The organism is Romboutsia sedimentorum (assembly GCF_030131845.1).
Classification (GTDB): Bacteria; Bacillota; Clostridia; order Peptostreptococcales; family Peptostreptococcaceae; genus Romboutsia_D; species Romboutsia_D sedimentorum.
Map to the genome: position 1 here is coordinate 115344 of NZ_JASKYM010000001.1, position 115343 is coordinate 230686.

Annotated in this window: 118 protein-coding genes and 1 pseudogene (1 of these 119 only partly in view); 19 read left to right on the plus strand and 100 right to left on the minus strand. The window is 27.2% G+C overall.

What is annotated here, in order from left to right; genetic code table 11:
• Window positions 1-178: 178 nt before the first annotated feature.
• From QOZ84_RS00595 to QOZ84_RS00630, 8 genes are all read right to left on the minus strand, one after another.
• The gene (locus QOZ84_RS00595; RefSeq protein WP_284131017.1) at window positions 179-1522 is read right to left on the minus strand and encodes a M20 family metallopeptidase; all 1344 of its coding nucleotides are present in this window, start codon (window positions 1520-1522) and stop codon (window positions 179-181) included.
• A gap of 272 nt (window positions 1523-1794) precedes the next feature.
• Window positions 1795-2622, minus strand: coding sequence for a DUF3298 and DUF4163 domain-containing protein (locus tag QOZ84_RS00600; RefSeq protein WP_284131018.1), 828 nt, complete (start codon window positions 2620-2622; stop codon window positions 1795-1797).
• Between the two features lie 227 nt (window positions 2623-2849).
• Complete coding sequence (locus tag QOZ84_RS16650; RefSeq protein ID WP_416390341.1) at window positions 2850-2981, minus strand: IS3 family transposase; 132 nt, start codon at window positions 2979-2981, stop codon at window positions 2850-2852.
• Window positions 2982-3266: 285 nt separating this feature from the next.
• Window positions 3267-3938: a GntR family transcriptional regulator gene (locus QOZ84_RS00610; RefSeq protein ID WP_284131019.1), complete on the minus strand. Its 672-nt coding sequence runs from the start codon at window positions 3936-3938 to the stop codon at window positions 3267-3269.
• 167 nt (window positions 3939-4105) lie between these two features.
• On the minus strand, window positions 4106-5236 hold the full coding sequence (locus QOZ84_RS00615) for a sodium ion-translocating decarboxylase subunit beta (RefSeq protein WP_284131020.1): 1131 nt from the start codon (window positions 5234-5236) through the stop codon (window positions 4106-4108).
• 27 nt (window positions 5237-5263) lie between these two features.
• Window positions 5264-5608: a biotin/lipoyl-containing protein gene (locus tag QOZ84_RS00620; protein ID WP_284131021.1), complete on the minus strand. Its 345-nt coding sequence runs from the start codon at window positions 5606-5608 to the stop codon at window positions 5264-5266.
• A gap of 55 nt (window positions 5609-5663) precedes the next feature.
• The gene (locus QOZ84_RS00625) at window positions 5664-5948 is read right to left on the minus strand and encodes an OadG family protein (protein ID WP_284131022.1); all 285 of its coding nucleotides are present in this window, start codon (window positions 5946-5948) and stop codon (window positions 5664-5666) included.
• Window positions 5949-5966: 18 nt separating this feature from the next.
• Entirely contained in the window at window positions 5967-7364 is a 1398-nt protein-coding gene (locus QOZ84_RS00630; protein WP_284131023.1) for an oxaloacetate decarboxylase subunit alpha, read from the minus strand.
• A 346-nt stretch (window positions 7365-7710) separates the two neighbouring features.
• Between QOZ84_RS00630 and QOZ84_RS00635 the strand changes: the two genes are divergently transcribed.
• Window positions 7711-8391, plus strand: a complete 681-nt coding sequence (locus tag QOZ84_RS00635) for a GntR family transcriptional regulator (protein WP_284131024.1) — start codon at window positions 7711-7713, stop codon at window positions 8389-8391.
• Window positions 8392-8435: 44 nt separating this feature from the next.
• On the opposite strand, the gene citX is transcribed toward QOZ84_RS00635, so the two are convergent.
• The 10 genes from citX to QOZ84_RS00685 form a co-directional block, all read right to left on the minus strand.
• Window positions 8436-9803, minus strand: a complete 1368-nt coding sequence (gene citX / locus QOZ84_RS00640) for a citrate lyase holo-[acyl-carrier protein] synthase (RefSeq protein ID WP_284131025.1) — start codon at window positions 9801-9803, stop codon at window positions 8436-8438.
• A 39-nt stretch (window positions 9804-9842) separates the two neighbouring features.
• The gene (gene citC / locus QOZ84_RS00645) at window positions 9843-10859 is read right to left on the minus strand and encodes a [citrate (pro-3S)-lyase] ligase (protein ID WP_284131026.1); all 1017 of its coding nucleotides are present in this window, start codon (window positions 10857-10859) and stop codon (window positions 9843-9845) included.
• Between the two features lie 14 nt (window positions 10860-10873).
• The gene (locus QOZ84_RS00650) at window positions 10874-11008 is read right to left on the minus strand and encodes a hypothetical protein (RefSeq protein WP_284131027.1); all 135 of its coding nucleotides are present in this window, start codon (window positions 11006-11008) and stop codon (window positions 10874-10876) included.
• A gap of 586 nt (window positions 11009-11594) precedes the next feature.
• Window positions 11595-13148 carry a citrate lyase subunit alpha gene (gene citF, locus QOZ84_RS00655; protein ID WP_284131028.1) on the minus strand — a complete coding sequence of 518 codons (1554 nt, stop codon included), beginning with the start codon at window positions 13146-13148 and terminating at the stop codon, window positions 11595-11597.
• A gap of 2 nt (window positions 13149-13150) precedes the next feature.
• Window positions 13151-14053: an aldolase/citrate lyase family protein gene (locus QOZ84_RS00660; protein WP_284131029.1), complete on the minus strand. Its 903-nt coding sequence runs from the start codon at window positions 14051-14053 to the stop codon at window positions 13151-13153.
• A 14-nt stretch (window positions 14054-14067) separates the two neighbouring features.
• Window positions 14068-14352 carry a citrate lyase acyl carrier protein gene (gene citD / locus QOZ84_RS00665; RefSeq protein ID WP_284131030.1) on the minus strand — a complete coding sequence of 95 codons (285 nt, stop codon included), beginning with the start codon at window positions 14350-14352 and terminating at the stop codon, window positions 14068-14070.
• A 417-nt stretch (window positions 14353-14769) separates the two neighbouring features.
• A complete protein-coding gene (locus tag QOZ84_RS00670; RefSeq protein ID WP_284131031.1) occupies window positions 14770-16080 on the minus strand; it encodes a CitMHS family transporter in 1311 nt (436 codons plus the stop codon).
• A gap of 337 nt (window positions 16081-16417) precedes the next feature.
• A complete protein-coding gene (locus QOZ84_RS00675) occupies window positions 16418-17761 on the minus strand; it encodes a TldD/PmbA family protein (protein WP_284131032.1) in 1344 nt (447 codons plus the stop codon).
• Between the two features lie 3 nt (window positions 17762-17764).
• Complete coding sequence (locus QOZ84_RS00680; RefSeq protein ID WP_284131033.1) at window positions 17765-19156, minus strand: TldD/PmbA family protein; 1392 nt, start codon at window positions 19154-19156, stop codon at window positions 17765-17767.
• Window positions 19157-19565: 409 nt separating this feature from the next.
• A complete protein-coding gene (locus QOZ84_RS00685; protein ID WP_284131034.1) occupies window positions 19566-20372 on the minus strand; it encodes a MerR family transcriptional regulator in 807 nt (268 codons plus the stop codon).
• 129 nt (window positions 20373-20501) lie between these two features.
• On the opposite strand from QOZ84_RS00685, the gene QOZ84_RS00690 reads away from it, so the two are divergent.
• A complete protein-coding gene (locus tag QOZ84_RS00690; protein WP_284131035.1) occupies window positions 20502-21134 on the plus strand; it encodes a GNAT family N-acetyltransferase in 633 nt (210 codons plus the stop codon).
• 67 nt (window positions 21135-21201) lie between these two features.
• On the opposite strand, the gene QOZ84_RS00695 is transcribed toward QOZ84_RS00690, so the two are convergent.
• Entirely contained in the window at window positions 21202-23976 is a 2775-nt protein-coding gene (locus tag QOZ84_RS00695; protein WP_284131036.1) for a DEAD/DEAH box helicase, read from the minus strand.
• Window positions 23977-24053: 77 nt separating this feature from the next.
• Window positions 24054-24767 (minus strand): cyclic nucleotide-binding domain-containing protein, encoded by a 714-nt coding sequence (locus tag QOZ84_RS00700; protein WP_284131037.1) that lies wholly within the window; start codon window positions 24765-24767, stop codon window positions 24054-24056.
• A gap of 144 nt (window positions 24768-24911) precedes the next feature.
• On the opposite strand from QOZ84_RS00700, the gene QOZ84_RS00705 reads away from it, so the two are divergent.
• From QOZ84_RS00705 to QOZ84_RS00715, 3 genes are all read left to right on the plus strand, one after another.
• A complete protein-coding gene (locus QOZ84_RS00705) occupies window positions 24912-25334 on the plus strand; it encodes a DMT family transporter (protein ID WP_284131038.1) in 423 nt (140 codons plus the stop codon).
• A gap of 10 nt (window positions 25335-25344) precedes the next feature.
• Entirely contained in the window at window positions 25345-25782 is a 438-nt protein-coding gene (locus tag QOZ84_RS00710) for a DMT family transporter (RefSeq protein ID WP_284131039.1), read from the plus strand.
• Between the two features lie 104 nt (window positions 25783-25886).
• Window positions 25887-26114, plus strand: coding sequence for a hypothetical protein (locus QOZ84_RS00715; RefSeq protein ID WP_284131040.1), 228 nt, complete (start codon window positions 25887-25889; stop codon window positions 26112-26114).
• 140 nt (window positions 26115-26254) lie between these two features.
• On the opposite strand, the gene QOZ84_RS00720 is transcribed toward QOZ84_RS00715, so the two are convergent.
• The 18 genes from QOZ84_RS00720 to QOZ84_RS00805 form a co-directional block, all read right to left on the minus strand.
• Window positions 26255-27640 (minus strand): MATE family efflux transporter, encoded by a 1386-nt coding sequence (locus QOZ84_RS00720; RefSeq protein WP_284131041.1) that lies wholly within the window; start codon window positions 27638-27640, stop codon window positions 26255-26257.
• An 81-nt stretch (window positions 27641-27721) separates the two neighbouring features.
• On the minus strand, window positions 27722-28603 hold the full coding sequence (locus QOZ84_RS00725; RefSeq protein WP_284131042.1) for a DMT family transporter: 882 nt from the start codon (window positions 28601-28603) through the stop codon (window positions 27722-27724).
• Between the two features lie 140 nt (window positions 28604-28743).
• A complete protein-coding gene (locus QOZ84_RS00730; RefSeq protein ID WP_284131043.1) occupies window positions 28744-30021 on the minus strand; it encodes a methionine gamma-lyase family protein in 1278 nt (425 codons plus the stop codon).
• An 88-nt stretch (window positions 30022-30109) separates the two neighbouring features.
• Entirely contained in the window at window positions 30110-32071 is a 1962-nt protein-coding gene (locus QOZ84_RS00735; RefSeq protein WP_284131044.1) for a sensor histidine kinase, read from the minus strand.
• Between the two features lie 164 nt (window positions 32072-32235).
• A complete protein-coding gene (locus QOZ84_RS00740; protein WP_284131045.1) occupies window positions 32236-32802 on the minus strand; it encodes a hypothetical protein in 567 nt (188 codons plus the stop codon).
• A 132-nt stretch (window positions 32803-32934) separates the two neighbouring features.
• The gene (locus QOZ84_RS00745) at window positions 32935-33450 is read right to left on the minus strand and encodes a transcription repressor NadR (RefSeq protein WP_284131046.1); all 516 of its coding nucleotides are present in this window, start codon (window positions 33448-33450) and stop codon (window positions 32935-32937) included.
• Between the two features lie 103 nt (window positions 33451-33553).
• A complete protein-coding gene (gene hfq, locus QOZ84_RS00750) occupies window positions 33554-33868 on the minus strand; it encodes an RNA chaperone Hfq (RefSeq protein WP_284131047.1) in 315 nt (104 codons plus the stop codon).
• Window positions 33869-33961: 93 nt separating this feature from the next.
• Window positions 33962-34894, minus strand: a complete 933-nt coding sequence (miaA, locus tag QOZ84_RS00755) for a tRNA (adenosine(37)-N6)-dimethylallyltransferase MiaA (protein WP_284131048.1) — start codon at window positions 34892-34894, stop codon at window positions 33962-33964.
• A gap of 15 nt (window positions 34895-34909) precedes the next feature.
• The gene (gene mutL, locus QOZ84_RS00760; protein ID WP_284131049.1) at window positions 34910-36922 is read right to left on the minus strand and encodes a DNA mismatch repair endonuclease MutL; all 2013 of its coding nucleotides are present in this window, start codon (window positions 36920-36922) and stop codon (window positions 34910-34912) included.
• A 54-nt stretch (window positions 36923-36976) separates the two neighbouring features.
• Entirely contained in the window at window positions 36977-39748 is a 2772-nt protein-coding gene (mutS, locus tag QOZ84_RS00765) for a DNA mismatch repair protein MutS (RefSeq protein ID WP_284131050.1), read from the minus strand.
• 339 nt (window positions 39749-40087) lie between these two features.
• Window positions 40088-41794 carry an ABC transporter ATP-binding protein gene (locus QOZ84_RS00770; RefSeq protein ID WP_284131051.1) on the minus strand — a complete coding sequence of 569 codons (1707 nt, stop codon included), beginning with the start codon at window positions 41792-41794 and terminating at the stop codon, window positions 40088-40090.
• Between the two features lie 141 nt (window positions 41795-41935).
• Window positions 41936-42622 carry a YczE/YyaS/YitT family protein gene (locus QOZ84_RS00775; protein ID WP_284131052.1) on the minus strand — a complete coding sequence of 229 codons (687 nt, stop codon included), beginning with the start codon at window positions 42620-42622 and terminating at the stop codon, window positions 41936-41938.
• Window positions 42623-42855: 233 nt separating this feature from the next.
• A complete protein-coding gene (locus QOZ84_RS00780; protein WP_284131053.1) occupies window positions 42856-43671 on the minus strand; it encodes an ABC transporter permease subunit in 816 nt (271 codons plus the stop codon).
• Entirely contained in the window at window positions 43671-44561 is an 891-nt protein-coding gene (locus tag QOZ84_RS00785) for an ABC transporter ATP-binding protein (protein WP_284131054.1), read from the minus strand. Before QOZ84_RS00785 ends, QOZ84_RS00780 begins: the two co-directional genes overlap by 1 nt.
• Before the next feature lie 144 nt (window positions 44562-44705).
• Window positions 44706-45530 (minus strand): transporter associated domain-containing protein, encoded by an 825-nt coding sequence (locus tag QOZ84_RS00790; RefSeq protein ID WP_284131055.1) that lies wholly within the window; start codon window positions 45528-45530, stop codon window positions 44706-44708.
• Window positions 45531-45646: 116 nt separating this feature from the next.
• A complete protein-coding gene (locus tag QOZ84_RS00795; RefSeq protein WP_284131056.1) occupies window positions 45647-46726 on the minus strand; it encodes a polymer-forming cytoskeletal protein in 1080 nt (359 codons plus the stop codon).
• Between the two features lie 111 nt (window positions 46727-46837).
• Complete coding sequence (locus QOZ84_RS00800; protein WP_284131057.1) at window positions 46838-47626, minus strand: GNAT family N-acetyltransferase; 789 nt, start codon at window positions 47624-47626, stop codon at window positions 46838-46840.
• Window positions 47627-47751: 125 nt separating this feature from the next.
• Window positions 47752-48933 carry a S41 family peptidase gene (locus QOZ84_RS00805; protein ID WP_284131058.1) on the minus strand — a complete coding sequence of 394 codons (1182 nt, stop codon included), beginning with the start codon at window positions 48931-48933 and terminating at the stop codon, window positions 47752-47754.
• 335 nt (window positions 48934-49268) lie between these two features.
• On the opposite strand from QOZ84_RS00805, the gene QOZ84_RS00810 reads away from it, so the two are divergent.
• A complete protein-coding gene (locus QOZ84_RS00810; protein ID WP_284131059.1) occupies window positions 49269-49541 on the plus strand; it encodes an ArsR/SmtB family transcription factor in 273 nt (90 codons plus the stop codon).
• 115 nt (window positions 49542-49656) lie between these two features.
• Complete coding sequence (locus QOZ84_RS00815) at window positions 49657-50349, plus strand: hypothetical protein (protein WP_284131060.1); 693 nt, start codon at window positions 49657-49659, stop codon at window positions 50347-50349.
• A 120-nt stretch (window positions 50350-50469) separates the two neighbouring features.
• Here QOZ84_RS00815 and QOZ84_RS00820 read toward each other — a convergent pair whose 3' ends face one another.
• The 15 genes from QOZ84_RS00820 to QOZ84_RS00890 all read right to left on the minus strand — a co-directional run bounded on the left by QOZ84_RS00820 (window position 50470) and on the right by QOZ84_RS00890 (window position 61071).
• A complete protein-coding gene (locus tag QOZ84_RS00820; RefSeq protein WP_284131061.1) occupies window positions 50470-50688 on the minus strand; it encodes a hypothetical protein in 219 nt (72 codons plus the stop codon).
• Window positions 50689-50707: 19 nt separating this feature from the next.
• Window positions 50708-51241, minus strand: coding sequence for a (Fe-S)-binding protein (locus QOZ84_RS00825; RefSeq protein ID WP_284131062.1), 534 nt, complete (start codon window positions 51239-51241; stop codon window positions 50708-50710).
• An 11-nt stretch (window positions 51242-51252) separates the two neighbouring features.
• A complete protein-coding gene (locus QOZ84_RS00830; RefSeq protein ID WP_284131063.1) occupies window positions 51253-52407 on the minus strand; it encodes an aminotransferase class V-fold PLP-dependent enzyme in 1155 nt (384 codons plus the stop codon).
• A 22-nt stretch (window positions 52408-52429) separates the two neighbouring features.
• The gene (locus tag QOZ84_RS00835) at window positions 52430-53116 is read right to left on the minus strand and encodes a cytochrome c biogenesis CcdA family protein (protein WP_284131064.1); all 687 of its coding nucleotides are present in this window, start codon (window positions 53114-53116) and stop codon (window positions 52430-52432) included.
• A complete protein-coding gene (locus QOZ84_RS00840; RefSeq protein ID WP_284131065.1) occupies window positions 53116-53616 on the minus strand; it encodes a thioredoxin family protein in 501 nt (166 codons plus the stop codon). Before QOZ84_RS00840 ends, QOZ84_RS00835 begins: the two co-directional genes overlap by 1 nt.
• 98 nt (window positions 53617-53714) lie before the next feature.
• On the minus strand, window positions 53715-53972 hold the full coding sequence (locus QOZ84_RS00845) for a 4Fe-4S binding protein (RefSeq protein WP_284131066.1): 258 nt from the start codon (window positions 53970-53972) through the stop codon (window positions 53715-53717).
• 24 nt (window positions 53973-53996) lie between these two features.
• Window positions 53997-54311 (minus strand): thioredoxin, encoded by a 315-nt coding sequence (gene trxA / locus QOZ84_RS00850; protein WP_284131067.1) that lies wholly within the window; start codon window positions 54309-54311, stop codon window positions 53997-53999.
• Between the two features lie 149 nt (window positions 54312-54460).
• Entirely contained in the window at window positions 54461-56281 is a 1821-nt protein-coding gene (locus tag QOZ84_RS00855; protein ID WP_284131068.1) for a TRC40/GET3/ArsA family transport-energizing ATPase, read from the minus strand.
• 1 nt (window position 56282) lies between these two features.
• The gene (gene arsD / locus QOZ84_RS00860) at window positions 56283-56591 is read right to left on the minus strand and encodes an arsenite efflux transporter metallochaperone ArsD (protein WP_284131069.1); all 309 of its coding nucleotides are present in this window, start codon (window positions 56589-56591) and stop codon (window positions 56283-56285) included.
• A gap of 149 nt (window positions 56592-56740) precedes the next feature.
• Window positions 56741-57835, minus strand: coding sequence for an ACR3 family arsenite efflux transporter (arsB, locus tag QOZ84_RS00865; protein ID WP_284131070.1), 1095 nt, complete (start codon window positions 57833-57835; stop codon window positions 56741-56743).
• Window positions 57836-57980: 145 nt separating this feature from the next.
• Window positions 57981-58724, minus strand: a complete 744-nt coding sequence (locus QOZ84_RS00870) for a metallophosphoesterase family protein (protein WP_284131071.1) — start codon at window positions 58722-58724, stop codon at window positions 57981-57983.
• Window positions 58725-58735: 11 nt separating this feature from the next.
• Window positions 58736-59131: an ArsR/SmtB family transcription factor gene (locus tag QOZ84_RS00875; protein WP_284131072.1), complete on the minus strand. Its 396-nt coding sequence runs from the start codon at window positions 59129-59131 to the stop codon at window positions 58736-58738.
• Between the two features lie 245 nt (window positions 59132-59376).
• The gene (locus QOZ84_RS00880; protein ID WP_284131073.1) at window positions 59377-59607 is read right to left on the minus strand and encodes a thioredoxin family protein; all 231 of its coding nucleotides are present in this window, start codon (window positions 59605-59607) and stop codon (window positions 59377-59379) included.
• Between the two features lie 23 nt (window positions 59608-59630).
• Window positions 59631-60629 carry a permease gene (locus QOZ84_RS00885; protein ID WP_331496495.1) on the minus strand — a complete coding sequence of 333 codons (999 nt, stop codon included), beginning with the start codon at window positions 60627-60629 and terminating at the stop codon, window positions 59631-59633.
• Between the two features lie 154 nt (window positions 60630-60783).
• A complete protein-coding gene (locus tag QOZ84_RS00890; RefSeq protein ID WP_284131074.1) occupies window positions 60784-61071 on the minus strand; it encodes an ArsR/SmtB family transcription factor in 288 nt (95 codons plus the stop codon).
• A 237-nt stretch (window positions 61072-61308) separates the two neighbouring features.
• On the opposite strand from QOZ84_RS00890, the gene QOZ84_RS00895 reads away from it, so the two are divergent.
• The 3 genes from QOZ84_RS00895 to QOZ84_RS00905 all read left to right on the plus strand — a co-directional run bounded on the left by QOZ84_RS00895 (window position 61309) and on the right by QOZ84_RS00905 (window position 62875).
• Window positions 61309-61782, plus strand: coding sequence for a putative zinc-binding protein (locus QOZ84_RS00895; protein ID WP_284131075.1), 474 nt, complete (start codon window positions 61309-61311; stop codon window positions 61780-61782).
• Window positions 61783-61868: 86 nt separating this feature from the next.
• Window positions 61869-62345, plus strand: coding sequence for a permease (locus tag QOZ84_RS00900; protein WP_284131076.1), 477 nt, complete (start codon window positions 61869-61871; stop codon window positions 62343-62345).
• Entirely contained in the window at window positions 62345-62875 is a 531-nt protein-coding gene (locus QOZ84_RS00905; protein ID WP_284131077.1) for a permease, read from the plus strand. Before QOZ84_RS00900 ends, QOZ84_RS00905 begins: the two co-directional genes overlap by 1 nt.
• A 92-nt stretch (window positions 62876-62967) precedes the next feature.
• Here QOZ84_RS00905 and QOZ84_RS00910 read toward each other — a convergent pair whose 3' ends face one another.
• From QOZ84_RS00910 to QOZ84_RS00920, 3 genes are all read right to left on the minus strand, one after another.
• Window positions 62968-63534, minus strand: coding sequence for a hypothetical protein (locus QOZ84_RS00910; RefSeq protein ID WP_284131078.1), 567 nt, complete (start codon window positions 63532-63534; stop codon window positions 62968-62970).
• Between the two features lie 66 nt (window positions 63535-63600).
• Window positions 63601-64323: a protein kinase domain-containing protein gene (locus tag QOZ84_RS00915; RefSeq protein WP_284131079.1), complete on the minus strand. Its 723-nt coding sequence runs from the start codon at window positions 64321-64323 to the stop codon at window positions 63601-63603.
• Between the two features lie 26 nt (window positions 64324-64349).
• Window positions 64350-64586 (minus strand): hypothetical protein, encoded by a 237-nt coding sequence (locus QOZ84_RS00920; protein WP_284131080.1) that lies wholly within the window; start codon window positions 64584-64586, stop codon window positions 64350-64352.
• A gap of 215 nt (window positions 64587-64801) precedes the next feature.
• On the opposite strand from QOZ84_RS00920, the gene QOZ84_RS00925 reads away from it, so the two are divergent.
• On the plus strand, window positions 64802-65257 hold the full coding sequence (locus tag QOZ84_RS00925; RefSeq protein WP_284131081.1) for a Dps family protein: 456 nt from the start codon (window positions 64802-64804) through the stop codon (window positions 65255-65257).
• Between the two features lie 141 nt (window positions 65258-65398).
• Here the strand turns inward: QOZ84_RS00925 and QOZ84_RS00930 are convergent, their stop codons facing one another.
• The 3 genes from QOZ84_RS00930 to QOZ84_RS00940 all read right to left on the minus strand — a co-directional run bounded on the left by QOZ84_RS00930 (window position 65399) and on the right by QOZ84_RS00940 (window position 69273).
• Window positions 65399-66856: a SulP family inorganic anion transporter gene (locus QOZ84_RS00930; RefSeq protein WP_284131082.1), complete on the minus strand. Its 1458-nt coding sequence runs from the start codon at window positions 66854-66856 to the stop codon at window positions 65399-65401.
• A gap of 208 nt (window positions 66857-67064) precedes the next feature.
• The gene (locus QOZ84_RS00935; RefSeq protein ID WP_284131083.1) at window positions 67065-68963 is read right to left on the minus strand and encodes an endonuclease MutS2; all 1899 of its coding nucleotides are present in this window, start codon (window positions 68961-68963) and stop codon (window positions 67065-67067) included.
• On the minus strand, window positions 68956-69273 hold the full coding sequence (locus QOZ84_RS00940) for a CD3324 family protein (RefSeq protein ID WP_284131084.1): 318 nt from the start codon (window positions 69271-69273) through the stop codon (window positions 68956-68958). The genes QOZ84_RS00935 and QOZ84_RS00940 overlap by 8 nt, the downstream gene beginning before the upstream one ends.
• A 337-nt stretch (window positions 69274-69610) precedes the next feature.
• Between QOZ84_RS00940 and QOZ84_RS00945 the strand changes: the two genes are divergently transcribed.
• Window positions 69611-70006, plus strand: a complete 396-nt coding sequence (locus QOZ84_RS00945; protein ID WP_284131085.1) for a hypothetical protein — start codon at window positions 69611-69613, stop codon at window positions 70004-70006.
• A 50-nt stretch (window positions 70007-70056) separates the two neighbouring features.
• Here the strand turns inward: QOZ84_RS00945 and QOZ84_RS00950 are convergent, their stop codons facing one another.
• Entirely contained in the window at window positions 70057-71310 is a 1254-nt protein-coding gene (locus QOZ84_RS00950) for a cation:proton antiporter (protein WP_284131086.1), read from the minus strand.
• A gap of 296 nt (window positions 71311-71606) precedes the next feature.
• On the opposite strand from QOZ84_RS00950, the gene QOZ84_RS00955 reads away from it, so the two are divergent.
• The gene (locus tag QOZ84_RS00955; protein ID WP_284131876.1) at window positions 71607-72212 is read left to right on the plus strand and encodes a Crp/Fnr family transcriptional regulator; all 606 of its coding nucleotides are present in this window, start codon (window positions 71607-71609) and stop codon (window positions 72210-72212) included.
• Window positions 72213-72238: 26 nt separating this feature from the next.
• On the opposite strand, the gene QOZ84_RS00960 is transcribed toward QOZ84_RS00955, so the two are convergent.
• Window positions 72239-73165, minus strand: a complete 927-nt coding sequence (locus tag QOZ84_RS00960; protein ID WP_284131087.1) for a DUF2156 domain-containing protein — start codon at window positions 73163-73165, stop codon at window positions 72239-72241.
• Window positions 73166-73418: 253 nt separating this feature from the next.
• Between QOZ84_RS00960 and QOZ84_RS00965 the strand changes: the two genes are divergently transcribed.
• Complete coding sequence (locus tag QOZ84_RS00965) at window positions 73419-73628, plus strand: hypothetical protein (protein ID WP_284131088.1); 210 nt, start codon at window positions 73419-73421, stop codon at window positions 73626-73628.
• A gap of 63 nt (window positions 73629-73691) precedes the next feature.
• Here QOZ84_RS00965 and fsa read toward each other — a convergent pair whose 3' ends face one another.
• The 15 genes from fsa to QOZ84_RS01040 all read right to left on the minus strand — a co-directional run bounded on the left by fsa (window position 73692) and on the right by QOZ84_RS01040 (window position 89191).
• Complete coding sequence (fsa, locus tag QOZ84_RS00970) at window positions 73692-74333, minus strand: fructose-6-phosphate aldolase (protein WP_284131089.1); 642 nt, start codon at window positions 74331-74333, stop codon at window positions 73692-73694.
• 29 nt (window positions 74334-74362) lie between these two features.
• Window positions 74363-75295: a transketolase family protein gene (locus QOZ84_RS00975; RefSeq protein WP_334305572.1), complete on the minus strand. Its 933-nt coding sequence runs from the start codon at window positions 75293-75295 to the stop codon at window positions 74363-74365.
• Complete coding sequence (locus QOZ84_RS00980) at window positions 75292-76119, minus strand: transketolase (RefSeq protein WP_284131091.1); 828 nt, start codon at window positions 76117-76119, stop codon at window positions 75292-75294. Before QOZ84_RS00980 ends, QOZ84_RS00975 begins: the two co-directional genes overlap by 4 nt.
• A gap of 89 nt (window positions 76120-76208) precedes the next feature.
• On the minus strand, window positions 76209-77501 hold the full coding sequence (locus QOZ84_RS00985; protein ID WP_284131092.1) for a NupC/NupG family nucleoside CNT transporter: 1293 nt from the start codon (window positions 77499-77501) through the stop codon (window positions 76209-76211).
• A 90-nt stretch (window positions 77502-77591) separates the two neighbouring features.
• The gene (locus tag QOZ84_RS00990) at window positions 77592-78413 is read right to left on the minus strand and encodes a purine-nucleoside phosphorylase (RefSeq protein WP_284131093.1); all 822 of its coding nucleotides are present in this window, start codon (window positions 78411-78413) and stop codon (window positions 77592-77594) included.
• Between the two features lie 19 nt (window positions 78414-78432).
• Window positions 78433-79632, minus strand: a complete 1200-nt coding sequence (locus QOZ84_RS00995; RefSeq protein WP_284131094.1) for a phosphopentomutase — start codon at window positions 79630-79632, stop codon at window positions 78433-78435.
• A 2-nt stretch (window positions 79633-79634) separates the two neighbouring features.
• A complete protein-coding gene (gene deoC / locus QOZ84_RS01000; RefSeq protein ID WP_284131095.1) occupies window positions 79635-80300 on the minus strand; it encodes a deoxyribose-phosphate aldolase in 666 nt (221 codons plus the stop codon).
• A gap of 28 nt (window positions 80301-80328) precedes the next feature.
• On the minus strand, window positions 80329-81630 hold the full coding sequence (locus QOZ84_RS01005) for a pyrimidine-nucleoside phosphorylase (RefSeq protein WP_284131096.1): 1302 nt from the start codon (window positions 81628-81630) through the stop codon (window positions 80329-80331).
• Window positions 81631-81650: 20 nt separating this feature from the next.
• Window positions 81651-82724 (minus strand): BMP family ABC transporter substrate-binding protein, encoded by a 1074-nt coding sequence (locus QOZ84_RS01010; RefSeq protein ID WP_284131097.1) that lies wholly within the window; start codon window positions 82722-82724, stop codon window positions 81651-81653.
• A 215-nt stretch (window positions 82725-82939) separates the two neighbouring features.
• Window positions 82940-83710, minus strand: coding sequence for a response regulator transcription factor (locus QOZ84_RS01015; RefSeq protein WP_284131098.1), 771 nt, complete (start codon window positions 83708-83710; stop codon window positions 82940-82942).
• Between the two features lie 11 nt (window positions 83711-83721).
• Window positions 83722-85452 (minus strand): sensor histidine kinase, encoded by a 1731-nt coding sequence (locus QOZ84_RS01020; protein WP_284131099.1) that lies wholly within the window; start codon window positions 85450-85452, stop codon window positions 83722-83724.
• Between the two features lie 148 nt (window positions 85453-85600).
• Window positions 85601-86065: a dUTP diphosphatase gene (gene dut / locus QOZ84_RS01025; protein ID WP_284131100.1), complete on the minus strand. Its 465-nt coding sequence runs from the start codon at window positions 86063-86065 to the stop codon at window positions 85601-85603.
• A gap of 15 nt (window positions 86066-86080) precedes the next feature.
• Window positions 86081-86584, minus strand: a complete 504-nt coding sequence (gene nrdG, locus QOZ84_RS01030) for an anaerobic ribonucleoside-triphosphate reductase activating protein (RefSeq protein ID WP_284131101.1) — start codon at window positions 86582-86584, stop codon at window positions 86081-86083.
• An 18-nt stretch (window positions 86585-86602) separates the two neighbouring features.
• Window positions 86603-88732, minus strand: coding sequence for an anaerobic ribonucleoside-triphosphate reductase (nrdD, locus tag QOZ84_RS01035; RefSeq protein WP_284131102.1), 2130 nt, complete (start codon window positions 88730-88732; stop codon window positions 86603-86605).
• A 321-nt stretch (window positions 88733-89053) separates the two neighbouring features.
• Window positions 89054-89191, minus strand: a complete 138-nt coding sequence (locus QOZ84_RS01040) for a DUF4177 domain-containing protein (protein ID WP_284131103.1) — start codon at window positions 89189-89191, stop codon at window positions 89054-89056.
• A gap of 220 nt (window positions 89192-89411) precedes the next feature.
• On the opposite strand from QOZ84_RS01040, the gene QOZ84_RS01045 reads away from it, so the two are divergent.
• The gene (locus QOZ84_RS01045) at window positions 89412-90176 is read left to right on the plus strand and encodes a hypothetical protein (protein WP_284131104.1); all 765 of its coding nucleotides are present in this window, start codon (window positions 89412-89414) and stop codon (window positions 90174-90176) included.
• Between the two features lie 49 nt (window positions 90177-90225).
• Here the strand turns inward: QOZ84_RS01045 and QOZ84_RS01050 are convergent, their stop codons facing one another.
• The 5 genes from QOZ84_RS01050 to QOZ84_RS01070 all read right to left on the minus strand — a co-directional run bounded on the left by QOZ84_RS01050 (window position 90226) and on the right by QOZ84_RS01070 (window position 94519).
• Window positions 90226-90432, minus strand: coding sequence for a helix-turn-helix domain-containing protein (locus tag QOZ84_RS01050; RefSeq protein WP_284131105.1), 207 nt, complete (start codon window positions 90430-90432; stop codon window positions 90226-90228).
• A 14-nt stretch (window positions 90433-90446) separates the two neighbouring features.
• Window positions 90447-90956 (minus strand): DUF2975 domain-containing protein, encoded by a 510-nt coding sequence (locus tag QOZ84_RS01055; protein WP_284131106.1) that lies wholly within the window; start codon window positions 90954-90956, stop codon window positions 90447-90449.
• A 232-nt stretch (window positions 90957-91188) separates the two neighbouring features.
• Window positions 91189-93234, minus strand: a complete 2046-nt coding sequence (locus tag QOZ84_RS01060) for an ABC transporter permease subunit/CPBP intramembrane protease (RefSeq protein WP_284131107.1) — start codon at window positions 93232-93234, stop codon at window positions 91189-91191.
• Window positions 93224-94018, minus strand: coding sequence for an ABC transporter ATP-binding protein (locus tag QOZ84_RS01065; RefSeq protein WP_284131108.1), 795 nt, complete (start codon window positions 94016-94018; stop codon window positions 93224-93226). Before QOZ84_RS01065 ends, QOZ84_RS01060 begins: the two co-directional genes overlap by 11 nt.
• Window positions 94019-94231: 213 nt before the next feature.
• Window positions 94232-94519: a GNAT family N-acetyltransferase gene (locus tag QOZ84_RS01070; protein WP_331496496.1), complete on the minus strand. Its 288-nt coding sequence runs from the start codon at window positions 94517-94519 to the stop codon at window positions 94232-94234.
• 376 nt (window positions 94520-94895) lie between these two features.
• On the opposite strand from QOZ84_RS01070, the gene QOZ84_RS01075 reads away from it, so the two are divergent.
• From QOZ84_RS01075 to brnQ, 4 genes are all read left to right on the plus strand, one after another.
• Window positions 94896-95216, plus strand: coding sequence for a PadR family transcriptional regulator (locus QOZ84_RS01075; RefSeq protein WP_284131109.1), 321 nt, complete (start codon window positions 94896-94898; stop codon window positions 95214-95216).
• Window positions 95209-95799, plus strand: a complete 591-nt coding sequence (locus QOZ84_RS01080; protein WP_284131110.1) for a DUF1700 domain-containing protein — start codon at window positions 95209-95211, stop codon at window positions 95797-95799. The genes QOZ84_RS01075 and QOZ84_RS01080 overlap by 8 nt, the downstream gene beginning before the upstream one ends.
• Before the next feature lie 13 nt (window positions 95800-95812).
• Window positions 95813-96841, plus strand: coding sequence for a DUF4097 family beta strand repeat-containing protein (locus QOZ84_RS01085; RefSeq protein ID WP_284131111.1), 1029 nt, complete (start codon window positions 95813-95815; stop codon window positions 96839-96841).
• A 363-nt stretch (window positions 96842-97204) separates the two neighbouring features.
• Complete coding sequence (brnQ, locus tag QOZ84_RS01090; RefSeq protein ID WP_284131112.1) at window positions 97205-98458, plus strand: branched-chain amino acid transport system II carrier protein; 1254 nt, start codon at window positions 97205-97207, stop codon at window positions 98456-98458.
• 101 nt (window positions 98459-98559) lie between these two features.
• On the opposite strand, the gene QOZ84_RS01095 is transcribed toward brnQ, so the two are convergent.
• The 19 genes and pseudogenes from QOZ84_RS01095 to QOZ84_RS01185 all read right to left on the minus strand — a co-directional run.
• Window positions 98560-99204, minus strand: coding sequence for a TetR/AcrR family transcriptional regulator (locus tag QOZ84_RS01095; protein WP_284131113.1), 645 nt, complete (start codon window positions 99202-99204; stop codon window positions 98560-98562).
• Between the two features lie 14 nt (window positions 99205-99218).
• Complete coding sequence (locus tag QOZ84_RS01100) at window positions 99219-100247, minus strand: ABC transporter permease (protein ID WP_284131114.1); 1029 nt, start codon at window positions 100245-100247, stop codon at window positions 99219-99221.
• Window positions 100237-100971, minus strand: a complete 735-nt coding sequence (locus QOZ84_RS01105; protein WP_284131115.1) for an ABC transporter ATP-binding protein — start codon at window positions 100969-100971, stop codon at window positions 100237-100239. Before QOZ84_RS01105 ends, QOZ84_RS01100 begins: the two co-directional genes overlap by 11 nt.
• 244 nt (window positions 100972-101215) lie before the next feature.
• Complete coding sequence (locus QOZ84_RS01110) at window positions 101216-102448, minus strand: hypothetical protein (RefSeq protein ID WP_284131116.1); 1233 nt, start codon at window positions 102446-102448, stop codon at window positions 101216-101218.
• Window positions 102449-102463: 15 nt separating this feature from the next.
• Complete coding sequence (locus tag QOZ84_RS01115) at window positions 102464-103273, minus strand: hypothetical protein (RefSeq protein ID WP_284131117.1); 810 nt, start codon at window positions 103271-103273, stop codon at window positions 102464-102466.
• A complete protein-coding gene (locus QOZ84_RS01120) occupies window positions 103266-103958 on the minus strand; it encodes an ABC transporter ATP-binding protein (protein ID WP_284131118.1) in 693 nt (230 codons plus the stop codon). The genes QOZ84_RS01115 and QOZ84_RS01120 overlap by 8 nt, the downstream gene beginning before the upstream one ends.
• A 12-nt stretch (window positions 103959-103970) precedes the next feature.
• Window positions 103971-104327 (minus strand): GntR family transcriptional regulator, encoded by a 357-nt coding sequence (locus QOZ84_RS01125; protein ID WP_284131119.1) that lies wholly within the window; start codon window positions 104325-104327, stop codon window positions 103971-103973.
• A gap of 166 nt (window positions 104328-104493) precedes the next feature.
• The gene (locus QOZ84_RS01130; protein WP_284131120.1) at window positions 104494-105720 is read right to left on the minus strand and encodes an MDR family MFS transporter; all 1227 of its coding nucleotides are present in this window, start codon (window positions 105718-105720) and stop codon (window positions 104494-104496) included.
• A gap of 154 nt (window positions 105721-105874) precedes the next feature.
• Window positions 105875-106375, minus strand: a complete 501-nt coding sequence (locus tag QOZ84_RS01135) for a hypothetical protein (RefSeq protein WP_284131121.1) — start codon at window positions 106373-106375, stop codon at window positions 105875-105877.
• A gap of 48 nt (window positions 106376-106423) precedes the next feature.
• Window positions 106424-107461 (minus strand): glycoside hydrolase family 113, encoded by a 1038-nt coding sequence (locus QOZ84_RS01140; protein WP_284131122.1) that lies wholly within the window; start codon window positions 107459-107461, stop codon window positions 106424-106426.
• A gap of 13 nt (window positions 107462-107474) precedes the next feature.
• Complete coding sequence (locus QOZ84_RS01145) at window positions 107475-109541, minus strand: cellulose biosynthesis cyclic di-GMP-binding regulatory protein BcsB (RefSeq protein ID WP_284131123.1); 2067 nt, start codon at window positions 109539-109541, stop codon at window positions 107475-107477.
• 12 nt (window positions 109542-109553) lie between these two features.
• Window positions 109554-110810, minus strand: coding sequence for a glycosyltransferase family 2 protein (locus tag QOZ84_RS01150; RefSeq protein WP_284131124.1), 1257 nt, complete (start codon window positions 110808-110810; stop codon window positions 109554-109556).
• 2 nt (window positions 110811-110812) lie between these two features.
• Complete coding sequence (locus QOZ84_RS01155) at window positions 110813-112435, minus strand: polysaccharide deacetylase family protein (RefSeq protein ID WP_284131125.1); 1623 nt, start codon at window positions 112433-112435, stop codon at window positions 110813-110815.
• Window positions 112425-113273 (minus strand): GGDEF domain-containing protein, encoded by an 849-nt coding sequence (locus QOZ84_RS01160; protein ID WP_284131126.1) that lies wholly within the window; start codon window positions 113271-113273, stop codon window positions 112425-112427. Before QOZ84_RS01160 ends, QOZ84_RS01155 begins: the two co-directional genes overlap by 11 nt.
• A gap of 121 nt (window positions 113274-113394) precedes the next feature.
• Window positions 113395-113625 (minus strand): annotated as a pseudogene (locus QOZ84_RS16615) (UDP-N-acetylglucosamine 2-epimerase); the annotation flags it as partial.
• A 170-nt stretch (window positions 113626-113795) separates the two neighbouring features.
• Window positions 113796-113966: a hypothetical protein gene (locus tag QOZ84_RS01170; RefSeq protein ID WP_284131127.1), complete on the minus strand. Its 171-nt coding sequence runs from the start codon at window positions 113964-113966 to the stop codon at window positions 113796-113798.
• Between the two features lie 31 nt (window positions 113967-113997).
• A complete protein-coding gene (locus QOZ84_RS01175) occupies window positions 113998-114162 on the minus strand; it encodes a hypothetical protein (RefSeq protein ID WP_284131128.1) in 165 nt (54 codons plus the stop codon).
• A gap of 129 nt (window positions 114163-114291) precedes the next feature.
• Complete coding sequence (locus tag QOZ84_RS01180) at window positions 114292-114660, minus strand: hypothetical protein (protein ID WP_284131129.1); 369 nt, start codon at window positions 114658-114660, stop codon at window positions 114292-114294.
• A 140-nt stretch (window positions 114661-114800) separates the two neighbouring features.
• Window positions 114801-115343: the 3' portion of a sulfite exporter TauE/SafE family protein gene (locus QOZ84_RS01185; protein WP_284131130.1), read on the minus strand. The gene runs 351 nt beyond the window's last position; only the last 543 of its 894 coding nucleotides appear in the window; its start codon lies beyond the right edge, outside the window; the stop codon is at window positions 114801-114803.

The following is a 115343-nucleotide window of genomic DNA, read 5'->3' on the forward strand; positions in this document are numbered from 1 at the left end:
TGAATTTGATTTTTTTCATAGGTTTATATGTATTTTTTTGAAACATTTAAGTTTATTTTGTATTCATTTGCTTTATTTATTGTATAGCACTTTACTATAATATTTTGAATTTCTATTTTTTTAATAAAATAAGTATAGGCATTTTCAAAATACCTATACTCATTCTTTAAGTTATGTTTTATTTTAATAATTCATATACAGCTAGTGCATAAATTTCAGTAGCTTTCATAAGATCTTCTATAATTATATATTCATTAGCTTGATGCTCTGTTTTTGGTTTCCCAGGAAATACTGATCCAAATGCAACACAGTTGTCTAGTGCTCTTGCATATGTAGCTCCTCCTGAAGAATGTGGTGTTCCATCAAGACCAGTTTCATCCTCAAATACTTTTTTTAAAGTCTTCACTAAAAAATTATCTTCTGATACATATATAGAATCTAAGTAATCAAATTCTTCATACTCTAATTTATACTCACAAGCCTTAGCTTTAAGTTTTTCAACAAAATCTTCCTTTTTATATGTAACAGGTATTCTAACATCAATACCTATACTTTCTTTTTCTTCATTTATATTTAACTTTCCTATATTAAATGTAAGCTTTCCAGAAACTTCATCCATACAATTTTCTATTATGTTATTTGCATTTGCATCTTGACCTATAACATTTGCTATAAATTTAATAGCATTAGATTCTACACCTATATTATTAAGTGCTATAGCTAATCTTGCTATTGCATTTATACCAGTATCACTGACAGCAGAATGTACACCTCTACCTAGTACATATATTTTTTCTCCATCTTGAGTATATTCAAATTTTAATTTATCTAATTCTTCCACTAATTTATCTGCATATTTACCAGTATAAACTGCTTTATCTGGTACTGAGTTAAATGCTTGTCCAAGTTGTAATTCTATATCATTGTTCCCTAATCCATTTAAAAACACTTGTAATAGTCCTTTTTCAGCATTTATCATAGGGAATTTTGAATCCGGCGTAAACCCGTAATTCGGTATTTCTTCTTTATTTTCAGAGTATTTATTTATACATCTCCAAAGATTTTCTTCATCAGTTCCGAATATAAATCTAACTCTCTTATTAAAATCTATTCCTAAATCCATTAAGGCCTTAACAGCATATATAGCACCTATAGTTGGTCCTTTATCATCTTGTGTTCCTCTACCATATAATTTATCCCCAGATATTACACCTTCATAAGGAGGAAATTCCCAGCTTTCCAACTCTCCTTCAGGTACTACATCTAAGTGACCAAGTATTCCTATTATTTCTTCTCCTTGGCCAATTTCTGCATATCCGTAATATCCGTCTTTATATACTGTTTTAAATCCAAGAGACTCACAAAGCGCTAAAGTATGTCTTAATGCCTTGTCTATATTTTCCCCAAAAGGACAACTATCTGTAGCATTATCTATTACACTAGGTATTTTTACACAATCTACGATAGATGAAATTATCTGTGGTTGTAGAGAGTTTACTTTATCTTTTATTTTATTTTTCATATCCAACACCCCTTTAGAATTACCATTTTTTCTTTATTCACTTATAATATACTATATTCCTCTATATTAAGTCTACTTCTATTATATTATTAACGCTATAAAAGGACCAATTCTATACTTTAGAATTAGTCTTTTTATAAAATATTATATATTTTTAAATAACCCTTTTCTACTTGATTTATATAATATAAAGGTACATACTAAAAATGCTAAACCTAAAATAAAAAAATGGCATCAAAGATGCCACCTTTTTGCTAGAGTTTTTATTTTTCTCACCTATTATAGTTTAAATATTCACCAAATTCATCCCATGTTAGTTTAAATTTAGGAATACCTACATAATACGGAGCTATTTCATAAAGTCCAAAATAAACTACAATGCCATCTTCTTCTATATAAAAGCTTTGGTTATCACTTATTCCTTTAAAACCTTGTTCTTCGCTAAAATATATATCTTTATTTTCTTGTATTTGTTGCTTTATATATTTATCAATTATAGCCTTATAATTAATATCATTCTTAAACATATCTCTTAATTTTATTTCTTTACCACTTATTAAATCATAATTAAATGCTTTTAAATAACTCATTCCATGCGCACCACCTGTAAATTCATATAACTTCATAGGTATGCTTATTAAATTATTTTTATTATAAGTAATCTTATAATCTGAATAAGCTTCGTATTGATATTTCATATATTTTTCTTTAGATTTTGAAAATATGTCTTCATATTGTTTTTTATAATCTTTTGAATCTTCTTTTATCTTTTCTTTAAAGTTAACGCTATAATTACGCATTATTTTATTAATATTTTCAATTACTTTAATGTTAAAATCTTCATTTTCTAAATATTTATTTTTAATTTTCAAGTAAGGATAGCGAATATCAGACTTGAAAAATTCCGTATTTTCATTTATATTTTTCAGTTCTACATTAAAAATATCATTAACATTCATTTTTTTATATTTAAGTGAAAATATTTCTACATTTTGTATTTTTTCCATATTTGTGTTTTTATCAAAATTAGCATATGAAAAAGATGTACTTAAAAGCACACTCATCAAACTTACACATGTCATTTGTTTTAATTTTTTCATCATAAGTACTCCTTAATATTTTTAGTTTATATTAAATATAGTTTCTTCTATACTTATATATCTATACTAAAAATATCATTTAATATTTATATTAATTAAAATAAAAGCATATGTAAATTTAAAATAGTTAAATATATTGCTAATTATTCTCTCATCTTTTTATCCATAGATCAACCTACAATTTTACGGCTATACACATCCATATAGGCCATTAAATATAAAAAGTCTTATTTAACTTTCTTATAGTTTCTGTGTGTGTTTCTAGGATATTTTCCGAAGATATTGCATTCCTTAATTAATCTATAAACGCTCTTATGATTAACGATTATTCCTCTCGCATCTAGTTCACATTTTATTATACGATATCCATAACATTGCTTGAATTGACTATGCTAATCCATTCATTATAGTATCACTAATCCTTATTGATACCTTTCCTTTAACTATTAGTCCTATCAAACATCCTACAACGATTGTTCCTAACATATTACTCCTCCTCCCTATATTTTGTCTGAAATTTTTTTCTACTCTTTTATCTTATTTTTAGTTTAAAATGTGTCTTTTAATAATTAGAACTTCATATAAAAAAGAGTATCTTTTAATGATTAAATTCATTTTAAGATACCCTTTGTAATAATATAAACTTATAAATTATAACTTTCTAAAAAGCTCTTCTTTGCATTAACAATATGAGCTCTAGCTTCTTTTTCTGCTAAAACTTCATCACCTTCTGATATAGCATCTGCAATCTTTATATGTTCTGCTAATGCTAATTCTCTTCTTTCAATATTATTTAAGCTTATTTTTCTCAAACTCTTTAAATACTCATATATATGCTCTAACTGTTCAATTAATCTTTTATTTTTACTTGCATGAAGAACTATTGAGTTAAATTCTGAATGTGCTTTTGCATATTCAATATACTCCATATCACTTGTATTCCCCTCCATGATGCTTAGTATTTCCTTTAACTTTCTTATTTCTATTCTAGATATATTTAAACATGCAAGTCTTACAGCTAACCCTTCTAAAACTTCTCTTAAATCATATATTTCAATAGCATCTTCTATTGAAATTCCTTTTACCAATGTTCCTTTTCTTGGCATATTAATAGCTAGTCCTTCTATTTCTAACTGTCTTAATGCCTCTCTAACAGGAGTTCTACTAACTCCCATACTTGATGCAATTATATTCTCTACTAGTCTATCCCCTGGATTTAATTTATTTTCAAAAATAGCACTTCTAAGTTCATATAATACTATTTCTCTCATTGGTCTTAAATCTGAGCTTTCTACTTTATTAAATATCGTTTCCACTTTAATTACTCCTTATTTACAGTCATTATTAAATTATACCCTAAGTTTTTTGTATTTTTCAACAATAAAAATTTATTTCTAATATATTTTTTCTATACATATAAAAATATGCACCTGATAGCTTATACCATCAAAGTGCATATTTTTATCTATTAAATAATAATTAATTAAGCAAAGAACTTAAGTAATACACCTGCAACTACTGCAGAGCCTATAACTCCTGCTATATTTGGTCCCATTGAATGCATAAGTAAGAAGTTTGAAGGATTTTCTTCTTGTCCAATTTTTTGTACAACTCTTGCTGCCATTGGTACTGCAGAAACCCCTGCTGCACCTATCATTGGATTTATCTTCCCTTTAGTTAACTTGCACATTAACTTACCAAATAATACTCCTGATGCTGTCCCTACAGAGAATGCCGCAAGTCCCATTGCTATTATTCCTAAAGTTTGTACTGATAGTAATGTTTCAGCATTAGTAGTTGCTCCAACTGTTAATCCTAAGAATATAGTAATTATATACATTAATGAATTTTGAGCAGTTTCTACTAATTTAGGAACTATACCTGATTCTTTTAACAAGTTACCAAACATAAGCATACCTACAAGTGGTGCTGCAGTTGGTAATAATCCTATAACTATTATCATTGCAACTATTGGGAATACTAATTTTTCTGTTCTTGATACTGGTCTTAACTGTTCCATTTTTATCATACGCTCTTCTTTAGTTGTTAACGCTCTAATGATTGGCGGTTGTATAACTGGAACTAATGCCATGTATGAATAAGCCGCTAGTGCTATTGTTCCTAATAAATGTGGTGCTAACTGCCCTGTTAATTGTATTGCTGTTGGTCCATCTGCTCCACCTATTATACCTATAGATGCTGCTTCTGTTCCTGTGAATCCTAAAACTATTGCTCCTAAGAAAGCAAAGAATATACCAAATTGAGCGGCTGCTCCAAGTAACATTGTCTTAGGGTTTGCTATCATTGGTCCAAAGTCTGTACCTGCACCTATACATAAGAATATTAACGGTGGGTAGATTCCAAGTTTAACCCCTTGATATAGGTAGTAGAATAGTCCACCATTTTGACCATCAGTGGCTGGATTCATTAAATCTACTCCTGGCATATTAGCAAGTAACATACCTGTTGCTATTGGTATTAATAGATACGGCTCGTATCCTTTTGCTATGGCTAGGTATAAAAATACACATGCCAATACTATTACTATTAAACTCTTTATCGACATCATTGCAAACCCTGATTCCGCAAAGAATTGAATTATCATTTCTCCCATGTTGCTTTTCCTCCTTCAGATAGCCTATTAAGCTATTTCTAATATGCTGTCACCAAGGTTTACATTTTGACCTTTGTTAACACTTATTGATGCAACTTGCCCATCAGCTGGGGCAACTATTTCATTTTCCATTTTCATAGCTTCAAGTATAGCTAATACCTGGCCTTTTTTAACTGCTTGTCCTTGCTTTACTAATACATTTAATATTGTTCCTGGCATTGGAGCAGTTATACTTTCTCCACTTGTATTTGCAACTGGCTTAACATCAGCTGGTGCTGTAGTTTTCTTTGGAGTAGTTCCTGCAGCTACTTCTTCTATTTCAACTTCGTATACTTTTCCGTTTAATGTTATATGATATGTTTTAGCGCTCATTTTTTATTACCTTCCTTTAAACCGTAAATTATTTAAGTTTTATTTTTATTAAATACTATTTTACTCTTTTTATGCTTGTTACGTGAAGATTTGGATTTACTTTTCCTTCTCCAGCCATTATAGAAGCTGCTATTGCAACTACTACCTTTTCTTCTTCATTATCATCATCTTCTACTACTGTTTGTGCGACTTCTTTCTTGACATCAGCTTTAGGCTTTTCTTTGAATATGTGCTTAAAAGAATCTAATATAAGTGAAATCACTAATAATGTTAAGAATACTATTGTCATACTTGATAGTGTTACTGATAATGCTTGTATTAATGTTAGTTTTTCTCCCATAATATTATCACCCGTTCTCTACATAGTTACTGTTATATATTTTATTGCATTTTCGTCTTCTTCTACTTCAACTTTTGGGTTGTACTTACTTTCTAAGAATTTAGGAGCTACTTGTGGGAATAATGCATATGCTAATACATCTTCATCATTTTTCGCTAACTCTCCTGCTTCTTTTTTCATAGCTTCAAATTCTGGAGCTATTAAATCTGCAGGCCTCACAGTTATAGTTTCTTCATCTCCTATTATCTTTATCTTTATTGCTTCATCTATAGGAGCTGGAGCTTGTCCATATAATCCTTTTACATAATCTTTTATTTCTTTTGGTATTAATTTGTATCTTTCACCAGTTAATACATTGAATAATGCTTGTGTTCCAACCATTTGACTCAGCGGAGTAACAAGTGGTGGATATCCTAAGTCTTTTCTTACTCTAGGTACTTCATTTAATACTTCTTCGTATTTATCTGATGCACCTTGTTGTTCTAGTTGAGATAATAAGTTTGATAACATTCCTCCTGGTACTTGGTACTTTAATGTTTGAGGATCTGTTAATAATACTTTAGGATTTAATATTCCCTCACTCATATACTTATCTCTTATTGGTTTGAAGTAATCTGCAACCTCTAAAAGTTTCTCAGTATCAAGTCCTGGATTTCTGTTCATTTCAGCAAATGTAATTGCTAATGATTCTGTTGGTGGTTGAGAAGTTCCTCCACTAAATGGCGATATAGCAGTATCTATTATATCTACTCCTGCTTCAACAGCTTTCATATATATCATATCAGCTATTCCACTTGTACAGTGTGTATGTAACTGTATTGGAAGATTAGTTACTTCCTTTACACGCTTAACTAAATCATATGCATTATATGGAGTTAAAACACCTGCCATATCTTTTATACAGATTGAATCTGCACCCATATTTTCTAAAATCTTTATCAATTCTAAATAATATTCAGTCGTGTGTATCGGACTTGTTGTATATGATATTGCACATTGACAATGTCCATTGTATTTCTTTATAGCTTTCATTGATGCTTCTACGTTCTTAACATCATTTAATGCATCAAATACTCTTATTATATCAATCCCATTTTTTATAGATAGCTCTATAAACTTTTCAACTGTATCATCTGCATAATGTCTGTATCCTAAAAGATTTTGACCTCTTAAAAGCATTTGTAACTTAGTATTTTTTACATGCTTTCTTATAAGTCTTAGCCTTTCCCATGGATCTTCATGTAAAAAACGTATACATGCATCAAATGTAGCTCCACCCCATACCTCCATTGAATGGTATCCTACTTGGTCCATTGTCTCTAAGATAGGGATGATTTCGTCTGTTGTTAACCTTGTTGCTATTAAAGATTGATGCCCATCTCTTAAAGCAGTTTCAGTTATTTTTAACTTACTCATCTAAATATCACTCTCCTGTAAAACTTATTTAAACAAAAATTTAATTTTTTTATAGATTTTTAATACATTAGATATACTATCTTTACTACTTCATCAAAATGTTTTCACAGTCTATAAAAATCAGTATTTTTGTTATTTATGTTTGATTTTCTTTACTAATTTATTATATAATTTAATGCTTTGTATACCAAGTTCTTTTTGTGTTTTTTTAGTATTATTCCATGCTTTTTGTAACAAATTGTATACTTTATTGGTTTTTTGTATACTATATCGTCAAATTTCGTTGGCATTTTCACACTTTTGAGTTAAAATATAAGTAGAATAATTTATGGAAGGAATGTAAAATATGTACAATTGGATGGATGAATTTGTAAATGATACAGATCTATCTCAAAATAGACCTATTAGAGAAGTCGTATATGAGAGCTTAAGAAGCACATTAATTAGTGGAAAAGTTCCTGTAGGGGAAAGAATAATAGAGAAAGAATACGCTCAAAGATTGAATATAAGTAGAACACCTGTTAGAGAGGCCCTAAAACAGTTAGAAACTGAGGACCTAATTGAATATATACCTAGATTAGGCGTTGTAGCTAAAAAAGTTACTAAAGAAGATGTTATTGAAATATATAGAATTAGAGAATCACTTGAATTTTTAGTTATATGTCAAGCTATGGAAAACATTACCCCAGATGAAATAAATAAAATCTCAGAACTTTTAGATTTAACTGAAAATTTTAATATGCAAGGAAATATAAATGAAGTTAATAAATTGTTCACAGAATTTAATTTCTTAATTAGTGATGCTTCTAGAATGAGAAGATTGCCTATGATGATTTCTAATTTAAGTAATTATTTACAAAGATTTAGAAATATTTCTATATTAGATAATGAAAGAAGAGAAAGAGCTTTAGTTGAGCATAGACAAATATTAAATGCTATCGTGTCTAAAGATAAAGATTTAGTTGAAGAAACTATAAAATCACATCTAGAAGTTTCTTTAAATGTGGTTTTAAATGAAATAAGCTAATAAAAAATGAGAGTATAAAAATATTTTTATACTCTCATTTTTTATTATACATTTATATATTTATTTTTTATTTCTAGTAATAATATACTTATAGCTAGTAAATCTGCACACCCACCTGGACTTATGTTTTTTTGTATATATTCTATCTCTAATTTTTTAATTCTATCTCTTCCTTCAATAGTATTAACGCCTCCTATTTTTAATAAATCTTTTGCATCAGATTGTACTTTTCGTAAGGTTTGTATATCTTGTCTATAAACTACCGTACTATCTTCAACTACAGACATAAGATGAATTAATATTTGAGTATACAAATTATTTCCATATAAAGTTGTATATTCATATTCCTTGATTATATTATCAAAAACTACAGATAGTCCATCTTTTACTTGTCCTCTTATTCCCGTAAAGCCATACTCTAAGTACAATTTTTCTCCATGAGTTAATTTTTCTTTAACTTCAAGATTTTTAAAATCATCTAATATATCTTCTGCCATAACTTTAATTATCTCTTTAATGTCATGAAAGCTTTTATTTTCATAAGTTGCTTTCATAGTAGCACTTATGCAAATTCCCATTAAAAATATCATACCTTTATGAGTATTTACATTATTCGTAGATTCTAACATTTTTTCTTCACATTCTAATCCTATATTCCTAATTGCATCAAATATATATTGTGGACTTTTATATGTATAAGAGATCTTAGCCATTTCCTTTAAATACGGTGTTATTGTCATTGAGCTAGTTAAAAATGTATAATAGTTCATGTCTTTATGAGATCCACTACTTACTGGTGATACTAATCCAAAAGATGGAAATGTAGATACCTCGCTTATCATAGCCTTAAGAGCTAGTTGAGAAATATTATAGGATGTATCTTCTATTAATCCTTGTTTTTTTTTATATTGGTTATATAATTCATCAAAATAGTTTTTTATTTCATCTATACTATGACTTTGCGCTCTTGAACATATTTTAGCATCTAAATTACATATAAAGCATTTTCTAGGTTTTTTATATAAATCTGATCGTGATATACCTATCATTTTGTCATTTTTATATGTGTATACATCTATATCAACACAACGCCCAAGAATATGTTTTTCTTCTATGTCTATCATAAGCTTTTTGATGCTTACAAAGTCTGCTCTAAATAAAAGATGGCATACTAAACCTTCTCTATTTTTATATTTATCATTATAAACTATGTATTTTTTATGATAAGTCATTATCTCACTATATATTATATTAACTATATCATCTGTAATATAATTTGATTTTTCAAGTCCAGGATAATTAATTCTTATTGTAACTAAGGTTTTATCTTTATTTTTTCCCATTAACGTTTCTTGATTATATACTCTTTTTTCTCTATCTATTAAAAATGCTTGTATTAAATCTGTATTCATAATTGGTCTAGTAAAAAATCCACTTAGTTTAATTCAAAACTAGAGCTTATTGATTACCATTTCACCTTCCTCGCTAATTAAAAAATCTAATGTGGTTTTAGGTACTAACTTTTCTACTTCTTTTATATTATTCTCTTTTAGTAATTTTCTTACTCTTGATGCACTTACTGCATCATCTAATATTTCTTTTCTATCAATAATATCTACTTCTACATTATATTTAGGAAGTACTTCTTTTATAGTTTCATTATATATATTAGTTACCTCGCAATGTAGTTCACTACCTATGTATCTTTTAATTATATTAAATTTAGGAACAAAATATTTTCCAAATATATTACAGTCTAACTTTGTATATTCCTTAAGTGTATTATCTTTTTTCTTTAAGAAATAATTTGGAAATGTTGCAGACGATATTACATATTCTCCTGCTGGTATTACTACTATATTACTTAAATCTTGAGTCCCCACCTTAATAAGTTCATATCTTACTTTAAATGGAAATACTGATTTATCCTCTTCTACAACAAAAATTATTACATTTTCATTTTCACTACTTGCCTTTTCTATTAAATATCTATGGCCTAGTGTAAATGGGTTACAATTCATTACTATAACTGCATATTCTTTATCTTCATCTATTTCATAATCGCTTTTTAATTTATCTAAACTTATATTTATATTTTTGTTTCCAGTTTCTAGTAAACTTACTTTATCTGTTGTAAATATAGTTTTATATGCTAATGCTTCAAATATATGTTGATTTTCTGGTTTAGTAAATATAAAACTATGATATTTATTTTCTAAAAATAGTTTTTCTGTAACCTTTGATATTAAATTATTAGAAAGTCCAAGCCCTTGATAATTTTCATCAATAGCAAAGCACTTAATTATATTTTCTTTTTTTGAACAAGTAGCTATAATATTCTCTACATCTTTTATTAATACACTATAATCTACCTCTTCATATTTCAAGTCAAATCGGCTTAAAAATTCTTCAACCTTACTAACTTCGTATTTTGATTTTAAATTCACATTTTCTACATTATAATACATCTTCAATCACCTTCTTAAACCCCAAAAAATTTATTAGCAAGTGAGAATACTATTATACCTAAAAAAATTATTATCAGCATTAATATTTTATCACTTAAACTCGATACTATATATTGTTTATTTTTATTATTATTATTTTTTTCATTCATTGTTACACCTCTATTTTAAAAATTAGTCAACTAATTATAAAATACTTATTATTATAAAAAGGTATTGTAATTTACAATACCTTTTTTAATATATCATTTCAAGATTATAATATATGTGTATTTTACTAATATATCTATATTATATTATATAAACATAAGCTAAGTACACTAACCTAATTATTAAATTTGAAATGAATATGTATTAATTTAAACTATACTAGTTGTATTGAACTATAAAATAAATCATCAATTAAAATATTTGGTAAGTTAAATTACTAGCCATCTACTTCTTGTAACTAAACTTCATTCTCCAAATCATTCATTAAAAATCATAAAATTATACCATCTACTTTATAACTTTATGTATTAAAACTTTCTTAGCTGTGCAAATATAAAATAAATCATCAATTAAAATATTTTGGTAAGTTAAATTACTAGCCATCTACTTCTTGTAACTAAACTTAATCATCCAAATCATTACTAATTTTTTATAAAATTATGCCATCTACTTTATAACTTTATAAATCTACGCATATATACAAAATTGCAAATATCTAATTTTACAATTTATATATTCAACTTAAAATTATTTCTTTATTTTTCTTATCGTATCTATTATGCTACCATCTCTGTATTCAACTACAGCAACTACTTCATCAGTAAACTCTATTTCTTTAGGAGTTCCAACTAATCTTGTAGCTAGTTCTCTTGCTTCTTTCATAGTTATCATCTTGATACCGTCGTCTTTGAACTTAGCCATTAAGTCTTGTCTTCTTGGGTTAACTATTACACCGTAATCTGTAACAACAACGTCAACAGTACTTCCTGGAGTAACAATAGTAGTTACTTTATCTATTATTGTGGATAATCTACCTCTTGTAAGTGGTGCTACAAGTATTGACATTTTAGCCATTGCAGATGTATCACTGTGTCCACCAGATGCAGCTCTTATAACTCCATCAGAGCCAGATATAACGTTAACGTTAAATTCTGTATCTATTTCAAGTGCACTTAATATAACAAAGTCTAATTTGTTAACTGCTGCAGATTTATTTCCTATAGAAGCATAGAAGTCTGCACTTACTTCAACGTGCTTTTCGTTTCTTCCTACAGACTCAGCTGCAGTTAAATCGAAACATTGAGTATCAAATAATGTATCAACTAATCCTTCTTCTAATAAGCTAACCATAGGTCCTGTTGTTCCGCCTAAAGCATAGCTTATTTTTATATCTCTTTTTATAAGTTCTTCTTTAATAAATCTAGTAACAGCAAGTGACGCTCCACCAGTACCTGTTTGCATTGAGAACCCGTCAACGAATAATCCAGAAGCCTTCATTACTTCTAAAACTCTTTTTGCCATTAATAATTCTTTAGGGTTATTTGTAAATCTAGTAGCACCAGACATTATCCCTTTAGAATCTCCAACTTCATCAACTACTGCAACGTAATCAACTTGTGTTTGAGGTATACTTTGTGGGAAGTTTGGATAAGGTACTATAGTATCAGTTACAACAACAACTTTCTCAGCATGTTCTGCATCAACTTTAGCATATCCCATAGATCCACATATAGATTTTCCTACAACACCGTTTGCATTACCCATACAGTCAGCTGAAGATGCTGCTAAGAATGCTACATCTATCTTAACATCTCCTGAAGATATAGCTCTTGCTCTACCACCATGAGAACGTATAACTGCTGGATTATCTCCTAATAAACCTTCAGAAACTGATTTAGCTAATTTCCCTCTAAGTCCACTAGTTTCTATTCTATCTACAACACCGTTTTCAATATGATCGACAAGACCATCATGAGCACTAGTTAATGAACTAGCTGCTATTCTTAAATTCTTAATTCCCATTTCTGCTAATATATCAACAACCATCATTAAAAGCTTATCTCCATCTCTAAAATGGTGGTGGAAAGATATTGTCATTCCATCTTGTATATTACATTTTTCTATAGCTTCTCTTAAAGAGCCAATTATTTTATCTCTTCTTACGTGTTCTTTTAAGTTTTCACTATCAGATTCAACCATTCTATCAGATGGTTGATTATCAAAAGGAGCAACGTAAGCTAATCTATTTTCATAACCTTTGATATTCTTTAATAACTCTTGGCTAACTCTTTTAGTTTCCATTACTACTTGTCACCTCCAACTAAAACACCTGCAGCTTCTGCAAGTTGTAAAACTCTTTGAGCTCTTTCTATTATTGGCTTATCTACCATTTTACCGTCTACAGTGAATACTCCTAAGTTTTGCTTTAAAGCTTCTTCAGTAGCATCTACTATTTTTCTAGCTTTTGATATTTCTACTTCAGTTGGAGTATAAACGTCATGTATAAGCTCAACTTGTCTTGGATGGATTAATGATTTACCACCGAATCCCATTCTCTTTATAAGATTAGCTTCTTTTAAGAATCCTTCATCATTGTTTACATCAGCATAAACTGTGTCTAATACTTCTAGTCCACAAGCACGACCTGCCATAGCTATCATACCTCTAGCAACGTATAACTCGTCTCCTTCAGGAGTTCTTGTAGTTTTCATACTTGTTACGAAATCTTCTCCACTTAAAGCCATACCTATTAATCTTTTAGTAGGAGATTTTGCTATAGCAAATGAATTCATAACTCCTAATGCAGTTTCTACTGCTACCATTATCTTAGTAGAACCAACTTCCATGTTGGCTTCTCTTTCTACTTTTTCAATTTCAGCATCAACAGCCATAACATCTTCTACCGATTCAGTCATTGGTATTCTTACAACTTCAACTCCACCAGTTACTACAGCTTTTATATCATCTTTCCAGAATTCTGTAGCGAGTCCATTTATACGAACTACAGTTTCTATTCCTAATTCTTTATAGTAATCGCCTAGGTTCTTTAACATGTTATGTACTAAGAATCTAGCAGAATCTTTTTCTGTTATTGCAATAGCATCTTCTAAGTCAAACATTACTGAATCTGGCTTATATATATGAACATCTCTTATTATTCCAGGATTATTTCCAGGAACGAATAACATCGAACGTCTTAGTTTCATTTGTTTCTTCCTCCCTACATCCACTTATAATCGTTACATTGAGCTGAACGATATATAGCAGTTTCTACTCTACTTTTTATTACAGGATCTATAGCACCTTTATCATTTGCAAATACTTTTGCATTTTCTACGTTAAGTGCTTTTAGCGTTTCTCTAATAACGTTTTCAATTTGTTCTCCAAATTGAGCTTTTACTGTACTTTCAAGTTCTACTGATACTCCATTATCACATGGTTCTATAATAACTTGTATATCACTTGACTCTAATGTTCCAGCACTAGCTACCACTTTTAATTTCATAGCTAATGTTCCTCCAATCAGTTTTATATAGTATTCTAGTATACAATTTGTTTATTTTGTATACCAAATTATATTTTTATTATATAAGTATTCTTTTCTTTATTCAATATCATTTGTTTATTTTTTTAACAAGTGAGCTATTATTTCTTATTAAATCTCCATTTTTCAACATTTGTTCAAATGTTTTTTAAGTGTTCTTTTCATTATTAAATATTTAAAAATGTTTTTTTAATACTTTAGCATATATGAAATTATTAAAAATTAAATATCAATACAATTATATTTTCACACCATTGCAGTTAAAATACATAAAATATTGTATTACATAATAAAAAAAGAGTTACCTCATTAAAATGATTATAAGCATTTTAATGAGGTAACTCTATATTTATTGATTTTACTTTTTTATTATATTAACTATATAGCTATTATTCCGAATATAACACCACAAACTAACATTATTAAGCTTATTGCGTATAACCATCCAAAACAGAACTTTATATGTTCTTTTATGTCTATATCAGCAAGGCCTAAAGCTAAGAATGTTGGTGGTACTAATGGACTTATTAATAAAGCAACGTTTTTCCCTATTATCATAGTTAAAGCAACGTTTATAGCTGTTATTCCGTAAGTTTCAGCAACTTTTATAACTAATGGAAGTAATCCATAGAAGTAAGCATCTGTACCAAGTATCATACCTAAAGGTAATGCAAATACACCCATTATTAAATGTATTAATGGTCCTGCAGAAGCTGGTATTAATCCTAATACTGCTTCAGACATAGCTGTTAACATTCCACTGTCATTTAATACTCCAACAAAAACTCCTGAAGCTAACATTGTAGCAGAAACTAATAATGCAGATGCAGCATGAGCTTTTATACGTCCTTCTTGTTCTTTTACTGTCTTAAAATTAACCACAAGAGCTGCACAAAGGGCAAGCATGAATACTAATGTAGCTGGTATAGCATCCACTACAAGTATACCTATAACTATTGTAGTTAATAATATGTTGAACCAAGCAAGGTTTGGTCTCTTAAGAGCTGCAACTTTTTCATCTACTGTAGCAGCAACTTGACTCATAGCTACATCTTTAGAGTCGCTAGATATCCCAGCTCCGCGCTTAGATTCTCTTAAACCTAATATTATAGCAAGACCTATTGTAGTTATAACACCTATTATTTGTATTGGTATTAACGTTTTCCACAGTATATTCGCGTCCATTCCTAAAACTACTGCGGTTCTTACTGTTGGCCCACCCCATGGTAATAAGTTCATTACACCCATAGCTGAAGCAACTATTAATAATAATACATTTGGTCTTATGTTAAGTTTTTTATAGATTGGTAACATTGCTGGTACAGTTATTAAAACTGTTGAAGCCGCACTACCATCTAAATGTCCTAATATGCCTATTATTGCAGTAACTACTGTTATTGCAACAACACTGTTCCCAGCTTTTTTAACTAACTTGTCAATTAAAACATCAAACATTCCAACATCATTCATTACTCCAAAGTATGTAATTGAGAATATGAATAATACTGCATTTCCAGAAGTCTTCTCTATTCCTGCCATTGCAAATTCACCTATTTGAGATGGTGAAAATCCTGCAAGTAGACCTCCTATTGCTGGTAACCCTATAAATAAAATTAATGGACTTGCTTTACCTTTAAGTAAAACATACATCATTATTGCTATCATAGCAAAACCTATTAAAGATAACATTTAAAATTCCTCCGTTGTGATAAAATAATTTATTTTTTTGAAAACTTATCTTTGATTGCAGATGTGTGATAAGGTTTTCATAACTAATTCTACATAATTTATTTTTAGATAATAATAAATTATGTAGATATTTTCACCCCCTATGTTTAGATGGAACATAAGGATTGATGATGATTTATTTTATATTACACAAACTAGAGTTACTCATTATTTTATTTACTTGAGTTATTTTATAATAACATCTCTATATTCATTTTTCAACAATTTATGCGCTATTTTTTATATATACCATGTTCTTTTAGTGGTTTTTATTGGTCTTTTGCTGTTTTTTTATACTTTATTTACCTGCTACCGAAATTTCCTTAACTATAAGTGAAGGAGATCCTACATTACTCATAGGGAACTTCAAATCATCTCCTACTACTTCAATCTCTTTTAATAAATCAAAATAGTTTCCAGCTACAGTTATCTGTTCTATCGGGAAGGTTTTAACTCCATCTTTAATATAAAAACCTTTAGCAGCTAATGAGAAGTCTCCACTTATAGGATTAGCTCCTGAGTGTAGGCCTGCAAGGTCAGTTATTATTATTCCTTCCCCTACAGTTTTTAACAACTCATCAAATGAACTTTCACCTTTTTGGATATATAAATTACTTGGACTTACTCCTACTTGTGATGCATATGATGCTTTAAATCCGTTACCTGTTGTTTTGGTATTTGCTTTATTAGCTGTTTTTAGGTTGTGAAGTAAAGTAGTTAATTTTCCATTTGATACTATCTCTTTTTTTAAAGTTGCTACTCCTTCATCATCAAAAGGAGTAGATGCTAAACCATCATCTAATAATGGATTATCAATTATTGTAACTATTGGTGAAGCTATTAGTTCTCCCTCTTTATCTTTTAACAATGATAGCCCCTTTTGAGCCGAATCTGCACTAAATATATCAGAGAATGTATCAAGTAGTGATACCATAGCTTCATTGTATATTATAGTCTTGTATTTACCTGATGGTATACTTTTTCCGTTTAGTTTAGATAGCGATTCTTCAACACCTTGTTTTGCAATAGCTTTTGGGTTTACCTCATCTAAGCTCTTTGCAATAACATATCCAACTCCATCTTGTTTTTGGCCTTCATCTTCTACTACAGGTACTACATATGACATTAATAGATTATTTCTATTAGTAAGCTCTAATCCTTTAGTATTGTAAATCCCATAACTAGAATAGCTATACGATATTTTACAACCACTAATATTTACTACTTTTTTACAATATGCTTTTGTCTCTTTTTCTAAATCTAGTACAAGATTTATCATTTTACTTGTATCTAGGTTTTCAAGTTCCTTATAGTATGAACTTACTTTATCATAGTGCTTATCACCTTCGTATATAAATTGAATATCATTATTTTCAATATTTAATGCACTTTCTTTAGCATTTTTAATTAACATATTCAAGGCTTCAAAATCCATAATTTCTGTGTATGAATATCCCATTTTACCATTTATTTTTCCCCTAAATGATAATCCAAAAGATTTTTCAAGGTTATATTTTTCAACTTCACCTTCATAAACACCAATACTTAAACTTTCACCTTGGCTATAATATATTTCACATTCTTCAAATCCACACTCTAGACCTTTTTTTAGTAACATTTTTTTAAAAGAATTAAATTCCATATTCTACTCCTCCGATCTTCCACCAACAGTGATTTCTTTTACTCTAATCATAGGCTGACCTACATTCGTTGCTATACTACCTGATGATGATCCGCACATTCCTTGAGCTTGCTTTAAGTTGTCTCCAACCATATCTATGTTCATAAGTATATCGCTACCTTTACCAATCAAACTAGCTCCTCTTACAGGTTCAACTATCTCGCCATTTTTCACTAAATATCCTTCAGATACTGCAAAATTAAACTCTCCAGTCACAGGGTTTACAGACCCTCCTCCCATTTTTTTTGCATATAATCCATTATCTATTGATTTTATAATGTCTTCTGGCTTATCATCTCCTGCCGCAATGTATGTATTTGTCATTCTTGAAGTCGGAGCAAATTTATAACTTTGTCTACGAGAACTTCCTGTAGCTTTCATACCCATTCTTCTTCCATTTAATTTATCTATCATATATGATTTTAAAATTCCATCTTTTATTAAAATATTTTTTTGAGTAGGATTTCCTTCATCATCAATATTTGCTGAACCCCAATGATTAACTAAAGTCCCATCATCTATTGCAGTAACCTTAGTTGAGGCAATTTGCGTTCCTAGCTTATCTGCAAATACAGAATTACCTTTAGCCACAGCTGTAGCTTCTAATGAGTGACCACAAGCTTCATGGAATATTACACCACCAAAACCATTATCAATTGCAACCATCATATTTCCAGCTGGACAGTTTTTAGCATTTAGCATAGTATGAGCTACTCTAGCCGCTTCTTTACCATAATATTCAGGGTCTATTTCTTCAAATATCTCAAACCCCTTGCATCCTCCTGGTCCTTCGAATCCAGTTTGATTCTCACTTCCCTTTGATGCTACTGCACTTATACCTAGTCTTGTTCTTATCCTTCTGTCTTCTACATATAACCCTTCAGTATTAGCTATTAATACTTTTTGATCTTTATCCATATAAGATATACTAACTTGTGATATGTCTTCACTATATCCTTTTGCACTTTTGTATGCTATTTTCATAATACCAATTCTTTTATCATATCCTACTTCACTTGGATAAAGTTTTATAGGGTTTATGTCTGTAATTATCTTAGTATCGTTTAAAACAACACTTAGATTCTCTTTTAAATTACCTAAAGCTAGTGCTGCCTTATATGCAGTGTCTAATAATGAGTTTAAACTATTGTCATTTGTGTATGCATATACGCTTTTTAAATCTTTGAATATTCTTATCCCTACACCATAATTTCTACCACCAAGTGCATTTTCTATTTTTTCATCTATTAATCCTATTGAATTGGTTATAGTATCCTCTTCAAATATTTCTGCAAAATCCCCACCGCTAATTAAGCATTTTTCTAATACTTTTGATGCTATTTCTTTTGAAATCATATATTGCCTCCCATCTACTTTCTTAAAATTTTATCTTATATATTATTATAATGTACATTTATCCAAATATACTAATTTTTTCATAAATAATGCATAAAAAACCTTTAAAAGATACACGCTCTCTAAATTTATAAAAATAGGATGAACACATTTAAATAACTAACTAATCCTATTTTTTACTTATTCTATATTTTCTTGCTAAAATCTTGCACTTTCTCTATTACTGTATCAAGCTTTTCATTTATCTCACTAAAGTTTCCATTTTTATTTTTAAGTTTTATTCTATGTCCTGTAATACTGTTAAGACCAAACCTAAAACTACCACTGGCAATCCTACAATAGCAGCTATAGGTATTCTAAGTCCATGAGAAGCATCTGATACAAATTTATTCCTATACTAATATAGTTATTAAAAATTATCTGCTATTAATACTTGAATTTGACAGCTATATGATTCTATATTAAAAAAGTCATTAAATAACTCAACTTCAACAATATTTTTAACCTTAAAATTATTTTCTTTTATATAACTAATTATCTGCTTTATACTAACTTCTTCATTTTCTTTGCTATAAGCTAAGGTTACATACCTACCTTTAGGTAAAATTTTAATATAATCCTCTATTTTCATATCAAAGCTTTGCTTTATACAATTAAAAACATACCTTGGCTTTAAATATTCATCTAACTCAAAATCATATAAAATGCCTCTTTCCATATATGTATCTACATTTTTATCTTGAATAAGCTTGTCTAGCTGTGAATAATAAAGAACTTCTTTTAAGCTCCCTTCTTCTTCAAAAGGCGCTACAATTATATAACGTTCTTCAAAAGTTTGGATAGAAATTTTATCATTGTTTAAAATTTCCTTAGATTTTTTTACACTTGTATCTAAAGTATCAATATCATTTATTATTTCCTTCATTTTATTTATATTCGCTTCAGCTTCAGACCTTTTTAGCTGCAAAAATTCTATTAGTTTATCAGTGTCACGTTCTTTAAAGATCTCTTGAACTTCTAAAATACTACTTCCTAAAGTTCTACATGCTTTTATAATATCTATATATACAAATTGGTCTATAGAGTAGTATCTATAGCCAGTTGTATTATCAATGTATTTTGGAATAAGAATCCCCATTTTATGATAGTATCTTAAAGACTTTATAGTAATTTCTTTAATTTTAGATACCTCCCCAATAGAGTATAAATTTTTCATAATAAATCACATCCTTAATATTTCATCTTTTTCTTGACTCTCCCCTTAGAGTACACATTACTATCATTATAAGGTATTTAAAGACAAATATTAAACTTAAATTTAATAATATGAGAGGTAGTGTATAAAATGAATGCAGTAGTTTATAGAGATTTAGATAAAAAGGATTATGATCGTATTAAGGAATTAATAGCTAAGGCTTTCGGATTTGATAAATTTATTAAGGATGAAAATTTTTTAGATTTAATATTAAATATTTATTTACAAAATTGTATTTTAGCAAGTTCCTTTAGTAAGGTAGCTGTAAAAGATAATAATGTAATAGGCATTATTTTAGGAGATGCTAAAAAAGATAAAAATCGTATAAGAAAATTCCATAATAGTTTAAGTGTTTTATATACTACAACTAAATTAGTATTTTCTAATAAAGAAAATAAAAAAATTCTTAAAGAGTTCGCTAAAATCACAAGTACTTATAAAGAAATTATTCAAGGAAAGAAAGAAGATTTTCAAGGCTGTATTCAACTATTTATAGTATCTGAAGAATCTAGGGGCCTTGGTGTTGGTAAATCTCTAATTAGTTATTTATCTAATTATATGAAAAGTATGGATGTTAAATCTTTATATCTATATACAGATAATAAATGTAACTATGGATTTTATGACAATCAAAACTTCAATCGTATAAATGAGAAAAAAGTCTATTTTGATACAATTCAAGAATATCTAGATGTATTTTTATATAGTTATAATTTTAACTAGAAATTTAATAAGGTAATGACTTAAATTATTTAGTCATTACCTTTACATAATTTATTAAATTTATAAATCACTTAAATAAATTTAATATTTCCTCATTTGATAGATTCTTTAAATTAGCTCCATCAGATAAATTCCCATCTATTATATCCTCTATTAATTCTTTTTTGCGCTCTTGTAACTTTACTATTTTTTCTTCAATAGTACCTTTTGATATAAGCTTTATAACTTCTACTACTTCCCTTTGACCATATCTATGAGCTCTATCGCTTGCCTGATTTTCAACAGCTGGATTCCACCAAGGGTCAAAATGAATTACAGTATTAGCTGAAGTTAAGTTAAGACCTGTTCCACCTGCCTTTAACGAAATTAAAAATACCTTCTTATCTTTACCTTCATTAAATTCATCTACTAGATTTATTCTGTCTAGTGCCTTAGTTTGTCCATCTAAATATAAGTACTCTATATTGTTTTGAGATAACTTTTTACCTATATTTTGAAGTACAGTAGTAAACTGCGAAAACACTAATATTTTATTATTTATCTTACTATATTCCTTTATGATATCTAAACAAGCTTCTATTTTTGCACTTTTACCTTTATAATCAGATACTATGATGCTTGGGTCTAAGCAAAGTTGTCTTAACTTTGTTAAATAAGCAAACACAGTTATCTTATTTTCTACATCTCTTTTTTCTTCTAACTTACGTTTTATATCTTCTACATAAACGCTATAGATTTTTCTTTGTTCTTTGTTTAACTCTACTAAAAACTCTTTTTCTATTTTATCAGGTAATTCTTTTATAACTTCTTTTTTTGTACGTCTTAATATAAATGGTTTTATCATTCTTTTTAAATTTTCTAACTGACTTTCGTCCCTAATAAATATAGCATTAAACTTAGTTACATTATATAAATATCCTGGCATTATAAAATCAAATATAGACCAAAGTTCTATCATATTATTTTCTAATGGCGTTCCTGTAAGAGCCAACTTAGTTTTAGCTTTTATAGCTTTTACTGCGTCTGTACTTACAGCAGTTGGGTTTTTAATATTTTGAGCTTCATCTATAATACAGTAATCAAAGTCTATTTTCTCATATTTTTCTAAATCGTTTTTTAAAGATCCGTAAGTAGTTAAAATAACATCGTAATTTTCTATAGTATTTATTATTTTTTCTCTTTCTTTTTTTATCCCATGAGCGATGCCTATATTCATACTTGGCGCAAATTTTTCAAACTCATTTTTCCAGTTATGTACAAGTGATGTTGGAGTTATCACCAAAGTCTTTTTACCTTTTCTAGACAATAAAAATGATATAGCTTGCAAGGTCTTACCCAATCCCATTTCATCTGCTAATATTCCTCCAAAGCCACAATACTCTATAGTTTTAAACCAATTTAACCCCTCTATTTGATAATCTCTAAGATTTGCGTTTAAGTCTTTTGGGGTTTCATAACTTATATTATCTATATTTTTAAATTTATCTACAATAGCTTTAGTTTTTTCTACACCTTCTATATAAGGTAGTTTCTTTTCTATGAGTAAATTTTCAATATATAATGCCTTATTTGAATTTATTTTCATATTATTTAAGTCATTAGTGAATCCTAAACTTTGCATTAATTTAAATGTTTCTTTAGTTTCTTTTTCTTCTAAATTTATAAAGCTTCCATTTCCAAGCTTATAAAATCTTTTATTAGCTTTAAATGCATTTATTATACTCTTATATTCTTTTTTATCTACACCTTCAATTTTAAAATTAAAATCTAAATAATGATTTACTTCTTCACCTAATCCAACTTTTATAGAACTATGTGTATATATTCTCTTTGACTTTAATTTATCTGAATAATAAACTTCACCTATGTTTTTTAGCCTATTTATCTCAAAGCTTAAAAAGTCATATAACTGACTGTCATTTCCTTTAAATATATATTTACTCTTTTCTTTTTCAAAATAGTAAGTATATAGCCTATATATTGCATCTTCTTCTTTTTGCATGTCTTTAATTATAAATTTACCTTCATCTTCACCTTCATACTCAAAAACTATATCACAAGTTACTTTTTCTTCTTCTAAGTCAAAATAGTACCTTACTATCAATTTTTCACAAATATTTGATTCTATTTTCTTATCTATTCTAACTTCATTAGATATGTTTTTTAGTTTTGGAATTACATTAGTAAGAACTTCACTTGCCTCATTGTTTGTAAATCTTATTTCTTTAAACTTCTCTAGTACCGTGTACAGTTTTTTATAGTATATTCCACTTTCAAAACTTAATAAGTATATATCACCTTTATAAAATACTACATCTCCCCTTTGAGATATAGGAACAGGTAGATTCTCTTCACTTTTCAATAAAATTTCATTATTTCCCATTTCTAAATCTATATTTATAGGTAAAACGCCTTTTATTATTTTGGGATTATAGTACAAATTTTTATATTTAAATTCAAAATCTTTGTACTGCAATAATTCCATTAATCTTCTTACTAAAGGTCCATTTATAAACATAGATGTCTGCTCTCTTGTTGATGAATTATAAGAAAGCCCCATTCCATATTCTTCTATCATATCAACTATTTTTTCATCATCATAAGAAAAATAATTATTTGATACATTATACACAAAGTCTATTCCATACACTTTATCTCTTGAAGTTGTTCTTGAGTACGCAAACTCCCTTAGATTTTTTAATGTATACATTTTATCTATTCCTATTTTAAAATTAGCTTTTATGCTATTTTCTCCTACAAGTTCCACATTTACTTCTAGTTTCACTTCTTCCTTTGGCTTACTTTTAAAATAGTTTAAAAAGTCTTTATTTGTAAAATTCATTCTCCCACCTGTTTTCATTATGCTAAATTTAATTATATTATTTTTAAATTATGTTCGTCAATTACAACACTATCTTTCTATAAAAACTTAGAGTTTTGGTATAAATCACCTGCTAATTTTTCTAAAAGTAATTTATCAATAACTCTATATCCAAACTTATCCTTTTCAATTACTTTCTTTTGACATAATCCATTGAAAGTTCTTAGTAAATGTCTATAGCTGCTACCTAAAAGTTCTGCTAAATTCACTAAATTATCAACAAAATCTATATAAGCTTTACAATTCTCAGGATTTACTACTTCTGATGCTTCATTTATATAACTAGCTAATCTATTTTCTAATGGGTAAAGCAAATTTACAGAACTATTAGTACTTATTGTAGAAAGCTTTTCTGCTAAGCTTTCACATATAAATTTTAAAAATTTACTATCTTTTATTAATTCATTTCGTACCTTTTCCATTGATATGCCTAAGCAATAACAATCACTTAAAGCTTGAATTGTACTTGATGCTGGTTGTTTTTTTACAACCTCTATATCTCCTATAACTTGTAGAGGTTTATAAAAACTCAAAAGTAAATTTTTTCCATTTGGTAAGGTTTTAAACACTTTAGCTTTTCCTTCTATAAGAAATGTAAAATACGGCATATCTTCACCTTCTGTACATAGATACTCGTTTCTCTCGAATTCAAAAACTTTTATATGTTTTTTTACATCTTCACTAAAAAAATTGCTCATTTTTAGTTCATTATAATAATTTTCTATAAGACATAAATTTTCTATTATTTTCAATATTCATGTTCCTTTCATTGAATACTTTATTATATTTTTTTATTATTTAATTTCTATTTTATATATACATGTGACATATGTCATTCTTTTTATTATTTATTTATGATAACTTATTAAATATGAATATAAATTAGGGGGTTAGTGATGAATTATCTTATCTCAGTTTTTACGGGTGTACTACTATCTTTAATGTTGTCTCTAAATGGTACTATTGGCGAAATCGCAGGAAATTATGCTTCTACTGTGATAATACATGTTATAGGTCTTATAGGGATTATAATTGTGCTTATTGCAACAAAATCAAAATTCAAAAATATTAAAGATATACCTCTTTATATGTACTTGGGTGGACTTATGGGTGTCTTAACAGTTATATTTAGTAATGCTAGTTTTTCTAAATTAGGTGTTTCACTAACAGTATCAATTTGTTTGCTTGGCCAGTTAGTTACATCTATAATAATCGATCATTTTGGATACTTTAACTTACCCGTAAATAAATTTAACAAGAAAAAAACAATCGGTCTTGGTATCATTATACTAGGTATATGTATAATGACTATTAAATAAGGAGGACATTATGATTTATATAATTATCGCGATTTTATCAGGGGTTACTATAGTAACTTCAAGATCTATCAATTGTGTTTTAGCAGATAAAATAGGAATGTATCAAAGTACATTTTTTAATTATGTATTTGGGCTTATTGGTTCATTTTTACTATTACTAATAAGTGGCAACACTTTACAGCTTTTTAATTCACAGTCCTATAGTGCAATATGGTTTGCTTATACTGGAGGTCTTTTAGGAGTTGTTGTTGTTACATTATCATCTTTTTTATCTTCTAAAATTTCGTCTTTTTACTTAACACTTTTATTATTTATTGGTCAGCTTTTCACTGGAGTTTTGATAGATTATATATCTAATGGGTATATCCCTATTTATCAAATAATTGGTGGTATTTTAGTTATTATTGGTCTTGGTTATAACCTTTTTATAGATAACTCTTTTAAGTAAAAAATCTATTATATTGAATATATGTTTCACTTTATTTAATATAGAGGAAATTTAATAATTATGTATAATATATTACTTAAGTCTAATCTGTTAAGGAGATTATTATGAAAAAATACGAAGTTTTAAAAGAAATTTACAATCCTTGTGCTGGTAAATTCGCCTTTGATACTAGCTTTCCTAATGAAGTTGAAAGTGACAATTTAGAAGAAACTCTTAAAAGCTTCCTTTCTATAGATTTTCCAGAATACAAAAAGGAAGTTTTTAGTGATGGCACAGTTATTTATATATTAAATTTACCTCTTATGGAGAGGTATAGTTTTTCAGAAATTTAATTTATATCTATTTTGCTTGTCTTAAAATTATGAGACTAAATTCTCTTTATTATAAGCATATATACATATTCGCAGTAATCGTATAAAATATAAAAAATAAGAAGAATGTTTTATCTGAATTCTTCTTATTTTCAATATTTTTATTCTTTTACAATTTTATTATTATCCTTTAAAACATGGTATAATTTTTTAGTTTTAAATAGCCAAATAAATATACTTATCATTAAAATGCCCTTTAGTATCGTGGTTAAAGTTATACTCCACCATACACCATTTAATCCCATTAAATTCGGATTTGATATTAAATAAGCTAGAGGAACTCTTAAGCCTGTTAATATTATACTTATAATCGATGGGATGTAAGTCCTTCCAAGACCTTTAAAAGCGCCTGCTGTTATAATTTCAATACACATAAAAAATTGAGAATATCCCAATATCTTAAGATATGTAGTTCCTTCAAGTATAGCCTTTGGTTCCGATATAAATACAGAGAATATATATTTCCCTCCAAATACTAATACTAATGTAGTAATTATCCCTAAAATCATAGCTATAATTATACCAATCTTGCACCCTTTCGTTACTCTATCATATTTTTTAGCTCCATAATTCTGACCAACAAAACTTCCAAGCGATACTGCTAATCCTTCTGTAGTCATCCATGAAATAGATTCAATTTGAGAACCTACCTTTTGTACTGCCACTGCCACTGGTCCAAAAGATGCTACAACTACTCCAAGTAACATTGAAAATATTGTAAACATCCCACTTTGTATTGCTACTGGTATTCCTAGCTTATACAAAATTTTATAGTATTTTATCTCTATATTTTTAAATAACTTAACTTTGAAGTACTCATGTTTACTCTTTGAAATAGTATATAAAAATAAAGAAAATACTATAATCTGTGCAAAAACTGTAGCTATAGCGGCTCCCGCTACACCAAGCTTTGGAAATCCTCCTAATCCAAGTATTAGTATTGGATCTAATATAATATTAGCAATTAATCCTACTGTGTTAATTTTAAAAGGTGTCTTACTGTTTCCCATTCCATTAAATATTGCTGTAAATACTGGATTGATAAAGTAAAATACCATTCCTAAAGCTATTATATATAAGTAAGTTCTCGACATATTTATAACCGATTCATCACCTAAATTAAAAAATGCTATAAGATTTTTATTAAAAACAATTAAAAATATAGTATACAAGATAGATAATATAATATTTATCTCTATTGCTGCTTTTATATACGACTTTGTTTTATTTATACTATTTTCACCAATACTTTGAGCTACTTTTATTTCTCCACCAATTTTTGAAATCATAACAAATGCCATCGCAAGCCATGGAAAAAAACCAGCGGTTCCCACTGCTGCTACTGAACTACTTCCAGCTTTTCCTACCCATATCATATCTACCATGTTGTAAGCCATTTGTATAAATGATGTTCCCATTATAGGCAATGATAATTTTATCAGTTTTTCTGTAATTCGCCCTTGTGTTAAATCAACTCTATCTTCCATATAAAATCCTCCATACCTTGATATTAAAATATATAAACAAAAAAAACTAGAGTAAATTTTTATTTTACCCTAGTTTTTTCACTATTTAACTTTATCAAGTTTTTTATTGTATCTAAATATATAAAATGATGCTCCAAATATTACAAAGTATCCTATTATACTAAATATATCAGGAAATGCTTTAAATAATATTATACTTATTATAGCTGAAAAAATTATATTAGAATAATCAAATATAGAAATTTCTTTAGCTGGTGCATACTTATATGCCCAAGTTATACCAAATTGACCTACTGTTGCAAATACTCCTGCTAACATCAAATAAACAAATTGAAGTATACTCATAGACTCGTATGAAATTATCATAAATGGTAATATTACAACTAATGAAAATAGAGAAAAATAAAACACTATTGTAGCACCTTTTTCTTTTCCACCTAGTACTCTTAAACAAGTATATGCAGCCGCTGCACAAAAAGCTCCACTTACGCCAACTAATGATGGAATTACATCTAAGTTAAAAGTTGGCTTTATTATAAATAAAGACCCAGCAAATGCTACTAATACAGCTAACATTTGATTAGTTTTAATTTTTTCTTTCAAAAATAGTGCTGAAAATATTATAACTATAAAAGGACTTAACTTATTTAACATATTTGCATCTGATAAAACTAACTTATCTATAGCATAATAATTAAATATTATTCCTAAAGTTCCAAATGCAGCTCTTAATGTTAAGATGCCTCTATTTTCTTTTTTTCCGAAAAAACTTTCTTTAGTATTTAAAATCATAGCAAACGCCACTATACAAGAAACTAAGTTTCTAAAAAACGTTTTTTGAAAAGTTGGTAAATCGCCCGATAGCTTTACAAATGCTGACATCATTGCAAATCCAAAAGCTGATATTATTATACATATTATTCCTTTTGCTGTTTCACTCATATTATTTTTTATATTGTCCATAAACGCCTCCTAGAATTATACTATATCTTATACCACCTAATTTAGCAAAATAATAATTTAAAATATAATTAGGACTATAGTCTTTATATGATCAAAAGACTATAGTCCTAATACAAATTAGATGGTTATGTATATTTATATTATTTATTCTTTTTCATATACTCAATAGCTTTTAATGTACCCATTTTAGAATGATCAAATGTAAGACCACCTTGGAAGTAAACATTATATGGTGGCTTTATTGGAGCATCAGCACTTAATTCTATTGAAGAGCCCTGTATAAATGCACCAGCTGCCATTATAACTTCATCATCATATCCTGGCATCGCCCAAGGAACTGGTTTAACGTATGAATCAACAGGAGCTGCTGCTTGTATTCCTTGACAGAATGCTATAACTTCCTCAGCACTGTTAAGTCTTACTATTTGTATTATATCACTTCTTAAATCATCATATTTTGGAAGAACTTCATATCCTAACTTTTCAAACATTCTAGCACAATAAATTGCACCCATTACAGCTTGACTTACTACATATGGAGCCATAAAGAATCCTTGAAGTACAGTTCTACTAGTTCCAAATGTAAGTCCACATTCTTTACCTATTCCAGGAGACGTTAATCTATATGATATTAATTCTACTAAATCGTTCTTACCTACTATATATCCACCAGTTAAAGCAAGACCTCCACCTGGGTTTTTTATAAGTGATCCTGCCATTATATCAGCACCAACATCAGTTGGTTCCATAGTTTCTAAAAACTCACCATAGCAATTATCAACCATTACTATAACTTCAGGTTTTATACTCCTTACAGTATCTATAATTTCTTTTATATCAGCTATTGTAAGTGATTCTCTCCAAGAATATCCCTTTGATCTTTGTATCATTACAAGTTTTGTTTTATCGTTTATTTTAGTTTTTATTCCTTCTAAGTCTACATTTCCATCTTCTAAAAAGTCTACTTGATCATATGTAACTCCAAATTCCTTTAAACAGCCCTTTTCTTCTCTTATACCTATAACACCTTCTAATGTATCATATGGCTTACCTGTTACTGATAGTATTTCATCTCCAGGTCTAGCAATTCCTTGCAAGCATAAAGTTAGTGCATGAGTTCCATTAACTATTATAGGACGAACTATAGAATCCTCTGCATTAAATACATTTGCATATATTTCCTCTATTTTTTCACGACCAAGGTCATTATATCCATATCCAGTAGTCCAATTGAAGTGATTATCACTTAAATGAGCTTCTTGCATCGCTTTTAATACCTTGTATTGGTTATATTCTCTTATTTGTTTTATTTCTTCAAATTTAGGTTTTATTTCTTTCATAACTTCTTCTGATAATTCAAATGTTTCGTCATCTAATCCATAGAAGTTTTTTAATAGATTTTTTGTTTCGTTTAACATATTCTTCACCTGTCTTTTATTTGATTTTAACAGTAGAATTTTATCATAATAGGTGAATTTATGCAAATATTGTTATAACCATCTTGTCTTAAATGTAAATATCTGAAAACTCAATACTAGTACTCATTATATCTGACTGTGATTGGTCTAAGTTATAAAAATATACTTTTTCTCCATCTAAAATTTTTATTGGCAATTCTACTGTAAAAACAGAGCCTTTATTTAATTTAGATTCAACATATACATCTCCATCATGAGATTTTACAAAAGACTTAACGAGCGATAAACCAATTCCACTACCTTCATTTTTTCTAATCATAGTATCTTCTATCTGAATAAATTTTTCAAATATTTTTTCTACGTTGTCTTCATGTATACCAATACCTGTGTCCTCAACAGTAAAAATTAACAAATCCATTTTTTTATATACATTAACAGAAATTTTACCGCCATTATTGGAAAATTTTATAGCATTTGATAATAAGTTTAAAACGATTCGCTCAATCTTATTTGGATCTGCCCCCATTATTATTTCTTCTTCATCAGTATCAAATATAATCTCTAATTCTTTGCTTTGTGCGTAAGGTATTATTGATAACACTATATTTTCTAATAAACTTATTATTTCTATATTTTTTAGTTTTAGATCCGTAAAACCAGAATCCACTTTAGCTACATCTATTATATTATTTATAAGCCTAAGAAGCCTATTGCAATTTTGTTTTATTATTTTTATATTATTGGTACTTTTATTTACATCATTACTTTTATTTAAATTCAATTCTAATAATTGACTAGAAGACATTATAACAGCTACTGGTGTTCGCAATTCATGGCTTATATTTGAAATAAAATTACTTTGCGATTTATTAGCACTTTCAGCAATTTCCTTTGCTTTAAGTATCTCCTGTTCATATATTTTTCTTTTCTTCATATTTACAACTAAACCGATTATTGTTATTAGCAAGCATATAGTCACTATTATCATAGGTATTATAAGCATTTTATTTTTTTCAAAATAAGATATAGGTTTGTTTTTTATATGTGAGTTTTTAGGTAACTTACTTTCCTTTATATTATATTTTTTTAATTGGTTATAATCAAAAATATATTCATAAATTCTACTTGTATCCCAAAGTTTATTATTTGGAATATCTCCCGACATTATTTGTTTACTTATTTCTCCAGCTAACTTACCTAAATTAAAATTAGATACTACTGCCCCACCAATAAAACTATCTTCTAATAAATGATCTAATGTATTATATATAGGTGCTGTTTTATTTTTTTTTAAAATTTCAATAGATTTAATCATCTTGGGAAAATCATCTTGTTTGCTTCTAGGAGAGTATATAGATAATATAACATCATCTTTATTTAATTGATTTATCTTATTTTCAAATTCTTCTAATGACATATCACCTAAAGATATATGTTTGAAATTTAAATTAGTATACTTAGATTTTAATGTATAAAATTCTTTTAAGTCTTCAGAATTTTTAGACGATGAATAAGTTAAGCCAACAATATTTTTGTTTTTGTGAAGCTTACTAATTAGTTCAACACTTGTTTCTATTGGAATGGTTTCTATTATTCCATACACAGAATCAAGAGATACAGCTTCTGTAGCACTTTTTTTATCATTAATGCCTAAAAATACAATTGGTATATCTTTAAATAAGTCATCCCTATGTTTTTTCCCAAACTCCAAAGCATAATCATCTGCCAGTACTACTACATCAAATTTTTTATATTTATTAATCTTATATTTTAGTAAATGATAAAAATTTTTTTCATTTTCTTCTCCATTAAATTCTCCAAAATCCATATACTCTATTTGTATCTTTACACCTTTGCCTATCCCTTTAACCAAACCAGCTTTTTGCTTATCAAAAGATGAAAAATTCGGACTATAAGAACTTATAAACAAAACTCTTTTTTGTTCTTGTGCGTATGACCCACTTGCCCCCCATAATAATAAAATACAAAATAAAAGTATTATTACTTTAATACTTCTGCTTATCTTATATTCCTTGCTTTGTGCATTCAACTAGATCTCTCTCCCCCTAATATAATCTTTTTAAACTAATTATACCATGAAAACCTTTTAGTATACATTTTTTTACATTCTTATTTTTAAATATTTAAAATATTTGCATTTAAAACAAAACAAGCTAGAATAAATCCTAGCTTGTTTTGTTTATACTATATAATTTAAGTTTGTACTAAAATTTTTTTAGTTACTGATTTAGGTAACATATTCCATATATAAAGTGATAATGAAAAGTCTATCATACTATGTATTAAAGTTCCGACTCCAACTAATCCAAGTATTGATACAACAAATCCTTTATCATAGTATCCATCTGAAAGAGATGATCCAAAGTAAAATGGTATAACTATTAAAACTTCACTAACCGCATGAATTAAAGCTATAAAAAAAGAATACCAAATTGAACTTTTAAAATTATTTAGAACTCCTTTATTTTTCTTTAAGTAAAGTGAGCCTATAGTTACAAATACTACATGGCTTAATGCTCTTAATACTACTGTAATCGGAAATCCTCCCAAGAAAAATCCAACTGTAGTTCCAATTGCTACAAATAATGCTGTTCCTGGTGAAATAAACATAGCTATAAATATAGCTACATGACTTGCTAAAGTAAATGAGGCTGGCTCTAATATTATTTTTATCGGTGAAAATAGAGGTATTATAATTCCAATAGAGCACAATAATGCTGACAATATAATTGCTTGTGTATTTAGCTTTTTATTATTCATTTTATACCACCTTATATTAAACTGTAATTATAGGTGTCTTTACACCTATAATTACAGTTTAATATTTATTTACTAATTTGTCAATTATTGATTAAAAAAAGGATACTTATATTAACGGATATTAAATATCCGTTAATATAAGTATCCTTTTTCTCTTAAAATATTTACTATTTCTTCAAAGCTTTCTTCATGTCTACATCTTATAGTATGAAGGTGTATACCGTCTGTCAATTTAGATAGAGGATTTGTATCTTCTAATTTAAGCTTTTCCATAAAGTCCTTTACATCTCGTCTTGAAGATACATGTAAATCTCCTGTTATTTGCCCATATACACCATGTTCTACTATTACATTTACAACAGTTGCACCTTCATCTACTATTACATTTAGTTCATCCTCTATAAAATTTTTACTATGCTTACATGCTATCGTTTTAATTATATATCCTTCATTATTTTCTTTATTATCTAATATATAACCTTTTGGTGTTGATATTATATTTAATCCTGATGCTCGAAGTAATGCTATATCACCTACTATAAGTTGTCTACTAACATTAAGCTCATTAGCTAAATTTGTTCCACTTATTGCTTTAGTATCATTTTTCAAAATATTTATAATTTCTTCTCTTCTCTCTAATCCATTCATCTCTTACCCTCACTTCTTTATATTTATAATCTTAATTATAACCTAATAATAGATAAGTATAAATAATAAAAAAGCTCACAAGTTAATTTGTGAGCTTACTTTATTATTTATTATTATTGTAACTGTTATTGTTACTGTAATTATTGTTATTAGTAGTAGTTTTGCTATAACTATTTCCTGATTGTTGGTTAGGATTTTGGAAACTTATATATTTTCCTGGAAGTATTGTAGATACTGCATGCTTATATATCATGTTTTGTTGTTTATTATCACCTTCCAATAATATTATGTAACTATCAAACCCCTTAACAAATCCTTTTACTTGAACTCCATTCATTAAATATATAGTTACAGGAATTTTCTCTTTTCTTGCATTATTTAAAAATATGTCCTGTAAGTTTAATACTGAATTTTTCATTTGACAATCCTCCCGAGATCTTAATTAAATTTAAAAGATTAATATATTTCATTTGGAAATTTTATACTATTCCTCTATTCTATTTTATATAAGTTATAGTATTTTTTCAATAGTGTTAAAAATTTCTTTTTCTAATACTTTCTTATCACTGTACTCATCTAAATTAAACCACTTGGCACTATTATATCTTCTAAACCAAGTTAGTTGTCGTTTTGCATACCTTCTAGAGTCTCTTTTTATTATTTCCACAGCTTCATCAATCGAATATTCACCATCAAGGTATTTAATTATTTCTTTATATCCAATGCCTTGCATAGATATCATATCTTTAGTGTATCCTAAACTTAATAATTTTTTAACTTCATCTACTAGTCCACCGTCCATCATTATATCTACTCTTTTATTTATTCTTTGATATAGGTGTTCTCTTTCTCTGTTTAGTACAATTATTATAGGATTATATTTTTCATTAAATTTTAAGTCATTAGAAAAATCATTCATCTTTTCTCCACTAAGACATACTTCTAGTGCTCTTATAACTCTCTTTGTATTGTTTTTGTGTATTCTATTTGCACTATCTTCATCCAACGCTCTTAACTTTTCATGCATATAGTCTATGCCATATTCTTGTAATTCTAACGTTAAGTTTTCTCTTAGTTCATTATTAGCATCTGATTTAGCAAAATCCATATTGTATATTATAGAGTTTAGATAAAGCCCCGTTCCACCAGTTACTAACGCTGTTTTACCTTTTTCAGTTATTTTTTCTATATAATTATTTGCTCTATCTTGAAACTCTGATACTGAAAAAGAATAATCCGGTTTAACTTCATCTATTAAATAATGGGGTACTCCGCTCATTTCATCATTAGTTACTTTTGCACTCCCTATATCCATGTACTGATATATTTGCATAGAATCAGCAGAAATAATTTCTGCATTTAAATATTTTGCTAATTTTATTGATAATTCAGTCTTACCAACGGCTGTTGGTCCTGTAAGTATTATAAGTGGTATTTTTTTCATATTTATCTTCCTATTCTACATAATTCGTTTGAACATTTTTTCAATTTCATTTTTTGAAATTTCTACCATTATAGGTCTACCATGAGGACACGTAAAAGGATTAATACATTCTTCTATTTGCTTAAACAAACTATTTATTTCTAAGTTTTGTATTTTATCATTTGCTTTTATTGCTGCTCTACATGCCATAGATGCAAATTTTTCACCTTTTAACTCATAGTTGCTATTAATATCGTCTATATTATCTATTATTTGTAGTATAAATTTCTCACTTTCAGGAACACCAAATATAGTTGGTACACATCTTATCATTATATGATTATTACCAAAAATTTCGATTTCAAAACCAAATTTTATAAATAGTTCTAAATTTTTCTCAATCTGTAACATATCTACATTTGAAAGTTCTAATACTATAGGATCAAGTAGCATCTGCATGTTTATTTCACTTTTATAGAACTTATCCATATACTTTTCATATAATACTCTTTCATGTGCTGCATGTTGGTCTAGTAAATACATACTGCTTCCTTTAGATAAAATTATGTATGTATCAAATAATGTTCCGATCACACTATATCCTCTTAGCGAAAACTTATCTTCTTCTTTATTTTCTTGAAAAAATTCTTCTTGAATATGTTCTTTTTGTGTGTTTTTTTCTATGTTTACTTGTAAATTTTCTATTTCTTCTTTAAGAAGATCATTTTTATTTAAATTTTTATCTACCTCTGGCTCATAAATATTTTCATTATCTATTATAGTTTTATCATTATTTAAATTTTGTAATTTATTATCATTGCTTAATATATCATTTACAGATAGAAAAGTATCTATAGGTTTTTGTGTATCTAGTTCTACAACTTCTATATTTTTATCTAAACTAGTTTTATAAGGTACATACTCTAATTTATTATTTTTAATATCAATATTTTTAGTTTTGTCCACATTAGTATCAATTTTTGTATTTACTGTATTTACATTTTGTATAGATTTATGTTGAATTTTTTTATTATCATAAACCTCATACTTACCTATTAATTTAGAATTTAATAATTTTTGTTTTAAAAAGTCTCTAAGTTCTATATAAAGCTCTTGCTCATTTTCAAACTTTATTTCAAGTTTTGTTGGGTGTATATTAACATCAATACTAGCTGGATTTAATTCCATATTTAAAAAACATACACAATGCTTATTAATAGGAATGATTGCTTTATATGCTTCAGCTACAGCATCTAATATTACCTTACTTTTTACAAATCTTTTATTTATATAAATGTGTTGCAAATTTTTATTTGACCTATATACATTGTTATTGCCTATATATCCATTTATTTTGAAATTTTTACATTCATATTCTATTTCTATTAAATTCTCACATACATCTTTTCCATATATACTTCTAATAACACTTATTAACTTGCTATCACCAGGAGTGTTTAGCATTGCTTTTCCATTGTTTACATATTTAAACTGTATATGAGGATTTCCTATTGCTAACTTATTAATCAAATCACTAATATTTATAGTCTCAGCATGAGTTGATTTTAAAAATTTTTGTCTAACTGGTGTATTGTAAAATACATCTTTTATAATCATTGTAGTTCCATTGTTAGCGCCTATGGGTTGTTTACTTACTACTTTACCACCCTCTACAATAACTTTAGTTCCTACACACTCATCTTTAGTCTTAGTAACCATCTCAAGCTTGCATATAGAAGATATTGATGCTAATGCTTCACCTCTAAAACCTAGCGAATATAAGTCATATAAATCATCAATTTTTTCTATCTTACTCGTAGCATGTCTTAAAAAAGACTTGTCAACTTCACTAGATGATATGCCACTACCGTTATCAGTTATTTTGATTAATTTTTTCCCACCGTCAATTATATCAATAATTATTTTGCTGCTATTAGCATCAACACAGTTTTCAACAAGTTCTTTAACTATTGAAGATGGTCTTTCAACAACTTCTCCTGCCGCTATTTTATTTATAGTTAAATCATCTAATATATTAATTCTATTCATATTTTCTCCCTCCACAGAATATTTTGTTAACTATGGGGTGTTACAATCTTAATTCTAATTATTTTTTGCTTTTTTTTGTAAATTATAAAGAGCATTCATAGCATCAAGTGGAGTCATATTTAGTATATCTAAATTTATAATTTCATCTACTAATTTATTTTCATCCATATTATCAAAAGATATTTGAGTTAATGCTACTTCTTTAACTATATCATTATCATTCTCTTTTTCATCTAGCTTTACATATTCTTTATATAACTTTTCATAATTTTCTTTTTCATTATTATAAGTTTTGATAAGTTCAGCATGATTGATTTTTAAAGCTTCATATTGATTTTTATATTTTTCATCTCTATAATCACTTTTATTTATTTCCTCTTTATTATTTATAGCTATATTTTCATATACATGTTTTTTTTCTAGGTCTTTTAGTATATTCCTTGATCTATTTATTACCTCATCTGGAAGCTTAGCTAGCTTTGCAACATATATACCATAACTCTTATCTGCACCTTGAGGAATTATTTTTCTTAAAAATATTATATTTTCATTTTCTTCTTTAACTGCTATTGAGTAGTTTTTAACATCATTAAATTCTTGATCTAAATCAGTAAGTTCATGATAGTGAGTTGCAAATAAAGTCTTACATTTAATATTCTTTTGAATATATTCAACTATTGACCAAGCTAAACTTATACCATCATAAGTGCTTGTACCTCTTCCTATCTCATCAAGTATTACTAAACTTTTATCTGTTGCATTTTTAAGTATATGAGATACTTCGCTCATCTCAACCATAAAAGTAGATTGACCTTGACTTAAATCATCACTTGCTCCAACCCTTGTAAATATTCTATCAAGTATTGGTATATTTGCATACTCAGCTGGTACAAATGAACCAATATGTGCCATTAAAGATATTACTGCACTTTGTCTCATATAAGTTGATTTACCTGCCATATTTGGTCCTGTTATTATATTTATAATATTTTCCCCAACATTAAGATAAGTATCATTTGGAACAAAGTTTTCTTCTCCTACTAAGTTTTCAACAACTGGATGACGTCCATTTTTTATATCTAATTTATTTTTCTGATTTATAATGGGTTTTACATAATTATTCATATATGCAACAGTTGCAAAAGACACAAATACATCTATATTCGCTATTATTTTAGCAGTTTTTTGTATTCTATTTATATTTCCATAAATTGTATTTCTTATATTTACAAATATTTCATATTCTAGATTTTTTATTTTTTCTTCGGCGTTAAGGATTTTATCTTCTATTTCTTTAAGCTCTGGAGTTATAAATCTTTCAGCATTACTTAAAGTTTGCTTTCTTATATAAGTTTCATCTATTTTAGCAGTATTTAAGTTCGCTTTTGTTATCTCTATATAATATCCAAAAACCTTATTAAAACTTATTTTTAAAGACTTAACACCTGTTTTTTCTTTTTCACGGTTTTCTATTTCCTTAATCATGAATGCTCCATTTTTAGATATATCACGAAGATCTTTAAGTTCATCATTAAAATCTGATTTTATTATATTACCATCTTTTATTGTTATTGATGGTTCTTCTTTTATAGCTTCTTGTATCAGATTATAAATATCATCTAAATTATCCATCTCATCAATGTACTTATTTAATATAGTAGCACTAGATGAGTTTATAGTATCCTTTAGACTCGGAAGTTTTTCTATAGAATTTTTTAAATGTATCATTTCCTTTGGTGTTACTTTTTCAAAGGCAATTTTCCCACAAATTCTTTCTATATCATATACATTTTTCAAAATTTCATTTAAGTCCTCTCTAAGCATAAAATCATCTTTTATTTCTTCTATAACATTAAGTCTTTTTTCTATTCGTTTTTTATTAACTAATGGTTCCTCTACATACTTACGAAGTAATCTACCTCCCATTGCAGTAGATGTTTTGTCTAATACATGTAGTAGTGAACCCTTCTTTTTATTGCCTCTTATAGTTTGTGTTAATTCTAAATTGACTCTAGTAAACATGTCAAGTACCATGTATTCACTGCTATTATATACGTTTATGTTATTAATATTTGAAGTTACTTGTTTTTGAGTGTTATATATATAATTTAAAAGTATTGATAAACTATTTTTAATAAGGTCATTTTCGTCAAAATTCAAGTTTTGCAAATAATCTTTAGAAAAATATTCTTCTAATATTTTTATATCTAAATAATTCTCACTAAAATTATCATTTATATATATGTTGCTTAAAGTAGCTATATTGTTTAATTTTTCTATAAAGCTTAAATCATTTAATATTATTTCTGTAGGATGAACTTTTGCTATTTCTTCAATTACTTTATCTATTGATAAATTAGTTGCATTAACCTCACCCGTACTTATATCTACATAAGCTAAGCCTATTTTTTCTCCTTCTTTATATAAACTCATTAAGTAATTGTTTTTCTTATTTTCAAGTAAATTACCTTCAAGTACCGTACCTGGAGTTACAACTCTTATAACATCTCGCCTTACTATTCCTTTTGCCGTCTGTGGATCTTCCATTTGCTCGCCTATTGCGACCTTAAACCCACTTTCAACTAATTTAGATATATATGCATTTGCACTATGATATGGAACTCCACACATTGGAGCACGCTCATCAAGACCACATGATTTCCCTGTAAGAGCTATTTCAAGTGTTTTTGAAGCTATTAGAGCATCTTCAAAGAACATTTCATAAAAGTCTCCTAATCTGAAAAATAAGATACAATCTGGATATCTTTCTTTTACTTCAAAATACTGTTTCATCATTGGCGTTAGTTTATTTTTATCTATATTCATTAGTTTTGTCTCCTTTATTGCTAAGCCTATATTTAATTCTTTATTTATTATATTTAGTCATATTTTTCATTAAAGTTTAATAATACATTTAGTTTTAATCTAATTAATTATTATATCATAACTGAAAACTATTATTAAGGGTATAACAAAATAAAAAGGCTTTATAAAAAACTAAAAGGTCTGACTCAGATTGAACATCCAAATCAAACCTTAATTTTTTTATCCAAATACACCTATTGTATAAAATGTAAGTGCTAATGTCATAAATACTATGGTACTAATTAATAATGTAGACATAAAGTTCTCCTGATAAAATTTATTATTTAACATCTAACAATCTTACTTTGAATCATCACTTTGTATATAATATAAACTATAAAAATATCCTTTTAATTCAATCAAATAATCAAAAGAACCTTTTTCTATAATTAATCCATCTTTCATAACGATAATTTCGTCATAGTTTATTAATATATTTTTTATAAGCTTGTGAGTAACAACTATTAATGTTAAATCGTCTAAGCTAAGTAGCGAACTTTCTAAATTATATGCTGTTTCATTGTCTAGCGCTGAAGTTGACTCATCTAATATTAGTATTTTGGTGTCATTTATCAAGGCTCTAGCTATTGCAATTCTTTGCTTTTCTCCTCCTGATAATTTATTACCATTTTCACCAACTAAAGAATTTATCCCTTGTGGTAATCTATCTATTAAATTTGAAATACCCGCTCTTTTGCATGTTTTTAAAACTTTTTCGTCACTAATGTTTGAAAATAGCTTTATATTCTCTTTTATAGAATCATCAAACATAAATACATTTTGTTGTATCATTGACATATTTTTATACAAATCAGAACTATATATAGATTTTAAATTGTTATCATCTATACTTATACTACCTTCATAATCATTATAATATCTCATAAGTAGCTTTATTAATGTACTTTTTCCACAACCACTTTCACCGACTATTGCATATTTTTTATTTTTCTCAAAAATTAAATTTATTTTATCTAGTGCTTTTCTATCACTAGTATATTCAAAGCTTAAATTCTCTACTTTAATAGCTTCATCAAAGTCAACTAAGTTAGTATCTTCTAAATCATCACTAGATACCTCTAGTATAGTTTCTATTTTATTTGCTATAAGAGATACTGATTTTATTTGATTAGTCAAGGATATACTAGTTTTTACAGGTCCCACTATATGTGTACTAAGTTGTATTATTATAATAGCAGTTCCTATAGATATATCTTTATTATACATCAAATATCCTCCTACAAGTAAAACTCCAAGATAAATAGTTACACTAAATGATAATGAAAACCCTTTTACTATAGATTCTAATATAGAACACTTTCTTTTGCTGCTTTCAACATTATTTGATGAATTTTTAAATACAGAATTTATCTTATTGCTTATATTAAATCCTTTTATAACTTCAAATCCTGAAAATAAGTCCTTAGTTACTGATGTTATTTCTTCTAAACTTTTAGAGTATTCATTCTTTTGAACTACCAACTTTTTAGAAAGCGCAGTCGGTATTATAAATCCTAATATTCCAAATACTGTTATAAATAATACTATAGCTGGACTTATTGTAAATAATACTATCAGTGATAATGTAAAAGATATTAAAGATGATATAACGTGAAATATATTATTTAAAAAACTATCTTCTATAAGTTTTATATCATTATATAGTATCGATATATATTTTCCACTATTGTCCAATGAAAAATCTTTTATATCTTTATTTATTATTTTTGAAAATATATCTGTTCTTAAATAATTCACAGTATTTTTTATATAATTTGACATAACTAATCCATCTAGATACTCTGTTAAAAACATTATAACAATAAGTGATATACTTATTATTGTTATAGGTAAAAACTTATCTGTATGACCATTTGCAAATATGTCGACTATAAATCCCATTAAAAAATCAAAAGCTATACTTGCTAGCGTTACTAATGAAATAGTTATTATCCTACTTATAAATTGAAGCTTATATTTTAGTACGTATTTCCATAGCATTTTCATCTGCTCACCCCCATATGTCTTTATACATAAAAATAAGGACTGTATATGCACATACAGTCCACGATTCAATTATATAACAAATACTCATTCATTTTAAGTAGGCACTTTATAGTTAGTTAGTGAAATAAAGGTAACTATGCCCTAATTATTTTCTTCTATTTCCTTATCTATATCTTTACTAATACATAATTTAATATAATTTATATCATCTAATATAACTCTATGAGTAATATCATTACTTTTGAAATTAAATTTTTTAAATATTATTTGTATAAAATATCCTAGCCCTATCGCTGTTATAAGTGTTCCTATTCCAATACTTCCACCTAGAAAATAACCTACTATTAAAGCACAAATTTCCATAACACCTCTTATTAATTGAACCGGTTTATTAGTTCTTTTTTGTATAGCTATCATCATTCCATCTCTAGGACCACTACCTAGTCCACATCCGATATAAAGCACCATTCCAAATGCCATAAGTAGCATTCCTATGCATAACATTATAACACCCACTATTAAATTATCTGCTACTGGAATTATATTGCTAAATAATATAACATCTAAGAATGTCCCTATAAGTATCATATTAAGAACAGTTCCCCACCCTACATTTTCTCCTAATATAGCATCAATTACTACTACTACAAGGCCCACGATAATTGTAGCACTTCCCATTGTAATCCCCATTTTATTTGATATACCTTGGTGAAGTACATCCCATGGAGATAAACCTAAGTTAGCATTTATCATAAATGCTATTGCTAATGAACAAAAAACAAACCCTATTATTAACCTTACAAATTTTAATATTACTTTCTTTATCACTATTTTCCCTCCGACATATGTTGATTTTTATCCATTTTTATATATGTGTTATCATACTACAGTATATGTAATAATAATAGTTTTAATTTTTAGAAAATAATACACCCTAACAATTTTTACCCCATTTTTTCCCACCTATTATAAAATCTATGCCAAACTATTAAATATAAATACAAAATTATATTTCAAAAAATGTAGACTAAATTTAGCCTACATTTAAATAATTTTATACTTTATATATTCATATCTTTTTTATTGTATATAACATAACTTCCTATTATAGCTATCACAATTATACATATTCCAACTAATACAAGAGTAACATCAAATCCATTTTTTAAAATCTCACCAGGAGCATAATAATCAAATGGAGATAAATACTTCATCCAATCAAAACTTTCTTTTAATTTGCCTATCATACCTAAAAAATACGTTACAAAGAATATTCCAATAGCTACAGGTATTGATGCCTTATCAGATTTTATTATTGATGATATTAATAGGCCTATTGCCATAAATACATAGCCAAGAAGTGCAATTCCTATAAATATAGACTTAACATTTATAATCAAATCCATAACTTCAACATTATCAGGTTTTACCATAAGACATGTTGTCATTGTAAATGAACCTACTATCACAATATATATAAGAAATATAGCTGCTACTGAACATAATTTTGTTGTAACTATCTTACTTCTTTTTATTGGCTTTGAATATAGAAACTCAATAGTACCTTCGCTTTCTTCTCTTATAAGAGCATTTACACCTAATATAGCCCCATAGACAGCACTTGCCATAGCAATATATTGAATAGCATAACTTAAATAATCAAATATATTAGTAAAGTCCATCGTAGTTTCAATATTAAAAGCTTTTAATAGTTCACTTGGAAGTGCATCCATTTTACTGCCTACAAGTTCTTGCATACCCATGTTTTTCATACTTGGAAACAATGACATAAATAAAACTATCAGCGCTCCACATATAATAGACCAAATAATAGCTGATTTTAATAATCTTTTAAATTCAAACTTAAATATATTCATTATTTTTCCTCCATATAATTTTCATAGTAATTTAAAAATGCATCTTCAAGATTTTCTTTTTCTATTAATAATTCATCAATCTTGTAGTTACTAATTTCTTTTATAAGAGAATCAACATCTTTTGAATATACAAACGTATATGAGTTTTCTTCTTTAGTTAAAATTTTCCCACCTAGATTTAAAATACTCTCTTCATTGATATCACTACTTATCAAAGTAACCTTTAATGTAAGTTTATTTGCAGCCTTTTCTATTTCTATTATGTCTACAATTTTGCCTTCCTTTATTACAGCTACTCTATCACATAAATTTTGAACCTCAACTAAATTGTGTGAAGATAAAAATACCGTATTTCCTTTTTCTTTTTCTTTAATTAATATATTAAAAAGTTTCTTTTGCATTAAGGGATCTAATCCATTTGTAGGTTCATCTAGTATTAAAAGTTTTGGATTATGAATCAAAGCTTGAGCTATAGATACTTTCTTTTTATTTCCTAAACTAAGTTCACCCATTTTTTTATTCATATCTAATTCTAAGTCATTGCAAATATTTTCTACATCTTCTTTATTAACTTTAGGATAAAAGCTTTGTGAATATTTGATTATATCTTTTACTTTAATATCATCATAATATCTAACTTCACTTGGTACATATCCTATGTATTCTTTTATTTTTTCACTCTCTTTTACTATGTCCATTCCTAGTATTGTTCCATGTCCACTAGTTGGGTATATAAAGTTTAATATAGTTTTTATTGTAGTTGATTTACCTGCTCCATTTGGACCTATAAATCCAAATATCTCACCTTCCTTTACAGATATATTAACATCTTGTATTCCTCTATTTTTGCCATAGTTTTTAGTCAATTTTTTTATTTCTATTACATTCATTTAAAGCACCCCCATATATTAGCTACTTTATTTTTATATTATTAGTATATATATTATGTATTGCAAATTCAAATATTTTAAGCTAAATTTAAAAAGGAACTATCTTTTATTTTAGACAGTTCCTAATTTTATAAAATCAGATTATTATATTATGCTAATCTGAATATCTTCTATTCTTCTGTTATTTATTTTTATTAGTTTAAACATCAATTTGCCTAAATTAAGTTGTATATCTTCATCTTCATTTGGAATTTGTCCTAGTTGGTTTATTATATAACCGTTTAAGGTATCATAATCGCCTTCTTCTATGTCAGCATTAAATATTTCATTAAAGTCGCTTACTGTTAAAAAACCTTTAACAATAAAGTTATTGTCATCAATTTTTTTAATCTTGTGGTGTTTTAAATCACTACTATTATTAGTTACACCTTTAATTTCATAGATTAAATCTTCCATACTTACAATACCTGAAAATCCACCATATTCATCTACTAGTATGAATAAATTGTCAACTTGTGAGTCTAGTGAATTAAATAATTCATTTACTTTTTTAGTTTCTGGAATAAAACATGGACTATGCAGTATTTTTCTTATATCTAAATTTTCAAATCCTACTTCTTTAGCTTCAAAAACTAAATCGGCTACATTTAAAACACCAATTATGTTGTCTTTATTTTTTTCGTATACAGGTATTTTAGAATGATTAGTAATTTTTAAATCTTCTAAAACACTATCTATACATTCTTCTATATTTATGGTGAACGTATCTGTTCTTGATGTCATTATTTCTCTAACCATTTTGTCATTAAGTTCGAATTTTGTATTTTCTATGGTTTGATCTTCTGATTGAGTAGATTCACTTTTTTTGTTACCTTTTAGTCTAGATAAAAAAGTGTTTGATGACTCTAGTATTCTTTTGAAGTTTGATTTTGAAATGTGCCTTTCGGGTTCTGGTTCTAATGTGTTCATATTTTTCTCCTTAAAAATAATTTTAAAGTAATTTTATCATATTATACTAAATAAAGCAATTCAATCTATGATAATTATTATATGATATTCACTCAAAAAAGATTACCAAACTCTAATTATATATTATTAGACTTCGAACGAATATAGTTTACTATTTTCATACATATACTTCCTAATGTAAACATTATGCATACAACCCAAGCTATAGCATCTATAAATGGTATTAAAAGTAATATTTTTATAACTAATACCCCACATATAACTTGTAAATATATATTTTTATTTGCAAGTAATCTTTGACCTAATGTAATACCTGTGACCATTGGACATAGATATATTGATAATATATATAAAAATAATATTACAAGCCCTATTGGTATCCCTATTACGGTTATACATAAAAATACTATAAGTACAGGTACTAGTATTAATATTCCAAATCCTACTAACATGTATTTCCATAAACATAAGTCAAGACTTTTTTCTACTGAATAAAAATATTTTTTGAATATAACAGATAATAATAAAGCTACTATTATAGCGCTTACTATACTCATAACTTCACTTACTACGTTAGATTTATGTTCTTGTTTAAAATTAGCTTCACTCGCTGTATTTTCATAATTTATATTTTTACTAGCCATATCCCCTTTTACTACGGCTTCATTAGGAGATTTGATTTTTATATTTCCTAATATATTAGCATTCTCTGTTATAAGTATATTTTCTCCATTTACCTCAAGGTTTCCTTTTACTTTTCCATCTATAACAACATCTTGAGCTGATACATATAAATCATTTGTATTTCCTTTAAAATCAATACTCTGACTTGCTATATATGCTGCATTACAATTGGTATTTTCCCCAATACTTATGTCTTGACCTGCAAGTGTTATATTTTTGGTATTTTTAACATCAATATCTAAGCTTTGCCCTGCACCTCTAATGTTACCTAATATCTCATCTGACTTGATAGTTATATCTTGACCACAAGATATAACATCTCCACCTACAAGGCTATTAATCTTTATATCTTGAGCAAATGCATATACATCTCCATTTACATTTTCTTTTGTATTAACTAAGTCACTAAATAAAAATAAGTTTGATGAGCTTCTTTTTCCATCTGCAAATACAGTTATTGATAACATAATTACCATCAACATAGTAAATATACATATACGTATTTTTTTCATTTTTATACCCTCCCTTCTTCCCTTTACACTTAAATACTATGCATTTGTATGTTAATAGTTGTTAATTCTGTATGTTTTGTATGTTTATTTAAAAAAGCACCTCTAAGGGTGCTATATGTTTTCAACTAACATAGTCCATATTCCTAATTCCTCAAACCCTATTTTATGGTATACCTTGCCAGCCTTTGGGTTGTCATAAAATAAACATAAAGATTTATTTCTCTCTAATAAGTCACTACATGATTTTGATAAACATTTACTCATATATCCTTTTTCTCTATATCCATCCCTAGTCGCTACCCCTACTACCATAGCAGATTTACTATTTTCTGCTACTATTTGTGATGTTGTTATCATTTCTTTTTTATCATTTTCTATATAATAAACTATTTTACTATTATCTTTAATTCTGTCTCTTATTGAATCAACACTGTCTTTTATAGAAAATTCATCTATTGTTAGTAATAAATCATATATTCTCTGTGCATCTTCTTCTTTTGCATATTTTATACTATTATCCCATGATAGAAGTTTTTTATTATCTCTTAATTCACAAAAATACGTAATTTTTTCATCATAATTATTTAGTACATCCTTAAATTTTTCTATGATAGTGTCTTTACCTGATATAATTTTATTTCCTTTATATGACTTTATAATTTCTTTGAATTGCGATACATCCTCGTCTAAATTTTCTATGTACGGTATAAAATTATTGGTATATCTTAATAAGACACCTTTTAAATTATTTTCATCATCAAAATTCCCCCATACTTCTTGGAAGTCTTTATCAAAACCGTATTGTTCAATATCCCCTATTATAAATAAATTTATGCTAGGCTCTTTTGCTACATAATTTAAGACTCTATCCTTTTGCTCACTATTCAATTTTAAAATCATATTATTCTCTCCTTTACATCTTAAATATATAGATTATATATATTCTTTATGTATTAATAATATCCTTTAAGTTTCTATAGCACCTAAAGCTGCTTTTAATACGTATATATTATATAGCTGCTATTCTAATTTATATTTTCAAGTTCTAATACCTTTTTTATACATATATCATGCTTAAAGCTTTTAGTTCTTTTACAACGTTTTATTTTAAAGTCTGGAGTAGTTTTAAACTCCTCATCGCATATTCCATCTTTGTTTAAATACATGCCACTTGCCATCCTAACTATTAATCCACTATTTTTCAACTTAAACAATACTGGATCTATTCCTCCACCATCTCCTCCAGTAGTTTGTCCTATTAAAGTCGCAAATTTAGTTTCTTTACAAAACATAGAAAATGACTCGGCCGATGAATATACGTTTTTATCTATAAGTAAATATATATTACCTTTGAAATTCAAGTTATTGTCAGGTTTTATAGTATAGTGTATTTTTTCAAAATCACTAAATTTTTCAAAAGTTTCTTTTGGCGCTTTTTCTTTGTTTACTGGTAGATTTTTAATAGGTTCTAGCTTTAAATCTCTTGCATCAGTATATTTTTTAATTATCTTACTATTATTCATATAAACTCTATAACCATGGATTTTTATATCATTTTTAATAAGTTTAGAGACTATTGATTGCCAATAACTATCACTTCCTCCTCCATTGCCCCTTATATCAATAATTAAAGCTTTATAATCTTCTAACGTGTTGATATAACTTAAAGCTTTGTCTGTAGATTCCTTACTCGATGGCATTGATGGCAAATATATATATCCAACTTTATCTTTAACTACATCTTTTAAAATTAACTCTTTTTTTGAGAAATCATTCTTTGATATTTTAATTTTAGGTTTTATAGAATTGTATCTGTCTATGACTTTTTTATCATCAAGGAAATCATACCAATTATTATTAGCATAGGCTTTTTTAAAAAGTTTATATCGATTTTTATTATCTATTAATTGAGTGTGTTTATTGCCTAATTCAGATAAAATATCTGATGTTTCTTCTATAAACTCTTCATCATTTTTAGTATTTTTAATTCTTTTTATATATTTATCCTTGTTTTCTAGCCAATCTACATTGTTAAGTCTTTTATTTACATCGAGATAAGGATATCCATTTTTTATAACATCATACATATGCTCAAAGTCCTCGATTTTTTCTTTTGTAGATAGTTGATTTGTTTTAACGTGACTAAGAGTATATATAAAAATTCCAAATACAAAAATAATTATTAATGATAATACTTTTCTTTTCATATAATTTACACCTCATTACTTTATAACTTTAAATATTGTGGAATTAATCTACATTGAACTACCAGATGCTAAAGTGCCAGTGTTCTTTGCGAATAGGGATATTATTCCTATATCAATATTTTAGACATATACTTTATTATCTAATCTCATTATAGCTATTTCAATTTTATGTGTCTATATAGTTGTACTAGCATCTACGTGATGGTAGTTTGATTTTGTAAACTATTTTTTCCTTATTTATTTTATTTATTAACTGTCATATCATAAAAATACATTTAATAATATAAAAATACTAGATATTTGTTATAATAATATAAAGTATTGGAGGTATAAAAATGGATAACATAGATTTAATTTTTAAAGCTTTATCTGATCCTATAAGATTAGATATATTGAAAAAACTATATTCTGCCGAAAGTGTTTGTGTTTGTAAGCTAGTTGATATATTTAATATATCTCAATCAAAGCTATCTTATCACTTAAAACTATTACTTTCAGCAAATCTTATAAATAAATGCGCCGAAGGAAAATGGAATTTCTATTCTGTAAACAAAGACACTTTGTCTAAAGTATTAACTTATGAGATTATACAAAAACTATTTATATAAATTATGTATTTTTGTATTTTCTTGTGCTATTTTGTAACTTATTTAGCCTATATTTTATATATATATAAGTAAGATATCTAATATCTTAATATGCATAAGGAGTACTGATAACAATATGAATACTAATACAGGCGTATATCATTTAAAAAAGCAGCATGATGAGTTATTAAACCTAATTAATGTAATGTCTATGCACCCAGTCAATATAAGTAATCAAATAACTATAGGAGAAAGTACACTGCATAATCCAACACTTTGCCAAATATGGGACGCTATAAATAATGTTCTAATAGGAAGCCCTTATGAAAATAAGTGTGGTTATTATGGAGTACTTGGTATAATTAAGGCTATATTAAAAGATGTATTATATTATGAAAACTTATGTAATTGTGAGTTTGAAAAACAATTAAAAGATACAATAGAATTAATAGATTATTTAGAAGAAACTTTAGAATGTGTTAATTGCGATGATAATTGTCCAGAATTAATCGGAAAATTATTCTGCTTACTAGTTAGACTTATAATTTCACTATCAAATATAATTGCAAAAATAATTATATTAATATTACACTGTGACGACTATTATGCTCATTGCACATATGAAGGCTTAATAAATGATGGATTCTGCAAATGTTTGATTTTTGACTTAGAAAGAGAATTGTGTGAATTTGAAGAGTTAATTCATGATTTTAAAAATTTAAGTATTGATTTTGCTAAATGCGATATGAAACACTGTAATTCTTGTAAAAAGTCCGATAATAAAACATGTAAATCAGACTGTCATTACAGTAATAAATTTTGCAAATAATTTATTATAATTAGTAAGATATTTAACTATTTTAAAATTTTTTAAATAATGTCCCAATAAAAAGTAGGGTGTAGATTTACTACTATAAATCTACATCCTACTTTATAATTTTAATCCTATTTATATTGTATTTTTCATATGCTTAGATTTTAAATCTTGCTCCTTCAAAAGTAGGTGCTGTAACGGATTCATAAGCTCTCCATCTTCAAATTTAAACACTGTATAATACAAACAATTTTCACTGTTATCTAGCGCATTTTTTATTTTTTTATACTTAACACATTCAATAGTTCCATCTTCTCTTTTATTCCCTATTCCACAGTTCCCACAATTTTTCATTAATATCTCCCCTTAAATTTTAGATTTCATATCCTAAAAGCAAAATGCTTACTTCCAATTTTTCTAATTTATCTATATTACTATCTTGATACAACGGTCTACAAGCTTTTATGCTTTTTTCCCCACTTAATAATTTGCTGGCAAAAGCCATACAAGTCATTTCTCCACATGCTTTACAATTTAATTTAGGTAAATTTTTGTATATTTCAATAGGGCTAGGTAATTTTTTCATTTCATCTGAAGGTTTTATATTATCTTTATCTTCATAAACTTCATTTACTATTCCCTTTACATAATCCATCATTTCATATGCATCAGTTTCATCAAGTAATTTTGTAATAGCAACTTCCTTAGCAAAAAACGTGACTACTTTTTGCTCTACTTTAAATGTTATAGTCTGCCCTTTTTTGTTATACATAGCTGACTTTATATTAGAATTCAAATACGGAAATATTTCACATATATCTCTTGATAAATCAGCTCTTATTTTAATTTTAGACCCTCCTGTTGTGCAAGGTTCTATAAACTTCAAATTTATTTCTTCTAAATACATACTTTTACCCCCTAAATTTCATATGTTTTTATAATTTCAATTAAAGAATTTGCTAGTATATCTATATCTTCTTTTTTATTAAAATAACCAATACCTATTCTTACACATCCTGTGGCTTTTGTGCCTATAAGTTCATGTGCATTTGGAGCACAGTGAAGTCCAGCTCTAACCATTATGCTATATTTATTATCCAACTCAAACCCAACATCTTCAGGTCGTAGATCTTTAATATTAAATGATATTACACTTACAATTTTTTCACTATCTTTTGGTCCATAAATTTTTAGTCCATCTATTTTATCTAATTTATTTAAAGCATATTTAACTAATTCTTTTTCTTTATTATGTATAGTCTCTATTGATTCTTTATTTATAAATTTTATAGATTCTCTAAGTCCAACTAATCCGCTTACATTTAAAGTTCCTGTTTCTAGTCTATTTGGGTAATAATCTGGTTGATATTCATAAGCTGAATCTCCACCTGTTCCTCCAGCTTTTAAAGGTTGTATATTTTTATCCCAATTTACAACTAATCCTCCTGTACCCATTGGTCCAAGCAAACTTTTATGTCCTGTAAATGCTAATAAATTTATATTATCTTTTTGAATGTCTATAGGATATGCTCCTGCTGTTTGTGCTGCATCTACTAAGAATGGTATATTATGATTTTTAGCTATTTTTCCAATTTCTCTTATTGGTTGAATTGTTCCTAAAACATTTGATGCATGAGTAAATATTATTAACTTTGTATTCTCCCTTATACTTTTTTCAACATCTTCAGGATTTGTATATCCTTCTTTGCTTGCTTTAACCTTTGTTATAGATATGCCTTTGTCTCTTTCTAACGTTTTTAAACATCTCCACACAGCATTATGCTCTATCGAACTTGTTACAACATGATCTCCTTCATTTAAAATTCCATTTATAGCTAAATTCAAAGATTCAGTTACGTTAGATGTAAAAATTACTTTCTTGGTATTATTAAAATTAAATAAATCTGCTATTAACTTTCTTGTTTCATATATCAATCTATCTGATTCCATTGCTTTTTTATAAGAGCCTCTTCCAGATGTTGTACCATTATTTATCATAAAATTATATACTGAATCTGCTACAGCAACTGGTTTTGGATAAGATGTTGCTGCATTATCTAAATATATTTGCATAAAAATTTCCCCCTTTATTTAACTAAAACCCTAAGTAAAACATATAAAATCCTAAAACTAAGATAATTAAACCTGTTAAAACTTTTAAAGTATTGCTTAATATGCCATAATTATTTGAGTTAGTAATTTTTCTTAGTGTAGATGTAGATGTTCCTACTAAAACTACTAGTACGCTATGACCAATTGAATATAATAATAGTAATGCTACTCCATATAATAAACTTCCTTCTTTAGCTACAACTGCTAATATAACTACAAGTACTGGTGTAGAACAAGGTGATGAAAATAATCCACCTAAAATCCCTCCTACAAAAGCTCCTATGTATCCAACCTTTTTATTTTTACTTCCCGCATAACTAGAAGGAACAAAATTAAATATCCCCCACACTTGAAGTGCCATTAAAACCATAATAATTCCTAAAATTATGTACCATAAAGATGAATTAATATTAAATAGTCTTCCAAATAAAGATGCTAAAACTCCTAAAATAGTAAATATAGTTGCCATTCCTAAAGAAAATAGAATTGATAATTCAAATGATTTTTTAGTATCATTATTATATTTACCTACATATCCAATTACTAAAGGTATACTCGACAAAGAACATGGAGATAAAGATGTAAGTATACCTGCAACTAAAGCTAGTATAGGAGCAAACCATAAGTTTGATGTCATGGTTTGAGATATTGTATCAATTAATGATTCCATTAATTAACCCCCATCTCATTTAATATATTTTCAAAATCACTCTTATCTAACTGACCTTCATGTGCTGTAAAAGCATGTTCTTCATTTTCTTCTGATGAGTACATCATTAAATTACTCTGTTGTACATTTTTAGGTTTAAATGGAGTTCCATCTGAATTGAAAAAAAACTGAGTTGGTATAACTTTTACAGGAAAGTCTTTAACTGCATCACCATTTTTTGATATATCTACAAATTTTACTATCGCTTTCCCTCTATATTCTTCATTCAAATCTTCTAGTACTGGAGCCATTTCTTTACATGGAACGCATGAATCTGAACCAAAATCAACTATTATAGGTAGTCCCTCAGATTTAAGTTTTTCAATATCAAAATCATAGGTTGCATCTAATTTAAATTCATCTATATTATCATTTTTAATTGATTTATTTTTATAAAACCAAATCCCTACTATTACACAAAAAATAGTACATAGTACTAATATTTTTTTTACTCTCTTCATACCTATCTCCCCTTAATTTAAACACTATACATTCTTAAAAAAAGAGGAATATTAAATTGCTTTAATTTCCTCTTTTTATTGATTCATCTTATTTAAATTTAACAGCATCCGCCATTACTGGTGCAGTCACACCCTGATCCACAACATCCACTATTTCTAGTGTCTCTATATTTTATAGCTCCATTTGGACATAAGTTTGCACAACCATTACAACCTTCTATACAGCCTTCAGGATAAATTACTTTTGGGTTTGGATATTCATTTTTATCATATACTCCAAAGTTGCAGTTCTCTACACATTTACCGCAACCATTACATTTATTATAATTAATAACTGGATACCAATTTTTAGACATTTAATTATCCCCCTAATATTTTACTTACTTTATATGACCCTCTACCTTTGTTTTTATAGCATCTTTAGGCATAAATCCTACCATAGTTTCTACTGGCTTTCCATCTTTAAATATCATCATAGTAGGAACAGTTGATACCATAAATTTTCTAGCTATTTCCATACTTTGATCTATGTCAACTTTAATAAATTTAGCACTATCTTTCATTTCATTTCCTAGTTCCTTAAATACTGGCGCTAACATTTTACAAGGACCGCACCAAGTTGCGAAAAAGTCTACTACAACTACTCCGTTATTTACCTCTTCTTCAAAGTTATTCATGTTTATTATTTCTGCCATTTTGTTTCTCCTAAGTTATCTAGTTATTTTGTATTTTGTTTATTAAATTGCTTTTTTTATAGTTTAATAGCTATGCCAGATAAATCTAGAATTAAAAATTATTCAATATTTTAAATATAAGAAGCTATTTAACTGGCACAATATATTAACTAAAATATGCTATTACCTATCTTTGTTAACATATCTATTCCTTTTATTTCTTTATCATACATTGGCACTCTAACTACCTCAGAATTCTCAAAATCACTCTTTATTTCTTGTAAGTACTTCTCTTGCATATTTCTTCTATTTCTAAAGAAAGGTGTAGATGCTTGTTCTTCTGGTATTATAAGGTTTGCTATAACCATTTGAGTTTCTATTCCAACAGTTCTAAGTTCCTCACTAGCTCTATATGCCTCTATTATAGGAGTTTTTTCAGGATACATAACAAAACTAAAAGTAGTTTTATCTTTATCCTTCATAGTAGCTATAACTCTATCAAATTTTTCTTTTTGCTTTTTATCTTCCTCACTAATCTCAGCATTAACTCCAGCTTTCATTTGGATTTGTTTTGACCAATCCATAGGAAGTTCTAAAAGTCTTAATGTATGTCCCGTTGGAGCTGTATCAAATACTATTACGTCATATTCTTCCTCTGATGCATATGATATAAACTTTTGGAAAGCTGCCATTTCCTCTGTACACGGAGAATTTAATTCTTCTTCCATAGTAGCTATAGTTGGTCCACTAAACTTAGATTTAGCATCTTTTAAAACCATTTCTTTATATTCTTCAAATGCTACTTTAGGATCGATTTTAGCTGCATATAAATTAGGGCATCCATCTATAGGGGAAGGATTATCTTCTATTGGTTTATCTAAAACTTTTCCTATATGAGCTGCAGGATCTGTTGTAAGAAGTAAAGTTTTAAATCCTTCATTAGCAGCTTTAACAGCTGTAATACAAGCCATTACAGTTTTTCCAACTCCACCTTTACCTGAGAAAAATACATTTCTTATAGAATCTTTCTTAGGTATTATAAGTGATGTAGCATATTCATTTTTTGGTATGCTTAGTTCATCTATATTCTTGTATTTTATATCAGCAGTCTTTTCAGCTCTTTTACCTTCAAACAGTATCGATGCACTTATTCTAAATCTATCTACACCTTTAAGTTCACTATCAAATAGCTCCATAGTATCTATAGGTAGTTTATTAAATATGTCTTTAGCTTTAGTTAAATACCTTTGCTGCATTTCGTATCTTGATTTAAAGAAAGGTATTACTGCTTCATCTTGTGGTATAAACCCATTAATTATAATCTTTGTAGTTGATATTCCAAGTTCATTAAGTTCATGTGATGCTCTTATTGTTTCATCTAATGAAGTTTGTTCAGGCTGCATAACAAATATAAAATCAGTTTGAGAAGTATCTCTAAGTTTAGCTATAGCTCTATCAAACTTATCTTTGCTATCTTGTATCATAGATACAGGACCCATACAAGTTTGACCGCTACCAGAAGCACTTTCTTCTATATGTTTAGACCAGTCTATTGGAAGTTCTAAAAGTCTTATAGTATGACCTGTTGGCGCTGTATCAAATATTATAATGTCATATTCATCCACTTCCATAAAATCTATAAATCTATCAAAAGAAGCCATTTCTTCAGTGCATGGTCCACTTAATTGTTCATCAGCTATTCTTATCATTTCTTCATCAAAGATTTCTCTCATTGGAGCAAGTAACCTCTCTTTATACTCATTAGTAGACTCATCAGGATCTATCTCCATTGCATAAAGATTATCTATATTATTTATTTTAGTTATTTTATGACCTATTTCTTGTTCAAATACATCAGACAAGTTAGCCGCAGGATCTGTTGTTACTATTAAAGTTTTTAATCCTTTATCAGCATTATAAACTCCTGTAGTACATGCCATTGAAGTTTTTCCAACTCCACCTTTACCTGAGAAAAATAAAAACTGTGTCATATTACTCACCTCTTAAGTTTGATTTTAATTCTTCTAAACTTGGATATGCTCCACTTTTTATTACCTTTCCATCTAAAACTGTTATAGGAAGTATCTTTTGACCATTTTCTCTTACTAACGTTCCAACTTCCATATTAGCCATAAACTTCATTGAATGAGTTTGTGGTTGATATCTTTCAACAACTAATCCTTCAAATTCATTTTTTAATATTTCTATATCTTCACTTATTTTTACTAAATTTCCATCTACACTAGGACCACAAATCCCAGAAGAACAACACATTGTAGGTTCAAATATTTCTATTTTCATATTAAACACCCCTTGTAATTTTTATTTTATATTTAAAGGAAATTTTAAGTTTTCCTAAACTATCATTTTAAATTTTATAAAATCATAGGAAATCTTTATAACATGTTGTTAAGTTTTGACTTCCTATAATTAGATATTTATTTTAATTTTTACTTTACAAACCAATGTTTAGTTTTGTTAGCTATAGCGACAAGTGCAAGCATAACTGGTACTTCAACAAGTACTCCAACAACAGTAGCTAGTGCTGCTCCTGAGTTAAGTCCAAATAAGCTAATAGCAACTGCAACTGACAATTCAAAGAAGTTACTAGCACCAATCATACCAGCTGGGGCTGCTACATTATGTGGTAACTTCCAAGCCTTACACCATCCATATGCTAAGAAGAATATGAAGAATGTTTGTATTGTAAGAGGTATAGCAATTAATGCAATGTGAAGCGGATTATCTATTATCTTTTGTCCTTGGAAAGCAAATAGTATTACTAATGTTAATAACAATCCAACTACTGTAACACCATTAAACTTCGCTAAAAATACATTCTCAAAGTAATCTAATCCTTTTTTCTTTATTATCATAGTTCTTGAGAAATATCCTGCGATAAAAGGTATTATAACGAATAACACTACTGATAATAATAATGTATCCATTGGTACACTAACATCTGTAACACCTAATAGTAGTGCAACTATTGGTACAAATCCAACCAACAAAATAAGATCATTAACTGCAACTTGAACTAATGTATACGCTGGGTCTCCATCAGTTAAATGACTCCAAACAAATACCATTGCTGTACAAGGTGCTGCTCCAAGTAGTACTGCCCCTGCTAAATATTCCTTAGCTAAATCAGCAGGTATTATATTTTTAAATACTATTATTAAAAAGAAATATGCTATCGCATACATTGTAAATGGCTTTATTAACCAGTTAGTTCCACAAGTAACTGCTAACCCTTTTTTCTGCTTTGCGGCATTTTTTATTGATGTAAAATCTATTTTAAGCATCATAGGATAAATCATTAACCATATAAGTATTGCTACTGGTATAGAAACTTGAGCATAAGTAAACTTATCTAACGTTTGAGGTATTTGAGGTAGATATACACCTATTAAAACACCTGCTACTATACAAAGTGCTACCCATATAGTTAAATACTTTTCAAAGAAGCCAAGACCACCACTTTTTTCTTTCTCATTAGCCGAAATATTTGCTGCTATTCCTGGCTTATTTTTTTTATTACTCATTATTATTCCTCCTTTTTTATTACTCATTATTATTCCCCATTTTTTCACACAATCATATTCAAATATTTGAATATATATGATTAAATTTGTTTGTTTATAGGATAAAATAATAGTAAAATTACTTTATCCTATATTTAGCAAATAATTATTTTGAACTACCTTCTCTTATAAGTCTTGCAAAATCATTTGGTAGTATTTCACTTTCTTCTATCTCTTTTGCTATTTTTTCAAAATCATAAGGCACTTCAATTATTTCAACTTCTACAGACGAATCTTTCTTTGCTAATTCATCACCATTATTTATATCTATAATTACATAGTTAGCATTGGAATTATTAGTCTTTGGCTTACCAACACTTCCTGCATTAACTAGTAATTTTTCTCCATAGTATTTAGCATATGGTATATGAGTATGACCGCAAACTAATATATCTTCATTAAGTTCTCCCATTACTTCATCTGCCTGTATTGAGTTTTCTTTTAAATATTCGTTTATTATTCTTGTGCTTCCATGAACAAACCTTATAGTTTTGTTATTAAAAGTTAAAATTGCATCTTTGGGTAAATTTCTTAAATATGCCTTGTTCTCATCAGTTGTATTTTGTCCAGTAAAGTGCATTGAAAGTCCAGCTTTCTCGGCATCTTTAGGATCTGGATAATCACATCCACAGATTATCTTGAAGTTTCCTATTGCATCATCATAATTACCCATTATAGTAAGTATCTTTTCTTTTTTGATAGTTTGTATAACCTCATTTGGTCTTGTAGCATATCCTACTAAATCTCCTGTACATACTATCATATCTATATTTCTTTTTTGTATGTCTACTAAAACTTCGTCAAGTGCATATACATTACTGTGTATGTCTGATATTACTGCTATTCTCATGTTGCTGCCTCCTATTTAGTTGATTTTTTTTTGTTTACGTTGTCTATTATATCCTTAACCCTTGATACATTTTCACAAGTTAAACCTGCGCTTTTATAGTCTTTTAAAATACTATAATCATATTTTAATTTTTCTTCTTTTTCTAGCTCATTATCTAAAAGTTCCTTGATAAAACTATGTTTGTTTATAGTCTCTTCATCTAACTTATAATAAACATACTTTGCTTCTTTGTAGTAAGTAACTATCTTAGCATTCATTAGTTTATTTAAATGTCTAGATGCATTAGACTGTGTAAGTTCAAGTATTGACTCTATTTCACATACACACAAGGATCCTTTTCTTAAAATATTTACTATCCTAATTCGTGTTTCATCACCTAACGCTTTTAACATTTGTATTAATTCCATATTATCTCCTTAATAAAATCATCATATTCACTTATACTCATATGATATGCTAACTTATATATTTTGTAAACCATTAAATCAAAAAAATTTGATTTATCGTTCGACTAAATTCTTAATTTTATTATTCATATTTCTAATTTTACTTTTATTAAATAAAAAAAGTGTATAAATACCAATTAAATTGGCATTTATACACTTTAATACTTACTATTATATATTGTGTATCTTTAGGTTTTTTATTTAGATTACTTTAATAAATTTTTTATATCTTCAACCGATGGAACTCTTCCACTAGCCTTAACTTTGCCATCTACAACTAATGCAGGAGTTTTCATAACTCCGAAAGACATTATTTGCTTCATATCAGTTACTTTTTCAAAACTTGCTTCAACACCTAATTCTTTAACTGCTTGCTCTGTTCTTTTTAGTAAATCATTACAACTTGAACATCCTGATCCTAGTATTTTAATTTCCATAGTTTATTCCTCCATATATTTTATTATACTAATAGATATGAAAAATAATTAAATCCATATCCAATAAGCATTATACCTACTGATACTATAACTACGAATATTGCTAATAATTTAGGTTTTACAACTCTTGATAACATTATTATAGATGGTAATGATAGTGCTGTTACACTCATCATAAATGCTAATATTGTTCCTATAGGTACTCCTTTTAAGAATAATGCTTCGGCTATTGGAATAGTACCAAAAATATCTGCATACATCGGTATTCCAACTAATGTTGCAAGTATTGGTGCAAATGGATTATCATTTCCTAATATAGATTCTATAACACTTTGTGGTATCCAGTTATGAATAGCTGCTCCTATACCTACACCTACTAATATATATATCCAAACTTTCTTAATTATGTTTTTTACTTCTTCAGTTGCATAATCAATTCTTTGCTTTCTTGTAAGAGATTCTATTTCTCCATCTACATTAGGCATTTCTTTTACATAAGATTGTATTTCACCCTCTAATTTCATGCTGTTTATAATAGTTCCTCCTGCTACCGCAAGAATTAAACCTATAACAACATAAGATATTGCGATCTTACCTCCAAAGAAAGACATAAGTATAAGTAATGACCCTATATCCACTAATGGAGATGAAATTAAGAAAGAAAAAGTAATTCCAAGTGGTAGTCCTGCATTTGTAAACCCTATAAATATAGGAATACTTGAACATGAACAAAATGGAGTTATTGTACCTAATAAAGCTCCTATTGTACTTCCTATAAGTCCTTTAAATCTTGAAAGTATTTTTTTAGTTCTCTCTGGTGGAAAATAACTTTGTATATATGATATTAAGAATATTAATACTGATAAAAGTATAAATATTTTCACAGTATCATATAAGAAAAATTGAACGCTTCCACCAACTCTACTGCTTACATCTAATTTTAGTACTTTTTCAACAAACAAGGTAATTAAATTAGATAACCACTCCATTTTTAAAATTTGACTATTAATCCAATCAAACAACTATCTCACCCCTTATCAAATTTTTTGATTTATAAAATTTATAAAATATAACTGAAATCACTCTATACTTTTTATTATATCAATTTTTTTTGATGTGGCAATAGTAATATCAAAAAAAATTGATATTAGAACTTCAAAAAAATAAATTTTATATTTATTTATATTGCTGAAATAGATCATTTATAACTTCTTTTGATAAAACAGTCTTCAAATTATTTAAATTTATATCATAAAAATTCCATTTACCTTGTGCTGTTTTATTTATTAAGTTAGCATTTAATAATAACTTTAAATGATATGATAATTTAGACTGTGATAAATCAAAAGTTTCTACAAGTTTACAAACACATGTATGTCCATTTTGATTTAAAAAAGCAAGGATACTAAGCCTTTTTTCATCTGATAATGCTTTAAATATATTTTCGTATTCGTTATTAGTCATAATTTAGACCTCCTATATAGTGTGCTTTAGATTAGTTAGTTTTGTATATTTCAAATAATATTAAGTATACTACAATTATAACTTATATCCAACATTGTGAAATCCAAGTTTTTTCATTATATCAAAAAAATTTGATATAAGTATTGTCAAATCAATTTTTTTTGATATAATGAATTGTATAGAAACATCAAGTCTCAAATTTTAAAAATATTATTATCATCTTAGGAGGATTTATAAATGGAAAACAATAAAAACTTAGTAAATGAACAAAACGGTAAAGCTAAAGAAAACTGGTATTTACCATATATGAATCAAAAAACAAAGGGAGAAGATGTTGAAGAAAAACAAAGTCCAGTAGCTATATTCTATTGTGCTGGAGCATCTAATGTTGGACAAGCAACTATGTTATCTGCTGTAAAAGCAGCCAATGAAGTTGGCTATGATAAAGCTGCATTGTTATGTTTAGCTAGTATTTCAGGAGAGCTAAAAAATGTAACTAATGCTGCTAAAGAAAGTAAAGCTGTAATAGCAGTTGATGGATGTCCTATGAGCTGTGCTAAAAAGACACTTGAAATGAAAAATATATCAGTAGACAAAGATCTAATTTTAACTAAAGACTTAAAAATATCTAAAAACTTTGATTTAAACTCTAGTGTAGATTTAGAATTAATAAAAGATGCAGTAGTTAGTGAAGTAAATAAATTCTACTAAAAATAGTTTTTAATTAAAATGCTTGCATTAACATAATGTAAGCATTTTAAATTTATATTTTTTTAAATTTAGAATTGGAGGAGAATATGTTTAGTATTGTAATGTACACTTTAGCTATAAGTTTACTATTAGTATCCTTAATCAAAGATAAAGATAAAACTAAAATAGCTCTAAAAAAAGTTTGGAAATCATTTGAGAATATACTACCACAATTTATAACCATAATAATTTTAATTGGAATACTACTTGTTATATTAGATAAACAAGCTATATCAAATATGATAGGTAATGAAAGTGGACTTATCGGAGTTATAATTGCCGCTGCTATAGGATCAATAACTCTTATACCTGGATTTATTGCATTCCCACTAGCCAAAATTTTATTAGAAAATGGAGCGGGTATAAGTCAAATTGCAGCATTTATTTCTACACTTATGATGGTTGGAATAATAACTATTCCTTTAGAAATTAAGTACTGGGGCAAAAAAGCAACTTTTATTAGAAATATTTTAGCATTTTTATTCTCAATAATTATTGCTATAACAATGGGAGTGATACTATAATGAAAAATTTTTTTAAAAGATATAAATTTGCTATCCTTATGATTTTAACACTAATATTTATGGATACATTTCTCCCACAAAAAGGTAATATAGCTATATCTATGACATTACAAAATGTCAAAGAAATGATAAAAGTAATACCTCCTATATTTATATTACTTGGACTATTAGATGTATGGGTTCCTAAGGAAAAGATGATTAAATATCTGGGTGAAGATTCAGGTATAGTTGGTATTTTGATTGCATTGTTGCTTGGATCAGCATCAGCGGGACCTTTATATGCAGCTTTTCCTATAGCTGGAACTCTATTGAAAAAAGGTGCTAGTTTATTTAATGTATTAATTTTTATAGGAGCTTGGTCTACAACAAAACTACCTATGATTTTATTTGAAGCATCTTCTCTAGGATGGAAATTCACTTTAACTAGGTTAGTGTTAGATATAGTAGTCATATTTACGATTGCATTTACAACTAATTTAATTTTATCAAAATCTGATAAAGAAAAAATTTATTTAATTTCTAAAGAGTAAAATAAAAGGTAGCAATTAAATATAATGTTTTATTATATTTAATTGCTACCTTTTTACATACATGAAAATAATTTTGTTATAAATTGTTAACTCTAATGTTCTTCAAATATATCTTGAATAAATCTTTCAAAATTTTCTTTTTGTGTACATTTATTTCCAATATAAATCTCTTCAGATGTTAATATTTCATTTAGAGTTTTAGGTTTCAAAGACGTCATTGAATAAAATTTATTTCTTTCTATTAAATCTTTTAGTGTTTGTCCTATATAAAAAAGAGATTCATAGTATCTTCCATTAGAAAATCCTAAAGTTTTATAGTAGTATGGGCGTCTACTAGCGAAAAATAAAGATTTAGCAAGCCACCCTTTATTAGCAAATCCATCTATGGTTGTATTACTTAACACAAAATTTAAATAAGGTGTAAATTCAGTAAATTCACCATCTATAGTTTTGATTCCAACAATAGGATACCATAATCCTTTAATTTTTCCATTATTAGTACCTGATGAACTATAAAATGCAAGTGTAACTTTTTCTACTGAATAAAAATATTCAATATCTACATCTATTAATCCTATCATTCTAAAATGTTTAGTGGTATATATATTTACTCTAAAAGTATCTTCATAAATTTTTAATATACCTTTTGAATTTGTCATATTTTTAACCACCTATATATTAATATAATATAAGCCATGTATAAATACATGGCTTATAATAAAAAACTAAATTAGATTGCTGATTATTTTAAGATCATTTTCAATCTCTTCTATACTATTATATTTGCCATCAATACCCATGAGTTTCTTTAAAAAGGTTCTTTCATATTTATTTAAATCTAACTCTTCAAACCATGGCTTTTCGTCTATATCAAGGTTTGAATCAGGATAATATGATGTATAGTACAAATGAATTAAAAAATCACTTAAATACCAATAATCCATTTCTTTTGAATGAGTTTTATTATCTATATATCTAGCTAAGCCAAAATCTATTAGAACTAATTCTTTATTTTTCTTTACTATTACATTAGGCATTCTTATATCTCTATGAACTATATTATTTTTATGCAATATCCTTATAATTGATATAAGTTGGCTAGCAATCATATATATTTCTTCTCTTGTGAATTCATATTCATATCTTACTATTAAGTCTTCAAAGTTATTTCCTTGAATATACTCTAATATATATCCTTGAATATTATTATTTTTAAAAGTTGATAGAAGTTTAGGAAACTGAGGGTTATTTAAATTTTTCAGGATATTTTCTTCATAAAATACTTTTTCAGGATATTTTTTTAGCATATCTTCTTTTAACTGTTTTATTACAACCTTATTAAAATCTGTATCTTGTGCAAGATATACTATTCCATATCTACCTTCTCCAATAATTTTTATTATAGTATATTCATTTATTTTTTCTCCTGGTCTATAATGCTTATCCATTTGAAAACATCTTCAATCATTTTATATTATAAATCTCTACTGTAACTATAGCTGTAGCTATGACTGTAATTATCTCCAAAATCAATATCACTATAGCTGTAGCTATAAGATTTACTATCTTGAGATTGTGATTGACTAGCACTGTAAGAGTTGCTGTTTGATTGATTTGACTTACTATTTGATTGGTTTGAGTTACTATTTGATTTTTTTGACTTTTTATAATAGTTATTTCCTTTACATGATTGTGATCTTAAATATCCCATACTTACACCTCTTCATTAAAATTTTAGAACTACAAATTAATACATAATAATTTATAGTTAATTCATTATATGCAAATTTCTTTAAATTGTCACAAATTGTCACAAATTGTCACAAATTTTTATTTTATAAGTTTTTAGAGGAATAAAAAACATATAAAGTGTAACATTTTTATTTTTAATAGAATATTATAACTTAGATAAAGGGGGGGACAATCATGAATAAACAATTATACTCTATGATAAATATGTTACTATGGGATTTAACTGTTGCTCAGAGAAATATTCAAATATTACATTGGAATATCAAAGATAATAGCTTTATATACATGCATGAATATTTAGGCGAAGTATATGACACTTTAAATCAATATATAGATATTACAGCTGAACAATTGAGATTTAACAATGAATTTCCACAAGGAGATCTTTCAGATGCTATAAAAAATTCCAATATACCAGCTATATCATCTTCGAGAACTTATTCTCATAAAGAGGTAGTATGCCTTTCCATTTCTAATATAATGGCTCTTAGAAATACTGCTCATAAAATAGTTTCTGAGGATTATTCTAGTGAAGAGTCAACTTTTATAAGTGGCTTTGATGAACAAATTTCTTATTACTCAAAAGTGCTCTACTTTTTGAAAAGCTCATTGCTTGAGGATTGTAATTAAATAAATACTAAATAAAAAGTAGCTATTGTAGTAAATTAATATTACAATAGCTACTTTTTATTTATATATTCATCTTTATATTTTTCATAAATTTAATTTTTATATATTAAATATTATTAATATTCATTACAATTGGTAATATCATATAACCATTTCTAAACCACCTGGTTTATTGTGAATACCCATATTATCTATTAATTCTAAGCAAGATTCACTTAATCCTATTAAATTAGTTTCTATACCATTTTTATGGTATTTAATAACAACTTTATCTATGGCATCAACAGCTGATTCATCCCAAACTTTTACATTTGTAAAATCAATATCTATTGATTCTAGTTTTTCATTATAATCAAAGCTATTAATAAATTTAGTAGTAGATGCAAAGAATAATTGACCTTTAACTTCATACTTAATATATCCGTGTACTTTATGTTTTTTAACATTTATCTCAGATATTTTAGATGAAAATACTATAGCACTTATTATTATCCCAACTATAACTCCATAAGCTAAGTTATGAGTTAATAAAACTACTATAACTGTACTTAACATTACTAATGTATCTGATTTTGGAACTTTTGCAATTCTTTTTATAGAACCCCAGTTAAATGTTGATATAGATACAACAACCATAACTGCTGCAAGTGATACTACTGGAATTTGAACTATAAATTCATTTAATAATATTACACAAAATAACATTGCCGTACCTGCTGTAAGAGTAGATAATCTACCTCTTCCTCCATAATTATTATTAATTATGGTTTGTCCTATCATTCCACATCCTGCTATCCCACCAAAGAATCCAGCGACTACATTTCCAAGTCCTTGTCCTACGCACTCTCTATTTTTATCACTAGGAGTATCTGTTAAATCATCAACTAATTGAGCCGTTAACAATGATTCAACTATTCCTACTAATGAGACAGATATTGAATAAGGTAATATTATCATTAAGGTTTCCATGTTAAATAAAACATTTGGTATTAAGAATTTTGGTAATTCGCTAGTTATTTCCCCCATATCTCCTAAAGTTTTAATATCTATATTAAATACACTAACTATTATTGTAATAGTTATTATCGCTACTATTGGAGATGGTACAGCTTTCGTTAACTTAGGTAATAAGTAAATAATCGCCACTCCTATCGCTCCTAATAATAATAATATAGATGGTCCTTTAAAATGGTTTAATTGAGATTGAAGCATTAATATACCAAGTGCATTTACAAATCCAATCATAACTGGCTTTGGTATAAACTTCATTAAATTACCTATTTTTAAATATCCAAGTATAACTTGTATAATTCCTGTTAGTATTGTTGCTGCAAATAGATACTCAACTCCATGATCTCTAACTAAACTAGCAAGTACTAATGCTGTTGCTCCTGCTGCTGCTGAAATAAGTCCGGGTCTTCCTCCAAATATTGAAGTTATAAGTGATATCATAAATGATGCATACACTCCAACCATAGGGTCAACTCCAGCTACTATAGAAAATCCTATTGCCTCTGGTATAAGTGCCATACAAACAACTACACCTGCTAATAAATCTCCTTTAATATTGCCTAACCATTCTTTCTTATTTTGCCTCATAAATGTCCTTCTTTCTTTATTAAATTTTCCGTTATATATTATTTAGACTTAAATGTATATATTATAGAATACTTCTAAATTTGTCAATTTTATAAATCAAGATATTATTTAGCACAAAACTATCATATGGTTTGAATTAAATTCCAAAAACAAAAGAAGCTATAAAATGTAGTCTAATTTTCTACTTTTTATAGCTTCTTTATTTATCTTATCTATTATTTTTTATTTCTTTTTGAATTTTCTTTAAAGCTTTTTTAGAACCTCTTTGTATATCTTTTTCAAGTTTTCTATCTTCATAAGAAGTAAATAAACTATTAATATCGTATCCACTTGGATATAATTCTCCTGCTTTTAAAGAAAGTTCTATTTTCTTTACATTGAATACTAAAAATTCATCTTTATATAAAACTTCAACATTATTGAATTTATCAACCGGTCTATAAATTATTCCAAATTCATCTTTGTCTAGTAATTTAACTCTATCACCTATTTCATACAAAGGTATTTCTTTATTTTCTAGTTCTACCTCTTCTATTTGTGTTACTTTATTTTCCTTAATGACATCTAAATTATAGTCTTTATCATTTATATAATTTTTAGCTCTTTTTAAAACTTTATCTTTTATTCCCATCTTCTTTGAAATAAACAAAGCGTTACTATCTTGAGAACTACCTATAGTAAGCTTATATAAAGGTTCTAATGTATTTTTATCAAACATCATACCTGCATTTTCAAAGTGTGGATGAAGATGTGCAAATCTCTTTATCTCTCCATAGTGAGTGGATGCTACACATATACACCCCATTTGATAAAATTCTTCTAAAATAGAAATCGCAAGACCAGCGCCTTCATTAGGTTCTGTTCCACTTCCTATTTCATCAAATAATACTAATGTAGACTTATTACTTGAACTCATTATTTCTGCTATATTTTTTATATGAGATGAAAAAGTACTAAGTGCATTTTCTATACTTTGATTATCTCCAATATCAACAAATATTTTTTCAAAGATACTCATTTGCGTATCTTCGTGTGCACATATATCAAACCCACATTGTACCATTAGGCTAAGTATTCCTACAGTTTTTAAAGATATAGTTTTTCCACCTGCATTTGGGCCTGTTATTACTAAGCTTTTATATTGATTTCCTATTTCAAAGTTAAGTGGTACAACATTTCCTTTTAATAATGGATGTTTTCCATTTATTATTTTTATATATCCCCTATTATTTACTTTAGGTGTTATACAGTTATTATTTTGACTATACTTAGCTTTTGCAAATACCATATCATACTCTGATATTATTTCCATATTCAACTTAATTTCTATTATTCTTTCAAATACTAATTCTGTTAGATATGATAATATTTTATATTCTTCTATACTCTCTTCACTTCTCAAACTTATAAGTTCTACACTAAACTTAGATACACTACTTGGCTCTATAAAAACAGTACTTCCTTTTGATGAACTATCAAGTACTACTCCATCTACTTCATTTTTATAAGATGCTTTTATAGGTACAACGTATCTATCATCTCTTTTACTTATTATGAATTCTTGAATATATTTTTTATTATTACTTGATGTTAAAAACTTACTAAGTCTTTCTTTTACTTTACCTTCACATACTTCTATATTTCTTCTTACTTTTTTAAGTTCTTTAGATGCATTTGAATCTACTTTATTTCCTTTTATGCTGTATTTTATTTCACTTTCTATGTTTTCACACTCTGTTATATTCAAAGCATAAGAACTTAAAGTTGGTGAATAAAATTCTTTATCTATCATAAATGCTTTTATTTTTTTACACCCTCTTAAAAAGTCTTCTACTTTTATAAGTTCATTTGGGTCAAGTACCATTCCTTTTTCAACTTTATCTATAATAGAAGTTATATTAAATAGCCCTTCTAGTGGTATATGATTACTGTTTAATAATATATTTCTAGCTTCATTATTTTCTTTTAATTTTCTTCTTACTACGTTTATATTTGTACTAGGATTTAGTTTATCTATAAGGTCTTTTCCAAGAGAACTTACACAGTGTATTTTCACCAATTCCTTAAGTTCATTTAACTGTAATTTCTCAAATGTTGTGTTATTCATGTTTATAACCTCCTAAACCTAGCTCACTACTTATGTTGTTTTCTTTTTTTATTTTAGATATTATTTTTCTTATACTAGATTCACATAAATTATATATATTTACTATTTCTTCTAGTGAATAACCATTTTGATATAAGTTAAATATGTCTTTATTCCTATTGTAAATAGCTTCTTTAGTTCCATTTTTTTGTCCCCAAGCTACTTTTCTATTTTCCATAATTGGTATATATATAACATCCCCTTGGATGTATGTTTGTATTTTTTCTAGTAATTCTTTTGGTAGTATATTTTTTGCATTTTTATATTTCAATTTTTAATTCTCCTTTATTTATAAGTTGTGATATCATCAACTCAATAAATAAGGAATTTTTGATTTAAGCTAAACTCCTTATTTATTAAGAAGTACAACTCCCAGCTCTTTATAATTAGTTTTTTTCATAAAACTACACTTCCTTTCAATATTTTCTTCAATTTATATTATTTCATATATTGTAATTTACTTCAATGCAAAACATTATTATAATTAATTTTTCCTATTTACAATTTTTATTTATACTAATTTTTAGTGTTAACAAAATGTGAATATATCCATAATTTATTGTGCTATACTTAAAATCATAGTATTTATCTAAAAAGGAGGATTCACTTTGGAAAATAATCTTGAATTAGAAGAAAGCGAACACTTAGTTGCTAGTTTCATAGGTCATACTGAAGTTAAAAAATCAACAATAGCAAAGAGTGCATTGCTTAACTTAATATGTCCTATAGCTAGAATTTGTAATAACTATAAATTAACAATTACAAACAAAAATCTATATATAGAACAGTTATCTTATGTTATTTTGGGTGGGTTGTATGACACTGTACATACTGATAAATTTGATTTAGATGATATTAAAATATTTGACGTTACTATGACAGAAGACAATCAAGAATTGATAAAGATAGTTAGTGTAAAAGGAAAAGAGTTAGAATTAATAAATTCAAATTCTAAAAATACTAATATTGCTAGTGAAATATCCAAAATACTTAACAAACACTAATAAATTTTTACATTAAAAATGACTATCTTAAACGATAGTCATTTTTGATTTTACTTAGAGCTTTCTGTAATTTGATCTTCAAGTAATCCAAGCTTTTTAGCTACTAGCTTAGTAGTGCTTCCTTGTATTATTAAAGTCATTAAAATTGTCATAAATACTACTGATGAAATAATTTCATAACCTGGTATTTTCATAGCTACTATTATCCCACATAATGCTGCTGGTATTACCCCTGTTTCTCTAACCCACATCATAAATAGCATTTCTTTTTTACTCCATTTTGCATTTCTATCAAATATAGTACAAACTATTACACAGATAGGTCTTGCTATAAACATTAAGCTTAATGCTACTAAAAGTGAAGGTACAAAATACTTTCCTAGCACTGCTAAATCAACTTGACTTCCTAGTATTACAAATATAGACATACGGCAAATATTCCCTAATGTTTCTGCCACATAAAAATCTGCATCGTAAGATGTTTGAGATAGCCAAATTTTAAAGTTCTTTTTATTACCTGTTATTATACCTACTATAAAGCAAGCCATATATCCACTTCCACCAAACTTCGTAGATACTTCATAAGCTATTACTACCGAAAGTATTGATATAATTGGTGCAAAATCTTTAAATATACCATAAGGCTGATCATTCACCAATTTTAAAAGTGCAATTCCTGTTACAATGCCTACTACTACCCCTACTACTACCATTATTCCTAGTTCGTATATATTTGCACTTAGAGAAAATTTCCCAGACAATATTATAGCTAAAACTGCTGATGTAAGTATTGCACCTGTAGCATCATTAAAAGCTGATTCACTTATAACGGTTTGCTTTACTCTATCTTTTATTTTAACTTGATTAAATATAGGAACTAAAGTCGCTGGGTCTGTAGATGCTATTATAGAACCAATTAATAAAGCTGTCATAGCTGATACTCCAAATGTTAAACCAACTATTTTAGCAACTATAAATGCTGATATTGCTACCCCCAATGTTGATAATAAAAATACACTTATCCTAACATCTTTTAAAACTTTTAAACTTATTTCTTTTCCACCTAAATACAATATAAATGCTGAACCAAATGTTAATATCAGTTGATTTTCAACTTGGTACTGACCTATATCTATAAATCTGAAAAACGATGGACCTATTAAAATACCAGCAATTAAAAATAATACTACATCTGGCACTTTTAATATTTCACTTATCTTGCTACAAATAATACCTGTCATGGCTACTACTGCAAAAATTATTAGTAGCGTATTACTTGCTATTGTTTGGATTGATGACTCCATACAAACATCCCCTTATTAATATTTTCTTGTCTTAATAATTATAGCATTAAACTCCAATAATATTATTCCTTGTGTGTTAAATATATTTAACATACTTTATCTTAATAACAATTTAGTTTAAAAATCTAATTTTACTTAATCAAAATCGTTAAATATGTTACAATTGTATATAACAAATTGTTAGGAGTGATTATATCATAAATTCAAATACTAAATGCAAAAGTAGATTATATGCCAAAGAAATCCCTATATTTTCTTCTTTATCAGAACATGAATTAGAGGAAATATTAAATACTATAGACCATTATTGTTTTAAGAAAGATGATATTATATGTTTAGAAGGATATGCTTTATCTAAACTTATTATAATAAGCAATGGAACTATTAAATTATCAAAATCGACTTACGAAGGAAAAGAACAAATAATTCACATACTATCAGTTGGCGAATTTTTTGGAGAACTCAGTTTGTTTAATGATAATTATATTACAAATTTTTCTGCTGTTGCAGTTAATGATGTGCGTATATGTGTTATATCAAAATCAAATATGGATATAATTTTGTCAAAAAATCCACATATAACTTTAAAAATTTTAAATGAAGTAAGTAAAAGATTAATGGAAACTGAAAATCTGGCTGCATGTTTAGCTACCAACGATGTTGATCATAGGATAATATGTATGATACTTGAATTTGTAGACAAATATGGTGTTAATAAAAATGGTGTTATTCACGTTGATATTCCATTAAATAGAGAAGGTATGGCAAGTTATTGTGGCATAACTAGAGAGACTATTAGTAGAAAATTATCTAAATTTGAACAAGATGGGCTTTTCGAGTTTGAAAGTATGAAAAAGTTAATAGTTAAAGACTTAGAAAAAATGAAAAACTTTATGAATTAAAAAAATGGGGTTAATTTTACCCCATTTTATATTTCTAATACAGTATATTTTTCAACAAATTTACATGGATGATATGAAAGCTTAGCTTTTCTTAATCCTTCTATACCTAAATCTTCTTCCCGATTTATAAATTCTACCTCATTAAACTCATTTACTAAAAATTGTTGATTTATATATGGATACAATCCACGTACTATTGGATTTGCTTTTTCTATATGAATAACTGCCATATTATCATTTAACATTTCACCTATTGAAAATGCCTCTAACTTACCATCGACATATATTGCGCCTATTTTTAATTTATCTTTTAATTTCTCATAATTACTAAATAGACTTTGTATAGCTATAAACTCATTTTTAAAATCATCATTATCTTCATCTTCTTTGTTTTCTGACCATGCATTTAAAAGTTCTATGCACTCCTCAAATTGAGTTTTATTTTCTAATTTTTTATATTCAAATCTATTTTCATATTCTTTTAAGAAATAATTTATATGGTTTCTCTTTTTTTGATTTTTTCTTCCTCCTAAAGTTCTTAGGCTCTCTCCGTCATAAACATAGTCAAAATAATCTCGTTCTTCTATATATTCAAAATCACCAGGATAGTTTTCTTTCATAAAATCTACTATTTCCTTAGTTATAGCTCTTAGATGAACTTTTTTATTTTTATCTTTAAAATGATCTAATATAAATTCTATAGCTTTAGGCATATTTTCTTTAGTTGCTAAAGGTAATACCACAAAGTCGTTTCCTTCATATTCACCTGATACTATAGCAAAATCATCTTCTACATAATATAGTGTATTGTATACATTTCTCCACATATATAAAGTAACAAAGCAATATTCACATGCCTCGTAATCTACTAATTCAAAATACGAATCTAATATTTCTTTTGCATCTATTTCTATTGGTTTAAATAATTGTAGTTCTTCTGCTAATTCTAACACTTTAAAATCCTCCGCTTTCTACTTTTCATTAAAATACAGTTATTATTTTATCACTATATTTTTATAAAAAATGTGATGCTAATCAAATTTACCTATTTTTATTAATAATATAAAATAATTAAATACTTTAATCATTATATATTTTCATTTAATTATTTATACCCACAATAATCTAAATTAATATTTTTTTATAAAAAAGTATTATAATTTACTCATTTAATATAAAATATTAAATGTTAGGACGGTGATATAATTGAAAATCGATAAAATAAAAATAACTTTTAATAATGACTTTGAGAAAATCGTTGAAAGAGATAATGTAAAAAATTTTAATTCTTTAGTTGATTGGTTAGATATGTTTAATAATAATGAAAGTGTAAATATTTTAACTATGTTTGGTAAAGAACTAGGTAGTTCTTTTTCTATAGATAAAAATAATATAAAGTCTATAAAAATAATATAATTTAAATACATAAAAAAGCCCTCATAGAAATATTTTCTTTGAAGGCTTTTTATATATTATTTATTATTTACTATTGTTGTAATCGCTTAAAAATTGCTCTATCCCTTTATCTGTAAGAGGATGCTTAGACATTTGACTTAATACTTTAAATGGTATTGTAGCTATATCAGATCCTGCTAATGCACATTCTGATACATGTATTGGATTTCTTATACTTGCTGCTATTATTTCTGTTTGTATATCATGTACTTCAAATATAGTTGCTATTTCACTTATTAATTCTACTCCTCTAGCACCAATATCATCAACTCTTCCTACAAATGGACTTACATAACTAGCTCCAGCTTTTGCTGCAAGTAATGCTTGTTGAGATGAGAATATTAAAGTTACATTAGTTTTTATTTTCTTTTCAGATAACACCTTAACAGCTTTTAATCCTTCTATGCACATAGGTATTTTTATAACTATGTTTTTGTGTAATTTAACTAATTCCATGGCTTCTTCAACCATCTTATCAGCTTCTAAGCTTATTACCTCAGCACTTATTGGTCCATCTACTATTGAGCATATTTCATTTATTACTTCTTGTAAATCTCTACCTTCTCTTGCTATAAGTGATGGATTTGTAGTAACTCCATCTACTATTCCCCAACTATTTGCTTCTACTATTTCACTTATGTTTGCTGTATCTATAAATATTTTCATATGTTTTCTCCCCTTATATTAAATGTTTATTATTTTTGTAAATTTGTTTTTATTATATTAACTATATTTTCACTACTTAATCCATGCTTTTCTAATAATTGTGCTGGTGTTGCTGACTCTCCAAATACATCATTTATTCCTAACTTGATAACTTTAGTAGGAACTGTTTCAGATGTAACACTTGCTACTATTTGACCTAATCCACCTATTACAGAATGCTCTTCACAAGTTAATATAAACTTAGTTTCTTTAGCTGCTTTTTCTATAATTGCTCTATCTATTGGTTTTATAGTAGGCATATGTATAAGTCTTACATTTATTCCTTGTTCTTTAAGAGTTTCACAAGCATTCTTTGCCATAGCACTCATAAGTCCAGTAGATATTATAGTGCAGTCATCTCCTTCTTTTAAACATACACCTTTACCATATTCAAACTTATAATCATCTCCAAATATATCTTCACTATTAAGTCTTCCAAGTCTTATATATACAGGTCCTACATGCTTTGCAGCATATTTTATTATTTCATTAGTTTCTTTTGCATCAGCTGGCACTAATACACTCATATTTGGAAGTGAATTCATTATTGCTATATCTTCTATAGATTGATGAGATCCACCGTCTTCTCCTACTGTTATACCTGCATGAGTTGCTGCTATTTTAACATTAGCTTTTGGATAACATATAGAGTTTCTTATTATTTCAAATGCTCTGCCAGTTGCAAATACTGCGAAAGTACTAGCAAATGGTACTTTACCGTATCTTGCAAGTCCTGCACCCATTCCTAAAAGATTTTGTTCAGCTATTCCTGCATTTATAAATCTATTTGGGTATTCTTTTGCAAAATCTGCTGTCTTTGTAGATTTTGAAAGGTCTGCATCTAATACTACTATATTTTCATTTTCTTTTCCTAATTCAACTAATGCCTTTCCATATGCTTCTCTTGTTGCTAATCCCATTATAAGCACCCCTTTCTCATGTTCTCTAATTCATTTAAAGCTAAATCTCTTTGCTCTATGCTTGGTGCACTTCCATGCCATCCTGCATTATTTTCCATAAAAGATACTCCCTTACCTTTTACAGTGTTAGCTATTATAACTGTTGGTTTTTGCTTTATTTCTTTTACACTTTGTAGCGCTTTTTCTATTTGTTTAAAATCATGCCCGTCTATAGTTATTACATTCCATCCAAAACTTTCGAATTTTTTGTCTAGTGGTTTTATTCCCATTACATCTTCATTATTTCCGTCGATTTGTAATTTGTTGTAATCTACAAATGCTACTAAGTTGTCTAATTTATAATGAGCTGCACTCATTAAAGCTTCCCAAACTAAACCTTCTTGTAATTCTCCATCACCTAAAAGTGTATATATTGTAGAATTAGCATTATCAATTTTTGCACCGATTGCAACTCCTACTGCATTTGATATACCTTGTCCTAGAGAACCTGTTGATACATCAATTGCTTTTATTTTTTTACTATCTGGATGCCCTTGTAGTTTAGATCCTAATTTTCTTAAAGTCATTAATTCTTTTTCTTCTATAAATCCTGCTTCACTTAATGTTGCATATAAAACTGGTGCTGCATGACCTTTACTAAGTATAAAATAATCTCTTTCTTTGCTATCTAAGTTATCCTTATTTATATTCATTTCTTTAAAATATAAATATGTAAGTATTTCTACACCTGATAAAGATCCACCTGGATGACCTGATTTAGATTCTGTTATCATTGTTACTATGTTTTTTCTTATATTTATAGCATGACTTTGTAATTGTTTATACATATAAACTTCTCCTTTAATAATCTAACTTTGCTCACATATTTTTTATATATGAGCAAAATTATTTTAGTTTTATTTATAATAATTATTACCTATAGAGCTACTATTAAGCCTACTATTAAAGCACTTAATAAACTTACAGCAAATCCACCTAGCATTCCTCTAAATGCAAGTTTTGCTAGTTGATTTCTTTTTTCTGGACAAAATACTGATATTCCTGATATACATATACCCATACTTGATATATTTGCAAATCCTGTTAAAGATATTGCCATCATAAGTCCAGTTCTATAATCCAATCCTTTTAATATTTGCCCTAGTTGACCAAATGCAACAAACTCATTTAATACTAATTTACTTCCAAGTAATTGACTAGCTGTTAATATATGTTCCTTTGGTACTCCCATTAATAATCCTATAGGTGCAAATACATATGATAGTATTTGTTCTAAAGATAATCCAACTACCCCTAATATACCATTAACTAATGCAACTAAAGATATTATAGCTATAAGAGATGCACCTATTCCAAGTGCCATGTTAAGTCCATCATTAGCTCCTTGTGATATAGCAGCTATAAGGTTCTCATTATCTCCTTTGTTATCTATTGTTACTTCGTCAGTAGCAACACTTGTCATTGCACATTCTGCAGATGCTAGTGAAGCACTTGTACCATCATTTGATACTGTAACTTGAGAAACTGCATGTACTTTCTCTGGCAGTACAAGCTTTGATACTACTATACTACCTAGAGGTACTAATGATCCTCCTATTAAAAGGTATTCCATAGGTATGCCAAGTCCTGCATACCCCATAAGTACTGTTGCAGACATACTTCCCATACCAGATATTAAAACTAACATTATTTCACTCTCGGTCATACCTCTTAAATACTTTGATACAAGTATTGGTGATTCAGTTTGACCTAAAAACATATTAGCAACGGCTACAAAACTTTCTACTTTACTAGTTCCAAGTATGTTTCCTATCACTCCACCTATTCCCTTAACTACAAATCCTATGATTCCAAGATAATAAAGCGCAGCTACTAAAGCTGATATAAATATTATATTTCCTAATACTTGTATTCCAAATATCATTCCTGTTGGAGCTCCTGCATCAGCTAGCGGTCCAAATATAAAAGTTAAACCTTGTGAACCATAATTTAATACTTTAGTTACAACATCTGATACTTTTTGTAATGCCATTCTTCCAAGTGGGAATTTGACTAATAAAAATGCTAAAGCAACCTGAATTACTAAGGCTTTTAATATCATTTTTTTATTAACTTCTTTTTTGTTAGATGATAACAAATATAACGTTCCTAATAACAGTACTATACCTAATATATTTAATGCTATTGATGCTATTGATGTTTTTGACATTTCTTCACCCTCAATTTTCATATAATGATTTAATTAATTGTGCTAGTTTAATTAACTAGCGCAGTTAATTAGGTTTATTTTTTTAAATTATTATATTTTATTAACTATACTTTTTACTAAACTTAAGAATTGTTGTTTTACTCTTTGTGTAGTTTCTATTACTTCTTCATGATTTAGTGGTTGGTCTAATATTCCTGCTGCCATATTAGTTATACAAGATATCCCTACTACTTTTAATCCACTATGAGAAGCGACTATTACCTCTGGTGCTGTAGACATTCCTACGGCATCCGCCCCCATTATTCTAGCCATTTTAACTTCTGAAGGAGTTTCATATGTAGGCCCTGTAAAGAACGCATATACACCCTCTTTTACGTTAATGTCTAATTCTTTCGCGCATTTTCTTGCAAGATTTATATACTCTGGAGTATATGCACTAGACATATCTGGGAATCTTGGCCCTAATCTATTATCATTTGCTCCTATCAGAGGATTAGTTCCCCCTAAGTTTAAATGATCATTTATTATCATTAAATCCCCCGGTTTGAAAGATTTATTTGCTCCACCAGCCGCATTAGTTACAAATACTGTTTCTACTCCTAGTGCTTTCATAACTCTTACTGGGAAAGTTGTTTCTTGCATAGCATATCCTTCATAAAAATGGAATCTTCCTTGCATAGCTACTACGTTCTTTCCTTCTAATTGTCCTATAACTAATTGACCCTTATGACCTTCTACTGTTGATACTGGGAAATTAGGTATTTTATCATAGCTTATTTCTACTGCATTTTCTATTTCGTCTCCTAAAACACCAAGCCCTGATCCTAGTATAAGACCAATTGTAGGTTTTATATTAGTTTTTGATTTTATGTAATTTGCACTTTCTACTATTTTATTAAATAAATTTTCCATATTTTCCACCTCATATTTATTATTGTATTTTATCTAAAAACGATTTCCCGATTTCGAAATTGTAATTATCTTTTTCTTCATTAAAGTTATCTAATATAGTTATACCTAAGTCTGCCATACTTTTTAATGTTGGTATTTCTTTTGGTTTAGTTAATGATTTACTATAAGCTAATACAGGTACATACTCTCTAGTATGATCAGTGCCTTTAAAAGTAGGGTCATTACCATGGTCTGCTGTTATTATCAAAAGATCATCTTCTTTAAGTTTTTCGATAAGAATTCCTAATTGAGAATCAAATTTCTCTAATGCTCCCTTATATCCTTTAGCATCTCTTCTGTGCCCATATAATGCATCAAAATCTACTAAATTTAAGAATATTAAACCTCTGTGAGATCCCTCTTTTGCAATCTCTATAGTTTTATTCATTCCATCTTCATTACTCTTTGTTTTTATACTCTTTGTTATTCCTTGATAAGAGTATATATCTCCTATTTTACCAATACCAACTACATTTAAATCTTTCTCACAAAGTGCATCTAAAATTGTTTTAGTTGGTGGCTTTAGAGCATAGTCTTTTCTATTTGAAGTTCTTGTAAAGTTTTCTTTATTAGTTCCAATAAACGGTCTTGCTATTATCCTACAAACTTTATATTCTTCTTTTAAAGTAATTTTTCTTGCTATTTCACAAACTCTATATAATTCTTCAAGTGGTATTATCTCTTCATTAGCAGCTATTTGTAAAACGCTATCCGCAGATGTATAAAGTATTAAGCTTTTAGTTTGTATATGCTCTTGTCCTAAGTTTTTTATTATTTCTGTACCTGATGCTGAAATATTTCCTATAAATTTATGGCCAGTCTCTTTTTCAAGCTCATCTATAAGTTCCTTTGGAAATCCTGTGTCTGTAAATACTTTAAAAGGCTTTTTTATAAGTATTCCAGACATTTCCCAGTGGCCTGTTATTGTATCTTTCCCTTTAGATAACTCCCCACATTTAGTAGTATATGCTATTTGATTATCCGTAGGTTTAACACCTTCTATACTTGCTATATTACCTAGACCCATTCTTTGTAGGTTAGGAAGGCTAAGCCCTCCTGTTGATTTTGCTATATTGCAAAGAGTATTAGCGCCTAAATCGCCATACTCTTTTGCATCTTCTAGTTCACCTATGCCTACTGAGTCTAATACAGTTAAAAATACTCTATTAAACTTTTTCATTTTTAGTACCCCGCTACTTCTTCATTATTTATCATTTTTATTATTGAGCTTGTTCCAAGTCTTGAAGATCCTATTTTTATAAACTCTCTAGCTGTATCAAGATCTTTGATTCCACCTGCTGCTTTTATTAAAACGTCTTTACCTATATTTTCTTTAAATAATGCTAAATCTTTAGCTGTTGCTCCACCAGTACTAAATCCTGTAGAAGTTTTTATAAAATCAGCTTTTGCATTAGTTACACATTTGCACATTTCAATTTTTTCTTCTTCATTTAAAACACAAGTTTCTATTATAACTTTTAATATTTTTTTTCCACAAGCTTCTTTTATAGATTTTATCTCTTTTGTTATTTCTTCAAATTTATTTTCTTTTAGCATACCTAAGTTTATTACCATATCTATTTCATCTGCACCATTTTGTATAGCATCTTTAGTTTCAAATACTTTTACAGCAGTAGTGTTGTATCCATTTGGGAATCCTATTACTGTACAAACTTGCATTTTATCTCCTACAAATTCTTTAGCTTTTTTTACAAATGATGGTGGTATACATACAGATGCTACTTCATATTTCATTGCATCTTCACATATTACTTTTATATCTTCCCAAGTAGCTGTTTGTTTTAATAAAGTGTGGTCTACTGTACTTAAAATTGTTTTGTTATCCATAACTAATCTCCTAAGTCTTTATATTTAATTATATTATTTTATGTATTATAGAAGCTTTTTCTGGTTTTTCAGCTTTTATCGCATAAGCACTTTGTAATTCTTCTTCAGCTTTTTCAAATTTATCTTCATCACTTGAATATAGAGTTGCTAATACGTCTCCTACTTTTACATAGTCTCCTATTTTCTTCTCTAATATTATTCCAGCTCCGTAGTCTAATTCATCGTCTTTTGTATGTCTTCCAGCTCCAGTAAGTAAAGATGACACTCCAACACTTTCTGCATTTAATTCATATACATATCCTTCTTTAGTTGCCTTAACTTTATGAGTTAAAGGTGCTATTTCAAATAACTCTGAATTATCTATAACACTTGGATCTCCATCTTGAAGAACTACTAATTGTCTTAACTTAGCTAAAGCACTTCCGTCTTTTAATATTCCTTCTAACTTAGCTCTTCCTTTTTCAACATCTGTTTCTATATTTCCAAGCATAAGCATTTGTGCTCCTAACTGTAAGCATAATTCTCTTAAATCATCTGGTCCTTCACCTTTTAATATCTCTATAACTTCTTTTATTTCAAGTGCGTTTCCTATTGCATATCCTAATGGTTCTCCATTTAATGTTATTGCAGCAGATGTATTTCTTCCTACACTCTTACCTATGTTTACCATAGCAGTTGCTAATTTTTCAGCATCTTTTGCTGTTTTCATGAATGCACCTTCACCATACTTAACATCTAGTACTATTGCATCTGCTCCTGATGCTATTTTTTTACTCATTATACTTGCAGCTATTAAAGGTATACTATCTACTGTTGCTGTAACATCTCTTAATGCGTATATTTTTTTATCTGCTGGAACTAAGTTTTGAGTTTGACCTGCTATAACTAATCCTGCGTTTTCAACCATATCTTTAAATTTATCTTCTTTAACAGATATATTAAATCCTGGTATAGATTCTAATTTATCTAATGTTCCACCTGTGTGACCTAATCCTCTACCTGATAATTTAGCAACCTTACCACCTGCTGCTGCAACCATTGGTACTAATATAAGAGATGTTTTATCTCCAACCCCTCCAGTACTATGCTTATCAAGTTTTACTCCATCTATCATACTTAAATCTACAACATCTCCTGAATTTACCATAGCCATTGTAAGATTTGCTGTTTCTTCTGTAGTGAATCCATTTAAATATATTGCCATTAATAATGCAGATGCTTGATAATCAGGTATTTCGCCATTAGTATATTTTTCTATAAAAAATTCTATTTCTTCTTTAGATAATTCTTTTTTGTCTCTTTTTTTAGATATAATATCGTATAGTCTCATTTTAATTTTCCCCTTATCTTTTAGCTTTTATATTTATTATTTATAATCCATGTATCTAACCCTTCATAAGTTGAAGGTATTACAATCTCTTTATTTATTACAGATGTTTTTATTTTTTCTACAGTTTCAATTATTTTTGAATCTATTTTTACATTAGATCCTTCTATTTCATAACCAATAACGTTTTCTTTAAGACCAAGCTTATGTACCCCTGGGCTCCATGTATAATTTTTGATGCCCTCTATCTCTTTATAAATTATTTCATTTGCGTATCTAGTTGCTGTTGATACTATGTAATCTGGGTCAAAAAAATTTTGATTCCCATCAACTCCAAAAGCATATCTATCAGCTTCTTTTGCCGCTGCAAAAACTCCAAATCCTGATTCTCCTGCTAGTTGTTGAATGTATTGTGCTCCTTTTTTATACATTAGGAGTGCAATTTCTTTTGCCTTTGCTGGGTTTGAAAAATCATCAACTACAGCTACCATTGTTTTAATATCAGGATTTATATATCTAACTCCAGCTTCAAATCCAATAGCACCTTGTCTTAAATGCTCTAAATCTTTACCTAATATAACTCCTACCACTGGTTTATTTTTTTCTTGTTTTGAATTATTTGTAATAGATAGCCCTGCTATAACTCCATTTAAAAACGTTTGCTCAGACCAACTTGTACATATAGAGCTCACATTTGGCAACTCTATATTAGAATCTATCAATGTGAATTTTTGATTTGGAAATTCTTTTGAAATTTTAATTATTGCCTTTTCTTGTTCTCCTCCAACTGAGATGATAAGATCATACTGTTTAGTCTTTGCATATTCTCTTCCTAGTGTTTCATAGTCATCTTTGGTTTTCGATTGACAATAATCAAATTCAATTCCAAGTTTTTCTTGTGCCTTTAAGATACCGTCATAGCATAAATCATTAAATGCTTTATCTCCTAATCCAGCTTCATTAAAAATAATTCCAACTCTTATGAGTTCCTTATTCTTAACTTCAAATCTATTTTGATTATATTTGTCCAAACAAGCAATTACTATAATTAATACCAGCGTAATTAATAGCATTATTTTTTTATTCTTTAATGTCATTATTTGCCTCCTATGTCTATACATAGCAAAGTAGCCAATTTGTTAATTATTTTCTTCTGCTTTACTAATATTATATTTGATTAAACGTTTTCATTCCATGTACACTATTGATAAGTAATATAATAATATTGATATTTTTAGCCTTATAAAACTCATAATTATGAAAAATATTGATATTTTTGAATTATTTTGACATATTATAGGTTTTTTAACTTTTAATATCGATCTTCCTCTGGAGATATACCTTTATGTTTTTTATATGTTTTTGAAAAATATCCTGGATTGCTATATCCTACCTCTATTGCTATTTGAGATATTTTCATATCTGTATTTTTAATAAGATATTGTGCTTTTATCATTCTATAATTGGTAAGATAAGTACTAAAATTTTCTCCTACTTCTTCTTTAAATAACCTTGAAAAGTATTCATGCGATAAATATACTTGTTTTGATATATGATTTAAGGATATATGTTCTTTATAATTTGATTCTATATATTCCATAGCTTTTCTTATTGCCTTTGAATACTTATTTTCATTGCTATCTATTTGCAAATCACTTTCTTTAGTACAAAGGTTCTCTTGTTGCTTTATTATCAGGTCTTTACTCTCTTTTATAGTTTCATAAATTTTGCTAAGAACTTCATTTAGCTCTTTCGGTCTTATATCTGACTTTATTAAATATTCATAAACCCCACAGCTTATAGCTTCTTTAGCGTAAGAAAACTCTGCATAGTTAGTCAACAGTATAATAAAAACATCTGGAATTATTTTTTTAACTTCTCTACTAAATGTTATTCCATCCATAATAGGCATTTTTATGTCACTTATAATAACTTGCGGTTTTAGCTTTTGTGCTAATTCATATGCTTCTTTTCCGTTTGTTGCACTAGCTAATACATTAAAATCTTTAGAAATATTTGAAATAGTATATACTATCCAATCTCTTATAGGTGCTTCATCTTCTACTACTAATATATCTAACATACGTCCTCCCTCTAGTTAGGTAGTATAAAAGTCACTTTAGTTCCTCTACCTTCTATACTGTCTATTTCTAAGCCATAATTTATTCCATAATTTAGTACAATTCTTTCATGTACATTTATAACTCCTACTCTGTTTACACTTGCTTCTTTTTTTAATACACTTTCTACTTTATCCTTAGACATACCTATCCCATTGTCATTTATTATGATTCTTATTCCCTCTTGTGTTTTATATCCAGCCAAACTTATTCTCCCTTTGTTGTTTTCTTTTTCCATACTATATAAAATAGCGTTTTCTACAATTGGTTGTAATATGAAAGAAGGTACATTAAAATCATTTATTTCATCATCTATTTCATAAGTAATCTCAAAACAATCAGGATATCTCATTTTTTGAAGTTCCACATAATTTTTAATGTTTTCTATTTCATCTTCTAATCTAATCATTTCACTAGATTTTGGTAGTATACTTCTTAATAATTTTGTGAATCTATAAAGCATTTCTTCTGCTTGTTCAGTTTTATTCATAGATATTAAAAATCTTATTCCACTTAAAGTATTATAAAGAAAGTGAGGATTTATTTGAGCTTGTAGAAAGCTTAATTCTGCTACTCGTTTTTGCTTTTCATATTTTTTTATATTTTCAATTGAAGAGTCAAGCCACATTACCATGCTGTTAAATGATTTTTGTAACTGACCTATTTCATCACTTCTATCTACATCTACTTTGGCTTTTAAATCACCATACATTACTTTATCCATTTTATTTTTTATCTCAATAATTGGTTTTGTTATCCATACAGAAAGTGTATAACTAATTATTAATGCTATGATACTTACTAATACTATTATAAATACAGTGCTATTAACTACTTGATTTGATACTTGTTTCATAATATTTAGAGGTACTTCTTGTATTATGCTCCATCCATATTCATCAATATTAGATATGATTTCCATATTGTTTTTAGTAACACTATAATTATCGCTATTTTGTTTTATAACATGCTGATAATTAGTTCCTATCAATCGTTTATCTTTGCTAGATATTATTTTTTCATTTGAATCAACTATATAAATAGATGTTCCATAGTCTAGCATATCTGAATATCTATCATAGAGCATAGTCTCACTTATATCCATTATTAATATGCCTAGTGTTTCATTAGTTATTAAATCTTTTATAAGTCTACCCATTTTAAATATATTTTTGTATGGTCCTATACCATTTTCATCTTTATATGTATTTATAAGTACTGTTTTTCCATTAGCTTTTACAATTTCATCATACCATTTTTTATTTTTTATATTTTTAGTATCGTATTTAGTTTTAGAATATGTACTATAAGTTAGTCCATTTTCACCAATTATGTATAGTTCTGGTTTCATATTAAATTTGCCATACTTCCAAACTTGATCAACTAGCAATCCTTCTACATATGAGTTTTTTTCTTTGATAATATCTTTATCACTTTTAAATTCGCTCTCTGGGGTCGATAAAATATCTGTTAACCTATTATCTACTACAATATTGTCCCCTATAGTTTCTACATTTGATAATAATATTGAAATATTGTTACCAACTTCTTTTAAAACTTGGCTTCTCATTTCATACATTTCTTTTTGTATTATTTTATTAGTATCATTTATTACCCAAATACCGATTAGTCCTGATATTAATAATATAAGTACAAATATTATTACAAATAATTTCATAGTAATACTATTTCTTCTTATTTTCATCACCTTCCTACATTTGTTCATTTTTTAATGATATCAATTATTAAATAAATTGTAAATTTTTATTTTACATAGGTTTTGGATTTTTTTACAAATAAAATCCCCAAAGAAATTCTACTCTTGGGGATTTTTATAATATATATATAAATTATTATTTCGTTTCTAGAGTTGTTCCAGTAGAACCAAATCCACCTTCTCCTCTAACTGTAGTGCTTACTTCTTTTACTTCTTTAAAAGTGCAATAGAAAACTTTTCTTAAAACACCTTGTGCTAATTTAGTATGCTTTGGTATAGTTATTTCAAAGTCTTCTTCATTTTTAAACATTATACCTACTTCGCCTCTATAATCCATATCTACAGTTCCCTCAAAAACTGTTATATCTGCATTATTTCCTGAAGTTGTTGGAACACCTTTTACAGTTATTCCTGATTTGTTTTTTATTTGAATTCCCCATCCTATTGGTGTTTCAAATATTAAACCAGTTTTAGCTACAGCTTTTTTCCCAGGTGCTACAGTTATTTCTTCACATGTAAATAAATCAAACCCACTATCACTATCATGCGCGAATTTTGGTAATACAGCATCTTCACTTGTTCTTTTTACGTTAATTATCATTATTAATTTCTCCTCTTAACCGATCTCATACAATATTATATCATTTTGCTTCAAAGATTTATTTACATCTATAACTCTTTGATTTGAAGAGCCCCTTAACATAATGGCTAGGCTTTTTTTATCTTCCTCAAATTTCCCGTCAACTAATACATCTATATATTTTAATATTTCCTTTTGAATTTCATTAAAATTTTCTACTGTATATCCAGTCCATAAATATATTTTTTTATCAGGATAATATTTTTTAAATTCTTTACAAAGATTTATTACACCTTCTACATTTTGAGAACATAAAGGCTCTCCACCTAATATAGACAAATCTCTTTTTATCTTGTTTTTATCTATACTATCTAAAATATACTTTAAATCATCTTTTGTAAACTCTTTTTCAATATTAAAATCCCAAGTTTCACTATTAAAACAGCCTCTACAATGATGTGGACATCCTTGTGTCCAAAGAGACATAGTTATTCCAAGGCCATTGGCTATGTCATTATCTTTTATCTTAGAAAACCTCAATATAATCCACTCCTAATCTTATAGATGTAACACTCTTTGTGCAATTTCTTGAGTACGTCCTTTTCCCCACATACTAGAACCAATATAACCACAAGTTCTTCTCATAACTTGCATTTCTTCTTTCTTTTGATTTCCACAGTTTGGACAATGCCACTCTAAGTTTTCATCTAAAGTTATTTCGCCTTCATATCCACATTTAAAGCAAACGTCTGGCTTAGTGTTTATTTCAGCATATTGTATGTTGTGGTAAATAAAGTTTATTATTTGTTCTACTGCTGATAAGTTTTTACTCATATCAGGAACTTCTATATAACTAATGCATCCACCTAAAGATATATCATGGAATTGCGATTCAAATTTTAATTTTTCAAATGCATCTATTTCTTCACAAACATGAACATGATAAGAATTTGTATAATACATTCTATCGGTTACATTTTCTATTTCTCCGAATTTTTGCTTATCTATTCTACAGAATCTTGAAGTTAAACTCTCACCTGGAGTTCCGTATAATCCAAATCCAAGTCCACTTTCTTTTTTCCATTTTTCACATGTGTTGTTTAAGTGATTCATTACTTTTAAAGCAAGTTCTTCACCTTCTTTAGTAGTATGTGAAATTCCAAGCATTGCTTGTGTCATTTCATATATTCCTACATATCCTAGTGAAAGTGTTGAATATCCATCTTTTAAAAGGGAATCTATCTTTTCACCTTTTTGAAGTCTAGCTATTCCACCATGTTGCCAATGTATTGGAGATATATCTGATGTTGTTCCAAGTAAAAGATTATGTCTAACCATTAAGGCCTCTTTACAAAGTTCTAATCTCTCTTCTAATATTTCCCAAAACTTTTCCATATCTTTATCTGCAGTTAAAGCTACTTGTACTAAATTTAAAGAAATTACGCCTTGATTAAATCTTCCATACCATTTATAATTTCCAAATTCATCCTTATATGGAGATAAATGACTACGACATCCCATTGGAGGGAACGTATTTCCTTCATAATTTTTTTTCATTATCTTAGCACTTTGATAATCCGGTACTAATCGCTTAGTATTACAAACTGCACACAGTCTTGTAATATAGTCATATTTTCCGCCTTCTAAGCAGTTATGTTCATCAAGTAAGTAAACTAACTTAGGGAACTCTTCTCCTATTACTTGTCCCTTATAGTTTTTCATACCTTCTAGTCTTTGTTTTATCATTTCTTCACATATTAAAGCCATTTCTCTTTCATACTCATTACCTTCTTCAATTTCTAGGTAAATTGTTGAAAATGGACTTTGACCATTAGAAGTGTGAAGTGTTGATAATTGATATCTAATAGTTTGTATTCCCGATTTTAATTCTTCAAGCATTCTATCTTCTGCTAATTCATGAGATACCTCTTTTGAATACTTTTCAATATATTTATTAAAATATTTTTCATACGATACTTTTAAGAAAGGTGCTATATGCTTTATAGTTATAGAGTTTCCACCGTATTGACCACTAGCAATTTGTGCTATTATCTGTGTAACTATAGTACAAGCTGTTGAAAATGATTTAGGTGACTCTACTAATTTATTATTTATTACTGTTCCATTGTTTAACATATCTTGTAAGTTTATTAGCATGCAGTTGTGAATTGGTTGCATTGCATAGTCCATATCATGGTAATGAAGTACTCCCTCATCATGTGCATGTACTATATGTGCAGGTATTGTTTTTCTTCTCGCTATATCTTTTGATACTTCTCCAGCTACTAAATCTCTTTGAGTTGAAGCTAGTACACCATTTTTATTAGAATTTTCATTTAAAACATCTTCATTACTTTTATCTAATAGTCCTATTATACTATCATCAGTAGTGTTTATTTCTCTTTTAAACGATTGTACTGCTCTATATCCTTCATAAGCCTTTGCTGTTAATTCATGTCTATATCTTATTAATTTTTCATATACCATGTTTTCTATTTGGCACACAGTTGGTGAAGATTGATTTTCTAGGCAGTTAATTTCTATCTTATCAGATATTTTTTGTGCCACATCTTCTTCATATATTCCACTTCCATATTTCATAGCTTTTAATATAGCCTCTTTAATTTTATCTTTGTCAAACTCAGCAACACTATTATCTCTTTTTATCACGTTTAATTTTTTAACCATAATGTTTCTCCTTCTTTAATATATTATATACACTAAAATTTTAATTTTTTTGGAATTTCATGTAAAAATATATCATATTTATCTCTAAAAGCTATTGACTTTTTTAATTTTATTTATTCAGTTTTTAAAGATTAAATTACTATATGTAGTAGTACAACGATTATTTTATACTATATATAGTAGACTATCAAGGTTTTTTTAAGAGCACAAAATATATTTTTTTGTCAATACTTGAATAAGGTTTTCACAGTTTTATTTTTACAGTTTTTCTTTTAAAAAACAAAAGTCAGTAAGAATTTTATTTTTACTGACTAGCTTTTTTTATTTAATAACTCTTTTGAAATAATGCCAATTATTCCAAACACAAATCAATTCCCAACCTTCTTTTCCATAGTTATTTAAACTATCAGATACTTCCTCAGGTTTACCCCATATTGAAACATATTTATACTCGTACATATTAATAATAACTCCCCCTTAAATTAAAGTAGTTATTATTTTATATTTTAGCTTAGCTTGTCTTTATACATATTAATTTATTAAATAGCTAATATTACTTATAATATATTTAAAAAGTGTCTTTTTTTTATACTCTTAATATAATTATTATTAACACTAATTTTATAAATATCATAATATAACCTAGCGTTAAAAACTTAATAAATTAGGAGGTAATTAAATGACAATTCCTGCCACAAAATCAATTCTAGATGTTAAATCAGGTAATATAATAAGTCAATACTCAAAAGATAAAATTGTTCTTTTGGGCATATATACTTCTGATAATGACCCGTATCCAAAGGAAATAGAAATTCTATTAACCCCAGAAGACGAGAACTTAGCCCCTATATCAACTATTTTTCCATATAGTGGATCTTATCTGCAACTATTCATAGCAAATTTTACTGGAGACAATAAATCTGAAATAATGGTTAGAGGTATACTTGAAGGTATTGGTAATTATGATATTGCGGTAGTTTATAAACATGAAAATAATAAATTAATAGAAATATTTGATCAAGGTAAGTTCTGTGAGCGTAATGTTTGTATTGCTAACTACTTTGATGATTACAAAGTCTTTATAAATTATGATACAAAAAAATATTCAATAGATTTATCATCAAGACCACGAGAATATCTAGACCAAATATATTCTCCATCAGGTATTGTTAATGTAAGTGATAGTCCAACGATAGGCGACCCAAGTTCGGTTTATCCAATAAAGCAAGTGACTAATACTTACTATAACCTTATGGTAAAGCAAAAGGTTATTGGCCTATCAGATTCAGATATTTTAGGTGTAATTCAAACTTTAGTAAAATTAACAGGTTCTAAATGCGAAAATGTTTATAAAGGTTTATTATTATTTCCACATCCAACTAATCATAATAACAAAAGACAATATAAAAATAATTTCATAAAAAAGAAAACTAATATAACTTAAAAATATACTTATTTTATTTCAAATAAAAAAGGAGTCTTATTTAGACTCCTTAATCTTTTACATATTCTAATATATCTCCGGGTTGACAATCTAATATTTCACATAACTTCTCAAGTGTTGAAAATCGAACTGCTTTTGCTTTATTATTTTTTAAAATTGATAAATTAGCCATAGTTATTCCCATTTTTTGAGAAAGTTCAGTTGAACTAATTTTCCTCTTGGCCATCATTACATCTACGTTTACTATAATTGGCATGATAAATTTCCTTTCTATATTGTCTTATCATTCTCATCTTTTATTTCAATGGCAGTTTCTAAGAGATTTGCCAGTATTAAGCATAAGAATCCTATAAAAACAGCTATAAAACTTACTAAAAAAATTGGTGTTATATAACTAATTGGTAAATATAAAAACTCACTATAAAATGCTGTAAAGTTTTTCACGTATAATACACACCCTATAAACAATATTACTTCAGTAAATGTGCATATAGCAATACTTTTTAAAGATTTAATGTTTTCTATTGAAAACGGATTATTATTTTTAACAAACTTAGAAACATTTTTTAATTTAAATAAAGCTATAACATAAGGAACTGCACATATGTATATACAAGCATAAGTAATCATTACTATATTATTTTCACCTGATAATATTTGGAATCTACTTTTAAAATATGCAGTTGTAACAAGCGGTGTAGCTAAAAGTGCTAACAATGTAAGTACTATGCCTACTATTACAATAGAATGTAGAATTTTAGAAATCTTATTTTTTTTCATCTTTTCACCTCGTAATTATTTTTTTATTATCATTATAGCATAAATATTTATTGTTTAGAAATAAATATTTATTTTTATTTTATAAATAATCATTTTATTAATTATCTACATCAAAAAAATTCCCCTTAGTTTTAAGGGGAATCTTAATTTTATTCTTTTATTAACTTTAACACAACTTGTTGTAGAGGAACTATTGCACTAGTATTCCATTCTTGTATAATATACTTAACCTTTAAATAGCACTCTCTGATTTTTCAAGTTTAGTCTTTTTAAATAAATACAAGCTTATTATTAAGAGTATTATACTAATAGCAAGAAGACCTATAAATGTTAAAACATTTAAGTTAGGATTAAAGATAGTTAGGTTTTCTACTGACTTTATTAATGTATTTTTAGGATAGTGCATTGCAAGAACTACTAATCCATTATTTATAAAATGCATAAGCATTGATACAAAAATAGATTCTGATTTATAAACTGCAAATGCAAAACTTATTCCAAGTATTGCTGTTGGTATTATTCTTATAAAGTCTATATGCATAAATCCAAATAATATCGCACTTCCTATGATAGCCATCTTTACACCTTTTTTACTTTTGAAAGATGTAAAAATAAATCCTCTAAATAACATTTCTTCACATATAGCAGGCATAAGAGCTATTACAATCAAGTTTATCAAAAACTTTTCTTGATATAGGGCATTATTTAAATTTTCTATTATCTCCATATTTTGCGGGAATACATGTAGCAATATCTGAGAACTTAAATTAACTAAAATATATGCACTACCCCAAAGTAATATTGCGCCTATAATATGTTTTATTTTAGGTATCTTTATACTAAATATTTTCTTAAAATCTAATTTTATATAATATGCAAAAATTAATGGCAATCCTATTATCATAATTTGAGTAATTGCTAATCCACCTAATCCAAGCTTCATTTGAACTATAGAACCAACGTATATAAGAAGTACTAAACTTATTGCATATAAAATTACACCATCACTTACACTTGGCATATTTCCTTTTTTAATGTTTGATCTTTTTTCTAAGAATGAAAAACTTGCTTTATTTCCAAATAATATTTCTTCTGAATCAAACATTTTAGATAAAAGCATTACTGATAAAATAACAAAAGCAATATTTGAAACTAAAACTAAAGCTACTAATCCTAAATCGCTCTTAAAAGATAATACGCTCTTTATAAGTAGCGATATGTTTACTACTGGTATTGTTGCTGTAAATTTATCTAATTCTATATTTGGTACCATTGATACATAAGATGGTATCATAACTAATAACATTATTGGTGTCATATAATTTTGTGCATCTTTAAAACTTTTTGCTAATGAACATACGCACATACTTATCGCTGATACAACCATTGCAAATATACAAACACATATTATAGTTATTATAATTGGGAAAATCAACTTATTTAAGTCTAAACTTCCAACTCCTAGTTCCGAAGCTGCTAGACCACTAGTTGTAACTAAATAAATCAAAGTAAGTGCTATTGATAATAAGTTGAAAATTGCAGTTACAATGGCGCTAAATGATACTGCCATATATTTACCCATAACAAGTTCTAAGTTTGATATAGGAAGTGTTAAAAGAGTTTCTAGAGTCCCTCTTTCTTTTTCCCCTGCCATAACATCTATTGCAGGATATATAGCTCCTAGCAATATCCCAATTATTAAAATAAACGGAAGTATTTGACCTAACATATGACCTGCTAATTCTTCATTTTTAGCAATATCTATATTTTTATAAACTATAGGCTCTAATGTTTGTTTTACGTCTAATCCTTTTTCTTTTAAATTTTCATTTATTTTTTCTTGTTTATAATCTTCAAAAACTTTCTCAATTCTCTGTATTGCTGTATTTGAATCTGATACTGATGAATTTGTGTATATATTATATTTTTTGTTATCTTCTTTTACTTCTATGTAAGCAACTATACTTTCATCATTTATTGCTTTTTTATAATCTTTAACTTTTACTATTTTTAGTTTTCCACTTTTTTCTTTTTCATTTTTTTGATCATTATCATTAATCATAGATACTAACTGTGAGTCTGCATTTCCTTTTATTGCTATTGGTAATTCTTTCTCATTCATGCTATTTGTAGACATCGTCATAACTTGAGTAAGTAAAATCATCATAATTGGATATAAAATAACGGGAAGAATTATCATCATAAAAAGTGTTTTTTTATCTCTTAATATGTCTAGCATTTCTTTTTTGAAAATATATTTAACTATTTTACTTCTCATAAAGCTCTCCTCCTTTACTAGCAAGGCTTATAAAAGCATCTCTTAAATTTGTTGTTTGAGTGTCTTCTTTTAATTTTTGTGAAGTACCATTTGCTATTATTTTACCTTCATGTATCATTAATATTTTGTCACATAATGTTTCTGCTTCTTCCATATAATGAGTTGAGTAAATGACAGTTTTTCCTTTTTTCTTTTCATTTTTCATAAACTCTATTATTGATTGACTACTAATTACGTCTAACCCTAGAGTTGGTTCATCAAATATATATACTTTTGGTGAATGTATAAGGCATCTAGCTATTGATGTGCGTTGTGTTTGTCCTGTTGATAAATTTTCAATTCTATTGTCTATAAAGTTTTTCATATCCATTACTTCACTTACGTCTTCTATGCTTTGTTTTAATTTTTCACTTGGCATTTCATATAAATTTCCAAATGTAGTTAAAAGCTCTCTTGGTGAAATTCTACCATATAATTTAGTGTTTCCTGATAAGTATCCTATCTCGCATTTTGCAGCATTTTTATCAATAGAATAATCATGATTTGCAATTTTAATATTACCGCTACTTGGAGTAAGTATTCCTGCTAGCATTCTAAGTAATGTTGTTTTTCCTGCTCCATTTGGACCTAATATTCCTAATATTTTTCCTTGCTTAACAGAAAATGAAATATTATCAACAGCCAAAAAGTCTTCTTTTTTAGTTTTTAATTTTTTTATTTTCTTGTTGCTTTCGTCTTTTACTACCCTAGTAAAGGATTTACATAAATTATTTACCTCTATCATTTTAATCCCCCTTTTATATTTTAAACTTTAGTATTGTCAAAAGTTGTATATATTTTATCATACTTTTCTATATATTGTTAAAAAATGGATTCAAATGTGCTTTTGATATGGCTATGATTTGTTTTTAAATTCACGATAGTGCTACATTTTAATATTTTATGTCCCGTTACCGTGAAAAAGTATACATTCTTTTTATTTTAATCTTTGATAAAATTAATCTATAAATGCGCTTGAATACTCTACTATACCGCTAACATTTTTTAGCTTACCTTCCTTTAGCTCAATAGCCATAAATACTTCATCTGGCACTTCAAAAGGTGCTTTTATCCCAAATTTGCTAGCTACTTCAAATCCAAACTTAGGATAATAGTTTTCATGTCCTAAAACTACAACACTTTCAAACCCCATTTCTTTGGCTTTATTTAGTGCTTTTTCTATAAGTGCTTTACCTATTTTCATACCTTGAAACTTTGGCGAAACAGACACTGGAGCTAGTGCCAAAGAATCAAATGAATTATTACTATTTTTTATTTTTATGTGTTTTTTATCTATACACGCTAAGAATATAATATATATTTTAAAGTATTATTACAATGCCTTTAGATAAGTAATTATATAACTCCCTATATTATTTATAACTTATAAACAAACTATTATTTTTATTCTATCCTATAGATTCAAACATTACTGAATAAATCCTTAATTACACTTAAAGAATGTTTTACTATACGAAGTATAAATAACTTAAATAAACCTAGTGACAATTTATAAATTAAGTTGACATACAATACTATACGCCGTATAGTATTGTATATAGTAATATTATACGTCATATAATATTGAATTAAATATAAAAATAACTAATAGGAGGTAAACAATGTCTTTTCAACTAGGATCATCGCTGCTTGATGCTTGTGTTTTAGCAATACTTACAAAAGAAGATACTTATGGATATATCTTAACTCAAAACGTTCGAGAAATAATGAATATATCAGAATCCACATTATATCCAGTGCTTAGAAGATTGCAAAAAGATGAGTATGTTATAACATATGACCAACCTTTTCAAGGTCGAAATAGAAGATATTATCAAATTACAGATTTAGGAATAAAAAAATATAAAGAATATATTTTAGAATGGAGTGACTACAAAATTAATGTAGATAAAATTTTATTAGGAGGAGTAATAAATGAATAAAACTGAGTTTATTAAAGAATTAAAAATAAAATTGAAAAATTTTCCAAGTGAAGAATTAAATGATGCACTAAGCTATTATAATGAATATTTTGAAGACGCACAAATAGATGATACTGTTGATGTAGAAAAAGAACTAGGATCGCCTTCAATGGTAGCTTCTCAAATTTTATCAGACTATGCAGTCAAAGACATAAAAATAAAAGATAAGCCTAGCAAAAATAGAATTTCATCAATTTGGTTTATAATACTGGCTATATTTGCAGCACCAATAGCACTTCCCCTATCATTTGCTATGGTTATACTTGTAGGAACTTTAGTATTTACAATAGGTTCTATAGTATTTTCTTTTGGTTTATGTTCGGTAAGTATATTATTTTCAGGTATTTTGGTGTTTGGAACAGGGCTTTTATCTATAATAAGTAATTTTTCAAGTGCTCTTTTATTTATGGGTGTAGGTTTATTACTATCTGGAATAGGATTGTTGGCATTTGCAGGAACTTTTAAGTTTGGAAACGTGGTATTAAAGTCGATACTTAATTTAAGCAATAATTTATTAAAAAAAATAAACAAAAATAAAAGATAAGGAGAAACTATAAATGAAATCTTTAAAATTAATAGTAAAAATAGGTTTAGTTCTAGTTATATGTGGAATAATACTTTCTGCTTTTGGGTTTTTTATGGGTGGAAAATTTGACAATATAAGTAACGATCTAGTATCTCTTAATTCTAAAAATAATAAAAATATATCACAAACCAAACAATTAGGCAGTTTCGATAAAGTAGATATAGACGTTGATTTAGATTATATTGAAATAGTAAAATCTAATGAAAATAAATTAGAATTAAATTACAACGAAAAAATAAGTAAAGTAGAATATGAAATAAAAGACAATAATTTAGTAATAACTCAACCTAAAAATAACAATATGGGAGTTCACTTTAATATAGATGGATTTAATAATCAAAATTTAAATTACCTAAAATTATATGTAAATGACACTGCTAAACTTAAAGATTTAAAAATAAATGCACAAGACTTAGATGTCAAAATAAATTCTATTAATAGTGAAAATACAAATATACAGTCTTTTTCTGGAAATATTTCTATTGATAATTTAAATTCTAATAATATGGATATTGCTATGAATAATGGAGATTTAAAACTTAATAATTCAACAGTTTCTAATAATTTCACTTTTAAAAATGACCATGGAGACATAAGTATATCAAACTCTAATTTCAATAATTTTATATCTAATTTAGGAGATGGTGATTTTAAAGTTTTAAACAGTAATTCTAAAAAAGCAGAAATTAAAAACAGTCATGGAAGTATAAATTCAACAGGGTTTTTAAGCAATGAACTTAATGTAGATAGTGCTGATGGAGATATAAATATAGACGGTTCTCTTTTAGGAATTACTACATTAAACAACAAACATGGAGATATTCATATAAATTCTAATGAAAGTGAGAGTTTATATAATTACAATATTATTAGTAAATTCGGAGATGTTAATATCGGAAATAATAGCGTTGGAAATTCTGTTGTAAAAGAAACCAATTCTAAAAACACTTTAAACATAACTTCTAATGATGGAGATGTTAATGTTAAATTTGCAAAATAAATTTTAAAACTTTCTATTTACATTCTATATTTATATGTGTATAATAACGTTTAACAATACAAATTTCACAAATATTCTTAATAAGGAGATTTTTAATATGATAACTAACATTAACTTAACTAATACTTTAAAATTAAATATATATTATTATTTTAGCTATTTTAGTTAGGTTTGTGTTTATGATAAAATTTTTAATCATAGATACAGACCCTGAAGGTTTGTATCTATGATGGCTAAGATTAATTTGTTATGTAAGCCACATAGATAAATACTATGTGGCTTTTTTATATCCTAGGATTATAAGAGTCACATAGTGTATACTATGTGGCTTTTTTGTATAAAAAAAAAGAAAGAGGTATCATTATGAAAAAAAATCTAGACATTATTATTATTGGTTTCGCATTATTTTCAGTGTTCTTTGGTGCAGGAAATTTAATATTTCCTCCATACATAGGAGCAACATCTGGTAGCGGTTGGTTAATAAGCTTTTTAGGATTCGCTATCGCAGATATCGGTATGATTCTTTTATCTATTAACGCTGTTGCAAAGGCTGGTTCTTACCAAGAAGTTGTAGGAAGAGCTGGTAAAAAATTCGGACTTACTTTAGAAGTTATTATGATGCTTTGTTTGGGCCCAATTCTTGTTATTCCAAGAACTAGTGCAACAACTTTTGAAATGAGTATTAATCCATTGTTTCCTTCAGTAAACCCTGTTATATTCTCTATTTTATTCTTTGGTTTAACTCTTATTTTAACTATAAGACCAACTAAAGTCATGGATATTATTGGTAAATTTTTAACTCCAGTGCTTTTAATTGCATTATTTGTATTAATAGGCAAAGGAATACTTTCTCCAATAGGCGAATTGATTCCAGTTACTGATTCACAGAGCTTATTCTCAACTGGACTTACTCAAGGATACCAAACTATGGATGCCCTTGGATCAGGTGGAGTTACTGCACTTATTATGACTTCGTTCTTAGCTAAAGGCTACAAAAATAAAAAAGAAGTTGCAAGCCTTACAGTAAAAGCATCTCTAGTTGCAGGTATTGGTCTTGTGTTAGTATACGGTGGTCTTGCATACTTAGGAGCTACTGTTTCTACTATTTACGATGCTAATGTCTCTCAAACTGCACTATTAGTTAATATAACTAAGCAATTATTGGGTCATACAGGATCAGTTTTATTAAGTATAATTGTTGCTTTTGCTTGTCTTACTACAGCTGTGGGTTTAACTTCAATTACTGCTAAGTACTTTGAAGATGTTACTAACAAAAAAATTAAATACCAACATTTAGTTATACTAATTTGTGTATTTAGTTCTATCGTTTCTAATTTAGGAGTTGATAAAATAATTTCTATAGCAGCTCCTATATTAACAGTTTTATACCCTGTATGTATTGTTTTAGTTTTGATGGCATCTTTCAAAAATATATTTACTAAAAATTCTACTTACAAGGGTGCTGCTTATGCTACTTTAGTAATAAGCATACTTACTGTTATTGATAGCTTAGGTGTTAATATAAGTTTAATACACACTCTTCCTTTTGATAGCTTAGGATTCAACTGGATAGTACCAGCTATATTAGGAGGTATTATAGGTACACTTATTTTTTAAAAAAATTCTTTAGTTTTAAATAAAAAAGTTCAATAAAATTTCTAATAAAAATAGTGTAGATAAATTTATTAATTCTAATTTATCTACACTATTTTTTAATATTAAGTTAAAGCTTTTTTTATACACTGTATAACAATTTTTTTTTCATATTCATCGTCCCAGCTAAGTTCTGGATATAACACAAATCTTGGCACCAAATAACCAAATAAATTAGTTATTATGATACGAAAAATAGTGCTAGAAGGGATATCTATTATTTCTCCTTTTTGCTTAAACAGATTAATTGTTTTTTCAAAGCTAGGATAAACATTTTCTAAAAATAAAGATTTAATATCCTCTCTAACGTCTTCTTGAGCTGTAATCTCTTGTATTAAAACCTTTATAAGAGGGGTTTCTTGTTTTGCAAATTCAATTCGATCTTCTATAATACAATTTAAAAATGTATCAAAATTTATATAATCTTTAGCTATTACTTCTTCTACAAAACTTTTAGCTATAATATCTCCAATAAACCTCATATAAGAAGGACGCACAATAGCATTTAGTAAGTCTTTTTTGGTTTTGTATTGACGAAATATAGTTCCTTCTGCAACCCCTGCCCTTTTCGCTATTTCTGCTGTTGATACTTTTTCATATCCTTTTTCACTAATGAGCTCTACTGCTGCAATCAAAATATTTTGTTGCTTTAAAGTAAGTTTTTGCTCATTATTGCTATCTTCTATAATATATTTCATCCATTCTTTCAATTTAATTCCTCACCTTACCATATTCTATGTTTCTTAAGTGCTAGTATGTTTAAAATAGCAAATACTACTGTGAATGTCAACAATATGCCCAGACTTGGCAGTATATCCATAAATGATGCTCCACATATCATAACATCGTTAAGTGCTTTAGATGCATAAGTTAGTGGCATAAATTTTGATATCCATTGTAGAGGTTCTACCATTGTTCTTACTGAAAACAATCCACATAAAAATACTTGTGGTAATATAACTAGTGGTATAAATTGTATCATTTGTAATTCATTATTTGCATAAGATGATAAAAACATTCCAAGGCTAAGTGCGCATAATGCAATTATCACAGTAATTAATAAAATCAAACCTATCTCACCAGCACTATATATATCTAGCACCCAAATACTGTATGCAGATATTATCGTTGATTGGAAAATAGTGAAAATCCCAAAACCTATCAAATATCCTAGTACTATTTCATATCTTTTTATAGGAGTTGCTAAAAGCCTTTCTAAAGTTCCAGTTGTACGCTCACGTAAAAAACTTACGCCTGAAATTAAAAATACAAAGAAAAATATGAAAAGCCCTATTAACACAGGTCCTATATAATCTATAGTTTCCATATCATCACTGCCATAGTAATTATCTATGTTTAATTTTGGTGCATTAGCTTGATTTGGCATTTTTTTACTTATAGCACCTTTTATAACATTTAAAACCTTCATATTCATTGAACTGTCTGATCCATTAACAATAACATTTATATCATTATTATCATTTTGTATATAAGCATCTAATTCTTGATTTTTAAATTTGGTTTTAGCTTCTTCTTTAGTGATTATAAATATATTTTCTTCTTTTTGTAGTGAACTTAAAGTTTTTTGTATGTTTTCATTTTCAACCCCTATATCTAGTTTTGCATCTTGTTCACTAAATACATAATTCATAAGAGTTAAAATAAGTATAGGAGCCAAAATAAGTAATGCTAGAGTTCTTTTATCTCTAAAAAACTGTCTTATGATTCTAGTTATAATTGCATTAATTCTCATCTTTATCTCCTCCTAATTTTAAAAACACTTCTTCTAAGTCATTACAATTGTATTCTTTTATTAAATCATTTGGCTTTCCAAGTGATATGCAATTCCCATCTCTTAACATAGCCACTCTATCACATTTCATAGCTTCATCCATAACATGAGTTGTTATTATTATGCTTACTCCAGAATTTCTAAGATTTTCCAATTCTAACCATATTTGTTTTCTAAGTACTGGGTCCATCCCTACTGTTGGCTCATCTAATACTAATATCTTAGGAGAATTTACTAATGATATAGCTAAAGATAATCTACGTTTCATACCTCCTGAAAATGTACTTACAATTTTTTTTGCATGTTCATTTAGATTTACTACTTCAAGCGCTTCGTTTATCTTTTTGATGCATTCTTTTTTAGGGATTTTATATAACTGGCAATAAAATTTCATATTTTCTTCACAAGTCAAATCTGTATATAAAGCGTCTGCCTGAGCTGTATACCCTATACTCTCTATTGTTTTTAAATCAGGAACTTTATTCCCCATTATTTCTATTTTTCCACTATTTGGATATTCCATTCCCATAAGAAGTCTAATTAATGTAGTTTTACCTGATCCTGAAGGTCCTAGCAGTCCAAATATCTCTCCTTTTATAACGTCAAAAGATATATTATTTAATATCTTTTGTTTTTTATAAGATTTACATATATTTTCAATGTGGATACAATTTTCTGTAGACATGTTTTCATCTCCTTTTAATATTAGTGAGTGATTACTCACTTTAATTTTATTACCATTAATTATACTTGTCAATAAAAATAAAATGAACATCTTATGTTCTTTATTAATACTATGTAATGCGCTGATTTTAGGAAGTATAATTTATTTGGTCTTGTACCTTATCATAAACAAGAATTTTCAAATAAAAATTTCATTAAAAATAAGGTGTCGTAATTTACGACACCTTACTATATGTTTATATACACTATATTTCTTCTTTTACTATGTTTACATCTACACCATAACCTACTTCTTCATATACTTTCCCTGTATATAAAGTTTCTTTAGTTTTTTCATCTATTACATGTACATACTGTGTAGATACTCGAGGTGAATTAATTTTATCATCATCTGAAAATCCTCGAGTAATCAAATAAATTTTATTATTAGCTACTTTTACTTTCGCTACATTATTTATAAAAGATGACTGCTCATTTTTTAATGTATCATTAGATAATATCTTTTTAGTGTCTAAATCCATAGTTAACTTATATATATCTGTACCTTCTTTTTTGTCATGATCATAACTCATAAAGCTAACTTTATTACCATCTATACAATAATCGTCTAAGGAACTTTGATTTTTAATAGATGTTGGTATTTCTGTGATATTAATTTTGTTTGTCTTTAAATCATATTCTACTAAATCATATTTTGTTTCGTATTTTTTATTTTCAAGTTCATTATATCTATTCATTGTCATATATACTTTATCTTTATGTGAGAAAGCTATATTTCCTCTAGATGCTAGTTTTTCTTTATTACTCATTTTTTGACTAAAAACTTGCTCACTGCTTTCATTTTCTAAGTTAAGTTTATATACATTAATTAAACATTCTTTACTAGCAGATATTTGCTCTTCTTCTTTACTAAAATAATTTGGCTGCATATCTATACTAACTACTAAATATAAATTTCCTTGATATTTTATAGCTACTGAATTATAAGATGTATCACTATCACCTTTGATAGGAGCTTTTATAGGTATTTTATAAGATGTTATTTTATCAGTTTGTAAATTTTTATCTTTTACATATGCCATATATTGATGTTGTACTACACTTGAATAATCATCATAATTCTCATTTAGGAATCCATATCCTTTGCTTTTATCATCTTCATATGTTGGTTGTTGATAATTTACATTTTTTAATAAATCTCTGTTTTTTATATTTTCAGTTGTTGAAGGAAGCGAAGGTGGAAGTTCTTTTGCATAATTATCTATCTCTAAATTATCTTTTGATATTTTTACTAATTTAGTTTTATACATACCTTCAGGTTCTTGATATACTATATTCATACCTTCTAGAGCTTGTCTATTTCCTTTTATATCAACAATTTTTTGATTACTTTTATTGCTTATTCCTAAATATATAGAAGTAGTAGCTATCAACCCTATAGTTAATACTAATACTGTTTTTGATAATCTTTTATTCATCAACGTTCCCCCCTTTTACAAATGTATTTTCTTATTTATAAGATAATAAGATAATGTTGTTGATATTGTAAATAATGCTATATAGTAAATGCTATGTAAAACTAATATTTTATCGCTATAACCTGCATATCGAATTAGAAATACATAAATTAATATAGAAGCTAGCGTGTATATTATTGCAAGTATCATTCCTTTTATTTTAAAAGATCTTTGTATCATTACTGCTGTAAATATAACTAGCACTGCTAATATGACACCAATTACATCTACCATTATAAAGTCTAATAAATACGGCTGTATTAAATGTCTTGGTCGTAAATGTAATATTATATATTTAATTTGATACATATCTATATTACATAGCATTTTTATTATATTTGCTTCAATAATCCACGATAATATCTGTGTCATAATCACTCCATATATCATAACTACTATAGTTATAGCTTTTGATATGTATATTGCAAATTTGTTATTTGGTAGCATAAATAATGTGTATGCAGTTTTATTTTTACCTACAAAATCTCTATACCAAATCACAATACAATATATTAAACAAAACATAACTGCTATACCTAGTATAATTGTAGTAAATAAATATATATCGCCAATTCCACCTTCCCATAATCCATTTTTTACTAATGATGATTTTAATAATTCCATACTCGCTTTTGCTTTTGCTTTTGATGCTGCAATGTTTACTTGCCTATGTAATTGTTTTGCTACAATACCTATATTTCCAACTAATAACAGACCTAATAGTGTAAAATATAATTTGTATATTCTTTTAAATTCTATGTTATATAAAGTTAATATTTTATTCACCCCTATATACCTCCCTCATCTTATCAATTATAGACTTACCTTCATTTTCACGAGTTTCTTCAGCATTAAACTCAAATGCTATTTTCCCGTTGTCTATAACAATTACATCATCTACTATCATTTCTATTTCTGCTATTTCATGAGTAGTTATAACTATACTTTGCTCATCATTCATATATTTTGCCATAACCCCTATAAATTCTTCTCTTTTAAATATGTCAATTCCTGAGAATGGCTCATCTAATAATGTATATTTTGCATTTTGCGCAAAACCTAATATTATCTTAACCCTAGCTTTGTTTCCCTTAGATAAACTAGATATAAGTCTATCATCACTTAAATTAAATATTTCAAGCATTTCATAGGCTTTTTCATCATCCCAATTTACATAAAATTCTTTCATAAATTCAAAGCTTTCTTTTATAGTAAGCTGTGGAAAATAGCTATCTATATCAGGAACAAATGCTAGTTTATTATAAGTTTTAGAACTTAATTTTTCATTGTCTATAAGTATTTCGCCCTTATCAACTCTTATAAGACCAGCTATAGCTTTTAATGTAGTTGACTTTCCAACTCCGTTTATTCCTAGTATGCAAGTTATTTTGCCTTCTTTTATATTAAAAGATATATCATCAAGAGCTTTAATCTTTTTATATTTTTTCACCACATTTTTTACTTCTATCACACTTTCATCCCCCTAATATCTATCATTTATTATTTGTACAAGTTCTTCTTTTTCAACATTTATAGCTTTCATATTTTCTATAAAGTCTTTTAAAGATTCATCTATAAGATCATGTCTTACTTTTTTTATTATTTTTTCATCAGATGTTATAGTGCTTTGATAGCTCCTAGCTGTATTTATAATCCCCATATCTTCCATCTCCTTATATGCCTTTTGTACTGTATTTGGATTTACTTTTATTTTTACTGCCATTTCTCTTCTAGAGGGAATAACATCCCCTGGGTTTAAATTACCTATTACTATTTGTTGTTTTACATATTTTACTATTTGAAGATATACTGGTTCTTTTTCGTTTGCTGTAAAGTTCATTTAACCACCTCCGTATCACCGTATTATATCAGTAGTACACCTTATATCTGTATTATATACATAGTACGGTTGTAAATCAAGTATATTTTTAAATTTTGTTTATTTAAACTATAAATAGGCAGACTAAAGTCTACCTACTTACATATTTTAATATAGTTATATGCTTTTATTTAACATTTAGCTTTTTAAGAAAAATCATTCCAATTCCTCCTATAAAGCATACAATTGTAACTATCATCCATCCTACAAAAATACCACTTGAATCAATAATTTTACCCATTATCATAGGTCCCAGCGCATATCCAGCTCCCGATATCATAGGAATTATAGCACTAATTCTTCCTCTGTGTGAAGGAGGTGTATTGTTTGCTATAAAAGCAGAACTGTTTATTGCAATTAAAATTTCTCCAATTGTAAGTGAAAATACCGCTATAAAAAACATAGGCATTATATTTGAAAAACCTAAAACTAAAAAGCACATTCCATATAACATCCCACCTAGCGACATTATATTCAAAGCATTATATTTTTTAGTTTTATGAGTTAAAAGTGGAGTAGACACAATAACTATAAGTGCATTAAATGCTCCTAGATATCCATAAAACTTAGCTCCATCTCCTCCAAACAGCTCTCCCATTTGAAGAGGAAGAGAAAATCCCCACTGTGAATATGAAAATTGATATAAAAGCATCATTATTGGAAATAAAATAAGAATAGGTCTTTTAAACAGTACTTTTATAGTTGAATTTTCTCTATATTCATCTATAACATTATCTTTATCATATTCATTTTTATTATCTTCGTCTATAACCTTATTTTGTTTGGGCTCCTTTACATATACAATAAATAACACTAAAGCTATTATTGTTGTTATTGCATCCCCTATAAATATTAAAGGCAAATAGTTTTTGTATAAAAATCCACCTAATATAGGTCCTATTGAAAAACCTATATTTACACCTAAATATAACAATGAATAAGCTTCTTTTCTATTTCCTTCATGCGTTAAATCTGCATTTAATGCATCATAAGCAGGCGATGATATTGCATAAAAACACGATGATAGTATCAATATTTTAGCTGTTGTAACCGTAGTTGGTATTATTCCACAAATTATAAGCATCATCGCTCCTAATACTTGAAATATTATTATAACTTTTCTACGCCCAATACTATCACTTAGCTTTCCACCTAATATCATACACGGGACTTGGCAAACTGCTAATATAGTAACAAATTGACCCGCCTCATAAGCTGACATACCTATCCTTTGAGTTAATATTAAAGACATCAACGGATGTACAAACGCACCTATGCAATTAACTATTTTACCTATAAATAATATATATATTTCTTTAGGCAATCCTTTATATGGACTTAGTAAGTTTTTCATTTATTCACCTCTTCCCCTTTTTTTACATTTTATACCTATATTTAATTATAACATTTAATAATTTCGTTTATCATTAAATTTTCAAAATATTCTTTTATTTTCGCTATAAAAAAATAGATGATCAATTTTAATCATCTATTTTTTATTAAAGTTATTAATTATTTAGTATTATATTTATAATATTAATAATTTTACAGGCTATATTTGCATCTTCTTTACTTAGAATATTCATGTATAATCTTAGTTTAGCCCACTTCTCATCAATACTTATTTTTTCATTGTTAATTTTCTCAATACTATTTAATAAATCTAAAACTTCTTGTATTTTTTCTTTTGAAAGTGTGTTATTATTTTTTATTTCATTTTTAGTACTATTAAACATTATTTTTAAATTAATACTACTAATACTCCTAGATTCATTATAGTCATCTATAAATTTATCTCTATGTAGCTTTAATTTATCCATTATATTTTCAAGGTCTTTTTTACTATAGTTCCAAACCCTATCACTGTCACTTCCTATATCTTTTATGCTTCCTTTATATTTATCAAATAGTTCTTCCACTGCTATTACTATCTCTAAGTAATTATTAATCTTTAATACATCTTCACATCTCTTTATATCTTTGTCTAACAATATTAATAAATCGCTCAAATTTTATCCTTCTTTCTAAAACACATTCACTCTAAATTTTAATCAAGTTTATTTATTGTACCAACTATATATTACATCTATACTTTCATTAGAAGGATAAAAGTTTTTATCTTTTCCTTTTTGTCCTACTGCAAAAACTGAAAATCCCTTTAAATAATCCTTATCTTCAAATATTTGCTTATAGGCTTTAAAACATCTACTTTGCTCTTTGGCATTTTCAACATTTGATACTGCTGCATCCCAAGGATGTTTTGCAGCATAGTCTCTTCTTGGGAATCCTAATTCTCCAAAGAATATTTCCTTATTATGCTTTTTATGGAAATTATATATTTCTTTGACTACATTTTGTTTTCGATTATGGATAGTAGTTGAATTTAGGCAGCTAACTAATTCTTCTACTGTGTTTTCTGCCTTGTCACTTAGTTCAAAATAAGATGCTATTGATATAAAGTCTACTTTTGAAAATAGCTTATTATTTAATTTTTTATTATATCTATCTATACTTTTTTTATCCCACGAAGCCGTATACCACCATGAAGTTTTGTAAGTTACTAATCCATCAAATTTTTCTTTTACAAAGTCAATAATATCACACCAATTGTCTTCGTATTTTTCTAAGTTTTGCAAGTTAGAACCCGTAATAATAATATCAACATCATGCTTGTTTGCTACATCATCAATAAGAGTATTTAATACTATCTTCCAATCTTTAAAAAACTTTTCTTTGTCTAATGGATTGTACTCTGTTTCATAGCTACGTCCATTATTTATCCATGGATAAGCTTCTAAAATTACCTTTATATCTTTCTTTTTTAATATTTTTATAAGTTTTATAGCTTTTTGTTTACTATAATCATCTATTTTCATATCATTGGATTTAATATTAGGTATTTGTATAACTACCGGCACATTTACAGTATTAACCCCTAAATCTTTTATATCCTCTAAAGCCTGTTTTATCTCATAGTCAGTTGATAAATTAACAGATTTTATTTTATCTATTTCTACTTTGTTTTTTTTAGAAAAACCAATTCCAATTGCTAAAATAGAGATTGTAAGTATAATAAATAATATTTTTTTTTTCATATTTCCCCTTAATTTATTTTCTATATTTTAATACTAATAAAACTAAAGAAGTTATAACTGTAGCTAATAAAAATACTGCTACTAAAACAAACATTTTAGTTTGTTTACTTATCTTTTTTTCTTCTTTAAGCTCTTCTTTTGTTGTTTGTTCTTTAGCATTATAATTTAAATCCTTAACATATCCGTCTCTTCCAATTACAATAGTATCCCCTTTAAGTGACTTTGTAAGACTTAAATCACTTAAATATTTAGCGCTTAAACTCAAATCAGCTATATCTGTAGAAGCTATAACCATAGCACTTTTATCTTTTGAATAAGGCGAGTCTATTAGTTGTATAGAAGCTACCTCTGATGAAAATTCTCCAACAAACTTTATTTTATCATTTCCTTCAAATCCATTGTAATTTTTATTGAATTTTAAATTCAAATCTTTATTTATATCCTTAATAATACTATTGTTACTTGGAGTTCCTACTATTATTAAGTTATCCTTTTTGTAATTACCCCTAAATTCACTTTCTTTGACTACGTTTAAGTTACCATCATTAAATTTAACATCATGTCCTATATATGAAATACTATTTGCAATATATGTTAATTCTCTAGATGCCAAATTATTTGGTACAACCACGGTTAAATCATTAAATTTATCATTTTCTACAAATGGATATGGGTAGTTATTAAAACTTAAATCATCATTATCTTCATAATCAAATTCTAAGAAAGATTCATTTGAAATATAAGCCCATGGATTATCTGTGTCTCTAGTTACACAAGCTACATCTAAAAGTTCTAAGTTAAACACAACTTTTACTTGATAATAACTTTTTCCTACAACTTCATTAGGTAAGCTTAGTTCTATAGTATCATTATCACTTTTTTCCTTAACAAGTCTTTTACTTCCTATAGGCACATCATTTATATATACAGTAGCTAATGATCTCTCAAAATCTAAATTTTGAGCATATCTAATATTTAACTTTACTTTAGATCCACTTTTAACCACTTTGTTTTTAGGAGTATTTATATCCATTACAACTTCTTGAGAAAAAGGTCCTTTTAACATTATATTTTCATAGCCTAAATCTTTTAAATATATTCTATCAGTATTTTCTTTATCATTCAAATCATTTATATCAGTATTTTTATCTATAGTTATACTGTCTTTGTTTAAATTATTTATTAAGTCATTACTACTTAAAAGCTTACTAGCCTTTTTCAGTATATCACTATTGTTAGACACTATAATTGTCATTTTTTTGTTTTTGTCAAAAGGTGAGCTTACCATTTTAATAATACCTTTTTCATCTAAATTGCTTTTTTCACTATTTGTAAGCAAGTTTAAAATTGCTTTAGGTGTGTTATTGTTTTCACCTATAAATATAATATTATCGTTTTTATTTTTAAAATCTGAGTAAAGTTTAAAGTCAAAATTAAAATTATCATATTTTATTTTCTTTCCAAAATCAGCAGCTAAAATCATACCACTGCTCAGTTCACCACTTGAATAATTGTCTGGCAATAAAATTGTACTATTTAGTCTATCTCCATTGTCAGTATTATTATATGAATTTTGATATTCACTTAATATATTTTCAGAATCCCTATATTCATATTCTATATTTATATTAGATTCTTTATGAATTACTAACCAGTTCGCAGTATTTGCATCATCTCTACATACTTTATCTGATATAGTCTTATATGCCTTTATCTGTATTTCATTACTTCCTTTTTTTAATAAATCTTTTGGTATTTCTATACTTATATTTTTCTTATATTCTTTTTTTCCATCTAATCTTTCTGAGTGTATTGGTTTTTCATTTATAAACACTGTTATTGTAGAATAATCAATATCTAAAAGTTCACTTTTAGTAAAAACTAAATTTAATTTTGCATTTTTTAAATTCCAGTTTTTTGATACCTCAAAAAATTTACTATTTCCACTTATTACACCATTCATATTTACATCATTTTCAAATTTATAAGTCTTTACATTGCTAGCATTGTTGTCTGCAAAACCTATGCTCACATTTGAAAAAGTAATCATTATAGTCATTATAATAGCTATTAATCTCATCTCGTCAACTCCCTAAAATCGTTCTGTTTTGTACCATTTTGCTTCTCTTTTGTTTATAGCATCTGAAAAATATCCAAACATACCTTTTATAGCAACGAATAACCACAATTGTGAATAAGTAAAGTACATCAACGCAACAAGGAAAATATTTTGTAAGTCACCTTCACCTTTTTCCATGCTAAGCGTTATACTTACTTGTAGTACAAATAATATATATGACAGTATCCATATAATTCCAAAGTTAAACGGAATATTTATTTCTACCATATTAGATATACCTAAAATAAAAAGTATGTCTGAAACTACAACTGATGTTAAAAACAAAAAATATACTGAGAAGAAATATAATATATCAAATAAAACTCTATTTTGTTTTCCTTTAAATATATTTTTTATATACTTAATTAATACATAAATATTACCTTTAACCCATCTAGTTCTTTGCTTTATCCATACGTTTACAGTTTCTGGTTCTTGTTCCCATGTTACAGACTGAGGTATATAAGTTATTCTTTGACCCATTTTATAAATCCTAAAACTTATTTCAGTATCTTCCGCTATTGCTTTTGTATCCCATCCTCCAAGACTTTCTATGGTAGTTCTTCTAAGTACAAAATTTGTTCCAGGAATTGTACACAATCCTAGTAACTGTCTTCTACCTGCTTGGGCTATCCATTGAAAACTAAGAGTTTCTATATTTATAAACTTCGTTAGTATATTTTTATGTTTATTTCTTGTTCTAAATTTCCCTATAACAGCTCCTAAGCTATCATCTTTTACAATAGTTTGTATTAAATATCTAAGAGCTGTTTTCTCTGGAGTGTTATCAGCATCATAAATTGCTATATAGTCACCTTTAGCAACTTGATAGCCTATATTTAATGCGTTGGATTTTCCTTTTCCACCCGTTATGTTATCTGTATTTATTATAGTAAAATTATATTGTCTGTATATATTTTTTATATTATTTAATATGTCTTTAGAATCATCTGATGAATTATCATTTATAACTATAAGCTCCATCTTATCAATTGGATAATCTAGCGATAGCAATGATTCTACGGTTTTTCCTATTACAATTCCTTCATTATGTGCTGGAACTAAAATTGACACAAAAGGATATTCTTGTAGTTTTTCATCTTTAAATTTGAGCCCTTTTAAATAATATACATATCCACTTATTGCCAAAATTATATTTATTAGCAATATAACCCATATAGAAACAAGTGAAAATAAAAATAAATAATCTACTAATCTCAAATTTTCCATATTTATCTCCTTGTAAACTTACGCTTGTTCATAATCCTAAATATTATAAATATTATTAAAAATAATACTAATATTGTTGATACAAATATTATTACTGTATTATTTATACTTTTCATATTATTTTTAAATTCAAGTTCTTGTTTGTTATTTGAAACAGATTTTGATTTATCGTAAGTATAATTAATTTTTCCATCTTTAGATTCAATACTTATATCATCAATCTTCACATAATTTTCTTTACTTTTTAAATCTAAGAAGTTGACATTATTATCTTTTAAATATTTTATACTTTCTTTTAAATATTTTATATCTAAGTAAGGATGATAGAAAAATCCGCCCCTATACCCTCTAACCATTTGCAGTTTTTCAAATTTTTCTTTTATTTCATCTACTGCAAACATATTTTTATCATCTATAAACCCTAAATTCTCAGGTATAAATGTTTCAAAAGTATCACTATTTTTTATAGTATATGGGAAAGTACTAGTAGCAAAATTATCATTATTATTTTGATATTGTCCTACATAAGTGGAAAAATATTTTTTAGCTTCTTTGTATCCATCAATATTCATAGCATAATGAGGTGCTTCAAATGCTAATGGATATATTCCATTTTCAACACAAAGTCTAAGTCCACTTAAAAACCTATTTTTTACATAAGTGTACATATCTTCTTTAACTGGTCTATCATTTTTAATATCCCAAAATTCATATCCCTCACCACTTACTTCTTTATGTCCGATTTGATGAGTATATCCATGTAATATAACACTTCCACCCTTTTTTTGCATATATTTTATAGTTTCTACAAAATCCGTATTATAATCTAATGTATTTATTTTTCCAGTTTTAGAATCCACATAAGTAGGAATTAAAGCTATCATAAAAGGAACATTCTCCTTATATAAATAATCTGCTATTTCTCTTAATTTCTTAGTATCTCTAAATGGATGTACATCTTCTATTCTTACAAAAATCTCACTCTTTTCGGTTTTTTTTCTTTCATAAAAATCATTTAAAGTATCATCAAATATATATGAATTTTGTAAATCCCATTTTGATATATAATATAGATTTTTCTCATTTAATATAAATGGATAAGTATTATATCCATCAGTCATACTAGATATTACATTTGTAGATGATGATGGATTTATTATATTATAAGAATTGACCCCATTTGCTGCTAATTCTTTATTTTTATAATTTAATTTTGTTATGTTATTATTTTTTGAATTATAGGTAATGCTATATTTATTAGAATAATTTAAAAAACTTTCTATCTGATCTTCAATCCAATAGATTTTGTTTTTAAAGTTAGTTAAATCTTTTAAAAAATTAGTGTTCTTTATATCATTTCTAATATTTATAACAAAAACATAATCAAATTTTTCTATATAACCCTTTTTATAATCATTTACAGATACTTTACTAACGTCTTTATTAAATACATATAAAAGCTGTTTTAAATGATTTACTTTATTTTCATTATAAGCAAAAGATTTTTCATTTTCGTAAATTATAAGAGTCTTTTTACCACTATTGCTATCAGCATATGAAACTGTATTAACAGTAAATAATATAAGCAATGTAAGTAATACAAAAATTCTTTTTTTATACGTCATATTGAAGTTCCTCTTGTGCTAATGCTTTAAATTCAATAGCTGAACTTATATCTTTTTTATATTGTAATATAGATACTTTATTATCTATATTCACATATTTCTTTTCTTCCATTAATTTTAAATTCAGATTGCTTATTCCCTCTTTTATTCTGTTTTTTACTATGTCCGCTCCGTTTATATCTGTATTTGGCATAATAATAGCTATAGTATCATTTTCTATAGTGTATCTTTCATCTTCATTTCTTGTACATTGTGAAATTACATTACTTATATCTTTTATTAATTTGCTTGTTTTATTTTCTCCAATTATCTTTTTAATTTCTTTGTAATAAGGTAATTTCACCAACATCAAAGTGCACGGAACTTTATGTCTTTTACTTTTACTCATTTCTCGATCTAAATCTCTATAAAATAATTTTATATTTCCTAGACCAGTTTGTTCATCTATTCTAACTAAGTTTTCATATTCCTGTTTTAAATTTATGTTAGTATTTTGTAATAATGTTATATTACTTGATAACTTTCCTGATGTAATAGCCACAATAGGTATACAAGCCATCCAAATATAACATATATAATTAATTTCTATATTCATAGCTAAGTTAATGTAGAAAATATAACTAGCATATAAAAATATAGTTATTGAACTTAAAATAAGCCCTACAACTTTTCCACCCGTGTAAGTTATCATTATTGTAAAAAATGTTATACAAAGCATAACAAAATTTAAAATATCCATATTACTATCTTTGTTAATAGTAAATATAGCTATAATTACAAATATTTCTAAAAATAAACCTAAGAAATAAAAGTCAATTTCCCTTAAAATATTTCTCATAATATCACATCTTTCTTTTTAATAATATCCTTAAATTTCTTTAATTAGTGTCTTTAAACTTTTTTATTATCTCGTCTACTATATACTTACTCTATAGCCCATTCCCATAAGGATTTGATGATATATTGCTAGTTATTTCTGCTAATATTTGATTAGATTTCATAATATCCAAATCATAATCAGGAGTTATATCAAATATTTTTAAAACTTGATCTAGCATTTATCTATGTTGAGCTGTTACACACACTATACTTTCTATGCCATCTCTACTATCTAATTCTTTAACTAATGGTGCCATTTTTATTACTTCCGGTCTTGTTCCAAATACTGTCATAACCTTGATTTTTCCCAATTTTTCCCCTCCTTTTTTGACTTATATATTTTAATAAATAACATCTATTGAGTATATACTATAGTATAGTATATATCCTTTGTAAAGAACATTAAAACAAGCTTAAGAAAAATTAAGATTACATAAAAATCCCAATAAAAAAAGATGATTGAAGTCAATCATCTTTTTTGTTAAACTTTGTATGTTTTTATTTGTTTTTTATCTCTTTGTTGTTTTTTTATATTTTCTAATACTTTTAAATTAACTACTATCTCATCCATAGAGGAACTACTTGAAAGTATCTCTTTCGTGTATTGTAGGGCGTCTTCGTAATGTCCATTTGAAAATCTGCACTCGCTCATTTAATTCACTCCTCTAGCTTTTTATTTATTTTTAGCAAGGCGGGAAACGTTTTTTAGATGATAGTCTTTCACCAACTATATCTGATATTTTTTTATTAGAATGAATCTCTTTTCCTATTTCCATCTTAGTGGTGTTCTCTTTTAACAATTTTTTCATATCTTTATTGTTGTCTAATTCTTCTTTTTTTGTTTTCATATTTTATCCTTTCTATATTTGCCATTATCTTTAAATTGCCCATATATTTTAGTTTTACTACTATATATTTTTTTATATTTTACATATATTTCTCAATATTTCTATTATTTATTATTAACATTTTAATTTTTAATTTATCATATCACTAACTTCACCTGTATATAGATTTACATAATACCAGCCTGTTGTAGCGGTGTGGCTTTCATCTTTATTTTTTACGATTTCATAAGCATGAACTATATAATAATTTTCATTTTTATTATCTATCTCTATAATCGGTGGTAAATATCCATTACTTTTATTTAAGTATTCTTTAACATTTTGTACAGCTTCTTCTTTTGTTATTAGCTTATCTTGTTTATCTTCAGAGAAAGTGTCTAACACAATTTCACTTTTATTTTTAGAAGTACCACCACCTGCTTCAATATATATATATCCTACTATAAAACACATAATAAATAATAGGGAAGTTCCTAGTATTATATTTTTAAATTTCATAAAAAGATTCCTCCATATTTTTGTCTATTAGTATCTTAGACATGAGTTTTTTTATTTATTCAATTTTTAAATCTTTTTTTATTTTTGTATGCAAAAAAGACCTCATCTTATATAAAATGAGGTCTTCTTTGTATTGTAACTTACGCTACTGTTATATCATCATTTGATTTATTGTCTTTCTTTAAGCCTGCTGCTAACATAGTTATAGCTGTATAAAGTACAACACCTGCTACTAACCATTTTAGCCAATATGTTGGTAAATTAGTTACAAATAATAATGCTAATATAGAACCTACTACTCCACCTACAGTTATTCCCATAGAGATTTCTCTTTCGTAAGCACCTTCTTTAACAAACTTTGTACTAGCTATTGGTCCAACAAATGCAGAAGCTCCCATCATTATAGGAAACGCTGCTTTTGGATTCATTCCAAGTAAAGCAACCATTGCCATACATGGTGCATATAATCCAATTCCTGCTGTCATTAATGCCCCTAATAAGAAGTTTCCTGCCATACCTAATATTAACTTAACTCCAGTAAGTGACGTTGCATCTCCACCTGTTGGCATTAATTCAAGTTGTCCAAGTACTATTAATATAGCTGTTCCAAATAAAGCTATCCCCATAGTTATTTGAACTTTCTTCTCTGGTAACTTAGATATTACTCCCGCACCTATCCATGA

Bases quoted from the DNA above. Each gene is read 5' to 3' on its own strand.
- QOZ84_RS01020 (WP_284131099.1), bottom strand. From the start codon at position 85,452: ATGAAAATAAGAAGAAATAGTATTACTATGAAATTATTTGTAATAATA.
- QOZ84_RS00705 (WP_284131038.1), top strand. From the start codon at position 24,912: ATGAATTATCTTATCTCAGTTTTTACGGGTGTACTACTATCTTTAATG.
- QOZ84_RS00720 (WP_284131041.1), bottom strand. From the start codon at position 27,640: ATGGAAGATAGAGTTGATTTAACACAAGGGCGAATTACAGAAAAACTG.
- QOZ84_RS00795 (WP_284131056.1), bottom strand. From the start codon at position 46,726: ATGAAAAAAATACGTATATGTATATTTACTATGTTGATGGTAATTATG.
- citD (WP_284131030.1), bottom strand. From the start codon at position 14,352: ATGAAATTAAAAGTGGTAGCTAGTGCTGGAACATTAGAGTCAAGTGAT.
- QOZ84_RS00685 (WP_284131034.1), bottom strand. From the start codon at position 20,372: ATGAAAAATTTATACTCTATTGGGGAGGTATCTAAAATTAAAGAAATT.
- QOZ84_RS01140 (WP_284131122.1), bottom strand. From the start codon at position 107,461: ATGAAAAAAAAAATATTATTTATTATACTTACAATCTCTATTTTAGCA.
- QOZ84_RS01015 (WP_284131098.1), bottom strand. From the start codon at position 83,710: ATGTTAGATATATTAGTAGTAGAAGATGAAGCACCTATAAGAGATTGG.
- QOZ84_RS01055 (WP_284131106.1), bottom strand. From the start codon at position 90,956: ATGAAAAAAAATAAGATTTCTAAAATTCTACATTCTATTGTAATAGTA.
- QOZ84_RS00930 (WP_284131082.1), bottom strand. From the start codon at position 66,856: ATGAGGCAAAATAAGAAAGAATGGTTAGGCAATATTAAAGGAGATTTA.
- QOZ84_RS00990 (WP_284131093.1), bottom strand. From the start codon at position 78,413: ATGGAAAATTTATTTAATAAAATAGTAGAAAGTGCAAATTACATAAAA.
- QOZ84_RS01050 (WP_284131105.1), bottom strand. From the start codon at position 90,432: ATGCCAATTATAGTAAACGTAGATGTAATGATGGCCAAGAGGAAAATT.
- QOZ84_RS01100 (WP_284131114.1), bottom strand. From the start codon at position 100,247: ATGAGAATTAATGCAATTATAACTAGAATCATAAGACAGTTTTTTAGA.
- QOZ84_RS00815 (WP_284131060.1), top strand. From the start codon at position 49,657: ATGAATACTAATACAGGCGTATATCATTTAAAAAAGCAGCATGATGAG.
- QOZ84_RS01170 (WP_284131127.1), bottom strand. From the start codon at position 113,966: ATGAGCGAGTGCAGATTTTCAAATGGACATTACGAAGACGCCCTACAA.
- QOZ84_RS00650 (WP_284131027.1), bottom strand. From the start codon at position 11,008: ATGAATGAAAAAAATAATAATAATAAAAATAAACAATATATAGTATCG.
- nrdD (WP_284131102.1), bottom strand. From the start codon at position 88,732: ATGGTTAAAAAATTAAACGTGATAAAAAGAGATAATAGTGTTGCTGAG.
- QOZ84_RS00895 (WP_284131075.1), top strand. From the start codon at position 61,309: ATGGAAAACAATAAAAACTTAGTAAATGAACAAAACGGTAAAGCTAAA.
- QOZ84_RS00600 (WP_284131018.1), bottom strand. From the start codon at position 2,622: ATGAAAAAATTAAAACAAATGACATGTGTAAGTTTGATGAGTGTGCTT.
- QOZ84_RS00910 (WP_284131078.1), bottom strand. From the start codon at position 63,534: ATGACAAATTCAAAAGGTATATTAAAAATTTATGAAGATACTTTTAGA.
- QOZ84_RS00855 (WP_284131068.1), bottom strand. From the start codon at position 56,281: ATGACACAGTTTTTATTTTTCTCAGGTAAAGGTGGAGTTGGAAAAACT.
- QOZ84_RS00915 (WP_284131079.1), bottom strand. From the start codon at position 64,323: ATGGATAAGCATTATAGACCAGGAGAAAAAATAAATGAATATACTATA.
- citF (WP_284131028.1), bottom strand. From the start codon at position 13,148: ATGGAAACTAAAAGAGTTAGCCAAGAGTTATTAAAGAATATCAAAGGT.
- QOZ84_RS01105 (WP_284131115.1), bottom strand. From the start codon at position 100,971: ATGTCTACAGAAAATTGTATCCACATTGAAAATATATGTAAATCTTAT.
- QOZ84_RS01155 (WP_284131125.1), bottom strand. From the start codon at position 112,435: ATGACGTATAAAAAAAGAATTTTTGTATTACTTACATTGCTTATATTA.
- QOZ84_RS00595 (WP_284131017.1), bottom strand. From the start codon at position 1,522: ATGAAAAATAAAATAAAAGATAAAGTAAACTCTCTACAACCACAGATA.
- QOZ84_RS00715 (WP_284131040.1), top strand. From the start codon at position 25,887: ATGAAAAAATACGAAGTTTTAAAAGAAATTTACAATCCTTGTGCTGGT.
- brnQ (WP_284131112.1), top strand. From the start codon at position 97,205: ATGAAAAAAAATCTAGACATTATTATTATTGGTTTCGCATTATTTTCA.
- QOZ84_RS00905 (WP_284131077.1), top strand. From the start codon at position 62,345: ATGAAAAATTTTTTTAAAAGATATAAATTTGCTATCCTTATGATTTTA.
- mutL (WP_284131049.1), bottom strand. From the start codon at position 36,922: ATGAATAGAATTAATATATTAGATGATTTAACTATAAATAAAATAGCG.
- QOZ84_RS00690 (WP_284131035.1), top strand. From the start codon at position 20,502: ATGAATGCAGTAGTTTATAGAGATTTAGATAAAAAGGATTATGATCGT.
- QOZ84_RS01045 (WP_284131104.1), top strand. From the start codon at position 89,412: ATGACAATTCCTGCCACAAAATCAATTCTAGATGTTAAATCAGGTAAT.
- QOZ84_RS01175 (WP_284131128.1), bottom strand. From the start codon at position 114,162: ATGAAAACAAAAAAAGAAGAATTAGACAACAATAAAGATATGAAAAAA.
- QOZ84_RS00740 (WP_284131045.1), bottom strand. From the start codon at position 32,802: ATGAATAATAAAAAGCTAAATACACAAGCAATTATATTGTCAGCATTA.
- QOZ84_RS00980 (WP_284131091.1), bottom strand. From the start codon at position 76,119: ATGTATAAACAATTACAAAGTCATGCTATAAATATAAGAAAAAACATA.
- QOZ84_RS01145 (WP_284131123.1), bottom strand. From the start codon at position 109,541: ATGAGATTAATAGCTATTATAATGACTATAATGATTACTTTTTCAAAT.
- QOZ84_RS00810 (WP_284131059.1), top strand. From the start codon at position 49,269: ATGGATAACATAGATTTAATTTTTAAAGCTTTATCTGATCCTATAAGA.
- QOZ84_RS00695 (WP_284131036.1), bottom strand. From the start codon at position 23,976: ATGAATTTTACAAATAAAGACTTTTTAAACTATTTTAAAAGTAAGCCA.
- QOZ84_RS00680 (WP_284131033.1), bottom strand. From the start codon at position 19,156: ATGATTTCAAAAGAAATAGCATCAAAAGTATTAGAAAAATGCTTAATT.
- QOZ84_RS00875 (WP_284131072.1), bottom strand. From the start codon at position 59,131: ATGGAATTAATACAAATGTTAAAAGCGTTAGGTGATGAAACACGAATT.
- QOZ84_RS01065 (WP_284131108.1), bottom strand. From the start codon at position 94,018: ATGATAGAGGTAAATAATTTATGTAAATCCTTTACTAGGGTAGTAAAA.
- QOZ84_RS00985 (WP_284131092.1), bottom strand. From the start codon at position 77,501: ATGTCAAAAACATCAATAGCATCAATAGCATTAAATATATTAGGTATA.
- QOZ84_RS00745 (WP_284131046.1), bottom strand. From the start codon at position 33,450: ATGAATGGATTAGAGAGAAGAGAAGAAATTATAAATATTTTGAAAAAT.
- QOZ84_RS01040 (WP_284131103.1), bottom strand. From the start codon at position 89,191: ATGTACGAGTATAAATATGTTTCAATATGGGGTAAACCTGAGGAAGTA.
- QOZ84_RS00725 (WP_284131042.1), bottom strand. From the start codon at position 28,603: ATGGACAATATAAAAAATAATATGAGTGAAACAGCAAAAGGAATAATA.
- QOZ84_RS00785 (WP_284131054.1), bottom strand. From the start codon at position 44,561: ATGAATGTAATAGAAATAAAAAAATTGACTAAAAACTATGGCAAAAAT.
- QOZ84_RS00880 (WP_284131073.1), bottom strand. From the start codon at position 59,607: ATGGAAATTAAAATACTAGGATCAGGATGTTCAAGTTGTAATGATTTA.
- fsa (WP_284131089.1), bottom strand. From the start codon at position 74,333: ATGAAAATATTTATAGATACAGCAAACATAAGTGAAATAGTAGAAGCA.
- dut (WP_284131100.1), bottom strand. From the start codon at position 86,065: ATGATAATTAACGTAAAAAGAACAAGTGAAGATGCTGTATTACCAAAA.
- trxA (WP_284131067.1), bottom strand. From the start codon at position 54,311: ATGGCAGAAATAATAAACATGAATAACTTTGAAGAAGAGGTAAATAAC.
- QOZ84_RS00890 (WP_284131074.1), bottom strand. From the start codon at position 61,071: ATGACTAATAACGAATACGAAAATATATTTAAAGCATTATCAGATGAA.
- QOZ84_RS00870 (WP_284131071.1), bottom strand. From the start codon at position 58,724: ATGAGAATAGCAGTAATATCAGACATACACAGTAATGTATATGCACTT.
- QOZ84_RS01110 (WP_284131116.1), bottom strand. From the start codon at position 102,448: ATGAATAAAAGATTATCAAAAACAGTATTAGTATTAACTATAGGGTTG.
- QOZ84_RS00660 (WP_284131029.1), bottom strand. From the start codon at position 14,053: ATGAAACTAAGACGTTCGATGTTATTCGTTCCTGGAAATAATCCTGGA.
- arsD (WP_284131069.1), bottom strand. From the start codon at position 56,591: ATGAAAATAGAAATATTTGAACCTACAATGTGTTGTTCTTCTGGGATT.
- QOZ84_RS00710 (WP_284131039.1), top strand. From the start codon at position 25,345: ATGATTTATATAATTATCGCGATTTTATCAGGGGTTACTATAGTAACT.
- QOZ84_RS00675 (WP_284131032.1), bottom strand. From the start codon at position 17,761: ATGGAATTTAATTCTTTTAAAAAAATGTTACTAAAAAAAGGTCTAGAG.
- QOZ84_RS00615 (WP_284131020.1), bottom strand. From the start codon at position 5,236: ATGGGAGAAATGATAATTCAATTCTTTGCGGAATCAGGGTTTGCAATG.
- citC (WP_284131026.1), bottom strand. From the start codon at position 10,859: ATGTATTATAATGTAGAAAATGTGAATTTAAAATCAAAATACGAAGTT.
- QOZ84_RS01075 (WP_284131109.1), top strand. From the start codon at position 94,896: ATGTCTTTTCAACTAGGATCATCGCTGCTTGATGCTTGTGTTTTAGCA.
- QOZ84_RS00790 (WP_284131055.1), bottom strand. From the start codon at position 45,530: ATGAACACATTAGAACCAGAACCCGAAAGGCACATTTCAAAATCAAAC.
- QOZ84_RS00845 (WP_284131066.1), bottom strand. From the start codon at position 53,972: ATGTCTAAAAATTGGTATCCAGTTATTAATTATAATAAATGTAATGGT.
- QOZ84_RS01125 (WP_284131119.1), bottom strand. From the start codon at position 104,327: ATGAACTTTACAGCAAACGAAAAAGAACCAGTATATCTTCAAATAGTA.
- QOZ84_RS00835 (WP_284131064.1), bottom strand. From the start codon at position 53,116: ATGGAATCATTAATTGATACAATATCTCAAACCATGACATCAAACTTA.
- QOZ84_RS01085 (WP_284131111.1), top strand. From the start codon at position 95,813: ATGAAATCTTTAAAATTAATAGTAAAAATAGGTTTAGTTCTAGTTATA.
- QOZ84_RS01180 (WP_284131129.1), bottom strand. From the start codon at position 114,660: ATGAAATTTAAAAATATAATACTAGGAACTTCCCTATTATTTATTATG.
- QOZ84_RS01010 (WP_284131097.1), bottom strand. From the start codon at position 82,724: ATGACATTAAAGAATAAAAAAATAATGCTATTAATTACGCTGGTATTA.
- QOZ84_RS00995 (WP_284131094.1), bottom strand. From the start codon at position 79,632: ATGAAAAAGTTTAATAGAGTATTTTTAACTGTATTAGACTCAGTAGGC.
- QOZ84_RS01080 (WP_284131110.1), top strand. From the start codon at position 95,209: ATGAATAAAACTGAGTTTATTAAAGAATTAAAAATAAAATTGAAAAAT.
- citX (WP_284131025.1), bottom strand. From the start codon at position 9,803: ATGAATACAGATTTAATACAAGCATTTTTAATAGATAGAGAAAAAAGA.
- miaA (WP_284131048.1), bottom strand. From the start codon at position 34,894: ATGAAAAAAATACCACTTATAATACTTACAGGACCAACAGCCGTTGGT.
- arsB (WP_284131070.1), bottom strand. From the start codon at position 57,835: ATGAGTAATAAAAAAAATAAGCCAGGAATAGCAGCAAATATTTCGGCT.
- QOZ84_RS00635 (WP_284131024.1), top strand. From the start codon at position 7,711: ATGTACAATTGGATGGATGAATTTGTAAATGATACAGATCTATCTCAA.
- QOZ84_RS01005 (WP_284131096.1), bottom strand. From the start codon at position 81,630: ATGAGACTATACGATATTATATCTAAAAAAAGAGACAAAAAAGAATTA.
- QOZ84_RS00935 (WP_284131083.1), bottom strand. From the start codon at position 68,963: ATGAATAACACAACATTTGAGAAATTACAGTTAAATGAACTTAAGGAA.
- QOZ84_RS00830 (WP_284131063.1), bottom strand. From the start codon at position 52,407: ATGCAAATATATTTAGATAATGCAGCAACATCTTATCCAAAACCAGTT.
- QOZ84_RS00625 (WP_284131022.1), bottom strand. From the start codon at position 5,948: ATGGGAGAAAAACTAACATTAATACAAGCATTATCAGTAACACTATCA.
- QOZ84_RS00620 (WP_284131021.1), bottom strand. From the start codon at position 5,608: ATGAGCGCTAAAACATATCATATAACATTAAACGGAAAAGTATACGAA.
- QOZ84_RS01160 (WP_284131126.1), bottom strand. From the start codon at position 113,273: ATGAGAAATATTTTAAGGGAAATTGACTTTTATTTCTTAGGTTTATTT.
- deoC (WP_284131095.1), bottom strand. From the start codon at position 80,300: ATGGATAACAAAACAATTTTAAGTACAGTAGACCACACTTTATTAAAA.
- QOZ84_RS01130 (WP_284131120.1), bottom strand. From the start codon at position 105,720: ATGAAAAACTTACTAAGTCCATATAAAGGATTGCCTAAAGAAATATAT.
- QOZ84_RS00820 (WP_284131061.1), bottom strand. From the start codon at position 50,688: ATGAAAAATTGTGGGAACTGTGGAATAGGGAATAAAAGAGAAGATGGA.
- QOZ84_RS00840 (WP_284131065.1), bottom strand. From the start codon at position 53,616: ATGAAGAGAGTAAAAAAAATATTAGTACTATGTACTATTTTTTGTGTA.
- QOZ84_RS00780 (WP_284131053.1), bottom strand. From the start codon at position 43,671: ATGAATATATTTAAGTTTGAATTTAAAAGATTATTAAAATCAGCTATT.
- QOZ84_RS00800 (WP_284131057.1), bottom strand. From the start codon at position 47,626: ATGATTTTAAAATTGAATAGTGAGCAAAAGGATAGAGTCTTAAATTAT.
- QOZ84_RS01150 (WP_284131124.1), bottom strand. From the start codon at position 110,810: ATGGAAAATTTGAGATTAGTAGATTATTTATTTTTATTTTCACTTGTT.
- QOZ84_RS01060 (WP_284131107.1), bottom strand. From the start codon at position 93,234: ATGAGAAGTAAAATAGTTAAATATATTTTCAAAAAAGAAATGCTAGAC.
- QOZ84_RS00730 (WP_284131043.1), bottom strand. From the start codon at position 30,021: ATGTTAAACGAAACAAAAAATCTATTAAAAAACTTCTATGGATTAGAT.
- QOZ84_RS00805 (WP_284131058.1), bottom strand. From the start codon at position 48,933: ATGAAAAGAAAAGTATTATCATTAATAATTATTTTTGTATTTGGAATT.
- QOZ84_RS00950 (WP_284131086.1), bottom strand. From the start codon at position 71,310: ATGGAGTCATCAATCCAAACAATAGCAAGTAATACGCTACTAATAATT.
- QOZ84_RS00900 (WP_284131076.1), top strand. From the start codon at position 61,869: ATGTTTAGTATTGTAATGTACACTTTAGCTATAAGTTTACTATTAGTA.
- QOZ84_RS00825 (WP_284131062.1), bottom strand. From the start codon at position 51,241: ATGTATTTAGAAGAAATAAATTTGAAGTTTATAGAACCTTGCACAACA.
- mutS (WP_284131050.1), bottom strand. From the start codon at position 39,748: ATGAATATAGATAAAAATAAACTAACGCCAATGATGAAACAGTATTTT.
- QOZ84_RS00925 (WP_284131081.1), top strand. From the start codon at position 64,802: ATGAATAAACAATTATACTCTATGATAAATATGTTACTATGGGATTTA.
- hfq (WP_284131047.1), bottom strand. From the start codon at position 33,868: ATGAAAAATTCAGTATTAAACTTACAGGACATATTTTTAAATAATGCA.
- QOZ84_RS00920 (WP_284131080.1), bottom strand. From the start codon at position 64,586: ATGGGATATTTAAGATCACAATCATGTAAAGGAAATAACTATTATAAA.
- QOZ84_RS00630 (WP_284131023.1), bottom strand. From the start codon at position 7,364: ATGAGTAAGTTAAAAATAACTGAAACTGCTTTAAGAGATGGGCATCAA.
- QOZ84_RS00670 (WP_284131031.1), bottom strand. From the start codon at position 16,080: ATGTTATCTTTAATAGGTTTTGCTATGATAGCAATAATGATGTATGTT.
- QOZ84_RS00770 (WP_284131051.1), bottom strand. From the start codon at position 41,794: ATGAAAATGCTATGGAAATACGTACTAAAATATAAGCTTCAATTTATA.